Source organism: Sphingopyxis sp. EG6 (genome assembly GCF_003609815.1).
GTDB lineage: Bacteria > Pseudomonadota > Alphaproteobacteria > Sphingomonadales > Sphingomonadaceae > Sphingopyxis.
The window spans coordinates 1,814,763-1,929,334 of the sequence record NZ_AP017603.1; the positions used below are offsets into that span (position 1 = coordinate 1,814,763).

Annotated in this window: 107 protein-coding genes and 1 pseudogene (2 of these 108 cut by a window edge); 52 read left to right on the forward strand and 56 right to left on the reverse strand. The window is 65.5% G+C overall.

The window, feature by feature from the left end:
• Together gor and pgi are read right to left on the reverse strand one after the other, a co-directional pair.
• Positions 1-1,290, reverse strand: partial view of a glutathione-disulfide reductase gene (gene gor, locus SPYCW_RS08930; protein WP_120216495.1) — the 5' portion only. 57 nt of this gene lie to the left of the window's left edge; only the first 1,290 of its 1,347 coding nucleotides appear in the window; its start codon is at positions 1,288-1,290; its stop codon lies off the left edge, out of view.
• A 110-nt stretch (positions 1,291-1,400) separates the two neighbouring features.
• Positions 1,401-2,906: a glucose-6-phosphate isomerase gene (gene pgi / locus SPYCW_RS08935; protein WP_120218203.1), complete on the reverse strand. Its 1,506-nt coding sequence runs from the start codon at positions 2,904-2,906 to the stop codon at positions 1,401-1,403.
• Between the two features lie 267 nt (positions 2,907-3,173).
• Here pgi and lepB point away from each other — a divergent pair, with 267 nt between their 5' ends.
• From lepB to SPYCW_RS08955, 4 genes are read left to right on the forward strand one after another with little or no spacing between them, the layout of a single operon-like run.
• A complete protein-coding gene (gene lepB / locus SPYCW_RS08940) occupies positions 3,174-3,992 on the forward strand; it encodes a signal peptidase I (protein ID WP_120218204.1) in 819 nt (272 codons plus the stop codon).
• Positions 3,989-4,669: a ribonuclease III gene (rnc, locus tag SPYCW_RS08945; RefSeq protein ID WP_120216496.1), complete on the forward strand. Its 681-nt coding sequence runs from the start codon at positions 3,989-3,991 to the stop codon at positions 4,667-4,669. Before lepB ends, rnc begins: the two co-directional genes overlap by 4 nt.
• Positions 4,666-5,559 (forward strand): GTPase Era, encoded by an 894-nt coding sequence (gene era, locus SPYCW_RS08950; RefSeq protein WP_120216497.1) that lies wholly within the window; start codon positions 4,666-4,668, stop codon positions 5,557-5,559. Before rnc ends, era begins: the two co-directional genes overlap by 4 nt.
• A gap of 10 nt (positions 5,560-5,569) precedes the next feature.
• Positions 5,570-6,010: a hypothetical protein gene (locus SPYCW_RS08955; protein ID WP_145985967.1), complete on the forward strand. Its 441-nt coding sequence runs from the start codon at positions 5,570-5,572 to the stop codon at positions 6,008-6,010.
• Between the two features lie 5 nt (positions 6,011-6,015).
• On the opposite strand, the gene SPYCW_RS08960 is transcribed toward SPYCW_RS08955, so the two are convergent.
• The 4 genes from SPYCW_RS08960 to SPYCW_RS08975 all read right to left on the reverse strand — a co-directional run bounded on the left by SPYCW_RS08960 (position 6,016) and on the right by SPYCW_RS08975 (position 12,638).
• Positions 6,016-7,137 carry a lipase family protein gene (locus SPYCW_RS08960; protein WP_120216499.1) on the reverse strand — a complete coding sequence of 374 codons (1,122 nt, stop codon included), beginning with the start codon at positions 7,135-7,137 and terminating at the stop codon, positions 6,016-6,018.
• Positions 7,138-7,223: 86 nt separating this feature from the next.
• On the reverse strand, positions 7,224-9,779 hold the full coding sequence (topA, locus tag SPYCW_RS08965) for a type I DNA topoisomerase (protein WP_120216500.1): 2,556 nt from the start codon (positions 9,777-9,779) through the stop codon (positions 7,224-7,226).
• 98 nt (positions 9,780-9,877) lie between these two features.
• The gene (locus tag SPYCW_RS08970) at positions 9,878-10,870 is read right to left on the reverse strand and encodes a hypothetical protein (protein ID WP_120216501.1); all 993 of its coding nucleotides are present in this window, start codon (positions 10,868-10,870) and stop codon (positions 9,878-9,880) included.
• A gap of 130 nt (positions 10,871-11,000) precedes the next feature.
• On the reverse strand, positions 11,001-12,638 hold the full coding sequence (locus tag SPYCW_RS08975; RefSeq protein WP_232014895.1) for a vWA domain-containing protein: 1,638 nt from the start codon (positions 12,636-12,638) through the stop codon (positions 11,001-11,003).
• A gap of 148 nt (positions 12,639-12,786) precedes the next feature.
• On the opposite strand from SPYCW_RS08975, the gene SPYCW_RS08980 reads away from it, so the two are divergent.
• Complete coding sequence (locus SPYCW_RS08980) at positions 12,787-13,767, forward strand: 2OG-Fe(II) oxygenase (RefSeq protein WP_120216502.1); 981 nt, start codon at positions 12,787-12,789, stop codon at positions 13,765-13,767.
• A 9-nt stretch (positions 13,768-13,776) separates the two neighbouring features.
• On the opposite strand, the gene dprA is transcribed toward SPYCW_RS08980, so the two are convergent.
• Both dprA and plsY read right to left on the reverse strand, forming a co-directional pair.
• Positions 13,777-14,874, reverse strand: coding sequence for a DNA-processing protein DprA (gene dprA / locus SPYCW_RS08985; protein ID WP_172595464.1), 1,098 nt, complete (start codon positions 14,872-14,874; stop codon positions 13,777-13,779).
• Positions 14,871-15,476 (reverse strand): glycerol-3-phosphate 1-O-acyltransferase PlsY, encoded by a 606-nt coding sequence (gene plsY, locus SPYCW_RS08990; protein ID WP_120216503.1) that lies wholly within the window; start codon positions 15,474-15,476, stop codon positions 14,871-14,873. Before plsY ends, dprA begins: the two co-directional genes overlap by 4 nt.
• Positions 15,477-15,710: 234 nt before the next feature.
• Here plsY and murI point away from each other — a divergent pair, with 234 nt between their 5' ends.
• Entirely contained in the window at positions 15,711-16,514 is an 804-nt protein-coding gene (murI, locus tag SPYCW_RS08995) for a glutamate racemase (RefSeq protein WP_120216504.1), read from the forward strand.
• Between the two features lie 4 nt (positions 16,515-16,518).
• Here the strand turns inward: murI and SPYCW_RS09000 are convergent, their stop codons facing one another.
• The gene (locus SPYCW_RS09000; protein WP_145985968.1) at positions 16,519-17,046 is read right to left on the reverse strand and encodes a hypothetical protein; all 528 of its coding nucleotides are present in this window, start codon (positions 17,044-17,046) and stop codon (positions 16,519-16,521) included.
• Positions 17,047-17,244: 198 nt separating this feature from the next.
• Here SPYCW_RS09000 and hemA point away from each other — a divergent pair, with 198 nt between their 5' ends.
• The 3 genes from hemA to SPYCW_RS09015 are packed head-to-tail and all read left to right on the forward strand — an operon-like array spanning position 17,245 to position 19,617.
• On the forward strand, positions 17,245-18,459 hold the full coding sequence (gene hemA, locus SPYCW_RS09005) for a 5-aminolevulinate synthase (protein WP_120216506.1): 1,215 nt from the start codon (positions 17,245-17,247) through the stop codon (positions 18,457-18,459).
• 1 nt (position 18,460) lies between these two features.
• Positions 18,461-18,931: an SF0329 family protein gene (locus SPYCW_RS09010; RefSeq protein ID WP_120216507.1), complete on the forward strand. Its 471-nt coding sequence runs from the start codon at positions 18,461-18,463 to the stop codon at positions 18,929-18,931.
• Positions 18,928-19,617 (forward strand): nitroreductase, encoded by a 690-nt coding sequence (locus SPYCW_RS09015; protein ID WP_120216508.1) that lies wholly within the window; start codon positions 18,928-18,930, stop codon positions 19,615-19,617. The genes SPYCW_RS09010 and SPYCW_RS09015 overlap by 4 nt, the downstream gene beginning before the upstream one ends.
• A gap of 66 nt (positions 19,618-19,683) precedes the next feature.
• Here the strand turns inward: SPYCW_RS09015 and SPYCW_RS09020 are convergent, their stop codons facing one another.
• The 6 genes from SPYCW_RS09020 to SPYCW_RS09045 all read right to left on the reverse strand — a co-directional run bounded on the left by SPYCW_RS09020 (position 19,684) and on the right by SPYCW_RS09045 (position 23,886).
• Positions 19,684-20,235, reverse strand: a complete 552-nt coding sequence (locus SPYCW_RS09020; RefSeq protein WP_120218207.1) for a fasciclin domain-containing protein — start codon at positions 20,233-20,235, stop codon at positions 19,684-19,686.
• An 86-nt stretch (positions 20,236-20,321) separates the two neighbouring features.
• Entirely contained in the window at positions 20,322-21,029 is a 708-nt protein-coding gene (locus tag SPYCW_RS09025) for an anti-sigma factor (protein ID WP_120216509.1), read from the reverse strand.
• Entirely contained in the window at positions 21,022-21,600 is a 579-nt protein-coding gene (locus SPYCW_RS09030; protein WP_120218208.1) for a sigma-70 family RNA polymerase sigma factor, read from the reverse strand. Before SPYCW_RS09030 ends, SPYCW_RS09025 begins: the two co-directional genes overlap by 8 nt.
• Before the next feature lie 41 nt (positions 21,601-21,641).
• Entirely contained in the window at positions 21,642-22,235 is a 594-nt protein-coding gene (locus SPYCW_RS09035) for a GNAT family N-acetyltransferase (RefSeq protein WP_172595465.1), read from the reverse strand.
• 176 nt (positions 22,236-22,411) lie between these two features.
• Positions 22,412-22,846, reverse strand: a complete 435-nt coding sequence (locus SPYCW_RS09040) for a hypothetical protein (RefSeq protein WP_120216511.1) — start codon at positions 22,844-22,846, stop codon at positions 22,412-22,414.
• Between the two features lie 50 nt (positions 22,847-22,896).
• Positions 22,897-23,886 (reverse strand): threonine ammonia-lyase, encoded by a 990-nt coding sequence (locus tag SPYCW_RS09045; RefSeq protein WP_120216512.1) that lies wholly within the window; start codon positions 23,884-23,886, stop codon positions 22,897-22,899.
• 64 nt (positions 23,887-23,950) lie between these two features.
• On the opposite strand from SPYCW_RS09045, the gene SPYCW_RS09050 reads away from it, so the two are divergent.
• The 4 genes from SPYCW_RS09050 to SPYCW_RS09065 all read left to right on the forward strand — a co-directional run bounded on the left by SPYCW_RS09050 (position 23,951) and on the right by SPYCW_RS09065 (position 27,886).
• Entirely contained in the window at positions 23,951-25,159 is a 1,209-nt protein-coding gene (locus SPYCW_RS09050; RefSeq protein WP_120216513.1) for a saccharopine dehydrogenase family protein, read from the forward strand.
• A 98-nt stretch (positions 25,160-25,257) separates the two neighbouring features.
• On the forward strand, positions 25,258-26,340 hold the full coding sequence (locus SPYCW_RS09055) for an alpha/beta fold hydrolase (RefSeq protein ID WP_120216514.1): 1,083 nt from the start codon (positions 25,258-25,260) through the stop codon (positions 26,338-26,340).
• A gap of 7 nt (positions 26,341-26,347) precedes the next feature.
• On the forward strand, positions 26,348-26,701 hold the full coding sequence (locus tag SPYCW_RS09060; protein WP_120216515.1) for a DMT family protein: 354 nt from the start codon (positions 26,348-26,350) through the stop codon (positions 26,699-26,701).
• A gap of 12 nt (positions 26,702-26,713) precedes the next feature.
• Positions 26,714-27,886 (forward strand): carboxynorspermidine decarboxylase, encoded by a 1,173-nt coding sequence (locus SPYCW_RS09065; protein ID WP_120216516.1) that lies wholly within the window; start codon positions 26,714-26,716, stop codon positions 27,884-27,886.
• A 139-nt stretch (positions 27,887-28,025) separates the two neighbouring features.
• Here the strand turns inward: SPYCW_RS09065 and SPYCW_RS09070 are convergent, their stop codons facing one another.
• Positions 28,026-29,678, reverse strand: a complete 1,653-nt coding sequence (locus SPYCW_RS09070) for an FAD-dependent oxidoreductase (protein ID WP_120216517.1) — start codon at positions 29,676-29,678, stop codon at positions 28,026-28,028.
• Between the two features lie 117 nt (positions 29,679-29,795).
• Positions 29,796-30,577, reverse strand: a pseudogene (locus tag SPYCW_RS09075) (IS5 family transposase).
• 286 nt (positions 30,578-30,863) lie between these two features.
• Here SPYCW_RS09075 and SPYCW_RS09080 point away from each other — a divergent pair.
• Positions 30,864-32,057, forward strand: coding sequence for a type III PLP-dependent enzyme (locus tag SPYCW_RS09080; protein ID WP_120216518.1), 1,194 nt, complete (start codon positions 30,864-30,866; stop codon positions 32,055-32,057).
• A 22-nt stretch (positions 32,058-32,079) separates the two neighbouring features.
• On the opposite strand, the gene SPYCW_RS09085 is transcribed toward SPYCW_RS09080, so the two are convergent.
• Positions 32,080-33,111, reverse strand: a complete 1,032-nt coding sequence (locus SPYCW_RS09085) for a flavin-containing monooxygenase (protein WP_120216519.1) — start codon at positions 33,109-33,111, stop codon at positions 32,080-32,082.
• Positions 33,108-34,097, reverse strand: coding sequence for a TauD/TfdA family dioxygenase (locus SPYCW_RS09090; protein WP_120216520.1), 990 nt, complete (start codon positions 34,095-34,097; stop codon positions 33,108-33,110). Before SPYCW_RS09090 ends, SPYCW_RS09085 begins: the two co-directional genes overlap by 4 nt.
• 223 nt (positions 34,098-34,320) lie before the next feature.
• Between SPYCW_RS09090 and SPYCW_RS09095 the strand changes: the two genes are divergently transcribed.
• The 5 genes from SPYCW_RS09095 (at position 34,321) to SPYCW_RS09115 (ending at position 39,143) form a co-directional block, all read left to right on the forward strand.
• Positions 34,321-35,403, forward strand: coding sequence for a helix-turn-helix transcriptional regulator (locus tag SPYCW_RS09095; RefSeq protein ID WP_120216521.1), 1,083 nt, complete (start codon positions 34,321-34,323; stop codon positions 35,401-35,403).
• A gap of 206 nt (positions 35,404-35,609) precedes the next feature.
• Entirely contained in the window at positions 35,610-36,932 is a 1,323-nt protein-coding gene (locus SPYCW_RS09100; protein ID WP_120216522.1) for an MFS transporter, read from the forward strand.
• Positions 36,933-37,038: 106 nt separating this feature from the next.
• A complete protein-coding gene (locus SPYCW_RS09105) occupies positions 37,039-38,199 on the forward strand; it encodes a CaiB/BaiF CoA transferase family protein (RefSeq protein ID WP_120216523.1) in 1,161 nt (386 codons plus the stop codon).
• A gap of 65 nt (positions 38,200-38,264) precedes the next feature.
• Complete coding sequence (locus tag SPYCW_RS09110) at positions 38,265-38,696, forward strand: MAPEG family protein (RefSeq protein WP_120216524.1); 432 nt, start codon at positions 38,265-38,267, stop codon at positions 38,694-38,696.
• 12 nt (positions 38,697-38,708) lie between these two features.
• On the forward strand, positions 38,709-39,143 hold the full coding sequence (locus tag SPYCW_RS09115; RefSeq protein ID WP_120216525.1) for an MAPEG family protein: 435 nt from the start codon (positions 38,709-38,711) through the stop codon (positions 39,141-39,143).
• Positions 39,144-39,243: 100 nt separating this feature from the next.
• Here SPYCW_RS09115 and SPYCW_RS09120 read toward each other — a convergent pair whose 3' ends face one another.
• The 8 genes from SPYCW_RS09120 to SPYCW_RS09155 form a co-directional block, all read right to left on the reverse strand.
• Positions 39,244-40,443 (reverse strand): class I SAM-dependent RNA methyltransferase, encoded by a 1,200-nt coding sequence (locus SPYCW_RS09120; RefSeq protein WP_120216526.1) that lies wholly within the window; start codon positions 40,441-40,443, stop codon positions 39,244-39,246.
• A gap of 1 nt (position 40,444) precedes the next feature.
• Positions 40,445-41,797, reverse strand: coding sequence for an NAD(P)H-hydrate dehydratase (locus SPYCW_RS09125; RefSeq protein ID WP_120216527.1), 1,353 nt, complete (start codon positions 41,795-41,797; stop codon positions 40,445-40,447).
• A gap of 145 nt (positions 41,798-41,942) precedes the next feature.
• Entirely contained in the window at positions 41,943-42,311 is a 369-nt protein-coding gene (locus SPYCW_RS09130) for a hypothetical protein (RefSeq protein ID WP_232014897.1), read from the reverse strand.
• A 17-nt stretch (positions 42,312-42,328) separates the two neighbouring features.
• On the reverse strand, positions 42,329-44,185 hold the full coding sequence (gene ilvD, locus SPYCW_RS09135) for a dihydroxy-acid dehydratase (protein ID WP_120216529.1): 1,857 nt from the start codon (positions 44,183-44,185) through the stop codon (positions 42,329-42,331).
• A gap of 59 nt (positions 44,186-44,244) precedes the next feature.
• Positions 44,245-44,976 carry an N-formylglutamate amidohydrolase gene (locus tag SPYCW_RS09140; protein ID WP_120216530.1) on the reverse strand — a complete coding sequence of 244 codons (732 nt, stop codon included), beginning with the start codon at positions 44,974-44,976 and terminating at the stop codon, positions 44,245-44,247.
• Positions 44,973-45,824 (reverse strand): 4-(cytidine 5'-diphospho)-2-C-methyl-D-erythritol kinase, encoded by an 852-nt coding sequence (locus tag SPYCW_RS09145; protein ID WP_120216531.1) that lies wholly within the window; start codon positions 45,822-45,824, stop codon positions 44,973-44,975. Before SPYCW_RS09145 ends, SPYCW_RS09140 begins: the two co-directional genes overlap by 4 nt.
• Complete coding sequence (locus SPYCW_RS09150) at positions 45,821-47,470, reverse strand: tetratricopeptide repeat protein (protein ID WP_232014898.1); 1,650 nt, start codon at positions 47,468-47,470, stop codon at positions 45,821-45,823. The genes SPYCW_RS09145 and SPYCW_RS09150 overlap by 4 nt, the downstream gene beginning before the upstream one ends.
• 4 nt (positions 47,471-47,474) lie before the next feature.
• Positions 47,475-49,130, reverse strand: coding sequence for an electron transfer flavoprotein-ubiquinone oxidoreductase (locus SPYCW_RS09155; RefSeq protein WP_120218210.1), 1,656 nt, complete (start codon positions 49,128-49,130; stop codon positions 47,475-47,477).
• Between the two features lie 118 nt (positions 49,131-49,248).
• Here SPYCW_RS09155 and SPYCW_RS09160 point away from each other — a divergent pair, with 118 nt between their 5' ends.
• From SPYCW_RS09160 to SPYCW_RS19530, 6 genes are all read left to right on the forward strand, one after another.
• Entirely contained in the window at positions 49,249-50,037 is a 789-nt protein-coding gene (locus SPYCW_RS09160) for a uracil-DNA glycosylase family protein (RefSeq protein WP_120216532.1), read from the forward strand.
• Between the two features lie 12 nt (positions 50,038-50,049).
• Positions 50,050-51,819 (forward strand): lytic transglycosylase domain-containing protein, encoded by a 1,770-nt coding sequence (locus SPYCW_RS09165; protein WP_232014899.1) that lies wholly within the window; start codon positions 50,050-50,052, stop codon positions 51,817-51,819.
• Entirely contained in the window at positions 51,809-52,333 is a 525-nt protein-coding gene (moaB, locus tag SPYCW_RS09170; RefSeq protein WP_120216534.1) for a molybdenum cofactor biosynthesis protein B, read from the forward strand. The genes SPYCW_RS09165 and moaB overlap by 11 nt, the downstream gene beginning before the upstream one ends.
• Positions 52,334-52,471: 138 nt before the next feature.
• A complete protein-coding gene (locus SPYCW_RS09175; protein WP_172595466.1) occupies positions 52,472-53,560 on the forward strand; it encodes a PA0069 family radical SAM protein in 1,089 nt (362 codons plus the stop codon).
• Between the two features lie 95 nt (positions 53,561-53,655).
• Positions 53,656-53,820, forward strand: a complete 165-nt coding sequence (locus SPYCW_RS19525) for a hypothetical protein (protein WP_443029467.1) — start codon at positions 53,656-53,658, stop codon at positions 53,818-53,820.
• Positions 53,754-53,906, forward strand: coding sequence for a hypothetical protein (locus SPYCW_RS19530; protein WP_443029473.1), 153 nt, complete (start codon positions 53,754-53,756; stop codon positions 53,904-53,906). The genes SPYCW_RS19525 and SPYCW_RS19530 overlap by 67 nt, the downstream gene beginning before the upstream one ends.
• 46 nt (positions 53,907-53,952) lie before the next feature.
• On the opposite strand, the gene SPYCW_RS09185 is transcribed toward SPYCW_RS19530, so the two are convergent.
• The 10 genes from SPYCW_RS09185 to tpiA all read right to left on the reverse strand — a co-directional run bounded on the left by SPYCW_RS09185 (position 53,953) and on the right by tpiA (position 66,813).
• The gene (locus SPYCW_RS09185) at positions 53,953-55,551 is read right to left on the reverse strand and encodes a long-chain fatty acid--CoA ligase (RefSeq protein WP_120216535.1); all 1,599 of its coding nucleotides are present in this window, start codon (positions 55,549-55,551) and stop codon (positions 53,953-53,955) included.
• 79 nt (positions 55,552-55,630) lie between these two features.
• Positions 55,631-59,119 carry a DNA polymerase III subunit alpha gene (dnaE, locus tag SPYCW_RS09190; RefSeq protein ID WP_120216536.1) on the reverse strand — a complete coding sequence of 1,163 codons (3,489 nt, stop codon included), beginning with the start codon at positions 59,117-59,119 and terminating at the stop codon, positions 55,631-55,633.
• Positions 59,120-59,263: 144 nt separating this feature from the next.
• A complete protein-coding gene (locus SPYCW_RS09195; RefSeq protein ID WP_120218212.1) occupies positions 59,264-59,740 on the reverse strand; it encodes a glutathione peroxidase in 477 nt (158 codons plus the stop codon).
• 2 nt (positions 59,741-59,742) lie between these two features.
• Complete coding sequence (locus tag SPYCW_RS09200) at positions 59,743-60,354, reverse strand: hypothetical protein (protein WP_232014900.1); 612 nt, start codon at positions 60,352-60,354, stop codon at positions 59,743-59,745.
• A 26-nt stretch (positions 60,355-60,380) separates the two neighbouring features.
• Positions 60,381-61,058, reverse strand: a complete 678-nt coding sequence (locus SPYCW_RS09205; protein ID WP_120216537.1) for an ABC transporter ATP-binding protein — start codon at positions 61,056-61,058, stop codon at positions 60,381-60,383.
• Positions 61,051-62,301: a lipoprotein-releasing ABC transporter permease subunit gene (locus tag SPYCW_RS09210; RefSeq protein WP_120216538.1), complete on the reverse strand. Its 1,251-nt coding sequence runs from the start codon at positions 62,299-62,301 to the stop codon at positions 61,051-61,053. The genes SPYCW_RS09205 and SPYCW_RS09210 overlap by 8 nt, the downstream gene beginning before the upstream one ends.
• 608 nt (positions 62,302-62,909) lie before the next feature.
• Complete coding sequence (locus SPYCW_RS09215; protein WP_120216539.1) at positions 62,910-63,593, reverse strand: Crp/Fnr family transcriptional regulator; 684 nt, start codon at positions 63,591-63,593, stop codon at positions 62,910-62,912.
• Positions 63,594-63,620: 27 nt separating this feature from the next.
• Positions 63,621-65,252, reverse strand: a complete 1,632-nt coding sequence (locus tag SPYCW_RS09220; RefSeq protein WP_120216540.1) for a CTP synthase — start codon at positions 65,250-65,252, stop codon at positions 63,621-63,623.
• A 107-nt stretch (positions 65,253-65,359) separates the two neighbouring features.
• Positions 65,360-65,809, reverse strand: a complete 450-nt coding sequence (secG, locus tag SPYCW_RS09225) for a preprotein translocase subunit SecG (protein ID WP_120216541.1) — start codon at positions 65,807-65,809, stop codon at positions 65,360-65,362.
• 254 nt (positions 65,810-66,063) lie between these two features.
• Complete coding sequence (tpiA, locus tag SPYCW_RS09230; RefSeq protein ID WP_120216542.1) at positions 66,064-66,813, reverse strand: triose-phosphate isomerase; 750 nt, start codon at positions 66,811-66,813, stop codon at positions 66,064-66,066.
• 179 nt (positions 66,814-66,992) lie between these two features.
• Here tpiA and SPYCW_RS09235 point away from each other — a divergent pair, with 179 nt between their 5' ends.
• The 9 genes from SPYCW_RS09235 to lexA all read left to right on the forward strand — a co-directional run bounded on the left by SPYCW_RS09235 (position 66,993) and on the right by lexA (position 76,945).
• Positions 66,993-68,939, forward strand: a complete 1,947-nt coding sequence (locus SPYCW_RS09235) for a peptidylprolyl isomerase (RefSeq protein WP_120216543.1) — start codon at positions 66,993-66,995, stop codon at positions 68,937-68,939.
• 7 nt (positions 68,940-68,946) lie between these two features.
• Positions 68,947-70,464: an anthranilate synthase component I family protein gene (locus SPYCW_RS09240; RefSeq protein WP_120216544.1), complete on the forward strand. Its 1,518-nt coding sequence runs from the start codon at positions 68,947-68,949 to the stop codon at positions 70,462-70,464.
• Between the two features lie 35 nt (positions 70,465-70,499).
• Positions 70,500-71,561, forward strand: a complete 1,062-nt coding sequence (locus SPYCW_RS09245) for an alpha/beta fold hydrolase (RefSeq protein ID WP_120216545.1) — start codon at positions 70,500-70,502, stop codon at positions 71,559-71,561.
• A 73-nt stretch (positions 71,562-71,634) separates the two neighbouring features.
• Positions 71,635-72,225 (forward strand): anthranilate synthase component II, encoded by a 591-nt coding sequence (locus tag SPYCW_RS09250; protein ID WP_120216546.1) that lies wholly within the window; start codon positions 71,635-71,637, stop codon positions 72,223-72,225.
• Positions 72,222-73,220 carry an anthranilate phosphoribosyltransferase gene (gene trpD, locus SPYCW_RS09255; protein ID WP_120216547.1) on the forward strand — a complete coding sequence of 333 codons (999 nt, stop codon included), beginning with the start codon at positions 72,222-72,224 and terminating at the stop codon, positions 73,218-73,220. The genes SPYCW_RS09250 and trpD overlap by 4 nt, the downstream gene beginning before the upstream one ends.
• A gap of 106 nt (positions 73,221-73,326) precedes the next feature.
• Entirely contained in the window at positions 73,327-74,112 is a 786-nt protein-coding gene (gene trpC / locus SPYCW_RS09260; RefSeq protein ID WP_120216548.1) for an indole-3-glycerol phosphate synthase TrpC, read from the forward strand.
• A gap of 287 nt (positions 74,113-74,399) precedes the next feature.
• Entirely contained in the window at positions 74,400-74,873 is a 474-nt protein-coding gene (gene moaC / locus SPYCW_RS09265) for a cyclic pyranopterin monophosphate synthase MoaC (RefSeq protein ID WP_120216549.1), read from the forward strand.
• A gap of 110 nt (positions 74,874-74,983) precedes the next feature.
• Positions 74,984-76,195 (forward strand): molybdopterin molybdotransferase MoeA, encoded by a 1,212-nt coding sequence (locus tag SPYCW_RS09270; RefSeq protein WP_232014901.1) that lies wholly within the window; start codon positions 74,984-74,986, stop codon positions 76,193-76,195.
• A 66-nt stretch (positions 76,196-76,261) separates the two neighbouring features.
• A complete protein-coding gene (gene lexA / locus SPYCW_RS09275) occupies positions 76,262-76,945 on the forward strand; it encodes a transcriptional repressor LexA (protein WP_120216550.1) in 684 nt (227 codons plus the stop codon).
• Here the strand turns inward: lexA and SPYCW_RS09280 are convergent.
• The gene (locus tag SPYCW_RS09280; protein WP_120216551.1) at positions 76,899-79,058 is read right to left on the reverse strand and encodes a ComEC/Rec2 family competence protein; all 2,160 of its coding nucleotides are present in this window, start codon (positions 79,056-79,058) and stop codon (positions 76,899-76,901) included. The genes lexA and SPYCW_RS09280 overlap by 47 nt on opposite strands.
• A gap of 82 nt (positions 79,059-79,140) precedes the next feature.
• Here SPYCW_RS09280 and gltX point away from each other — a divergent pair, with 82 nt between their 5' ends.
• From gltX to SPYCW_RS09295, 3 genes are read left to right on the forward strand one after another with little or no spacing between them, the layout of a single operon-like run.
• Positions 79,141-80,583 carry a glutamate--tRNA ligase gene (gene gltX, locus SPYCW_RS09285; protein WP_120218215.1) on the forward strand — a complete coding sequence of 481 codons (1,443 nt, stop codon included), beginning with the start codon at positions 79,141-79,143 and terminating at the stop codon, positions 80,581-80,583.
• Positions 80,584-80,621: 38 nt separating this feature from the next.
• Positions 80,622-81,908, forward strand: a complete 1,287-nt coding sequence (locus SPYCW_RS09290) for a citrate synthase (protein WP_120216552.1) — start codon at positions 80,622-80,624, stop codon at positions 81,906-81,908.
• Positions 81,905-82,420, forward strand: a complete 516-nt coding sequence (locus tag SPYCW_RS09295) for a hypothetical protein (protein ID WP_145985969.1) — start codon at positions 81,905-81,907, stop codon at positions 82,418-82,420. Before SPYCW_RS09290 ends, SPYCW_RS09295 begins: the two co-directional genes overlap by 4 nt.
• Before the next feature lie 29 nt (positions 82,421-82,449).
• Here the strand turns inward: SPYCW_RS09295 and SPYCW_RS09300 are convergent, their stop codons facing one another.
• From SPYCW_RS09300 to SPYCW_RS09310, 3 genes are read right to left on the reverse strand one after another with little or no spacing between them, the layout of a single operon-like run.
• Positions 82,450-83,832, reverse strand: a complete 1,383-nt coding sequence (locus SPYCW_RS09300; protein WP_120216554.1) for a sensor histidine kinase — start codon at positions 83,830-83,832, stop codon at positions 82,450-82,452.
• Positions 83,832-84,737, reverse strand: coding sequence for a hypothetical protein (locus SPYCW_RS09305; protein ID WP_120216555.1), 906 nt, complete (start codon positions 84,735-84,737; stop codon positions 83,832-83,834). Before SPYCW_RS09305 ends, SPYCW_RS09300 begins: the two co-directional genes overlap by 1 nt.
• 58 nt (positions 84,738-84,795) lie before the next feature.
• Positions 84,796-86,052: a hypothetical protein gene (locus SPYCW_RS09310; RefSeq protein WP_232014902.1), complete on the reverse strand. Its 1,257-nt coding sequence runs from the start codon at positions 86,050-86,052 to the stop codon at positions 84,796-84,798.
• A 66-nt stretch (positions 86,053-86,118) separates the two neighbouring features.
• Here SPYCW_RS09310 and SPYCW_RS09315 point away from each other — a divergent pair, with 66 nt between their 5' ends.
• The 4 genes from SPYCW_RS09315 to SPYCW_RS09330 all read left to right on the forward strand — a co-directional run bounded on the left by SPYCW_RS09315 (position 86,119) and on the right by SPYCW_RS09330 (position 92,151).
• Positions 86,119-86,826 (forward strand): SDR family NAD(P)-dependent oxidoreductase, encoded by a 708-nt coding sequence (locus SPYCW_RS09315; RefSeq protein ID WP_120216557.1) that lies wholly within the window; start codon positions 86,119-86,121, stop codon positions 86,824-86,826.
• Between the two features lie 82 nt (positions 86,827-86,908).
• A complete protein-coding gene (gene gyrA, locus SPYCW_RS09320) occupies positions 86,909-89,638 on the forward strand; it encodes a DNA gyrase subunit A (RefSeq protein WP_120216558.1) in 2,730 nt (909 codons plus the stop codon).
• Entirely contained in the window at positions 89,635-89,943 is a 309-nt protein-coding gene (locus tag SPYCW_RS09325) for a DUF952 domain-containing protein (protein ID WP_120216559.1), read from the forward strand. The genes gyrA and SPYCW_RS09325 overlap by 4 nt, the downstream gene beginning before the upstream one ends.
• Positions 89,944-90,081: 138 nt before the next feature.
• The gene (locus tag SPYCW_RS09330; RefSeq protein ID WP_120216560.1) at positions 90,082-92,151 is read left to right on the forward strand and encodes an amidohydrolase family protein; all 2,070 of its coding nucleotides are present in this window, start codon (positions 90,082-90,084) and stop codon (positions 92,149-92,151) included.
• A 200-nt stretch (positions 92,152-92,351) separates the two neighbouring features.
• On the opposite strand, the gene SPYCW_RS09335 is transcribed toward SPYCW_RS09330, so the two are convergent.
• From SPYCW_RS09335 to nadC, 3 genes are all read right to left on the reverse strand, one after another.
• On the reverse strand, positions 92,352-92,573 hold the full coding sequence (locus tag SPYCW_RS09335) for a hypothetical protein (protein ID WP_120216561.1): 222 nt from the start codon (positions 92,571-92,573) through the stop codon (positions 92,352-92,354).
• Between the two features lie 83 nt (positions 92,574-92,656).
• Complete coding sequence (locus tag SPYCW_RS09340) at positions 92,657-93,283, reverse strand: ribonuclease T2 family protein (protein WP_232014903.1); 627 nt, start codon at positions 93,281-93,283, stop codon at positions 92,657-92,659.
• A gap of 190 nt (positions 93,284-93,473) precedes the next feature.
• On the reverse strand, positions 93,474-94,322 hold the full coding sequence (gene nadC, locus SPYCW_RS09345) for a carboxylating nicotinate-nucleotide diphosphorylase (protein ID WP_120216562.1): 849 nt from the start codon (positions 94,320-94,322) through the stop codon (positions 93,474-93,476).
• A 105-nt stretch (positions 94,323-94,427) separates the two neighbouring features.
• Between nadC and SPYCW_RS09350 the strand changes: the two genes are divergently transcribed.
• A complete protein-coding gene (locus SPYCW_RS09350; RefSeq protein ID WP_120216563.1) occupies positions 94,428-95,564 on the forward strand; it encodes an NAD(P)H-dependent flavin oxidoreductase in 1,137 nt (378 codons plus the stop codon).
• Between the two features lie 193 nt (positions 95,565-95,757).
• On the opposite strand, the gene SPYCW_RS09355 is transcribed toward SPYCW_RS09350, so the two are convergent.
• Positions 95,758-96,204 (reverse strand): peptidylprolyl isomerase, encoded by a 447-nt coding sequence (locus SPYCW_RS09355; protein ID WP_168453068.1) that lies wholly within the window; start codon positions 96,202-96,204, stop codon positions 95,758-95,760.
• Positions 96,205-96,360: 156 nt separating this feature from the next.
• Here SPYCW_RS09355 and mgtE point away from each other — a divergent pair, with 156 nt between their 5' ends.
• A complete protein-coding gene (gene mgtE / locus SPYCW_RS09360) occupies positions 96,361-97,815 on the forward strand; it encodes a magnesium transporter (RefSeq protein ID WP_172595467.1) in 1,455 nt (484 codons plus the stop codon).
• Positions 97,816-98,046: 231 nt separating this feature from the next.
• Positions 98,047-98,175, forward strand: a complete 129-nt coding sequence (locus SPYCW_RS09365; RefSeq protein WP_120216564.1) for an entericidin A/B family lipoprotein — start codon at positions 98,047-98,049, stop codon at positions 98,173-98,175.
• A 20-nt stretch (positions 98,176-98,195) separates the two neighbouring features.
• Here the strand turns inward: SPYCW_RS09365 and tatC are convergent, their stop codons facing one another.
• The 9 genes from tatC to SPYCW_RS09410 all read right to left on the reverse strand — a co-directional run bounded on the left by tatC (position 98,196) and on the right by SPYCW_RS09410 (position 105,515).
• A complete protein-coding gene (gene tatC / locus SPYCW_RS09370; RefSeq protein WP_120216565.1) occupies positions 98,196-99,005 on the reverse strand; it encodes a twin-arginine translocase subunit TatC in 810 nt (269 codons plus the stop codon).
• Positions 99,002-99,403 carry a Sec-independent protein translocase protein TatB gene (gene tatB / locus SPYCW_RS09375; RefSeq protein WP_120216566.1) on the reverse strand — a complete coding sequence of 134 codons (402 nt, stop codon included), beginning with the start codon at positions 99,401-99,403 and terminating at the stop codon, positions 99,002-99,004. The genes tatC and tatB overlap by 4 nt, the downstream gene beginning before the upstream one ends.
• Before the next feature lie 29 nt (positions 99,404-99,432).
• Positions 99,433-99,666, reverse strand: coding sequence for a twin-arginine translocase TatA/TatE family subunit (locus SPYCW_RS09380; protein WP_120216567.1), 234 nt, complete (start codon positions 99,664-99,666; stop codon positions 99,433-99,435).
• Positions 99,667-99,691: 25 nt separating this feature from the next.
• Positions 99,692-100,285, reverse strand: a complete 594-nt coding sequence (gene scpB, locus SPYCW_RS09385) for an SMC-Scp complex subunit ScpB (protein ID WP_120216568.1) — start codon at positions 100,283-100,285, stop codon at positions 99,692-99,694.
• Positions 100,282-101,070: a segregation and condensation protein A gene (locus SPYCW_RS09390; protein WP_120216569.1), complete on the reverse strand. Its 789-nt coding sequence runs from the start codon at positions 101,068-101,070 to the stop codon at positions 100,282-100,284. The genes scpB and SPYCW_RS09390 overlap by 4 nt, the downstream gene beginning before the upstream one ends.
• Positions 101,071-101,077: 7 nt before the next feature.
• Positions 101,078-102,085, reverse strand: coding sequence for a beta-N-acetylhexosaminidase (gene nagZ / locus SPYCW_RS09395; protein ID WP_120216570.1), 1,008 nt, complete (start codon positions 102,083-102,085; stop codon positions 101,078-101,080).
• Positions 102,086-102,193: 108 nt separating this feature from the next.
• A complete protein-coding gene (locus SPYCW_RS09400) occupies positions 102,194-102,982 on the reverse strand; it encodes an SPOR domain-containing protein (protein ID WP_120216571.1) in 789 nt (262 codons plus the stop codon).
• Positions 102,982-104,709 (reverse strand): arginine--tRNA ligase, encoded by a 1,728-nt coding sequence (gene argS, locus SPYCW_RS09405; protein ID WP_120216572.1) that lies wholly within the window; start codon positions 104,707-104,709, stop codon positions 102,982-102,984. The genes SPYCW_RS09400 and argS overlap by 1 nt, the downstream gene beginning before the upstream one ends.
• A gap of 134 nt (positions 104,710-104,843) precedes the next feature.
• Positions 104,844-105,515, reverse strand: a complete 672-nt coding sequence (locus tag SPYCW_RS09410) for a hypothetical protein (RefSeq protein ID WP_120216573.1) — start codon at positions 105,513-105,515, stop codon at positions 104,844-104,846.
• A gap of 160 nt (positions 105,516-105,675) precedes the next feature.
• On the opposite strand from SPYCW_RS09410, the gene ispH reads away from it, so the two are divergent.
• The 3 genes from ispH to rnhA are packed head-to-tail and all read left to right on the forward strand — an operon-like array spanning position 105,676 to position 108,079.
• The gene (gene ispH, locus SPYCW_RS09415; protein WP_120216574.1) at positions 105,676-106,662 is read left to right on the forward strand and encodes a 4-hydroxy-3-methylbut-2-enyl diphosphate reductase; all 987 of its coding nucleotides are present in this window, start codon (positions 105,676-105,678) and stop codon (positions 106,660-106,662) included.
• Positions 106,662-107,624 carry a homoserine kinase gene (gene thrB / locus SPYCW_RS09420; RefSeq protein ID WP_120216575.1) on the forward strand — a complete coding sequence of 321 codons (963 nt, stop codon included), beginning with the start codon at positions 106,662-106,664 and terminating at the stop codon, positions 107,622-107,624. Before ispH ends, thrB begins: the two co-directional genes overlap by 1 nt.
• The gene (gene rnhA / locus SPYCW_RS09425; protein ID WP_120216576.1) at positions 107,621-108,079 is read left to right on the forward strand and encodes a ribonuclease HI; all 459 of its coding nucleotides are present in this window, start codon (positions 107,621-107,623) and stop codon (positions 108,077-108,079) included. The genes thrB and rnhA overlap by 4 nt, the downstream gene beginning before the upstream one ends.
• 17 nt (positions 108,080-108,096) lie before the next feature.
• On the opposite strand, the gene SPYCW_RS09430 is transcribed toward rnhA, so the two are convergent.
• Entirely contained in the window at positions 108,097-108,273 is a 177-nt protein-coding gene (locus tag SPYCW_RS09430; RefSeq protein WP_120216577.1) for a YegP family protein, read from the reverse strand.
• A 90-nt stretch (positions 108,274-108,363) separates the two neighbouring features.
• The gene (locus tag SPYCW_RS09435; protein WP_120218219.1) at positions 108,364-109,494 is read right to left on the reverse strand and encodes an NAD(P)/FAD-dependent oxidoreductase; all 1,131 of its coding nucleotides are present in this window, start codon (positions 109,492-109,494) and stop codon (positions 108,364-108,366) included.
• Positions 109,495-109,590: 96 nt separating this feature from the next.
• Between SPYCW_RS09435 and SPYCW_RS09440 the strand changes: the two genes are divergently transcribed.
• The 5 genes in view from SPYCW_RS09440 to SPYCW_RS09460 are tightly spaced (at most 54 nt apart) and all read left to right on the forward strand, a layout consistent with a single transcriptional unit that may run on beyond the window.
• Positions 109,591-110,073 carry an A24 family peptidase gene (locus SPYCW_RS09440; RefSeq protein WP_120216578.1) on the forward strand — a complete coding sequence of 161 codons (483 nt, stop codon included), beginning with the start codon at positions 109,591-109,593 and terminating at the stop codon, positions 110,071-110,073.
• Positions 110,074-110,127: 54 nt separating this feature from the next.
• On the forward strand, positions 110,128-111,165 hold the full coding sequence (gene cpaB, locus SPYCW_RS09445) for a Flp pilus assembly protein CpaB (protein WP_120216579.1): 1,038 nt from the start codon (positions 110,128-110,130) through the stop codon (positions 111,163-111,165).
• Positions 111,166-111,199: 34 nt separating this feature from the next.
• On the forward strand, positions 111,200-112,732 hold the full coding sequence (locus SPYCW_RS09450) for a type II and III secretion system protein family protein (protein WP_443029429.1): 1,533 nt from the start codon (positions 111,200-111,202) through the stop codon (positions 112,730-112,732).
• A gap of 25 nt (positions 112,733-112,757) precedes the next feature.
• Positions 112,758-113,402, forward strand: a complete 645-nt coding sequence (locus tag SPYCW_RS09455) for a CpaD family pilus assembly protein (RefSeq protein WP_120216581.1) — start codon at positions 112,758-112,760, stop codon at positions 113,400-113,402.
• Positions 113,399-114,572 carry the 5' portion of a pilus assembly protein CpaE gene (locus SPYCW_RS09460; RefSeq protein ID WP_120216582.1) on the forward strand. Its footprint extends 101 nt past the window's final position, so 1,174 of the gene's 1,275 nt are visible here — the first part of the coding sequence; it begins with the start codon at positions 113,399-113,401; the stop codon falls past the right edge of the window. Before SPYCW_RS09455 ends, SPYCW_RS09460 begins: the two co-directional genes overlap by 4 nt.

The following is a 114,572-nucleotide window of genomic DNA, read 5'->3' on the forward strand; positions in this document are numbered from 1 at the left end:
GAAATCGGCCTTGGTCAGCCCTGCCTTCACCGCGACCGCCGCCGCCTGCAAAATCTCCGGCGCGTCCGGGCCGATCATGTGCAGCCCGACAACCTGGTCGGTCGCCTCATTCACCACCATCTTGTACAGCGCGCGCTCGTTGCGCCCCGCCAGCACATTCTTCATCGCGCGGAAATCGCTGGTATACACGCGAACCGTGCCGAGCTTGTTGCGCGCCTCGGCCTCGGTCATCCCCACCGCGCCGATCGGCGGGTGGCTGAACACCGCGCTCGGGACATTGGCGTAATCGACGACCGTCGGCTTGCCGCCGAACACGCTGTCGGCAAAGGCCTGCCCCTCGCGGATCGCGACCGGGGTCAGCTGGATGCGGTTGGTGACGTCGCCGACCGCATAGATGCTGGGTACCGACGACTGGTTCGTTTCATCGACCTTGATCGCGCCGGCCTGGTCGAGTTCGACGCCGGCCTCCTCTAGCCCCAGCCCCTTGGTGTTGGGCACGCGCCCTGCCGCAAACAGCACGATGTCGGCGTCGATCGGATCGCTATTGCCGAGGTGGACCGTCAGCGAACCGTCGGCCTTCTTCTCGATCGATTCGAACGGGGCGTTGAACTTGAATTCGATGCCCTTGGTCATCGAGATTTGCAGCAGGCGGTCGCGGATCTGCTCGTCATAGCCGCGCAGGATCGTGTCGCCGCGGTTGACGATCGTCACCTTGCTGCCGAATTCGTTGAAGATGCCGGCGAACTCGTTGGCGATGTAGCCGCCGCCCGCGATCACGACGCGCTTGGGCAAGCTCTCCAGGTGAAAGACCTCGTTCGAGGTGATCGCATGTTCGCTGCCCGGAAATTCGGGAACGAACGGCCAGCCGCCGGTCGCGATCAGGATGCGTTCGGCGCTGATTTCCTGCCCGTCGCTCAGGCGGACTTTCTGCGGCCCGACGATCGTTGCGCGCGATTTGAACAGGGTGACCTTGTGATTGTCGAGCGTCTGGCCGTAAAGCCCTTCGAGCCGCGTCACCTCGTTCAACACATTGTCGCGCAGCCGGTCCCAATCGAACTTGCAGTCGGGAACGTCCCAGCCGAAATGGCGCGCGTCCTTCAGATCTTCGGCAAAATGGGCGCCATAGACGAGCAGCTTTTTCGGCACGCAGCCACGGATCACACACGTGCCCCCGACCCGATGTTCTTCGGCCACCGCGACGCGCGCGCCATGCGAGGCGGCGACACGCGAGGCGCGAACCCCGCCCGACCCGGCGCCGATGACAAACAGGTCGAAGTCGAAATTGCTCATGAAGGAGATCCCCGAAAATTGGCTTGGCTGACGTTCGCAGCGCGCGCCTATGTGGTTACGCGCGCCGCATATGCCAATCGATTTTTGCCATTACAGATAGTGGCGCGACCTCATTCGCCCAGCGCGGCGGCCATCAGCGCCTGTGTCGCGGGGTCGAATTCGACGGTACCCTCGGCCAGCCCCTTCGCCATTTCCTTGCCGAGCTCGACCCCGAACTGGTCGAACGGGTTGATCCCCAGCAGCACCGCATTGGCAAACACGCGGTGCTCGTAAAAGGCGATCAGCGCGCCGAGCGCGTGCGGGGTCACTTGATCGAGCAGGATCGTCGTCGAGGGCCGGTCGCCGGGATAGTGGCGCGCGCCATCGGCGCTGGCCCGCCCCGTCATCAGCGCGGCGCCCTGCGCGATGCAATTGGCGACGAGCGTTTCATGATGCGCCTCGTCGAGCAGATGATCGGGCTCGCGCGCGACGACGAATTCGACCGGGACAAGGTTCGTTCCCTGATGGAGGAGCTGGAACACCGCATGCTGCGCATCGGTGCCGACCCCGCCCCAGGTGATCGGCGCGCTGTGCCGACCCAGCGCGTCACCCGCCAGCGTCACCGACTTGCCGTTGGATTCCATCTCCAGCTGTTGCAGATAGCTAGGCAGCAGGCGCAACCGTTCGTCATAGGCGAACACCGCGCGCGTCTGGCACCCCAGCCGGTTGGCATAAAGCTGATCGACGAAGGCGGCGAGCAGGCAGACATTGTCGGCGCCATCGGCCAGCCGGAAATGACGGTCCATCTCGGCCGCGCCCTCAAGCAGATCCTCGAACGCATCCCAGCCGAGCGCGAGCGCCGCGGGGAAGCCGATCGACGACCATAAGGAATAGCGCCCGCCGACTGTCTCGCTGAACGGCAGGATGCGCGTTTCGTCGATCCCCCATTCGATCGCGCGATCGGGCATCGCGGTCAGCGCGATGAAGCGCCCGAGCGGGTCGGCAACCCCGGCTTCATCGAGCCATTGCAGCGCCGAATTGGCGTTGAGCAAGGTTTCGGTGGTCGTGAAGGTCTTGGACGCAACCGCGACCAGCGTATGTTCGGGGCTGAATTTGGCAAAGGCTTCGTCGAGCGCCGCGCCGTCGACGTTCGACACCACCGCGACATCATAACGGTCGCTGTGGCGCCCCAGCGCATCGACGAGCAGGTCGGGACCGAGCGCCGACCCGCCGATGCCGATGTGGAGCAAGTGGCGGATTTCGCCGAACGCGCCCGCCTCGATCGCGTCGATCATCATCCGCATCCGCTGGTGAAGCGCCTGCGCGCGATGGACGGATTCGGGCGCGCCGTCGCCGCGTTCGGCGCTATGTTCGGCGGAGCGGTTTTCGGTGGGGTTCGCGATGCCGCCCGAAAACAGCGTTTTGCGCCGCCCGCCGAAATCCTGCGCCGCGGCGAGGCCAGACAGGATAGCGACCGCAGCATCGTCGAGATGCGTCTTGGCGAAATCGAACCGGATGTTGGCCACGCTGCGGACCATCGCGTGGAGCCGGGTATCGGGATCGGACGCGATCAGGCCGGTCAGTTTCTGCGGCTGCCATTCGGCGAGTGCCTGCCAGGCTTGATCGGCGGTTGTCATCGTCCACATCCTCCCTCATCCGTTCGTGTCGAGCGAAGTCGAGACACACCGAGGGCGCCCAAGGCCGATGGGCATCTCGACTTCGCTCGATGCGAACGGGAAAATAATGGCTCGTTCCATAGGTCCGCCGCCGCGCGCGCGCCAGTACGATCCGCCGATATTTGCTTGCACGCAGACCTATTCACCGCCAAATGCCGCGACATGACCAATGCCAGCTTTACCGCCGATGTAACGCCCCCGACCGAGCCCGCGCCCGCCCCGGCACCGGTGTCGGCCAAGGAGGAAGCGGTCGACACCGTCCGTTTCCTGGCCCTGCTCGCGATTGCGGTGCTGATTTTCCGCAGCTTTTTCCTGTCGCCCTTCAATATTCCTTCGGAATCGATGCAGCCGCGGCTGCTGATCGGCGATTATCTGCTCGTCAACAAAATGGCCTATGGCTATTCGAAATACAGCCTGCCGTTCAGCGTGCCGCTGATCCCTGGACGGGTATTCGCCCGCACTCCCGAACGCGGCGACGTGGCGGTGTTCAAGGCGCCGCCGACCGCCCAGAATGATTATATCAAGCGTGTCATCGGCCTGCCCGGCGACAGCGTGCAGGTAAAGGGCGGCATCGTCTGGCTCAACGGCAAGCCGCTGAAGCGCGAAGCCATGCCCGATTTTGTGATTCCGGTGACGGCCAACATGATCGAGGCGTCGCGCGCGATGGGCACGCTGCCCTGTTATTCGATGGAATTCGAGGAAGTCGGGGCCAACGGCCAGCGCCAGTGCCGCTACAAGCAGTTTCGCGAAACGCTGCCGAGCGGCAAAAGCTACGCGATCCTCGACATCGCGCTGATCGCCGAAGACAATACACCGCTGGTCATTGTCCCCGAAGGTCATTTGTTCATGATGGGCGACAACCGCGATCGCAGCGCCGACAGCCGTTTTCCGGCGATGGAAAACCAGGGTATCGGGCTGGTGCCAGAGGAGAATCTGGTCGGCAAGGCGCTGGTCGGCATGTTCTCGACCGACGGATCGGCGAGCTGGATTAACCCGATCAGCTGGTTCACCGCCGCGCGCTGGGACCGCATTGGGGACGGTTTTTGAACGACCCGCTGAATGGCGGGGCGCTGGCCGAAATCCTCGGTAGCACCCCGGACGATCCGGCGCTCTACGAACTGGCGCTGACGCACGGCAGCACCGGGCGCGCCGATTACCAGCGGCTGGAGTTTCTGGGCGACCGCGTGCTCGGGCTTGTCATCGCGTCCGAACTTTACACGCGCTTTCCGAGCGCCACCGAGGGCGAGATGTCGTCGCGGCTGCATGTGCTGGCGTCGGGTGCAACCTGCGCCGCGATCGCGCAGCGGCTGAACCTCACCGCGCTGATCCGTTTCGGCGCGCAGGCCCGTAATGACGGCGGCCGCTACAGCGACAATATCGCCGCCGATGCGATCGAGGCGCTGATCGGCGCGCTTTATCTCGACAAGGGCATCGATACCGCGCGGGCCTTTGTCATCGCCCATTGGGGTGCGATGATCGACGGGCAGGCGGCGGCGCCAAAGCATCCCAAGGCGGCGCTGCAGGAATGGGCGCTCGCCCGGCGGCGGCGTCCGCCCGAATATGAAATCGTCGCACGCGAAGGCCCGGACCACGCCCCCCGCTTTCGTGTCGCGGTCAGCATCGGCAAGCTCGCGCGCGCCGAGGCCGAAGGCGCCAGCAAACAGGCGGCGGAAAAGGCCGCCGCGGCACTCTTGCTTGCCGAACTCGAAGGACAGGAAAAATGACCCACCGCTGCGGATTTGTCGCCGTCGTCGGCGCGCCGAATGCGGGCAAATCGACGATCGTCAACGCGCTCGTCGGCCAGAAGGTGGCGATCGTCAGTCCCAAGGCGCAGACGACGCGCACGCGGCTGATGGGCGTCGCGATGGAAGGCGACACGCAGATCGTGCTGATCGACACCCCGGGCATCTTTGCCCCGACGCGGCGGCTCGACCGCGCGATGGTCGCCGCGGCGTGGGGCAGCCTCGAGCAGGCCGAAGCGATCCTCGTGATGGTCGATGCCGCTGCCAAGCTGACGGGCCGCGTCGAGCGCGTCCTGGAGGGCATCGCGAACCGGCCCGAGAAGAAATATCTGGTGCTGAACAAGGTCGATCTGGCGCGGAAGGACAAATTGCTGACGATCGCGACCGAGCTGAACAGCCGCGTCGCCTTCGACGAAACCTTCTTCATCTCGGCCAGCAGCGGCGACGGGGTTCCCGAACTGAAAGCGCATCTTGCGGCGCTGATGCCCGAGGGACCGTGGCATTTCCCCGAAGACGAGGTCAGCGACGCCCCCGAACGCATGCTGGCGGCCGAAATCACGCGCGAGCAGCTCTATCGCCAGCTCCACGAAGAACTGCCGTACCAGTCGACCGTCGAGACCGAGAAATTTACGACGCGCCCCGACGGCAGCGCCGAAATCCACCAGCAAATCCTCGTTGCGCGCGACAATCAGCGCGCGATCATCCTTGGCCACAAGGGCGAACGAATCAAGGAAATCGGCAGCAAGGCGCGTGCCGAGCTCTCCGAGCTGTTGGGCCGCAAGGTCCACCTGTTCCTGCATGTGAAGGTCAAGGCGAACTGGGACGAGGATCGCGGCGTGTACCGCGACATGGGGTTGGATTGGGTCGATTGAGAGGCAGACAGTGACGCGTCCGGCATCCATCATAAATTTCGAACGCTGTTTCTGGGCATCCATGCTGCTCGGCGTTGGAAGTTTGGCGCTTCATTGGTCAGGGATGATCGACGGGCTCAAAAGCGATCCGACCGTCGCGCCCATGGTCGAGTCGGCGGTCATCTTTGTCGGCGTAGCGCTGGGTATTGGTTTCGCGCTATCCGTCCTGCTCTGGTATTTTGTCGCCAGAAAGGCGAACAATATCGCCAAATGGATCTTCGTAGTGGTCATGGGATTTGGGGCGGTTTCGACGCTTACGTCGCTCAACGATCCCACGTCGCCGACGGGACTGGCACTCGCGATTTCGCTTGTCAGCACCGCGCTGACGGCGCTTTCAATCCTGTTCTTGTTCCGCCCCGACGCCCGCGCCTGGTTCGGAAAAGACGCCGTCGATCCTCGAACCTTCGAATAGCCAGACTATATCCGCCGACAATCGTTCGGCGCTGGATTGCCGTCAAACCGCGAGGTGATCCAGCCGATCGTTTCCTGCGTGCTGTCTTTGGCGCTGCTGCCATGATCGCCGGTCATTTCGATCCAGCGGATGCCGGTCCCACGCCGACAAACCGCCTTGGCGAATTTGCGCGTCACTGACGGCGCGACGATCGTGTCCTTGCTGCTCTGCGCGATCAGTAGCGGTCCGGGGACGCGCGCGGCGTCGACGCTGTTGGCGCGGGCGAAGCTGCCGAAGGGTTCGATCCGCGCGATGTCCTTGTTTCTTGTCGCGCGGGCGACGGTGAGGATGCCAAGGATCGTGCCGAGCTTTGGCTTCGCGTTGAGGCTGACGCAATTATTCTGCGCCAGTCGGTTGATGATCCCCTGGTTCGCCCGATTGGCGATGCCATCCATCGAAAAGCCATATAGCGTCGACCAGCTATGCAGCGCGAACGACAGCAGCAGCGCGCGCGCATTCTTGTCGCCCGCTTCGCGCAGATTCGCGGCAAGGTCGGTGGGCGGCGCGGCGGCGGCGGTCGCGATGAGGTTCAGGTCGGGCGCATAGGCGCGCGCCGTGGTTGCCGTCCACAGCGCAGCATGACCACCCTGCGATTCTCCCCACACGGCAAAATCGCTGCCCGCCGCGGCACCCGGAATTGCACGCGCCGCCCGCACCCCGTCGAGCACCGCTTGGGCAGTTTCCGGGCCGACGAGGAACGGGTGCATCGTCGGGCTGGCGAGCCCGATATAGTCGGGCGCAACGACGACATAACCGCTGCGGACGGCGTCGATCCCGGCGGTCGCGGCGAAGAAATTGGGGCTGAGCGACGGCGCGCATCTTTCGGCGACGCCCCATGCACCGTGGGTCCACGCGATGACGCGGCGCGGGCGCGGTGGGATCGCCTCCATCGGCGCCGCGACGACGCCGGTGACTGCCAGGCGCTGGCCACTGCCGTTCGTGGTCCAATATTGCACACGCCACGCTTGGGTGCCGGGCGGTGTGTCGGCCATCGGCTCGGCGGCGATGAGCGTGCCGGGCTGCTGCGCGTTGGCAGGCACGGCGAGCAAAGCGAAAAGGGCGGATAAGGCGGCAAGCAAATGGCGCATTGAAACACCTCCCGATGCGCCAGCCTAAAATAGCGGAGTATAATCGTCATCCCGGCGAAGGCCGGGATGACGTTTTTGTATCAAGGCTATTCCTTAGCCGACTTCTTCGTGGCCGGCGCCTTTTTGGCCGCTGGCTTCTTGGCCGCAACCTTCTTCTTCGGCGCTGCTTTTTTCTTGCCCTTCGCCGGTCCCTTCGCGACGCGCGCATCAATGAGCGCGATCGCCTCTTCGAGCGTCAGCGTCGCCGGGTCGGAGGTCTTGGGCAGCGTCGCATTGGTCGTGCCGTCGGTCACATAAGGACCGAAGCGCCCTTCCATCAGCTTCATCTCGCCACCGCTGGTCGGATGCGGGCCGAAGGTATTGAGCGGTTCGGCCTTGGTCCGTCCGCGCCCGCCGCCCGCGGCGGCTTCGGCGATCCGGACGACCGCAGCGTTCATCCCGATGTCAAAGATTTCGGCGGTGCCGGTCAGTTTGGCATATTTGCCGTCGTGGAGCAGATAGGGGCCATAGCGTCCCAGCCCGGCCATGATCGGCTTGCCGCTTTCGGGATGCACTCCGACCTCGCGCGGCAGGCTCAAAAGCCGCAGCGCATAGTCGAGATCGAAATCCTCGCCCGGGATGTCCTTCGGGATCGACGAACGCTTCGCCTCCTTGCCGTCGCCGAGCTGGATATAAGGGCCGAAACGCCCGCTGCGCTTCGTCACTTCCAGCCCGCTGTCGGGATCGGTGCCGAGCGTCTCGGGGCCGGTATCGCCCGCATCGCTGCCGCCCGGTTGTGCGAATTTGCGGGTGAATTTGCAGTCGGGATAGTTGCTGCACGCGATGAACGGCCCGAACTTGCCGCCGCGCAGCGCCAGCTTGCCCGTGCCGCAATTGGGGCAGAGCCGCGGGTCGCTGCCATCGCCCTTGTCGGGGAAGAGATAGGGGCCGAGGAATTCGTCGAGCGCCGCGGTGATCTCCGACGGTTTCTGCTCCATCACCTCGCCGGTGCGCGGCTTGAAATCGCGCCAGAAGCGTTCGAGTACCGCCTGCCATTGCGCGCGGCCGCCCGACACGTCGTCGAGCTCTTCCTCAAGCCCCGCGGTGAAATCATAGCCGACATAGCGTTCGAAGAAGCGTTCGAGGAACGCCGTGAGCAAACGTCCGCTCTCTTCGGGAATGAAGCGATTCTTTTCGACCGTCACATAGGCGCGGTCCTTCAGCACCTGCAGGATCGACGCATAGGTCGACGGGCGCCCGATGCCGAGCTCCTCCATCTTCTTGACGAGGCTTGCCTCGGAATAGCGCGGCGGCGGCTGCGTCTCGTGGCTCTCGACCTCGACGCCGGTTTTCGCGGGTGCATCGCCCTTCGCCATCGCGGGCAGCAGGCGCGCGTCGTCATCGTCGCCGGCATCGTCGCGGCTTTCGTCATAGAGCGCAAGGAAGCCGGGGAATTTCACGACCTGGCCGGTCGCGCGCATCACCGTCTTGCTGGTGCCATCGGCAAGGTCGACGCTCGTGCGTTCGAGCCGCGCCGACGCCATCTGGCTCGCCATCGCGCGTTTCCAGATCAACTCGTATAGCCGCGCATGGTCGCCGCTGCCCGCCTTGTCCTTCGAAAAGTCGGTCGGCCGGATCGCCTCGTGCGCTTCCTGCGCATTCTTCGCCTTGGTCTGGTACTGGCGCGGTTGGTCGGGGACATAGCCGCCGTCATAGCGCGTCGCGATGGCCTTGCGCGCGGCGCTGATCGCGCTGCCGTCCATCTGGACGCCGTCGGTCCGCATATAGGTGATCGCGCCATCCTCGTAGAGCGCCTGCGCGATCCGCATCGTATGGCTCGCCGAGAAGCCGAGCTTGCGCGCCGCTTCCTGTTGCAGGGTCGATGTCGTGAAAGGCGGCGGTGGGTTGCGGGTGAGCGGTTTGGTCTCGACCGTATCGACGGTGAAATGCCCCGCCTTCACATCGGCTTCGGCGGCGCGGGCATCGGCCTCGTTCGTGATCGACAGCCGCTCGATCTTGTCGCCCTTCCACCGCGACAGCCGCGCCTTGAACGGCGTGCCGCCCATTTCGAACAGGCCCGTGACCGACCAATATTGCTGCGCAACAAAGGCCTCGATCTCGCGCTCGCGTTCGACCACCAGCCGTAACGCAACCGACTGGACGCGCCCCGCCGATTTGGCGCCCGGCAGCTTGCGCCACAGCACCGGCGACAGGGTGAAGCCAACGAGATAGTCGAGCGCGCGGCGCGCGCGATAGGCGTCGATCAGGTCTGTATCGAGCTCGCGCGGATGCGCCATCGCATCGGTTACCGCCTGCTTGGTGATCGCATTGAACGTCACGCGATCGACCGCCGCGGGCAACGCCTTTTTGCTGCGCAGCAATTCCTGAACATGCCAGCTGATCGCCTCGCCCTCGCGGTCAGGGTCGGTCGCGAGGATCAGTCGATCGGCGCCCTTCGCGGCGTCCTGGATTTCCTTCATCCGCTTCGTCTTGTCGGGATAAAGTTGCCACTGCATCGCAAAGCCGTCGTCGGGATCGACCGATCCGTCCTTGGGCGGCAGGTCGCGCACATGGCCATAGCTGGCCAGCACCTTGAAATCGCGCCCCAGATATTTCTCGATCGTCTTCGCCTTGGCGGGCGATTCCACAATTACCAATTGCATGGAAAAATTCGTTCCCCGATTACTCTCACGTACACGCGCGAGGGTGGCGGGCGCTCCGGCCCTCCGTCAAGCGGATTTAAGAAGCGCCCGCCGCGGGGTCAACGCAGCGCGCTGAGCCGACCGATCAGCATTTGACTGGCAAGGCTCGCCGCCTTCGCTGCCCCCTCTTCGTAATTCCCCGGCTTGGCGGTGAATTCGAACTTGCGCGTCTTGCCGAAGCGCAGCCCACCAAAGCCCGCGACGGCGGCAAGGCCACCAGCGACATTCGCTCCCGACTGCAGCGCCTTGTCGGTGCCGCTCGTCGCGTCATTCTTTTCGACGAACTCGCCCTCGACGGCGACCGGCGCCTTCACCGTGATGACCGCCTGCTTGCCCGCAGGGGTGATCAGCGTCATGCGCGAATAATCGGCGCTGACCGACAAGGCGCTGTTCACCTGCAGCCCGCCGAAGCTGAAGGCGCCCGGTCGCTTCTGCTGCGAAAAATCGATCAGATAGACGACGTCGATCACGCCGACGCCGCTTTCGCGCGCATAATTGTTCAGCGCCATACCGGCCTGCCCCGCCGCCATGTTGATCCCCATGCTGCTCATCCCGCTGCCCATGAAATCACCGGGGATCATCAGCAGCGACGGCAACGCCGACGGTTTGAAATAGGTCGCCTTGCCCTTACTTCCCTTTTCCAGCGCCAGGTTGATGTCGAGCGGCGCCGCCTGCGATTTGGTCTTTGCGAGCGCCGGATGAGCAAACAGATCGCCGGCCGTCTGAACCGCATAGCCGCCCGCGGTCAGCTGCGATACGAAATCGGCATAGGCAGCGTCGGTGATTGCCTGCATCATTTCCGGCGTAACCCCGACCAGTTCGCTCTTCGCCTTGGTCGTCCCCCCGAACGCCCCCATCAATCCGCCCGAAGCCGCGGTGCGGTCGATCGATTCAAAGATGAAGCCGACGTTGAACGCACCGATCGCGACCGTCGTCACGCCCTTGGCGTTCGACGGGCCGGAAATCTTGACCGGTTCCTTTTCTTTTGCGGCAATGGTGATGGGCTGCGCGATCATTACGGCCATCGCGATGCCCGCGAATAACTTCCTCATGGGTATTCCCCCTCCGACTCCCCACCCCGCCGGTCGACCCACCCGACCGGAAAAGGGAGTTATCGAAGCAACCCACGGCCCCCGCATCGGCCAGATGCGGGGGGCATGTCAAGCTTGTGACGTCACGCCGTCACCCGTTCTGCCACTTGAAATCGGCGGGCAGGATACATTTGCCCGCGTCATATTTGCCGACGCTGCGGATGATCTCCTGATCCTCGGGCTCGATCCGGCGGCCGCTGATCTGGCTGTCGATCACGCGGCGAACCAGCGCGTCGAGCCTGGTCACCAGATAGCAGTCGATCGCCGGCGGCGCGTGCGGATTGCCGACGCCGCTATCGTCGGTCAGGAACAGGTATCGCGATTGCGTCGCCGCGGCCATCGCGCGCATCGCATATTCGGCCTTGTCGGCGACGCCCGATGCGGCAACCGGCGTGATGTGGATGCGCTTGGCGCGCGCGGCTTCCGCCGCCTGCCACGTCCGCCCGAACAACTGGTCGTGCGGCGGCGCATCGGCGACGAGCAGCAGCGACTTGACCGCGTCGGCGCGCCACTCCTGCCCGACCGCGCGGATCAGCGCCTGATCCATCGCTTCGGGATAATCGCCGCCACCGTTCGCATTCTGCCGCGCAAGGGTGCCCTGTACCCGCCCGACGTCGCGGTCGAAAACGACCGTGCGCGTGACATATTCGTCGCCCAGGTCGCGGTAGAAGACAAAACCGATGCGAATATCCAGATCGCGATGCTTGGCGGTGATCGCACTGATGATCGATCGCAGTTCGGACTGCAGATAATTGATCTCGTCGCCCATGCTGCCCGTCGTGTCGACGACCAGCATCAGGTCGAGCTTGCTCACCTTCGTCGCGGCCTGATTGGCGGTCAGTCCGACGAGCTGGCCTCCCGCCGCGTTGGCGACGAGCACTGGCCGCACGTCGGCGATGGTGCGCCCCGCCTTGCGCGCGGTCACGGTGATCCGCTCGCTCAGCCGGTCGAGGCCCGGGAAGAACACCGCGTTGCCATCGGCTTGCGTTGCCATGGTGATGCTGTTGCCGTCGCTGCACGTCACGATGACATCGGCAAAGGGGATCGGCTGGCCGCTCCGGTCGTTGACCTTCACCGTGACCACACGCGTCGTGTCGACGCGCGGCAGGCTCTGCACCTCTTGCCCCAGATCGCCGCTGCGGCCGACATAGGCGGCGTAGAGTTCGGGGTTGAGCAGATCGTCATGCTCGCCCGCGGTCAAAATGCCCGCCTGCGGCTGCGGCCGTGGATAGGGGCGCGGCGGATGCGGCAGGGCGATCCGCGCGTCGCCCACCGAACCCGGCACCGGCGGGGCGGCCGATCGTTCGGCGCTCATTTCTTCGGCGCCGATGCTCGTCACCGGGCTCGGCGAATCGAGCGCGGGCGACGCTACGCGCGAACCGGTGACGACGACCTCCGAAACCTCTCCGGCATCGACATAGGAGGGCGCGGGCGGTGCCATAAGTGGCGGCGGCGGCGGAGGAGGTGGTGGTGGCGGGGGTGGCGGCGGCATCGGTTCGGACGCCGTGACGACCGCACGATCGCGCTTGCTCCCGCCCTTCGTCTTGACGCTGTTGCTGGACTGCTGCTGCGGCTGAACCTCGGGATCGAGGCGCGGCAACGGATCGGCGGTGCGGCAGAAACCCTGCCCCGGCGCTTCCCGCGCCTGGGTCGCCGCTATCGGCACCGGACCGGCACCCGTCGTCAGCACCGCGAACAATGTCGCCGATGTCAGAAACTTGCTTTTCATGAACGCTCCCCGGCCCTCGCCAATACGGTTGATGCGAACCCGCACTTTGATTGCGACCGCTGCGGTGAACCATGGGTGAATTGCGCCGAACCGACTATGCCCGCGATCACATTGTCATCGCGCATCGGCCTGCGCTAAGGAGCGGCGCATGGCGTCGCAGTTCAATCCTCACCAACCACATCCGATGATGGCGCGCGCCGAAGCGCTGGCCAATGCCGGACGCGCGGAAGAGGCGATGCTGCTGATCCGCCAGCTGGCCGCGCAAGGCCAGCCCGACGCCTTGTTCGTCCTTGCCCGCAACCTGTGGAGCGGCGGCGCCATAGCATCGGACCCGGTCGCGGCGCGCGTTCAGTTCGATCTAGCCGCGAAGGCCGGGCATGGCCCGGCCCGGATCCTCAGCACAAATTTGCTGGCGAGCGGCATCGCGGGGCCGCGCGACTGGCCCGCCGCGATTGCCCGCATGGCCGGCGAAGTCGCGATCGATCCGCGCCGCAAGCTGCAGATCGAATTGCTCAAAAAAATGGCGCTGACCGCGTCGGGCGATCCCGAAGTCTGCCGCAAGCCCGAACGGCTGGCGGAAGCGCCCGACGCCGTGCGGTACCCCGGTTTTGCCACGGCCGCCGAATGCGCCTATCTGCTCGACGTCGGCGGCAAAAACTATCGACCGGCCCAGATCAACGACGGCCGCGGCGGAACGCGACTCGACCCGATCCGCAACAGCGACGAGTTCACGATCCAATGGTTGCTGGAAGACCCGGTGGTCCATGCGATCAACCGCCGTATCGCAGCGGTTGCCCAAAGCGACGCGGACTGCGGCGAGGCGCTGCAATTGCTGCGCTATCGCCCGGGCCAGCAATATCGGTCGCATTTCGATTTCAACCCGCAGCTCGACAATCAGCGGGTGCTGACCGCGCTCATCTATCTCAATCACGATTACAAGGGCGGCGAGACCAATTTCGTGAAGACGTCGCTGAAGTTCAAAGCGCGCAAAGGCGACCTGCTGTTGTTCCGCAACACCCTGCCCGATGGGGCAGTCGATCCCGCATCGGAACATTGCGGCATGCCCGTCGTCAACGGGACAAAATATATCGCATCGCGCTGGATCCGCGAACGCCGCTTCGTCCCCTGAGCCAGTCGATCAGACGGTACTGATCCGCGCGCCGGCATGGCGCTCGATCCGTCCCGCCAGTTCGAGTTCGAGCAGGACCAGCTGCACCGCCGGCGCGGGACGTCCCGACAGGCGGATGATTTCGTCCACCGCGACCGGCGTCGGGCCGAGCAGGTCGACGACGCTATGCCGGTCGTTGTCGCGGAGCGATCCCGCGGCGTCGACGTGCATCGGGGGCATGACCGGCGCTGATGCCGGTTCACGCACCATCCGCCTGTCGATCGGCCCGATCGCCTCGAGCACGTCCTCGACCGTCTGGATCAGCGTGGCACCTTCGCGGATCAGCAGGTTGCAGCCCTGCGCGCGCGGGTCGAGCGGCGACCCCGGCACCGCCATGACCTCGCGCCCATAATCCCCCGCCCGCCGCGCCGTGATCAGCGATCCCGACCGCGGCGCCGCCTCAATCACCACCGTGCCATGCGCCAGCCCGGCGATGATGCGGTTGCGCGACGGGAAATGCCGCGCCAACGGCTCGCTGCCCGGCGGCTGTTCGGCGATCAGCAACTGGTCGGTCGCAATCTTTTCCTGCAGCGCGGCATTTTCGGGCGGAAAGGCGATGTCGATCCCGCTCGCGATCACCCCCACCGTCGCTCCACCGAGCGCGCCAATATGCGCGGCGGTATCGACCCCGCGCGCCAGCCCGCTGACCACGGTGACATCGCGCGCCACAAGGTCGGCGGCGAGTTGGCGGGCGAAACGGCACGCGATCGCCGAAGCGTTGCGTGCGCCGACGATCGCGACGCATGGGCGCTGCAACATCGCCGTGTCGCCGCGCACGACGATCACCGGCGGCGCGCCCTCGACTTCGCGCAGCTGCGATGAATATTCGGGCTCGTCGCTGAAAATATGCCGCGCGCCGAGGTCGGCGACGCGCGCAAATTCACGCTCGGCAACCTCGATCGTCGCGATCCGCGCCTTTCCTGCCCCGCCGCGCAGGACCAGTTCGGGCAGCGCATCGAGCGCCGCCTCGCCCGATCCGAACCGCTGCATCAACTGGTGCCAGCTGACCGGGCCGACATGCGGCGTGCGGATCAACCGCAACCGCGCCAGCCGCTCCGCAGGGGTCACGCGGCGGCGTCTTTCTTCGCGCCGATCCTGGGTTCGGTCCCGGCGCGCAGCCGCGCGATATTCTCGCGGTGCCGCCACAGCACGATGACCGCGAGTCCCGCCAGACCGATCGCGTAAACCGGATACCCCAGCGCGATCGCGGCAAGCGGCGCAGCCACCGCCCCGAGCATCCCGCCGAGCGAGGAGATGCGCAGCAACAGGACCGCGCCAATCCATACCGCGGCAAAGACAAGCCCGATCGGCCAAGCCAGCGCGAGCGCAAGGCCCAGCAATGTCGCGACCCCCTTGCCGCCGCGAAACTTGAGCCACAGCGGATAGCAATGGCCGATCATCGCCGCCGCGCCCGCAATCATCGCCGCCTGATCGCCAAGCTCCGGCACGAAATGCCGTGCCAGCAGCACCGCTACCGCGCCCTTCGCGCCATCGAGGATCAGGGTCGCCGCCGCCAGCCCCTTGCGCCCGGTGCGCAGCACATTGGTCGCCCCGATATTGCCCGACCCGATCTGACGCAGATCGCCTGCCCCGAACAGACGGGTCAGGATGACTCCGAAAGGGATCGACCCGAGCAGATAGCCCATGGCGATCAGCAGCAAATTGGTCATGGTGTTCCTCGCTACGTTCGCGAGGGTTGTGGCGAAGTTGGCGCACGCAAGCAACGGATTAGGATGCGGTCGTCGCCATATTGGACAAACATCAAACTTCGTCATCCCGGCGAAGGCCGGGATCTCGCCGCTTCAACCTGACGCAACGGCGAGATCCCGGCCTTCGCCGGGATGACGAGAAACGGAAGGCCGGAACAGATTGAGCGTCAACCGCCCCGCTGCTAATCGCCGCGCATGAACCCCGCCCCCGATGCCCCGATCCTGTTCTTCGACTCCGGCCTTGGCGGCCTCACCGTCCTCGGCCCGACGAGGGCGCTGCTGCCGACCGCGCCGATCGTCTATGCCGCCGATTATGCCGGGTTGCCCTATGGCCAGAAAAGCGAAGCCGAACTCGCGGCGCGCGTCCCGGCGCTGCTCGGGCGGCTTGTCGAACGCTACCAGCCCCGGCTTGCGGTCATCGCGTGCAACACCGCCTCGACGATCGCGCTCGCCCATGTCCGCGCCGCGCTCGACCTGCCAATCGTCGGGACGGTACCCGCGATCAAGCCCGCCGCGACTCTCTCGAAGACCGGGGTCATCGGAGTTCTCGGCACCGAAGCGACGGTCCGCCAGCCCTATGTCGATGACCTCAGCGCGCGCTTTGCGGGCGGCAAAACGGTGCTGCGCCACGGCAGTCCCGGGCTGGTCACCGGCGCGGAGGCCAAGCTGCGCGGCGAACCCGTCGATCCCGCCGTCATCGCGCGCGCCATTGCGGGGCTCAGCGATCAAGCGGGCGGCGATGCGATCGACGTGATTGTCCTCGCCTGCACCCATTTTCCGCTGCTCGCGGATGAGCTTCAGGCGGCGGCCGGTCCCACCGTGACCCTGATCGATGGCGCCGACGGCATCGCGCGGCGGATCGCCGCTTTGACGCAGGGCCAGTCCTGGCCCCCCTTCCCCACGCCCGGGGTCGCGGTCTTCACGCGCAGCATCGACCGGCCACCGCCGCCGCTCGCCACGCTCGCGCCCTATGGCATCGACCGGATCGAAACGATCTGACGCGTCACTCGCGCCCCGCGGCGCACGCCGCGAGCCAGGTGCGATCCTCGGGCTGCGGCCCTTGTCCGCCCAGGCTGCGGACGCGCGGGATGCCCATGTCGCGCGTCACACCCCGACAACTGGGCGGCGCATCGCTCGACGTGCTGAACAATCGACCGCGGCACTGGAACAGTCGTTCTTTCGACGGAGCCCATCCCACCTTGGCGGCATCTTGCGGCGCTCGACCGGGACAATAGCTGTCCGTATCCGATCCCGGGTCGCCGCAGATCTTGTCGATCTGCGCCACGCCGCCCGTCACCGTGCCAACCAACCTCTGTTCATAATAGGCGTTCGTCGCAAAATAGCGCTGGACGCCGCACAAGCGGTTCCCGCGCTGCGCGAGCAATTTGTACGAGCAGATTTCCGCCCCGCGATAGGTCTCGCAGGACATCCATGCGCCGTCGAACGGCGCCGGCGTCGACGCCGGGATGGGAGCGGACACCCCTATCGCGGCGGCAAGCACCCCCATGACAACAACCGGAAAACGGATCATGATCTTGCTCCTTCGCGCAGCTTACGGTTCGCGCCTTAGCCGCCGGGCGTCAATGTACCGGTGCGATAGATCACAGTGATCGACGCAATGACTTGCGAATCGTTTGCACTGGATTTCGGCCCAATTCGCCGTTATTGGCCCGCCTGTTAATAGCCGCCCAGAACGAGCGGCGCGGGAACCTGACTGCGGGGCCGGACCTTGAACTATAACGACATCTTCGCTCGCGCGATCGACCGGCTGCACGAAGAAGGACGCTACCGCGTCTTTATCGACATCCTGCGCAACCGCGGCGCCTTTCCCAATGCGCGCTGCTTTGCCGGGCATAATGGACCCAAGCCGATCACCGTCTGGTGTTCGAACGACTATCTCGCGATGGGCCAGCACCCCAAGGTCGTCGAAGCGATGGAAGCGGCGTTGCACGACGTCGGCGCCGGTTCGGGCGGCACCCGCAACATCGGCGGCAACACCCATTATCACGTCGACCTCGAAGCCGAACTCGCCGACCTCCACGGCAAGGACGGCGCGCTGCTGTTCACCTCGGGCTATATCTCGAACGAAGCGACGCTCGGCACGCTCGGCAAACTCTTGCCCAACTGCATCATCTATTCGGACGAATTGAACCACGCCTCGATGATCGCGGGCATCCGCAATTCGGGCTGCGAAAAGCGGGTGTGGCGCCACAACGACCTCGCGCATCTCGAAGAACTGCTGGCGCAGGACGATCCCGACGCGGCCAAGCTGATCGCGTTCGAAAGCGTCTATTCGATGGACGGCGACGTCGCCCCGATCCACGCGATCTGCGACCTCGCCGACAAATATAATGCGCTGACCTATTGCGACGAAGTCCATGCGGTCGGCATGTACGGCCCGCGCGGCGGCGGCATCACCGACCGCGACGAAGCCGCGAGCCGCGTGACGATCATCGAAGGCACGCTGGGCAAGGCGTTCGGCGTGATGGGCGGCTATATCGCCGCCGACAAGAATATCATCGACGTGATCCGCTCTTACGCCCCGGGCTTCATCTTCACGACCAGCCTGTCGCCGGTGCTCGTCGCCGGGGTGCTCGCCAGTGTCCGCCACTTGAAAGAATCGAGTGTCGAACGCGACGCGCAGCAGGCCGCGGCAGCGTTTCTGAAGCAGAGCTTCCGCGACGCGGGCCTGCCGGTGATGGATTCGACCACCCATATCGTCCCGCTGATGGTCGGCGACCCGGTGCGCGCGAAGAAGATCAGCGACATCTTGCTCGCCGAATATGGCGTCTATGTACAGCCGATCAATTTCCCGACCGTGCCGCGCGGCACCGAACGCCTGCGCTTCACCCCGGGTCCGGCGCACGACGAAGCGATGATGCGCGAGCTGACGCAGGCGCTCGTCGAAATCTGGGACCGGCTCGAACTGCGCAAGGCCGCGTAATTTGCGGTGGAGCGGTCTCCGTGCAGTAGTGATCGAACGGTTCGCGCCCGAACTGCGGAAACGGCTCGACATCCATAGCGCCGCTTATGGCAATTGTAGTTGCGGCCACGCATGGCTGACGTTCGACGGCGACGTTATCGCGAATTTTTGTACACGCGCGCATTTCATCGCGAGCGGCATGGACACCTCGGCGGCTAAGCAAAACGCCATGTACCGGCACCAGTTCGCCGATTTCGGCGAGCTGAGCCGTCAGGATGCCTATCAGGCCTGCTGGGCATTCGTGCATGAGCTCTCGATCGAACAGGCGCTGAACGACGAAGATCCGTTGATCCAGTCGCTCGCCATCGCCGACGCCCGCATCGGCAAGCGGCGCCTCGCGCAACTCAATGCCACCATGCTGCACCGGCTGCCTGCTCATATATTGGAACTCCGCCGAACCATCTTGGGCTTCGATCGGCGCGACGCCGCGTGACGGGCGCGCCGACCTATGACGAGATCGTCGTCGGACGCCGTTCGATCCGCGGCTTTCTCGACAAGCCCGTCCCGAAGGCACTGATCGCCGAGATCATTGAGGTCGCGATGCGCGCGCCTTCGTCCTACAACAACCAGTGCTGGAACTTCTCGGTCGTCACCGGCGCGCCGCTCGACGCGATCCGCCGTGGCAACACCGAAGGCATTTTGGCGGGCAAGCCCGACAGCCGCGAATTTCGGACTTTCAACGTCGTCCCCGACGAACATCGCGGTCGCCAGATCGAAGTCGCCAAACAATTGTTCGGTGCGATGGGCATCGACCGCGACGACAAGGCGGGACGCCAGGACTGGGTGCTGCGGGGTTTTCGCCAGTTCGACGCGCCAGTCAGCATCGTCGTCACTTACGACCGCGTCCTGCTCGGCAGCGACATCGCACCCTTCGACTGCGGCGCGGTCACCAACGCGCTGGTTAACGCCGCCTGGTCGCGCGGGCTCGGCTGCGTCATCAACAGCCAAGGCATCATGCAGTCGCCGGTGGTGCGCGAGCATGCGCAGATTCCCGACGATCAGGTCATCATGATCTGCGTCGCGATGGGCTGGCCCGACGACGATTTTCCCGCCAATGCCGTGGTGTCGAACCGCAAGAGCGTCGCGGATGCAGCGCGGTTCGTGGGGTTCGACGACTGACAATCGCCGGCAATGCGGCCCGTCCCGGGAGGGATGGACGGACCGCACCTGTGCCGGACGAAGGGGTCAGCCCGGCAGCAACACGCCATCAACGACGTGGATCACGCCGTTCGACTGCTTGACGTCGGCGATGGTGATCTGCGCCTTGCCGCCCTTGGCGTCGGTGACATACCATTTGCCGTCCTTGCCCCAGACGGTCAGTTTGGCGCCCTGAACGGTCGTCAGCGTCGCCTTGCCGCCGTTCGCCTGCGCATTGGCGGCCAGATCGGCGGCGGTCAGCGTGCCGGGCACGACATGATAGGTCAGCACCGCAGTCAGCGTGCCCTTGCTTTCGGGCTTCAGCAGCGTGTCGACGGTCCCGGCGGGCAGCTTGCCGAACGCGGCATTGGTCGGCGCAAAGACGGTGAATGGGCCGGGGCTGGCCAGCGTGTCGACCAGCCCTGCGGCCTGCACCGCGGCGACCAGCGTGGTATGATCCTTTGAATTGACGGCATTTTCGACGATGTTCTTGCTTTCGTACATCGCGGCGCCGCCGACCATCGGGTTGGCGAGCGCAGCGCCGCCTCCGGCAACCATGACCAAAGCAGCAAGCGACGCGGAGAGTTTGGAAAGTTTCATCATACGATCCTCTGGTTTCTGGCACCCCGGAAATGCAGGATGCGGCGCAGCTACGGCACCGACCCGCCAACGGATGCACGGCAACCTCAGATCGTGATAATTTTTCCGGACGCGACCGCGGCGCCGCTCGGCGCCGGGTGCGGCGTCTTGGACACCGGCTCCATCGTGATTGCCAGCGTTGCGCCTTCGGTCATCAGCAGGCGATGCGGCGGCGGCATCGTCATTTCGGCCTCGCCCGCATGGCCGATCTGCCCGAGCGAGACGGGCGCGCCGCCGTCGGGAATGACCCACAGTTCGGGCGCCAGCGTGCCGGGTTCGAAACCGTGGATGCGCAGTTGCATCAACCCGCTGGACTGGTTGTAACGCGCCAGCACCAACGGCCCCGCGGCGTCGCTTTCGATCCGCGCGACCGCCAGCTGGGGGCTGGCGGGCACGGGTGACGGCACGGGCCGGGTGATCAGCACAAAGGCGAGGGCCGCCGCCACGGCGCCCGACAGCAGCGCCCCGGCGCGCCAGCGGCGCAAGCGCGTCTCGATCGCCGTAACCTTGTCGGCGGGCGCATCGGCCAGCCGCCGTTCGATCGCGTTCCACACCGCAGCGCCCGGTTCGGCGTCGGTCCACTCGCCATGCAGCGGCGCCAGCCTCGCCTCCCACGCCGCGACCAGCGCCGCGAAGGCGGGATCGCTCAGCGACAGCCGCAACGCATCGGCGCGCGCCTGCCCGTCCAGCAGGCCGAGCGCCAGTTCGGCGGCGAGCGCGTCGCGCTCCTGATCGGGCGTCAGATGGTCATCCATCGCCAAGACAATCCTTCAGGCGCATGAGGCCGCGCCGTATCCAGCTTTTCATCGTTCCCAGCGGCACCTTCTCGCGCTCCGCCAGTTCAGCATAGGTCGATCCGTCGAAAAAGGCGGCACGGATGCACAAGCGGGTGCGATCCTCCAGCTCGCCGAGGCAGCGGTGCAGCTGTTCGCCTTCCTCCGCCGCGACCAGCGACTGGTCGGCGCGCGGGGCTTCGTCGGCCACCGCAAAGGCGGCCTGTTCGGGCAAGGTATCGCGCGCCGCACGCCCTGCGACCGAGCGCCGCCAGTCGATCGCGCCGTTGCGCGCGATCGTCGCCAGCCAGGTGATCGGGCTGGCGCGCGTGGCATCGAACTGCCCCGCGCGCTCCCACACCTTGATGTAGACGGTCTGCAAAACATCCTCCGCACTGGCCCTCTCGCCACAGATACGGAGGCAAATTCCAAATAGTTTCGCGGCGGTCAGGTCGTACACTTGGCGCAGCGCCGCCCGATCGCCGCGCCCGACCGCAGCAAGCGCCGCCGCCAGTCGCATTCGCGCCTCGTCCGCGCTCGATGGCCATTGCATGTCGCTCACCGCGCCAAGTCGTAGAGCGATCACGGGATTATTCAAGCGGCAGGCGCCCGCATCATCCCCCAGAAATGCGGCCCGCCGCCCGGCACATCCCATTCCACCTGCGTGACGAAACCCAGCCGCTGGTAAAGCGGCACATTTTCAGGCGTCGCAGTTTCCAGCCAGCAGGGCAGCCCGTCGGCGTCGGCAACCGCCGTTTGCGCGCGGATGATCCGCCCGCCATGTCCCTTGCCCTGGTGGTCGCGGCGCACCCCGACATAATGGAGGTACCAGAAGCGCCCCTGCGGCCGATGCGCGTCGATGCTGCCCTGCACCTTCAACCCGCGCGGCAAGGCGGTGCCGAAGGTCGCGATCAGCGGCAGGACGCTGCGCAGGAATTCCAGCTTCCCGCCATGCGCCTGCCCCGGCGCGCGCCACAGCGCCGCCGCTTCGTCGCCCGCCGACCGCAGCGCGACGCCCGCGCGCATGTCGGCGGGAACGAGGGTACGAAACAGGCTACGCAGCGCGCGACCGCGTTGGGCGGGGTCGGGCAAAATCCACGACAGCGCCGGATCGGTCTGGAACGCCTGCGCCAGCGTTTCGATGAGCGCGGGCTGGTGTGCCTTGGTTGCCGTCGCTATTCTATCCATTCGCATCCCCGCTCGACGGCGTTCGTGCCGACATGAGTAAACCGTAGCCCTGAGCTTGTCGAAGGGCGCTTCTCGGATAGGCGCCCCCTTCGACGGCCTTACAGGCGCTCGGGACAGGCTTCGACAAGCTCAGGGCTACGGTAAATGCGGGGCGATCAGTTGCATTCCATTCGCCGTTAATCGCGGCAATAACCTTCGCCGTCCTTGACCTTCAGGCAATCCTTCTTGCCCGCCAGATATTTGAGGCCAGTCGCATCGCCGGTCGATGCGGCAAGCGTCAGCGTTTCGGTGCCACGGGTAAACGCAATGCCGCCATCGCTGTCGCTGCCGTCATAGCGGCCCTTGGTGTCGAGATCCGACTGCATCTCCAGCTTGTACTTGCCGGGTTCGCCGGGGGTGATCGTCACATACATGCCCTCGACCCCGGTCCATTTGCCCGCCCACGCCGCATAGCGGTGCGAGGTGGCTGCTTCCGTCGCTTCGGGCGGGGCCGTTTCGACCGGAACCTCGGTCGTCGTCGTATCGGTCGGCGCGGGCGCTTCCGCCTTCTCGCATCCGCTCAGAACAACCAGCGCCGCTGCGCCGGCGAAAATCAGGCCTTGCTTTCGCATCTTGCGTCTCCTTCCCCACTCCGAACGCTGCAAAGGAAACAAATATCCCGTCATTCGGCAAGAATTTCCGCATAATGACCGGGATCGACATTGCCCCCCGACAGGGTGACGAGCGTTGCATCGCCCAATTCCACCTTGCCCGCCAGCACCGCGGCCAGCGCCGCCGCGCCGCCGGGCTCGACCACCAGATGCAGCCGCTCGAACGCTACCCGCATCGCGTGCCGCACCTCGGCACGGGTCACCACGACCCCGCGCACGCCGCGCGCTTGCAGTACCGCGAAATTGATCGGCCAGGTCTGCGGCGTTTGTAGCGCGTCGCATTCGGTCGGATAGGCCAGATCCTCGACCGACAGGATTTCGCCTGCTGCCAGCGAGCGCGTCACATCGTCCCAGCCCTCCGGCTCGACGGCGATGATCTCGGCATCGGGACACGCCAGCGCCAGCCCAGCGGACAGTCCGCCGCCGCCGCAACAGGCCACCACCTTGTCCGGTCCCGCGATCCCGCGCGCCGCCAGCTGCGCCCGCGCCTCGATCCCCGCGCTCCCCTGCCCCTCGATGATCCACGGATCGCCATAGGCGTGGACCAATCTTCCGCCGCTCGCTTCGAGCAATTTCGCTGCCACCGCGTCGCGCGATTCGGTCACGCGGTCGTACAGCACCACCTCGGCGCCGAGCGCGCGCGTCGCCGCCAGCTTCATCTTGGGCGCGTTACTCGGCATCACGATCGTCGCCTGGATGCCCAGCCGCTTCGCCGCCCAAGCGACGCCCTGCGCATGATTGCCGCTCGACACGCCGACCACCCCTGCCGCGGCCTGCTCGGGGGTCAGGTCGGTCAACCGGTGCCAGGCACCGCGAATCTTGAACGCGCCGACCGGTTGCAGGCACTCGGCCTTGCACCAGATCGTCCTGCCGTCGACATCGAGCGGCAGCAGCGGCGTTTGCGGCAGCAGCGCAGCGACTTTCGCAGCGGCGCGTTCAACCCCGGCAAGGGTCGGTGCACGGTCGGGACGGAGAAGGGCATCGGGGCTTTGCTGTGTCATGGCTTCGTCCTATAGGGCCGGGCATACAAGACAAGCCGCATAGGTAGGCGCAGGAGATTTTTCGATGAGCAAGGTTCTGGTGATCGGCGCAGGCGGCGTCGGTTCGGTCGCGGTGCACAAGATGGCGATGAACCCCGACATCTTTCCCGACATCACGCTGGCCAGCCGCCGCAAGTTCAAATGCGATGCGATCGCCGAGTCGGTGAAGGCGCGCACCGGCGTCACGATCAAGACCGCCGAGGTCGATGCCGATCATATCGACGCGACCGCGGCGCTGATCCGCGACATCGGCGCGACCCACGTCGTCAACCTCGCGCTGCCCTATCAGGATCTGACGATCATGGAGGCGTGCCTGTCGACCGGAGCGCATTATCTGGACACCGCCAATTACGAACCGCGCGACGAGGCGAAGTTCGAATATCACTGGCAATGGGCCTATCATGATCGCTTCAAGGACGCGGGGCTAATGGCGCTGCTTGGCTCAGGCTTCGACCCCGGGGTGACCAGCGTGTTCACGACCTGGCTCAAGAAACATCATTTCGACCGCATTGACACGCTCGACATCCTCGACTGCAACGGCGGCGATCACGGCCAGCATTTCGCGACCAACTTCAACCCGGAGATCAACATCCGCGAAGTGACCGCGGTCGCACGCCACTGGGAAAATGGCGACTGGGTCGAAACCCCGCCGATGTCGGTGAAGCAGTCTTTCGACTTCGAGGAAGTCGGCCCCAAAAATATGTACCTCATGTATCATGAGGAGATCGAAAGCCTGAAGACGCACCTGCCCGAAATCAAGCGCATCCGGTTCTGGATGACCTTTGGCGACGCCTATATCCAGCACCTCACCGTGCTGCAGAACGTCGGCATGACGCGCATCGACCCGGTGATCTACGAGGGCAAGGAAATCATCCCGCTCCAGTTCCTGAAGGCCGTGCTCCCCGAACCGTCGAGCCTGGGCGAAACGACCAAGGGCAAGACCAACATCGGCGTCATCGCAACGGGCCTTGGCAAGGACGGCAAGGAAAAGACGGTCTACCTCTACAATATCTGTGACCATGAAGACGCCTATGCCGAAACGGGCAATCAGGCGGTCAGCTACACCACCGGTGTCCCCGCGATGATCGGCGCCGCGATGATGGTCACCGGCACGTGGAGCGGCGACGGCGTGTTCAACATGGAGCAGATGGATCCCGATCCCTTCATGGACATGCTGATGAAGCACGGCCTGCCGTGGCAGGTGAAGGAACTGGACGGGCCGCTAAATTTCTGAGCGATATGACGCCTTGCGTCATTTCCGCGAACGCGGGAACCCATTAGCGGCCTCCAAATTGGGTTTCCCCTTCGCGGGAATGACGAAAGGTTCTTGATATGAAATTGCGAATTGCTGCGTTCATTTTGTTCGCCGCGATCACGACCCCCGCCGCCGCGCAGACCGACGACGCCTACGCCCCCGCGCGCGCGATCGTGGCCGACATCGGCAAGATCGTTACCCCGAACGGGGTGCAAGAGACGTTCGAAGTCATGCTCGGCGGTGCGCGACAGGTCGTCAACGTGCGCGGTTCTGACAAGGCAAATCCTATCCTGGTCTTTGTCCACGGTGGTCCGGGCGCGGTCGAAATGCCCTTTGCCTGGACGTTCCAGCGCCCGTGGGAAGATGTCTTCACCGTCGTCCAATATGACCAGCGCGGCGCCGGGCGCAGCTATCCGCTGAACGATCCCGCAACGCTTGCGCCAACGATGACCGTCGAGCGGTACCGCGACGATGCGATCGAACTGATCGACCTGCTCAAACAGCGCTATGGTAAGCGCCAGGTAGTATTGATGGGACACAGCTGGGGATCGATCGTCGGCCTGTCGGTCGCGGTGAAACGCCCCGACCTGCTCTACACCTATGTCGGCGTCGGGCAGGGCATCGATTTTCGCGAGGGCGAAAAAACGGGCATGGCGTGGACGCGCGCCAAGGCGCTCGCGGCGGGCAACACCAATGCGGTCGCCGCGATCGACGCGCTTGCCCCCTATCCAGCGGGCGAGTTTACGATCGCCAAGGCCGACGGCTGGCGCAAATATGCGATCCCCTACGGGGCGCTGATGTACAACAAGCCCGACCTCGACCTCTATTTCCAGACGCCACGCCTCTCGCCCGAATATAGCGAAGCCGATCGCAAGGCATGGGGTCAGGGCAGCGCCTTTTCGGTCACCACGCTCTGGCCGCGCCTCGCCGATGTCAGCTTTCAGAAGGTAACGAAGATGGACGTGCCGATTGTTTTCCTGCTCGGACGGCACGATTACACCGTGCCATCGCCGGTCGCCGCCGACTGGTTCGCACGGGTCAAAGCGCCCTCAAAGAAGCTCGTCTGGCTCGAACATTCGGCGCATATGCCAATGGTGGAGGAGCCGGGACATTTCTTCGCCGCCCTTCTCCGCGACGTGCTGCCGCTGACCAAGGAGTAATGTCGGGATGACCGCCTATCTCGCCCCCATCGGCCTGCTCATCATCTCGAATATTTTCATGACCTTCGCCTGGTATGGGCACCTCGGCGACATGTCGCGGCCGCTGTGGCTGGCGGTGCTGATCGCGTGGGGGATCGCCTTCTTCGAATATTGCCTCGCGGTCCCTGCCAACCGTATCGGCTACGCCGTTTATACCGCAGCCGAACTCAAGACCTTGCAGGAAGTCATCACGCTCGTCATATTCGCCGGGTTCGCGGTCTTCTGGCTCGGTGAGAAGCTGACTGTGAACCATCTCGTCGGCTTTGGCCTGATTGCGGCGGGGGCTTTCTTCATCTTCAAAGGCCCGATTGCGGTCGCATAGGAACAGAACGACATGGAAACCCGTGCCGGCGACCCCGGAGCTTTCGCAAGCTTCGACCTCAGCCGCGTCCCCTCGCCCGCCTTTGTCGTCGATGCGGCGAAGGTCCGCGCCAATCTGTCGGTGCTGCGCCATATCGGCGACGCATCGGGTGCGCGCGTGCTCGCGGCGCTCAAGGCGTTTTCGATGTGGTCGCTGGGCCCGACGGTAGCGGAATATCTCGACGGCGTCTGCGCGTCGGGCCTGTACGAAGCCAGGCTGGGCCGCGCCGAATATGGCGGTGAAGTCGCGACCTATTGCGCGGGCTACAAGGAAGCCGACCTACCCGAAATCGCCGCGCTCTCGGACCATCTGATCTTCAACTCGCCGGGACAGATCGCCCGCTTTCTTCCGTTGCTCGATGACCTGCGCGCGCAGGGCGTGGCCTTCGACATCGGCCTGCGCATCAACCCGATGCACAGCGAGGGCGAGGTCGCGAAATATGACCCGGCCGCGCCGTGCAGCCGCCTCGGCTTTCCGATCACTCAGCTTCTCCCCGAGCATATGGAGGGCGTCGATGGCGTCCATATGCACAGCCTGTGCGAACAGGATTTCCCGCCGCTGCAACGCACGTGGGACGCCGTCCAGCCGATGCTGCGGCCGTTTTTCGGCCAGCTTAAATGGATCAATTTTGGCGGCGGACACCATGTCACCCGCGCCAATTATCAGGTGGACGACCTGATCGCCTTCCTGAAACAGGTGCGCGCCGCGACCGATTGCGACGTGATGATCGAACCCGGCGAAGCGATCGCGCTCGACGCGGGTATCCTTGTCGGCGAGATCCTTGATCTGTTCGACAATGGCATGCCGATCGGCATCACCGACATTTCGGCGACCTGCCATATGCCCGACGTGATCGAAGCCCCCTATCGCCCCGCGCTGCTAGGCGAAGGCAGCGAGGGCATGCCGACGCGGCTCGGCGGTCCCTCGTGCCTCGCGGGCGACGTGATCGGCGATTACCGCCTCCCCGGCGGTGCGCGCATCGGCCAGCGCTTCGCTTTCCTCGACCAGGCGCATTATTCGATGGTGAAAACCAATACGTTCAACGGTGTCCCGCTGCCGTCCATCTGGTTGTGGGACAGCGAAACCGATGAGCTCCGGCTGATCCGCGAATTCGGGTATGAAGACTTCAAGACGCGGTTGAGTTGAGTCGATCCTCCCTGTCGCGCAGCGATGGGGAGGTAGCAGCGCGGAGCGCTGACGGAGGGGCTTTGGCGCCGACGTCGCCGCCCCTCCACCACTCGCTGCGCGAGCGGTCCCCCTCCCCATCGCTGCGCGACAGGGAGGATCAGCTGCCCACAACCTCCGCCAGCGCCGCGTGAATGTCGCTCACCACCACCGACCCCTCACCCACCGACGAGGCCACGCGCTTGACCGATCCCTTGCGCACGTCGCCGATCGCGTAAATCCGCGGCCAGCTCGTTTCGTAGCGGCTTGGCATCCGGTCGAGCGACCAGCCGGCCTTCACCAGCTCCATCGGCGCAATGTCGGCACCGGTTTTCACGAAGCCGCGCTCGTCGCACACCATTTCCTTTGGCAACCAGCCGGTGTTCGGACTGGCGCCGAGGAACAGGAACAGGAAACCGCAGTCGCAATGCCCTTCGTCGCCACTCTCGCGGTCGCGATAGGTCAACCCGCCCAGCCGATCCTCGCCATGCAGCGCAACGACGTCGGTCGATCCGATAATCTCGATATTCGGATGCTCTTCAAGCCGCTTGACCAGATACTCCGACATCGTTTCGCGCAGGCTCTTGCGGCGGAAGATGACATAGACCTTCTTCGCGACGCTCGCGAGATAGATCGCCCCCTGCCCCGCCGAATTACCCGACCCGACGACGGTCACCTCGGCATTGCCGCACAGCTGTGCCTCCATGGGGGTCGCACCATAATAGATGCCGCGCCCCTCATAAGCCTCGATCCCCTCGATCGGCAGCCGCTGATATTGCGCGCCCGATGCGACCACCACCGCGCGGCTGCGCAGCTTGCGCCCGTCGGCCAGGTGCAGGCAATAGGCGTCCTCGTCGCGCGCGATCGACGCCGCGGGCACCGGCGCGGCGATCCGCGCGCCGAATTTCTGCGCCTGCACCGTCGCGCGGCGCGCCAGTTCATTCCCCGAAATGCCCGTCGGAAAGCCGAGGTAATTTTCGATCTTCGACGATGTGCCGGCCTGTCCGCCCGGCGCCAGCGAATCGAGCGCGATCACCGTCAGCCCCTCGGACGCCGCATAGACCGCCGCCGCGAGACCGCCCGGACCACTGCCCACGACCAGCACGTCGGCGGTCGCGCCGTCGGGCAGCAAATCGAGCCCCAGCGCCGCCGCAAGCTGTTCGGGGGTCGGCTGGACGAGCATATCCGACGCGCCGAGGATAACCACCGGGAGCTGATCCTCGGCAAGGTCGCGCTCGGCGAGCAGGTGCACGGGGACGGGTCCGTCGGCGGGATCGAACCAGCGATGTGCGACGCCATGCTTGGCGAGCAGGTCGCGCAGCGCATAGACGCTGCGGTCGAGCGCCGCGCCGATCACGATTGTCGCGGCAAAGCCACGCTGGTTGCTGAATTCGCGCCGCGCCGACAGCACGCGGACGAAGATGTCCGAATAATGCGAATTGCCCGCGATCAACCGCTGGAAATCGGCGTGCTTGATGCGCAATATCTCCCCATCAGCGCCCATTTCGACGCGCGACAGGTGGCGCTGTCCGGTCAGCACCGACAGATCGCCCGCAAACTGTCCCCGCTCCATCCATCCGACGCGCTTTGGCCCGTCATCGGTCGATGCAAATATGTCGGTGTGCCCCGACAGGGTGACGATGCAATCGGGTGCCATCGTCCCTTCGGCGACTAGCAGGTCGCCCGCCTTGTGCGATTCGATGGTGCCAAAGGCGCAGAGTTCGTCGAGCTCGGAGTCGGAGAAGGTGTGATTGACGTCGGATCGGGAGACCATGGCGTGCCGCTTTCTTTTTTCGTCACCCCGGCGAAGGCCGGGGTCTCACCGGTGCGTCGATATGAGCTGCCGAGATCCCGGCCTTCGCCGGGATGACGAACATAATTGGGACTCAGCCTAGGTCGTGTTGACAAAAGATTTCAGCCATAGTCGCATGGCGGCGAGGTTGAGGAAGCTCTCGAACGAGAGCAGGGTTTTGTCATAGCGTGTTGCAATGCGTCGTTGCTGTTTTAGCTTGCCGAACATGCGCTCGACGCGGTTGCGGTCCTTGTAGCGGCGATAGTCGGGATGCTCTGGCACCTTGCGGTTCGAGCGAGGCGGGATGATCGGCAGGATGCCCCGGACCAGCAGGCTTTCCCGGAAGCGATCACCATCATATCCCTTGTCCGCGAGCAGCGCCTTGGGTGTGGCGACGGGGATCGCCATCAGCGGTTCGGCAGCAGTGTAATCGGAAGCCTCGCCGCCGGTCAGGATGAAGCCGACAGGCAGTCCTTGATTGTCGCAGCGGGCGTGGATTTTGCTCGTAAAGCCGCCGCGTGATCGACCAAGAGCGTTCGCACAAGCCCCCCTTTTCCGCCCGCTGCCGAGACGTGGCCGCGAACGCTGGTGCTGTCGATCATGTGTTGCCAGTCGTCGGTTAGACCCAGATCGACCAGTGTTTGCAGCAGGGCATCCCAGACACCCTGTTCGGCCCAGCGCCGGAAGCGGACATAGACCGAGTTCCACTTGCCGTAGCGCTCGTGCATGTCGCGCCAGGGGCAGCCGACCCGCAGCACGTGAAGCATTCCATTGAGGAACCGCCGGTTATCGCCCGCCGGCCGCGCCCAACGACCGCGCTCAGGCGGCAGCAGCGGCCCAATCAGATCCCACTCCGCTTCCGACAAATCCCCGCGACCCATGACTGCTCCTCAAAAAGCAGTCTTGAATCAGAAGTCGACGCGATTGGGAATCCCTTTTGTCAACACGGCCTAGCTGACAGGCGATTGTTTGTCGCGTCTTTGCCCCGCTCGGCGCACCACTGCCTCGCTTCGCCCCTGACATTACCGTGCTATTACAAAATTGCGCGATGGGGTCTTTACAGGGGGGACCCCCCTCAATATATCGCCCTCCGCTGCCCCAGGGGGACTTCCAATAACCGCAAGGCAGCCTTGTCGTTTACCGTTACACTTTTGGGGGTCCCTTGCATTGCACCAGCATCATAGCGCCCACGGGCTGATTCAGGCACTTTCGCCGGTCGAACCTGTTACGCTTGTCCGCCCGCACGCCGCGCGGCGCGCAGCGCGTTTCTTCATCGACCGCTTTCCCGGCACGACCCTTTATGCGGTCAAGGCGAATCCGTCGCCCGACCTTTTGCGCGTGCTGTGGGATTCGGGCGTCACCCATTATGACGTCGCGTCGATCGCCGAAGTGCGGCTGGCTGCGCGTACGCTCCCCGAAGCGACGCTCTGTTTCATGCATCCGGTGAAGGCGGAGGAAGCAATTTCCGAAGCCTATTGGAAGCATGGCGTGCGCACCTTCTCGCTCGACACGATGGACGAGCTCGAAAAGATCGTCCGCGCGACCGAAGGCGCAACCGACCTCAACCTGCTCGTACGCCTGCGCGTCTCGTCGGACCATTCGAAGCTCAGCCTCGCGGCCAAGTTCGGCGCCGAAGCCGATGAAGTCGTCGAGCTGCTGATGGCGACCCGTCAAGCCGCCGACGCGCTCGGCATCTGTTTCCACGTCGGCAGCCAGGCGATGACCCCGCACGCCTATGCGCAGGCGATGGAGCGTGTCCGCGCCGCGATCGTCGCGGCGTCGGTCACCGTCGACATCATCGATGTCGGGGGCGGCTTTCCGTCGTCCTATCCCGGCATGGAGCCGCCGCCGCTCGGCGCCTATTTCGACACCATCCACCGCAGCTTCGAAAGCCTGCCGATCAGCTATTCGGCCGAACTATGGTGCGAACCGGGCCGTGCTTTGTCGGCGGAGTACAGCTCGCTGATCGTGCGCGTCGAAAAGCGCCGCGGCGACGAGCTCTATATCAACGACGGTGCCTATGGCGCGCTGTTCGACGCCGCGCATGTCGGCTGGCGTTTCCCGGTCTCGCTGCTGCGCGATGGCGGCAGCGATGCCGAGATGGTGCCGTTCAGCTTTTACGGCCCGACCTGCGACGACCTCGACCATATGGCGGGGCCGTTCTTCCTGCCGGCGGACATCAAGACGGGCGATTTCATCGAAATCGGGATGCTCGGCGCCTATGGCTGCGCGATGCGGACCAAGTTCAACGGCTTTGGTGCCGATGAAACCCATGTCGTCAGCGACGAACCGATGACCAGCCTCTACACCGGCGAAGTCGAGCAGGAACGCCGTAGCGCGACGGTGACCAAGCTGTTCTGAGCGCCGCCGGGCGGCGGTCGGTTCACATCGCGGCGATGCGGGGGATGACGTAATCGGCGTCGCGCCCGACGCCGCGCAGCGTCGCCGATGCAAAGCCGTTTTGGCCCGAAAGCCCGACAAAGCCGAGCCCGCGGACGGCGGTCGAAATGCCGCGGCGATGCAGCGGCTGGCCGTGCGCGTCGAACGCGCCCGACGGGCGGAGGAAGTCCATCGCGTGGCGAAAGCCGGTGGCAAAAATGACCACGTCGATCCGCTCCTCGGTTCCGTCGGGCCACAGAACGCCGTCGGGACTGAAGGCACGGAACATCGTCCGTGTCGCGGGGCGATCGGCCCGCAACGCCGCCTTGTATCGCCCGTCGTCGACGATCGGCACACCATGGTCGGAAAACAGGTTGAGACCGTTCAGGCGCAGCTTGTCGAACCACCAATGGACGTCGCGGCCGAGCACCCGTTGCGGCAGAAAGCGAATGCGGTCGCTGACCGCCAGCGTGACGTCGGCATGCCCGGCGAGCTCGACCGCAATCTGCACCGCCGAATTTCCGGCCCCCACCACGATCACGCGCCGGCCGCGAAAGCCGTCGGGGTTGCGGTAATCGGATGAATGCAGGACACGCCCGCGAAAATCGCCCTGCCCCGCCAGCGTCGGCATGTTCGGCGCCCCGAACGCGCCCGATGCGACGACCAGTTTCCGCGCGCTGATGGCCTGCCCGCCGCCGATGTCGGCCGAAAAGCCGCCAGCATCGCGCGTCACCGCCGCGACGCGCGTTGCCAGCCGCACGGGAAAGGCGAAATGACCGGCATAGCGCTGCAGATAATCGACGACATCGTCGCGCCGCGGATAGGCATAGGGGGGGCCCGGCATCACCAGGTCGGGCAGCGACGAATATCGTACCGGCGAAAACAGCTCGAGGCTGTCATAATAGTGCCGCCACGATCCGCCGACCGAAGGCGCGGCGTCGACCAGCAGGAAGTCGGCGCACGATCGCTGCAAGCGCCGCGCCGCCGCCAGCCCCGCCTGTCCGGCGCCGATCACCAGAAAATCAACGTCGCTCATGCCTTCGCCCGTTCGGCAAAGCCATGCCGCAACCGGTCGTCGCCGTCGGCAAATTCAGGCACATTCAGCCACAGCCGCAGCAGGTGCCGTTTTTCGTCGGGCGCGTCCCAATCCTCATAATCGGTGCGCGCGTGCAGCACGACCGAGTTTTTGAGGAACTGCATGTCGCCTTCCTGAAAATTCATGTCGAGCGCCATGCCGGGTTCGAAGGGCAGCCATTCGAGCAGGTCGAGTAGGCTCTGCTCGTCGTCGCCGAGCGCCGCGATCTCGGGAAAATCCTCGGCGGCATTGCGGATATACCAGGTCAGCAGCATCATCCGGAAAATCCCGCCCTCGCGGCTGACGATCGGATAGCGAAAGGTCTTGGGGCCATCGGGTCCCAACTGCCCGTGCGCGTGATGGTGAAATTCGCGTTCCATCAGCGGCGCCAGCTCCGGGCGCCGCGCGACGACCTGATTATACACCTCGACCGACGAACAGATGCGGCTGACCCCGCCCGCCCGTGCACCGCGCAGGCAGAGCAGCCCGATAATGTCGGCACCATCGGTGTGAAAGGCCAGCTCGGCGCGCGTTTTGTACAGCCGGACATTGTGATCGCTGGCCGGTGCGCCGGTGTCGCGAATATCGACCAGCATCTCGCCCGCCGGATTCTGCGCGGTCGGCTGGCCGAGATGCAGCCCGATCAGCCAATAGGCCGCCGCCGCAACCTCGCGACCGATGCGCCGCACCGGAAGCCCGCGGATCAGCACCATGCCATGGCCGCCATCGATCCGGGCGCGCCAATCGTCCAGCGCCGCCTCGAGTCCGGTCAGCGGATAATCGCTCCGCGCGAGCTCCCGCAGCGGCACTCCCGCCGCAACCGCCGATTGCGCCGCGGTCACGATCGTCCGTATCTCGCCTTCGTCGAGCAGGTACAGCCACTGCTCGGGCCGGTCTTGCAAAGCCTCGCCGCGCCACGGCGCGGGCGACGTCACCATCGATACCATTTTTCCGTCCTTCCGGTCATTTTGCGTGTGGGAGGAGCATCGTTCGCGCTCGATTCGATTCTATATTTCCGGAATTATCGAATTAAATAGGATCGTCAATTCATATTTCGATACCTATCGAAATATATCACGCCTCTGCCCCTGCACATTTTCACCGGGGCGCCCTTGCAAAAAACGCTCTGGCACTCGAAAGTCACCGCGACGTCGCAGCAACGGGGGCGGAATGCAGGACGATCTGATCGACCGAATCTATGAATGCTCGGTGGTGCCCGAGGCGTGGCCGACGGTGCTCGACGATGTCGCGGCGCTGTCCGGGGCGGTCGGCGGCCTGCTGTTCTCGGCCCGCAAGGCGCTGAACTGGACGGCGTCGGATAGGGTCGCCGATGTGTTCGCCGAATATGTCAACGACGGCTGGTTCGGCAAATGCAGCCGCCGCGTCTGCCTGATGAGCCAGGACGCGCCGTCCTTCTTTGTCGAGCATGATTTCTGGAGCGACGCGGAAATCGACGCCGACCCCGTATATCGCGATTTCTTTCGCCCGCGAGGCTTCGGCTGGTCGGCGGGGACCGGGCTGCAGGTGCCGACGGGCGACAATATCGTGTTCAGCGTCGAACGCCCCTTTACCGATGGCCCGGTCGACCCGGACAGCGTCGCGCGGCTCAACATGATCCGGCCCCACCTCGCGCGCAGCGCGCTGGTCAGTGCGCGGCTCCAGCACAAGCGGGCACAGGGCGCGAGCGAGGCATTGACCGCACTCCAGCTCCCCGCCTTTTTGCTGAAGGCGACCGGCGAGGTGGCCGAAATCAGCCCGCTTGCCGCCGACCTCAGCGACCATGTCGTACATGGGGCGCACGGACGCCTGCGTCTGCGCGACGGCCAGGCCGACCGGATTTTGACCGACGCCATCGCTGCGCTAGATCGGGATGCCGGCGACATGGTTCGCTCCTTTCCGGTACGCGGCGACGATGGCCTGCCCCGGCTCGTCGCGCATGTCATTCCCGTTCGGCGCGGCGCGCATGATGTGTTCGGCGACAGCTTTGCGCTCCTGCTGCTTATCCCCGTCACGTCGGACCGGGCACCGAGCGCGACGTTGATGAAATCGCTGTTCGACCTGACGCCGGCCGAGGCGCGCGTCGCGCGCGGCATCGCCGCGGGCGAAACACCCGAGGCGCTCGCGACCGAAGGCGATGTCGCGATCAGCACGGTACGAACCCAGCTTCGCCGCGTGCTGGAAAAGACGGGCTGCGCGCGGCAAGCCGATCTCGCGGCGCTGCTGGCGCGGATCGGCGCGAGCGCGCCCGGCTGATCCGCGCGCCCATCCTTCATATGGAGGATGCGGCTTGCCGCCGAATCGGGTCTTATCCTTCCACTGACGGCGTTTCTGCGACCCACATCTCCGTCAGTCGGCGGCGTCCTTGTTCCCGCGGTTTCGGCCCCGGGTGCCGGGGGCGCCGTCGATCGCGCATAGATGTTGCTGACGCCGGAACCCGGGGGCGCTAAGCCAGTCGGCCCATGCGTCCCTTTCACCAACTCCTCATCAACAATCTGATCGCCAACATCACCAATTTCACGGTGTGGTTCGCGATCACGTTCTGGATCTTCCTTGAAACGCGGTCGGTGTTCGCGACGGGGATGATCGCGGGCATCTATCTGGTGCTCACCGGGGCGCTGGGCATCTGGTTCGGCAGCCTGGTCGATCATCATCGCAAGCGCAGCATGATGCTGGTTTCCAGCATTGCGTCGCTGGCGATCTATGCCGCCGCGCTCGGCGCCTATGCGTTCGATCCCGCTATTCGCGTCGCCGCGACCGACAGCGTCGCACTATGGTTGTTCGTCCTCCTGACGATGCTCGGCGTCATCGTCGGCAACATTCGCATGATCGCGCTGCCAACGCTCGTCACCCTGCTCGTGCCCGCCGATCGGCGCGACAAGGCGAACGGGCTGGTCGGGATGGTCAGCGGCATCGGTTTCCTGACCACCTCGGCGATCAGCGGTTTCCTCGTCGCATGGGGCGGGATGGTCGCGACCCTGGCCTTCGCGATCATCTTCTCGCTCGTCGCCGCGCTCGACCTCCTGTTCGTATCGGTCGACGAGCCACGCGAAGCCGATGCGCATGACGCGCCGCGGCGGATCGATCTCGCCGGCACGTTTCGCGTCGTGCGCGCCATTCCGGGGCTGTTCGCGCTGATCCTGTTCGCGGCGTTCAACAATCTGCTCGGCGGCGTCTTTATGGCGCTGATGGACGCTTATGGCCTGTCGTTGATGAAGGTCGAGCAATGGGGGCTGCTCTGGGCCTTTGTGTCCTGCGCCTTCATCCTCGCGGGAATGGTGATCGCGCGCACCGGCCTAGGCGCCAATCCGGTGCGGACGCTGCTGCTTGTCAATCTGATCGTATGGGCGGTTGCGGCCGTGTTCACGATCCAGTCGTCGATCATCCTGTTGACAATCGGCTGCTTCATCTGGCTGTTCCTCGGCCCCTATGCCGAAGCCGCCGAGCAGACCACGTTGCAGAAGGTGGTGCCGTTCGAGCGGCAGGGCCGCGTCTTCGGCTTTGCCCAATCGGTCGAACAGGCGGCCTCGCCGTTGACCGCTTTCCTCATTGCCCCGCTGACCCAGTTCATCTTCGTCCCGCTGATGACCAGCGGCGCGGGGGCCGAGATGATCGGCGACTGGTACGGGCGCGGTGCCGAACGCGGCATTGCGATCGTGTTCACGATCACCGGCCTGCTCGGCGTGCTGGCGACGCTCGTGGCGTTCCGGTCGCAAGCCTATCGCCAGATTTCGGCAGCCTATGCGGCGGGAGCGCCGCTCGACGAAAATGCCGCCCAGCGATAGGGACGACCGATTGCCTTTTCGGTTTCCTTCTGCAACCATTCTGGCCAAAATGGGAAATGGAGAGGCATAGGATGGCATCGAAGTCGAACCAGTTGGGGCGTGCCGCATGACCATGCTGTCCGGCATCCGTATCGTCGACCTGACGACGGTGATCTTCGGCCCCTATGCGACGCAGATGCTTGCCGATCTCGGCGCCGAGGTGATCAAGGTCGAAACGCCGGGAACGGGGGACATCTCGCGCTATCTGGGCAGCGGGGTTCCCGATCCGACGATGGGATCGATCCATCTGACGGTGAATCGCGGCAAGCGCTCGATCGCGCTCGACCTCAAAAAACCCGATGATGCCGCGGTGCTCCGCGACCTCGTCGCCACCGCCGACGTGTTTTTCCACAATGTCCGCGGAAAGGCGATCGCCAAGCTGGGGTTCGACTATGCCGGCTGCAAGGCGATCAAGGACGATATCATCTATGTCCATGGCACCGGCTTCGGACAGGACGGCCCCTATGCCGATCTTCAAGCCTACGACGATGTGATCCAGGCCGCGACCGGCACCACCAGCCTGCTGCCGCGCGTCGATGGCGACCCGCGCCCGCGCTATTTCCCGTCCCTGATCGCCGACAAGATCGCGGGCCAGTTCGGCGCGCAGGCGATTCTCGCGGCGCTGATCCACAAGCTGCGCACCGGCGAGGGACAGGCGGTCGAGGTGCCGATGTTCGAATGTTTCGCATCCTTCATGCTGACCGAACATCTGCGCGACGCCGCGCTCGACCCGCCGCTCGGCCCGGCGGGCTATCCGCGCCAGCTCGATCCGACGCGCCAGCCCTTCCCGACGCGCGACGGCTACCTCGCGATCGTCCCCTACACCCCCGAATCGACCGCGCGGTTGATGGCACTCCTCGGCAGCGCGGGGCTGACCGAAACGCCCGAGTTCGAGGCGGCGAAGGCGAAGGGCCAGCATATGCCGATCGTTTACCGCGAGATCGCCCGCAAGACCCCGGCCAAGACAACCGCCGAATGGCTGGCGCTGTTCGCGGCAAACGACATCCCCGCGATGGCGGCGCGCGACCTGCAGGACATCAAGGACGATCCGCATTTCGTCGCGACCGGCTTTTTCCGGCCGCGCGTCCACCCCGACGTCGGCGCGTTCCACGAAATGCAGCCGCCGGTGAGATATGGCGCCGCGCCCGCCCGCGACCTCGGCCTTGCGCCAAAGGTTGATGGCGATGGCGCCGCGATCCGCGCCGAACTCGCCGCACGGCAGGGCTGAATTTCGGCGATTGCATTGCGGCGCGCGCGCCCTAGCATCGCGCCTATTCTGGGAGGGGGAACAAAATGCCTGAAAATCTGCTGGCACCCGGCGCGGTCCTCGCGCTGTGGACACTCATCATGTTGGGCTGGGTCGCCGTCACCCGTTTTTCGGCGATGTCGAAAGCGGGCGTCGACCTCAGCGCCGCGCCGCCCGGTGGCCGCGGGGTCGACCTGGAGAATGTGCTGCCGCCGACGATCAACTGGAAATCGCACAATTATACGCATTTGCTCGAACAGCCGACGCTGTTCTACGCCGTGATCATCTTTCTGCACCTGTCGGGGGGCAGCACCGATCTGACGCGCGGGCTGGCGTGGGCCTATGTCGTGCTGCGCATCGTCCACAGCCTCTGGCAGGCGACGGTCAACCGGATCCCGGTGCGCTTCGCGATCTTTGCGCTGGCGACCTTCTGTCTGATCGCGCTGGCTTTGCTGGCGGTGATCGCCACTTTGGGTTGAGGGGGACGATAAATGGATACGAACGACATTCTTGGGCCGGTCGCCACGCTCGCGCTTTGGTCGATGATCATGTGGGTGTGGATGTACGCGACACGCATTCCCGCCATGCAGCGCGCCAAGATCGACGCGAAAAATCTGGTGGGGACGACCGGCAGGGGGCTCGACGAGGTGCTACCCGCCGAAGTGCAGTGGAAGGCGCACAACTACAACCATCTGATGGAACAGCCGACGGTGTTCTACGCGGTCGCGATCGCGCTGGCGGTCGGCGGCATGGGCGGCGGACTGAACGCCCAGCTCGCGTGGGCCTATGTGGTCTTGCGGATCGTTCACAGCCTGATCCAGGTGACCGTGAACCGCGTGATGTGGCGTTTCCTGGTGTTCGCGCTGGCCAGCGTCGCGCTGCTCGCGCTGTGCGTCCATGCGTTCATGGGGTTTGTGCTGAATTGAGTTGATGGCCGTCGCCCCCGCGAAGGCGGGGGCCGCTGGACGTTTTTCTCGGCGACGCGGCGTAAAGCGACGGCGGCCCCCGCCTCCGCGGGGGCGACGGTTACCTCGAAAACCGCCCCGCCAATTCGACATGCGTCGACCAGCGGAACTGCCCGACCGGCTGCACCCAATCGAGCGTGTAACCGCCCGCAACCAGCAGCTTTGCGTCGCGCGCGAAGCTCGCCGGGTTACAACTCACGTATGCGATCACCGGCGTGTCCGCAGCCGCCAATTGCACCACCTGCTCCTCCGCCCCCGCGCGCGGCGGGTCGAGGATCACCGCGCCAAAGCGGTGCAATTCCGCCGGGATCAACGGGCGGCGGAACAGATCGCGATGCTCGGCCGCGACGAGCGCCCGCGCCCGGTTCGCCGCCGCCTGCAATGCCGCGATCGCATCGCGCGCGCCCTCGGCGGCATAAACTTTGCGGCCCTGCTGGATCGAGTGGGCGAATGTCCCCACCCCGGCGAACAGATCGGCGACCGCGCCTGCATCGCCGATCGCCCGGGTCACCGCGTCGACCAGCGCCGCCTGCCCCGCCGTCGTCGCCTGGAGAAACGCGAAGGGCGGCACTTCGACCGTCACGTCGCCGAAAACGACCGTCGGCGGCTCGGGCTGCCACAGCGTTTCCAGCCCATAGCCCTGATCGACCGCCAGTCGCGCGAGCGCATGCGCGCCCGCAAAATCCTGCAGCGCCATCGCCGCGTCCAGCCCCTCGGCCTTGACGCCCTCCAGTACCACCTCGACCCCCTGATCGAGCATCTGGAGCTTGACCTTCACCGGGCGCCGTGGCGGCGCAATTTCGGTCAGCAGGTCGCGCAGCGGCGCGATCAGCGCGAACAATTCGGGCAGCAGCAGCGGGCATTCGCGCATGTCGACGATCTGGTTGCTCTGCGCCGCGTTGAACCCGATCGCGACCTGCTTGCCGGTGCGCAACGCGGTCAGCGCCGCGCGGCGGCGGCTCTGCGGCGGCGACAGCAGCGCAGGCAACACCTCGCCAACCGGCACCTCCTGCGCCGCCAGCGCCCCGACCACCCGGTCACGGACAAAGTCGGCGAGCGCGGGCTCGGCAACATGTTGCAACTCGCACCCGCCGCATTTGCCGAAATGGCGGCACGGCGGTTCGGCGCGGTTCGGGCCCGGAATGATGATCCCGTCGTCGCGTACCCTGTCGCCGGGCACCGCACCGGCAACGTGGCGGCCATCGCCGGTCACGCCATCGCCGCGCGCGGCGATGCGCTCGATCAGCGCGCTGTTGCTCATTTCATTCCCTAACCAGATCGTCGGCGACAAGGCCGCGGCCTATACGCGCGGCCTTTGCGATATGCCACCCCACCGCCGCCACCGCCGCTTCGAACGCATCGCCGCCTTTCGCCAGCATCGCCCCGCACGCCCCCGCCAGGACGTCGCCGGTCCCCGCTGTCGCCAGCCAGGGGCTGCCCGGCCACGCCGCAGCGACCCGGCCATCGGGGGCCGCGATCACCGTATCGGCGCCCTTATAGACGACCACGGCCCCCGTCCGCACTGCCGCGGCCTTCGCGCGGTCGATCTTGCTGCCATAGAGTTCGGGGAAGGTACGCGCAAACTCGCCTTCATGTGGGGTCAATATCGCTTTGCCCGGCGTCTCGCACAGGCGCGGCAACGCCGCGGCGATCGCGGCCGCGTCGAGCACCAGCGGCTTGCCCGAATCGAGTGCCGCTTCGACATCGAACAACAGTTCATCACCCGCCGGAAAGCCCGGTCCGATCACCACCGCCCCGACCCGCGGATCGCCCAGCCGATCGCCGAAACGCGCGTCGCTTTCGGTAATGATCGCGGACAGCGGCGCGCGTTCGCTGCCCTCCAGCACGACATAGCCTGCGCCCGCGCGGAGCGCCGCCGCCGCCGCCAGCCCTGCGGCGCCGGGCATCGGGCCGGCAAAGACCAGCACCATCCCCCGGTCGAACTTGTGCGCCGCCGCAGCGGGGGTTGCGACCGTCGGCCTCGGCAGCGTCCGCATCGCGGCCCGGGCGGAAATCCCGATCGGCGCGAGCAGCACCCGACCGCAAGCGGGCGCGGTCGGCAGCAGCACATGCGCAGGCTTCAACGCGCCCAGCGCCAGCGTGACGGCGGCGGGCAGCGGCGGCATCCAGTCGGCGTTTCCGTCGCTCTCCACGCCGCTCGGCACATCGACCGCCAGCACACGCTGCCCCGCGAAACGGCAAAGCACGGCCGCAAGATCGTCGGTCAGCGGCCGCGACAGCCCGACCCCGAACAGCGCATCGACAATCACCGGCGCAGCCGCCAGCCTGCCATCGATCGGTTCGACCGGGCCGCTCCACGCGCCGCACGCCGCCTTTGCCAGATCCGTCGCGGGCTCCGTCAAGGCCGCAATCCGCACCGCCGCGCCGCGCGCCGCCAGCAACCGCGCCGCCACATAGCCGTCGCCGCCATTATTGCCGGGTCCGCACAGGATCAGCACCGGCGCGCCCGCTGCCATCCGCCACGCGATGTCGGCCACCGCCGCCCCGGCGCGCTCCATCAGTTCGGCGAGCGACGTCCCCTGTACCGCACAAGCAGCCTCCGCCTCGCGCATCGCGGCGCTGGTCAGGATCGGGGCGTCGGCGGGGATGGACATGGAGATATAGTAGCGAGTTTCGGGGCGAGTGAGAACTCTATGGAAAGCCGTCGCACCCGCGAAGGCGGGGCCGCAGTCGGGTTACACAGCGATGAAGGGCAAGGCCGCTTGCGGGCCCTGCCTTCGCGGGGGCGACATATTCGAATTACTTCGCGCCGCCCGTATTCGCGGGCAATCGGTACCGATCGCTGCCGATCGCCACCTCGATCATCCCGTCGCCGACGATCGTCACCTTCGCCGGTTCGGCGCCGTCCGCCGACACGACGCCGCGTCCATCGGTCGCGATCTGCAACCGGCGATAGCCGACATTGGCCCGCCCGACGACCAGCACGGTCCCGTCCGCGCCACTGATCTCTTCGACGGTACAGGTGCGATCGAACAGCTTCGCGCCCTCCAGCGCGCATTCGATCCGCCCTTCCGCCGCCGCTTCGCGTGATCCGCGCGCTTCGGCTTCGGCCAGATCGCCATTGTCGGGGGCGCCGCCGCACGCCGCCAGCAGCAAGAGCCCCGTCAAGCCCCCAACAATCCGCACTATCTGCCCTTCAATTGCGTCAGGTCGCGCACCGCGCCGCGCGCGGCACTGGTGGTCATCGCGGCATAGGCCTGCAGCGCGACCGAAATCTTGCGCGGGCGCGGCTTGGCGGGCTGCCACGCGGCATCGCCCTTGGCGTCCATCGCGGCGCGCCGTTCGGCCAGCACACTGTCGGCTACCGCCAGCGTGATCGTCCGCGACGGGATGTCGATGTTGATCAGGTCGCCGTCCTCGACCAGTGCGATCGTTCCGCCCTCGGCGGCTTCGGGTGATGCATGGCCGATCGACAGCCCTGATGTGCCGCCCGAAAAGCGCCCGTCGGTGACCAGCGCGCAGGCCGCACCCAGCCCCTTCGATTTAAGGTAACTCGTCGGATAGAGCATTTCCTGCATCCCCGGTCCGCCCTTTGGCCCCTCGTAACGGATGACGACGACGTCGCCTGCCGTCACCTGCCCGGTCAATATGCCCGCAACCGCCGCGTCCTGGCTTTCAAATACCTTGGCCGGACCCGAAAATTTCAGGATGCTCTCGTCCACTCCGGCGGTCTTCACAATACAGCCGTCGACCGCCAGATTGCCCGACAGCACCGCCAGCCCACCGTCCTGGCTGAACGCATGGTCGGCCGACCGGATCACCCCCGCCTCACGGTCCAGATCGAGCGACTCCCAGCGCCGATCCTGGCTGAACGCGGTCTGCGTCGGCACCCCGCCCGGCGCCGCCATGAAGAATTTCTGCACCGCGGGATCATTGGTCCGCGAGATATCCCATTTGTTCAGCGCGTCGCCCAGCGTCGCGCTGTGCACCGTCGGCAGATGGGCGTGGAGCAGGCCCGCGCGCTCGAGTTGGCCCAGGATCGCCATGATCCCGCCGGCGCGGTGGACATCCTCCATATGGACGTCGCTCTTCGCGGGTGCGACCTTCGACAGGCACGGCACCCGGCGCGACAGCCGGTCGATGTCGGTCATGGTGAAATCGACCCCGGCCTCGAACGCCGCGGCGAGCAAGTGCAGCACGGTGTTGGTCGATCCGCCCATCGCAATGTCGAGGCTCATTGCATTTTCGAACGCTCCGAACGTCGCGATATTGCGCGGCAAGACGCTGTCATCGCCTTCTTCATAATGGCGGCGGCACATCTCGACGACGATCCGTCCGGCGCGTAGGAATAGCTTCTTGCGGTCGGCGTGGGTCGCCAGCGTCGAGCCATTGCCCGGCAGCGACAGCCCCAGCGCCTCGGTCAGGCAGTTCATCGAATTGGCGGTGAACATGCCCGAACAGCTGCCGCAGGTCGGGCAAGCCGCTTTTTCGATCTCGCTCACTTCGGCATCGCTGTATTTTTCGTCGGCGGCGGCGACCATCGCGTCGACCAGGTCGAGCGCGACCTCCTTGCCCTTCAGCACGACCTTTCCCGCCTCCATCGGCCCGCCCGACACGAACACGACGGGGATGTTGATGCGCAGCGCCGCCATCAGCATGCCGGGGGTAATCTTGTCGCAGTTCGAAATGCACACCATCGCGTCGGCGCAATGCGCGTTGACCATATATTCGACGCTGTCGGCGATCAGATCGCGGCTGGGTAGCGAATAGAGCATCCCGTCATGCCCCATCGCGATCCCGTCATCGACCGCGATCGTGTTGAATTCCTTGGCGACCCCGCCCGCCGCCTCAATTTCGCGCGCGACCATCTGGCCGAGGTCTTTCAGATGGACATGACCGGGGACGAACTGGGTGAAGCTGTTGACCACCGCGATGATCGGCTTGCCGAAATCGCTGTCCTTCATCCCCGTCGCGCGCCACAGGCCGCGCGCGCCCGCCATGTTGCGGCCGTGGGTCGTGGTGCGCGAACGATATGAAGGCATTTTGAGCAGTCCTGATAATTATATTTCAATATTAAGCGAAGAAACGCGCCTCTACACGCCTATTCGCCCGGATACAATGCAAGCTTGCTGCACATGCGAGAAAGCCGCTGCGCAAACAGCGCCTGCCCCGCCGCATCGCTGACCAGATCCTGCCGCATCTCGATCCCGACATAGGGAATGGCATTGCCCTCGGCATGGCGGTTCATCGTCGCATTGAGCAACTTGCCCGAATAGGGAAGCTGGTCGCCAACCGTCAGCCCCTCCGCTGCCAGCGCCGCAATCGCCGCCCCCGCCAGCCGGTCATCCTCGTTGTAGAGCACCCCGACATGCCATGGCCGCGCCTGATCGGGATGCGCCGACAGGGCCGGCGTAAAGCTGTGCAGCGACAGGATCATCGCCGGTCGATGCGCCGCGATCGTCGCCACGATATGATCGTGATAGGGCCGGAAAAACCGCGCCAGCCGCGCCTCGCGGCCTGCATCGTCGAGCGCATTGCCAGGCACCGCATGCCCGTCGCTGGCGATCGGCATCACCCCCGGCGCTTCCTCGTCGCGGTTGCAATCGACCACCAGCCGCGACACCCTGCCGAGGATCGCGGCATCGACCGCGCCGTTTTCGACCAGCAGCGCCGCCACTTCGGCGACCCCGATGTCGATAGCGATATGGTCGGTCAGCAGCGCCGGATCGATTCCGAGGTCGATGTCATCGGGAACATGGTTCGACGCATGATCGGCGATCAGCAGGATTCCGCCCGTGCGCGGAGTGCCCAGCTGGCGCCACGCCTCGCTCATCGCAGCGCACCCGCCAGCTGCCACCAGTGCGGATGACTTTGCGCCAGCGAAACCGCCGCAGCATCGCGCTCCGCCGGTGCATCGAACAATGCAAAACAGGTCGCGCCCGATCCCGACATCCGCGCCAGCCAGGGCCGCAGCGCGCCAAGCTCGAGCAATACATCGGCAATCGCCGGACATTGCGCGGTCGCGGGACGCTGCAAATCATTGCGCGCCGCCAGCAACTGCGCCCGCCCCGCCGGGTCGCCATAAAGCGGACCGCGGTCGATGCCGTCCCACGCCGCAAACACCGGACCGGTCGCAACCGGCTGGCGCGGATTGACCAGCAGCACCGGCGTCCCGCCCAGCCGCAGCTCAGGCACCGCGCGCAATTCCTCACCGACCCCGACCCCCAGACAGGTCGCGCTCGCGACACAAGCAGCGATATCGGCGCCGAGCGGGCTGATGACCCGCGCCAGCACGCCATCGCCCAGTTCGGGCAGGAAATGCGTCCGCAGCAGCCGTGCCATCGCCGCCGCATCGGCCGAGCCGCCGCCGATCCCCGCCGCGACCGGCAAATTCTTGGTCAGCGTCACTGCCAGCGACGGGACCCGCTCGGCACCATGGCGCGCCCGCAGCAGCGCCAACACCTGCATCACCAGATTGTCGGCGCCCGCGCTCAGCCCCTCGGCAAACTCGCCCTCGATCGTCAGCCGATCGGCGTCCGCCACCTCGGCAACGATCGCGTCGCCGCCATCGACAAAGGCAAACAGCGTCTCGATATCATGATAACCGTCGCTCCGCCGCCCGCGGACGTGGAGCGCGAGGTTGATTTTCGCCCAACCGGTTTCGATCATCGCGTCGCTCATGGCGCGGTCGTCGCCGGCGTCAGCCCGTCGCGCAGCTTTGCGGCCAGCCGCGTCGCCATCTCGGCCTCGGCGAGCAAAGCCGCCGCGCGCCAGGTATAGCGTGCCTGAAACTTGCGCCCCGCCTGCCAATAAGCATCGCCCAGATGCTCGACGATCACCGCATTGGCCGGCTCGCCCGCTTGCGCCTTTTCGAGCAGCGCGACCGCATCGTCGGTGCGCCCGGTCAGAAAATAGGCCCAGCCAAGCGAGTCGGTGATGCTCGCGTTTTGCGGTTCCTGCCGCCACGCCGCCTCGATCCGCGCCAGCGATTTCTCGACATCCTTGCGCCGTTCGAGCGCCGAATAGCCCGCAAAATTGAGCACCGCGGCATCGTTCGGGCGCAGCGCCACCGCGCGTTCCATCAGCGGCGCCGCGGCATCCCATTGGCCCGCCCGCAGTAGCAGTTCGGCGCGCGCGATCAGCAGCGAACCGCGCAATATCTGGTCGCCTTCGTCTTCCCCCAGCGCCGCCTCCAGTCGCTCATAAGCGCGCGCCGCAGCCTGCGGATCCTCCGACCGCCGCGCTATATCGGCGAGCCGCACCAGCAGGCTGCGCGGCGCATCGCCCGCCGCCGCCGTTTCGGCCAGCTTGGCCGCCCCCGCGAGGTCGCCGCCATCGGCCAGCAATTCGGCGCGCCGCATCGCCAGCACCGGCGGCACGTCCGCGCGCCCACCATCGATCAGCGCCGTCGCTGCCGCCTGCTGCCCATTGCGATCGAGCGCCTCGACCAGCGTCGCGCGCACCGCCCAATCGGCGTCGTTCAGCCAAAAGGCGGCGCGCGAGAACAGCAACGGCAGTTTTGCGTTGCCGTTCGGCACCCGCGCCAATCCATCGGCGAGCAGTCCCAGCCACTGCGCCACCCCGGCGCGCGGCGTCGTCACCGCCTGATCGGGCAGCAACAGCATCGGATCCTCGCGCTGTCCCGCCGCCAGCGCGATCCGTCCGCGCAGACGCTGCGCGGCATCGCCCTCACCCGCCTTGTCGAGCGTCGCAGCCAGCCGCAACCCGACCAGCTGGCTCGTCCGGTCGGTCAGGACAATCTCGTCGGTCAGCGCCGCCGCTTCATCGGCGCGCCGGGTTGCCAGCTGCACCAGCGCGACCTGCAATGTCAGCGCCGGTTCGGGGCGCGACCGGCCGCTGACGTCCAGCAAATGCCGTTCGGGCTGTTTCTCGCGCGCACCGACATCGATCCACGCGTTGACCGTTGGCAGGATCAACCGCGCGATCGTATCGGCCCCCGTCTTGTCGCTGCGCCCCGCCATGGCATCGCGCGCGGCCTTCCAATCCGCCCGCCGCATCGCATCGACCAGCAGCACCAGCTGCGCATCGAACCGGCGATCGCCCGCGGTCCACAGCTGCAACGCCGCGGTTCGGGCAGCCGCAAGGTCGCCCGCTTCGATCGCCTGTTCCAATATTCGCCCGCGCACCCCGGGAAGGCCCGGCGCCAGGCTCGAGACATCGGTCAACGCCGCCAGCGCCGCCGCGGGCTCGCCGCCCTCCTCGGCCAACCGCGCCCGCACCAGCGCGTTCAGCGCCGGGCCGCCATCGTCGGCGGCCTGCGCAGGCGCCGCGGCGGCAAGCGCGCCGACCGCCAGAAAAACCCGCACGAGCTTACATGTTCGGGTAATTTGGGCCTCCGCCACCTTCGGGGGTGACCCAGTTGATATTCTGGGTCGGATCCTTGATGTCGCACGTCTTGCAATGGACGCAATTCTGCGCGTTGATGACGAACTTGGGGTCGCCCTCTTCCTCGCCGACGATTTCATACACCCCCGCCGGGCAATATCGCTGCGCGGGCTCGTCATACAGCGGCAAATTGTACGCGACCGGGATCGACGGGTCTTTCAGCTGCAGATGGACCGGCTGGTCTTCCTCATGGTTGGTGTTCGAAATGAACACCGACGACAGGCGGTCAAAGGTCAGCACGCCGTCGGGCTTCGGATAATCCGGCTTCGGCATGATGTCGGCGCGGTACAGGCTCTCGTTATCCGGATGATGCTTCATCGTGAACGGGACTTTGATCTTCAGCGTTTCGAGCCACATCGTGATCCCGGCCAGCATCGTTCCGGCAAGGTCGCCCCATTTTTCGACCAGCGGCAACACGTTGCGCACGACGCTCAGCTCTTTCTTGACCCAGCTGTCGTCATAGGCGGCCTTATAGCCGTCCAGCGTATCGCTGCCGCGCCCGGCGGTCACCGCGGCGAACGCCGCCTCGGCTGCCATCATCCCCGACTTCATCGCGGTGTGCGTCCCCTTGATCCGCGGGACGTTCAGGAAGCCGGCGCTGTCGCCGATCAGCGCGCCGCCCGGAAACGCCAGCTTCGGCACCGACTGATAGCCGCCGTCGCTGATCGCGCGCGCGCCATAGGACACGCGCTTGGCGCCCTTCAGGATTTTCGCAATCTCGGGATGCGTCTTCCACTTCTGCATTTCCTGGAACGGCGAGATGTGGGGGTTGCGATAGTTCAGCCAGGTGACGAACCCCAGCGCGACCTGCCCGTTCGCTTGATGATAGAGAAAACCGCCGCCATTGGCATTTTCGTCGAGCGGCCAGCCCTGCGTGTGGATCACGCGCCCGGGTGCGTGGAGTTCGGGGTCGATGTCCCACAATTCCTTGACCCCCAGACCATAGACCTGCGGCTCGCAATCAGCGTCGAGCGCGAACTGCTTTTTCAGCATCTTGGTCAGATGCCCGCGCACGCCTTCGCCAAAGAAGGTATATTTGGCGTGGAGCTCCAGCCCCGGCGCATAATCGCCCTTGTGGCTGCCGTCGCGCGCAATGCCCATGTCGCCCGTCGCGACGCCCTTGACCGATCCATCCTCGTTATAAAGGATTTCGGCGGCCGGAAAGCCGGGGAAGATTTCGACCCCCAGCGCTTCGGCCTGCTCGGCCAGCCAGCGGCAAAGATTGCCCAGGCTGCCCGTATAGGTCCCCTCATTATGCATGAAGCCGGGCGAGATGAACTCGGGCAGGTTGAACTTCTTGGTCTTGGTCAGCACCCAATGCTGGTTATCGTTGACCGGAACCTCGGCCATCGGACAGCCCATGTCGCGCCATTCGGGCAACAGTTCGTCGAGCGATTTGGGATCGATCACCGCGCCCGACAGGATGTGCGCGCCGACTTCGGACCCTTTTTCCAGGATACAGACCGACAATTCGCTGCCCGCGTCGTTCGCAAGCTGCTTTAGGCGGATTGCCGCCGAAAGCCCCGCCGGCCCCGCGCCGACGATGACCACGTCATAGGGCATCGATTCCCGTTCGCTCACCGCAAATACCTTTCTGCCGTCCCAGCGCCGACGTTCATCGCGTCGGGCGCTCATTCTGTCACGAATTGCGATGCCCGCCAATTGACGCGCCCGTCAACTGTCTGTTTCAAACATTTTCATGGGTGGGCGTAACTCTGCGTTGCTGGCGGAAAGCATTTGCGACTGGTGGTCGCTGGCGGGCGTCGATGCGCTTGTCGGCGATGAACCGGCGGGCTGGCTTGTCGCGCCACCGGCGAATGACGCTGCGGCAACCAAGCCAAAGGCGCTGCGCGCGTCGGAACCCGAATTGCCCCCGCTACCCGCGGTTTTGCAGCGCCCCGAAGCTCCGGAAGTCGTTGAAAACAAGGGACCCGTCATATTCCCGGACGACTGGGGCGATTTCCAGCAATGGCTGGCGACCGGCGACGATGTGCCGGGCAGCCAGTGGGACGCCCGCCGCGTCCTGCCGATCGGTGCGCCGGGCGCCGCGCTGATGCTGCTCACCGCCTGGCCTGAAATCGACGATCAGCAAAGCGGCGCGCTATTCTCCGGCGCGGCCGGAAAACTGCTCGACGCGATGCTCGCGGCGATCGGTACGACGCGCGCCGAATCCTACGTGGCCAGCCTTGCCATTACCCGTCCCGCGGGCGGGCGCTGCGACAGCCGCGACGCGGCAGAGCTCGACCGGCTGCTATGGCACCATCTGCGGCTGGCAAGGCCCGAACGACTGCTGCTGATCGGCAGCGACATCGTCCGCATGGCGGCAGCCAGCGAATTGCCCGACACGCGCGGCAAGTTACTCGAAATTAACCAAGACGGCGGCAAGGTGGCGGCGGTGGCGGTGGCGCATCCGACGATGCTCCTGGCCCGGCCCGCGCAAAAGGCAGCGGCCTGGGACAGCCTGAAACTGTTCAACCGGGGACGTTGACAGATGAAAATGATGACCAGAACTTTGATCTCAAGCGGAATTTTTGCGGCGGCTGTTGTCGCAACGCCCGCGCTGGCGGCCGATGCCAGCAGCCGCGACGTCGTTGCGGCGCCGCAAACCGTGCCCGACATCCTGACATCGAAGCAGAAACAACAATATACCGAGGTGCTGAGAGCGATCCGCAGCCAGCGCTGGGCCGACGCGAAGGCCTTGCTCGATAATGCCGATGCCGACGCAAAGGGGGGTCCGCTCACCGACTTCCTGCGCGCCGAACTGCTCACCGCCGCGAACAGCCCGCGCGCCGAAGTCGCCGACATCATGCCGATCCTGTCGCGCTCGCCGCATCTGCCGCAGGCCGAACAGCTTGGCCGCCTGGCGACCAAACGCGGCGCCACCGATCTGCCGACGCTGCCTTTGCAGGCCCGCCTTGCCTGGGCCGGTAGCGCGCCGCGCCGTCTCGGCGCCGATGCGATCAGTGGCGACCCCGCCGCCGCCGCGCTGACCCGTACCATTCCCGACCGGATCAAGAACGACGATCCGGCAGGCGCCGAAGCCCTGCTGAATGCGGTCGCCGACCGGCTGTCGCCCGAAGCCCGCGACGAATGGCGCCAGAAAGTCGCCTGGTCCTATTATATCGAAAATGACGATGCGAATGCACTGCGCCTCGCCGCGGAATGTTCGGGCGGGCGCAGCGCCTGGTCGACGCAGGGCGCGTGGGTTCAGGGGCTCGCCGCGTGGCGCACCCAAGACTATCGCACTGCCCTAACCGCCTTCGATCGGGTCGCACGCGAAGCGCCCGACAGCGAGCTGCGCGCCGCCGCTTATTATTGGGCCGCGCGCGCGGCGATCGCCGCAGGCGAACCCGCGTCAGTGCAATCGCGCCTGCGCGCCGCCGCCGCTAATGAAGAAACCTTCTACGGCATGCTCGCGGTCGAAACGCTCGGCATCGCCCCCAACAATCAGCGCGAGCTCGTCCGCGCCGACCGCAGCGCGTGGCGCGCACTCGAAAACCTGCCCAATGTCCGCGCCGCGATGGCGCTCGCCGAAATCGGCGAGGATAAATATGCCGACGCCGTGCTCCGCCATCAGGCGCGGATCGGCGACGCGCGCCAGCACGACCAGTTGCTCGCCATGGCGGGGGCGCTCAGCCTGCCCGAAACCCAGCTCTATCTCGCCCACAACACCCCGCAGGGCCGCAAGCCGGCGGCACAGGCGCGCTATCCGCAGCCCAAATGGGAACCCAATGGCGGGTGGAAGGTCGATCCGGCGCTGGTCTTTGCCCACACGCTGCAGGAATCGCGCTTCCAGCGCGCCGTGGTCAGCCCCGCGGGCGCCAAGGGCTTGATGCAGGTCCGTCCGGGCACCGCGCGCGACGTCGCGCGCTGGCGCGGCGACAGCATCGACACGCGCGACCTGTCGATCCCCGCGGTCAACATGGACATGGGGCAAAGCTATCTGCAATATCTCGCCCGCGACGCCTCGACGGGCGGGCAGCTGCCGAAGGTGATCGCCGCGTATAACGCCGGTCCCGCACCGATCGCCCGCTGGCAGTCCGAAATTCGCGATAATGGCGACCCGCTGCTGTACATGGAATCGATCCCCTATTGGGAAACGCGCGGCTATGTCGGCATCGTGCTGCGCAATTACTGGATGTACGAAGCGCAGCAGGGCAAACCTTCGGTCAGCCGCGCTGCGCTGGCGCAGGGCAAATGGCCGCGCTTCCCCGACGGCAAGGACCGCACCCGGCTGACCTGGGCGGGCGGCATGGCCAATGCCGATTGATGAAAGCCTGACGTTCAAGCCGGTCCGGATCGCGCTGCTGACGATTTCGGACAGCCGCAGCGCGGCCGAAGACCGCTCGGGCGACAAGCTCGCCGAACTGCTGACCGGCGCGGGCCATATCCTTGCTGCGCGCGCGATCATCAAGGACGAGACTGACCTGATCGTCTCGCGCTTGCACAACTGGATCGACGATCCCGAGGTTGACGTGGTCATCACCACCGGCGGCACCGGGCTGACAGGGCGCGATGTGACGCCCGAGGCACTCCACCGGCTCGACGGTAAGGACATTCCCGGCTTTGGCGAACTCTTCCGCTGGCTCAGCTACCAGACGATCGGTACCTCGACGATCCAGTCGCGCGCCTGCGCCATCGTTGCGCGCGGCACGTACATCTTTGCACTCCCAGGCTCGACCGGCGCGGTCACCGACGCGTGGGAAGGCATTTTGGCGACCCAGCTCGACAGCCGCAACCGCCCCTGCAACTTCGTCGACCTGATGCCGCGGCTCACCGAATGATCGTCGCCCCCGCGAAGGCGGGGGCCGCAAGCCGTCCTTCTCCACTCCGCTGCGTAAGCCCCTAGCGGCCCCCGCCTTCCCGGGGACGACGAACAATTTGTTCTTTATTTGTTCTCATTGAACAGATAATGCGCGTCAGTGGAACCCGCCAAACTCCTCCCCCCGATCGCTGGTCGCGGCGCACCCGCGAACCCGCGCCCGACACGCACCGGCTCGCTCAACCGCGAGCCCGATGGCGACTGGCTCGACACCGCCGAACGGATCGACGGCGCGCCGCCGCCGCTCCGCACCACCGTCACCGTCGAGTATCCCAAAACGATCATCGCGCGCAACAGCTCGCCCGACATCGGTTTCGACCGCTCGATCAACCCCTATCGCGGCTGCGAACATGGCTGCATCTATTGCTACGCGCGCCCGACCCACGCCTTCCACGACCTGTCGCCCGGCCTCGATTTCGAAAGTCGCCTGTTCGCCAAACCCGCCGCCGCCAAGCTGCTGCGCGCCGAGCTGGCCAAGCGCGGCTATAGCGCAGCGCCGCTGGCGATCGGCACCAACACCGACGGCTACCAGCCGATCGAGCGCGAATGGGGCATCACCCGCTCGGTGATCGAGGTGCTCGCCGAAACCAAGCATCCGCTACTCATCACCACCAAATCCGACCGACTGCTGCGCGATATCGACCTGCTCGCCGCCATGGCGCGCGACAATCTGGTCGGCGTCGCGATTTCGGTGACGACGCTCGATCCCGTGCTCGCCCGCATCCTCGAACCCCGCGCGCCGCATCCCAAACGCCGCCTCGCCGCGATCCGCGCGCTGATCGACGCCGGGGTACCGACACAGGTCAACATCTCGCCGATCATCCCCGCGATCACCGATCACGAGATCGAGGCAATCATGGCTGCCGCCGCCGAAGCTGGCGCGATCCGCGCCTCCTACATATTGATGCGCCTGCCGTTCGAGGTCGCGCCGCTGTTCCGCGCCTGGCTCGCCGCCCACTACCCCGACCGCGCCGACAAGGTGATGCACATGGTGCAGGACATCCGCGGCGGCCGGGACAATGACGCGGGGTTTTTCACCCGCATGAAGGGTCAGGGCGTCTGGGCGCAGCTCATCCGCACCCGCGTCAAACGCGCCGCACGCGAACATGGCTTGGACCGCCGCTTTCCGCCGCTACGCAGCGACCTGTTCAAACCGCCCGAGCGCGACGGACAGATGGAGCTGTTCTGAACTAAACCGTCGCCCCCGCGAATGCGGGGGCCGCTGGCGTAATGGAGGCGAACTCGATGCGAAACGCCTATGTTTACATAATGGCCAATAAGCCGATGGGAATCCTCTATATCGGCGTCACGGACAACCTGTCCGCCAGAATTTTCCCACATCGCAACGGAACGGTTCGGCATTTTGCCGGAAGTGGCAACTGGTGCAGCTGGTTTACGCTGAATCTTTCGACCGGATCGACGAAGCGATTGCCCGCGAAAAGGCATTGAAGAAATGGAACCGCGTTTGGAAACTGCGGCTGATTTCTGAGACCAACCCTCAATGGGCCGACCTTTTCGAGACCATCAACGGCTGAGCCATGCGGCCAGCGGCCCCCGCCTCCGCGGGGGCGACAATGCAAACTAAACCCCCACCAGCGACCGCAGCTTATAATCCTTGTAATCATCCCGGATCTGACGCTTCAATATCTTCCCCGTCGCCGTATGGGGAAGCTCGTCGACGAACACCACCTCATCGGGCAGCCACCATTTCGCGACCCTGTCCTTGAGGTAATCGACGATCGCCGCCTCGTCCGTCTCGGCACCCGGCTTCTTCACGATCAGCAGGATCGGCCGCTCGTCCCACTTCGGATGATAGACGCCGACCGCCGCCGCCTCCTGCACCCCCGGCGCGCCGATCGCGGCATTTTCGAGTTCGATCGACGAAATCCATTCGCCGCCCGACTTGATCACATCCTTGGCGCGGTCGGTAATCTGCATGACCCCGTCGGGGTGGATCACCGACACGTCGCCGGTGTCGAACCAGCCGTCGGCGTCGGCGGCGTCGGCATCGGCCTTGAAATAGCGCTGGATGATCCACGGCCCACGGCATTGCAGCCGCCCGCTGCTCACCCCGTCGCGCGGCAGCTCTTCATCCTCGTCATCGACGATGCGCAGCTCGACCCCGAACGGCGGACAGCCCTGCCGCGCCACGACATCGACGCGCTCGTCGAAACTCATCTCGTCCCAGTTCCACGGGCGCTTGCCCATCGTCCCGATCGGGCTGGTTTCGGTCATCCCCCAGGCGTGGCCGACGTCGATCCCCGCCTTCATGAAGCGCTCGATCATCGCGCGCGGGCAGGCCGATCCGCCGATGATGACGCGGTGCAGCTTGCCATAATCGATGTCCGTCGCGTCCATATGCGCGAACATCGCAATCCACACCGTCGGCACCCCGGCGCTGTGCGTCACGCCCTCGCCGTGCATCAGGTCGCACAGCACCGCGGCATCGTTGGTCGCCGAAAACACCAGCTTGGCGCCCACCGTCGCCGCCGCGAACGGAATGCCCCAGCTATTGGCATGGAACATCGGGACGATCGGCAGGATCACGCTGCGGTTCGACATGTCGAACACGTCGGGCTGGATCTCGGTGATCGCGTGGATGACGTTCGAGCGATGCTCGTAGAGCACGCCCTTGGGATTGCCGGTCGTGCCGCTCGTGTAGCACAGCCCGACCGGATCGCGCTCGTCGAGATCGACCCACGCAAAGCTGCCGTCCTCGGCATCGATCAGGTCGCGGTAGGACAAATAGCCATCCTGCGCCGGCGCATCGAACAGGATAAAATGCTCGACCGTCGGCAACTGCCCGCGCAGCCGCTCGACGATCGGCAGGAACATCGCGTCGAACAGCAGCACGCGGTCCTCGGCGTGGTTGATGATATAGACCAGCTGCTCGTCGAACAGCCGCGGGTTGACCGTATGCAGCACCCCGCCCATGCCCGCGCTGCCGTACCAGCTGACCAGATGATGGCCATGGTTCATCGCCAGCGTCGCGATGCGGTCACCTTTCTTCATGCCCAGCCGGGTCATCGCCGCGGCAAAGCGCCGTGCGTCGAACCCCACCTCACCCCAGTTCGATCGCGTCATGCTGCCGTCGGCCCAGCGCGAGACGATTTCGCGCCCCGCATGTTCGCGCGCGGCATGGTCGATCAGGCTGGTGACCAGCAGCGGCTGGCTCTGCATTCCGTACATCTCGGCATTCCTCTCTTGTTTCCTCAAGGAATAAGGCGAGGACGCCGCTTTACGCAAGCGTGAACCGGGATTAGCGCATCCGGAAATCGCGCGGCGTGACCAGCGACAGTGCGGTTTCGCTGATCCCCGCGATCGTTTCGAACCGCGCGACCAGATCGGGACCAAGCGCAAAGCCGCGGCCGAGGTTGATCCGGATGTCGCCGCCCGTCGTCGGATCTTCGGTCAACACGATCACGCGCCCGCGCGCATCGTCGCGCTTTTCCAGCAACCGCGCCATCTCGGCAATCGCCTCGGGCAGCGCGACGCGGCACGTCAGCTCGAGCGCCGCGGTCGCCGCAATTTCCGCTAGTGGTTGCGCACCGCGCACCGTGACGCGCGGCGTCTCTTCGCCTTCCAGCAGGTCGAGCTCGACCGACAGGATCGCGCAGCCGCCATCGACCGCCAGCGTTTCCAGCAGCTTGCACGTCTGCTCGTCGAAACAGCTCGACTGGAACTGCCCGCTGCGGTCGGACAAGGTCAGGTTCAGGAAGCGGTTGCCGCGCTGCGACACCCGCGCCTTGGCGTTTTCGACCATGCCCGCCATCACCATCGGCAGGCGCGTACCCGGCGTCATTTCGACATTGGCGCAAATATCGCCATAGGTTCGCGCCCCGCGCGCCGCGACGATCGCCTCATATTGCTCGACGGGGTGCGACGAGAAGTAAAAGCCGAACGCCTCCTTCTCGCGCGTCATTCGTTCGGCGAGCGTCCAGGGTTCGGCGGCGGGCAGTTGCAGCACCGGCGCAACGTCGATGTCGCCGCCAAACAGCCCACCCTGCCCGGTCGATCGCTCGTGCGCCGAGCTGTTGGCGCAGGCGAGCAGGCTTTCGGCTCCGGCATAGGCGCGCGGGCGATTAGGCTCGATCCCGTCGAATGCCCCCGCCCCCGCCAGCGCCTCGATCTGGCGCCGGTTGAGCAGCTTGGGGTCGATCCGGTTCGCGAAATCGTCGAGGTTTGCAAAATCGCCGCGCGCGCGCCGCTCGGCGACCAAGGCCTCCATCGCGCGTTCGCCGACGCCCTTCAGCGCGCCGAGCGCGTACCGCACCGCCAGCCCGTCGTCGCTTTGCCCGACCGAAAAATCGGCTTCGCTGTCGTTAATCGATGGCGGTGCCACCGCGACCCCCAGCCGCCGCATGTCGTCGATGAAGATCGACAATTTATCGGTCTGGTGGCTGTCGAACGACATCGAGGCCGCAAAGAATTCGTGCGGATAATGCGCCTTCAGCCACGCCGTCTGATACGACAGCAAGGCATAAGCCGCCGCATGGCTCTTGTTGAAACCATAGCCCGCGAACTTGTCGATCAAATCGAACAGCTCGTTCGCGGCTTTGGCATCGATGCCATTATGCTCGCCGCACCCCTTGACGAAAGTGTCGCGCTGCGCGTCCATCTCCGCCTGGACCTTCTTGCCCATCGCGCGGCGCAAAAGGTCGGCGCCGCCGAGGCTGTAGCCGGCGAGGATCTGCGCCGCCTGCATCACCTGTTCCTGATAGACAAAGATGCCATAGGTTTCGGCGAGGATGCCCTCGAGCAGCGGGTGCGGATAGGCGATCGGCTCGCGCCCGTTTTTGCGCGCCCCGAACAGCGGGATATTGTCCATCGGCCCCGGGCGGTACAACGCGACGAGCGCGATGATGTCGCCGAAATTGGTCGGTTTCACCGCCGACAGCGTGCGCCGCATGCCCTCGGATTCCAGCTGGAACACCCCGACCGTCTCGCCGCGCTGGAGCAGCTCGTACACCGCGGGGTCTTCCCAGCCGAGCGTATCGAGATCGACATCGATCCCGCGCAGCGCGAGCAGCCGCCGCGCCTCTTTCAGCACCGACAGCGTTTTGAGGCCCAGAAAGTCGAACTTCACCAGCCCCGCGCTCTCGACATATTTCATGTCGAACTGGGTCACCGGCATGTCCGATCGCGGATCGCGATAGAGCGGCACCAGCTGGTCAAGTGGGCGGTCGCCGATCACCACGCCAGCAGCGTGCGTCGAGCTGTGCCGCGGCAGGCCTTCCAGCTGGCGCGCCATGTCGAACAGGCGGCGCACGCCATCGTCCTGCTTATATTCGGTCATCAGCTCGCTGACGCCGTTCAGCGCGCGTTCGAGCGTCCAGGGATCGGTCGGATGGTTGGGCACGAGCTTCGCCAGCCGGTCGACCTGCCCATAGCTCATCTGCAGCACGCGACCGGTGTCCTTGAGCACCGCGCGCGCCTTCAGCTTTCCGAAGGTGATGATCTGCGCGACGGTATCGCGGCCGTATTTTTCCTGCACATAACGAATGACTTCGCCGCGCCGCGTTTCGCAGAAATCGATGTCGAAATCGGGCATCGACACGCGTTCGGGATTGAGGAAGCGTTCGAACAGCAGGCCGAGTTTCAAGGGATCAAGATCGGTGATCGTCAGCGCCCAGGCGACGACGCTGCCCGCGCCCGACCCGCGCCCCGGCCCCACCGGAATATCCTGCGCCTTCGCCCATTTGATGAAGTCGGCAACGATCAGGAAATAGCCGGGGAACCCCATCTGGGTGATGACGTCGACCTCGAAATCGAGCCGTTCGACATAGGCCTGCCGCTCTTCATCGGTCAGATCAGGATAGAGCGCCAACCGCGCCGCGAGCCCGGCATGGGCGTCGGCCTTCAGCTGCGCCGCCTCGCCCTCGCGGTCACCCGCCAGGCTGGGCAGGATCGGCGCGCGCTTCGGCGCCATGAAGGCGCAGCGCTGCGCGATCACCAGCGTGTTGCGGATAGCCTCCGGCAAATCCGAAAACGCGTCTTCCATCGCCTCGGCAGGCTTCAGCCACGCCTCGGGGCTCGACACGCGCCGGTCTTCGCTTTCGACATAGGCCGATTGCGCAATGCACAGCATCGCGTCGTGTGCGGCGTGGAACTGCGGCTCGACAAAATTCGCCGGGTTGGTAGCCGCAATGGGCAACGCGCGCGCATAAGCGAGATCGATCAGCGCGTTTTCGGCTGCCATCTCGGTCGCATCGTTCCGCCGCGACAATTCGATGTAGAGCCGCCCGCCGAACAGCGCTTCGAGTTGCTCGACATAATCCTCGGCGGCACCTTGCTGCTCGCCCGCCAGCAAGCGCGCCAGCGCGCCTTCGCCGGCGCCGGTCAGGCAGATCAGCCCTTCGGTCTTGCCCGCCATGTCGGACAGCGTGACATGCGGTTCCTGCTCGACCGGGCGCCCAAGATGCGCCGCCGACACCAGCGCGCACAGATTGTTATAACCCGCCTCGTCCTGCGCATAGAGCGCCAGCCAGTCGATCAACGGCGCGCCATTCGCTAGCCGCTGCCCCGGCCGCGCAACGCTGAGCAGCGCGCCGACGATCGGCTGCACCCCCGCCGCCTTGCACGCCTCGCCAAACGCCATCGCGCCATAGAGCCCGTTGCGGTCGCAGATCGCGATCGCCGGAAACCCCCGCTCGCGCGCCGCCTTGGCAATTGCCTTGGGCTCGATCGCCCCTTCGAGCATTGTGTAGCTGGAAAAGACGCGCAGGGGGACAAAGGGGCTGTAGGCCATGGGGGTGACGCTATGCGGGTCGAGTGATTCTGTGAAGCGGAGAGTGACGGAAATGTGAAACCCGTCGCCCCCGCGAAGGCGGGGGCCGCCATCGGCCTTACGCCATCGCTCCAGCGGCCCCCGCCTTCGCGGGGGCGACGCATTTTACCCCAACAATGCCTCAATCTCTTTCCGCAGCTGCTCCGGCTTCGTCGTCGGCGCATGCCGCGACACCACCTTGCCGTCGCGATCGACAAGGAACTTCGTGAAATTCCACTTGATCCCGCTGCCCAGCAGCCCGGTCTGTTCCTTTTTCAGATGCTTGAAAATCGGATCGGCGCCGTCGCCATTGACCTCGATCTTCGCCATCACCGGAAAGCTGACGTCATAGGTCAGCGAACAGAAATTCTTGATCTCGTCGGCATCGCCGGGTTCCTGCGCGCCAAACTGGTTGCACGGAAAGGCCAGCACCTCGAACCCGCGATCCTTGTAATCGTGGTACAGCTCTTCCAGCCCCTCATATTGCGGGGTAAAGCCGCATTTCGACGCGGTGTTGACGATCAGCAGCACCTTGCCGCGATAGTCCGCCATCGACTGGCTCGCCCCGCCGGGCAGCGGCGCCGAAAAATCATAAAGGCTCATGGTCATTTCTCCCCCGCGTTGCGCGGTCTGTAGATAAAATCGAAACTGGTCGCCCATGTCAGGCCATGGTCGGTCGATTGCTCGCCATGCTGGCGCACCGACCCGTCCGGCTGTTTGCTGTATGTCATGCGGATCAGCCCGTCCTGTCCCTTGGCGACGACATTCACCCAATGGCCGGTCAGCACCATCTTGCCGTTTGCCGGGCCGCCGTCGAAATCGACGCGCGCGCCGCTGCTGTCGACCCATGCCTGCCGCCAGTGGCGCCGTTCGGCGTCATAATGGCTGAACGATCCGCCTCCCCCGCCCGTCCGCGGTTTCCATGTCTCGCGGATCGCGCAGCCCGCGAACATCGCCTCGATGCTGCTCGTCGCGACCTGCGTCGCGCTGCCATTGGCGAAAACGTCCCATTCTCCGACCCAGAAATCAAAGGCGCGATATTCCGCCGCTGCGCAAGCTGGCGCCGCGGGCGGCGCGGGGATCGGTGGCGGTGGCGGTAGTGGCGGCGGCGGAGCGGGCGCCGGAGGCGGCGGTGGAGGCGGGGACTGCGCCCCCGCGACCGGCAGCATCGCCGCCAGCGACAGCGCGATCAGCAGCAATGGCCTGTATTGCATCATGCTCGCCCCCCAAAGTTGCGGGCAGCTTACGCCTCGATCCGCCCGTCGTGCAAGCGCAGCACGCGATCCATCCTTGCTGCCAGCCGCTCGTTGTGCGTCGCGACCAGCGCTGCCGATCCATGATCGCGCACCAGCTTTACAAACTGGTCGAACACCCGGTCCGCCGTCGCCTCGTCGAGGTTGCCCGTCGGCTCGTCGGCGAGCACCAGCAGCGGCCGGTTCGCCAGCGCGCGCGCGACCGCGACGCGCTGCTGCTCGCCGCCCGACAGCTTGCTCGGCTTGTGATGCAGCCGCTCGCCCAGCCCCAGCCGCGCGAGCAGGTCGGCGGCGCGCTCCTCGGCCTCGGCTTGTTCCGCGCCGCGGATCAGCTGCGGCAGCACGACATTCTCGATCGCGTTGAAATCGGGCAGCAGATGGTGGAATTGATAGACGAAGCCGATCTTCTCGCGCCGCGTCTTCGTCCGCTCGCCCTGCTCATATTGCGTCACGTCGGCGCCATCGATGCGGATCGTCCCGTCGAACCCGCCTTCGAGCAGCCCGACCGCCTGCAACATCGTCGACTTGCCCGATCCGGAGGGACCGAGCAGCGCGACAATCTCGCCGCGCTTCAGATGCGCATCGACCCCGCGCAGCACGTCGATCGTCACCTCGCCCTGCGTGAAGCTGCGCTTCAGCCCGACGAGTTCCAGCGCCAAATCACTCATAACGCAGCACCTGTACCGGATCGGTATTCGCCGCCTTGAACGCCGGATAGAGCGTCGCGAGGAAGCTGAAGACGACGGCCATCAGCGCGATCCCGACAATCTCGAACGGATCGGGTTTCGACGGCAATTCGGTCAGGAAGCGGATCGACGGATCCCACAAAGGCTGGCCGGTCAGAAACTCGACCCCGCGCAGCACCCCCTGCCGGAAATAGAGCAGGCTGAACCCCAGCGCCATGCCCATCAGCGTTCCCGCGACCCCGATCGACAGGCCGATCGCCATAAAGATGCGCAGCACTGCGTCGCGCGGCGCGCCCATCGTGCGAAGTATCGCCATGTCGCGCGTCTTGGCGCGCACCAGCATGATCAGCGACGACACGATGTTGAACGCGGCAACGAGCACGATCAGCGACAGGATCACGAACATCGCCACCCGCTCGATCGACAGCGCCTCGAACAGGCTGCTGTTCATCTGGCGCCAGTCCGAAATCACCGCCTGCGCGGCAACCTTTTCCTTCAGCGGCGCGAGTATCTCGCCGACCTTGTCAGGGTCGGTCACCTTGACCTCGATCATCCCGACCTGATCGCCGGTCAGCAGCAACAACTGCGCGTCCTCCATCGGCATCACGACATACATTTTGTCGAAGTCATAAACCCCGATCTCGAACACCGCGGTCACCCGGTAACTGATCTCGCGCGGCACCGTTCCGAACGGCGTCGAGCGTCCCGCGGGATTGATGATCGTCAAATTCGATCCGACCGTCGCGCCGATATTGCGCGCCAGCTCGCTGCCGATCGCGACATTGCCCGCATTGGGCGTCAGCGAATTGAGATTGCCCTGCAACACCTTGCCTCCCAGCGTCTGGTTATTGCGAATATCGGGCACCGTCATCCCGCGCACCAAGATGCCCTCGACGCGGCCGTTAAACGTCGCCAGCAAAGGCTGTTCGATCAGCGGCGTCGCCGACACCACATCAGGCGTCGCCTTCGCCTGTTTCAGCACATCGCGCCAGTCGTCGAGCCGTCCGCCGAACCCCTGCACCACCGCATGGCCATTGAGCCCGACGATCTTGTCGAACAGGTCGGCGCGCACCCCGTTCATCACGCTCATCACGATCACCAGCGCCGCAACGCCAAGTGTGACGGCGACAAAGCTGAACGCCGCCGCGACAAAGATGAAACCCTCGCCGCGCTGCGGAAGCATATAGCGTTTGAAGATGGTGCGCTCGTACGGACGCAGGATCATGGGGCAATGGGCCTTTGCGGCGCATGGGGAATGACACGCATGCCGCGGCTTTACGGGCCATCCTCGCCGCTGGCAATGGGCGCCAACATGCGCATCTGTTGCGATCGAATCGCAGAATATGTTGCACATCGGCCACAGCGGGGGGCAAAAGCGGCGGCGAACGGCTTGCACAGGGTGACAAACCGCCCCCTTGCGCCTAGCCCGATGACTTCTGGATCAAGCGGCCCCAAGGCCCGGTTCCAGGGAGTGCAGGCCTTTCGCCGGGCCTGCAACAAAAGGGGATGGCGAGTGTTCGTCACACGCGCCCGGGTCTTGCAAAGCGAGGCCCGGGCGTTGTGATTCAGGACGCTAAATCGCCAACCAGCTACTCGCCTCCGTCCGAAAACCCGATACCGCTATCTTCGCGGCGGAATTGGCGATGGCGGCGGTCAAACAGGATATGCAGAATTGTGGCGGCGACAAAGGCACCAAATGCCGACAGCGGCACTAGACTTTTCGTCTGCCCCGAGAGGATGCAATAGACCACCACGATCCAAGCCGGACAAGCGACAAACGAGGTGATCAGCTTCAGTCACGGAGGCAGATTATTCCACCAGTCGGAGACGCCCCTACCCCTCGCTCTCGCTGATATCCTCCAGCATATCGGCATCGAGCACCCGTACCCGCCCCTGCTCCAGCGAGATCACACCCGATTCCTCCCAACTTTTCAGCTGGCGATTGATATGCTCGCGGCTCATGCCCGCAAAATTGCCGAGCTCGGTCTGGCTGAGCTCGACGCGCTGCGACGCCTCGACATCCTTGCGGATCAGGCGCTTCAGATAGCGGGCGAGCCGCGGCCCCGACGCATAGGCGCGGTCGCTTTCGATCGTCTGGTCGGCGGTGCGCAGGCGGCGCGCCAGCTGTTGCATCAGCGACCAGGTGAATTCGGGATGGCTCGCGGCGAAATCCTTGAGCGCGTTGCGGCCGAGCTGGAGCGCGCTCCCCGCGCTCGTCGCGGTCACCGATGCGGTGCGTTCGCCGCCATCGAGCAGCGCGATCTCGCCCAGCACCGCACCGGGTTCGGCATAGGCCAGCACGATCTCGCGCCCGCCCCCGGTCAGCATCGACACGCGCGCCGTCCCTTGCGTCAGGATCAGCATCATGTCGCCGGGGTCGCCCTGGACCAGCAGCTCCTTGCCCTTGACGAAATTGATCTGGACCGCGCGGCTGGTGATTTCGGCCCAGTCTTCGGCCGAAAGGCCGGAAAAAATGCTGTCGGGGCTTTGCAACTCGGCGAGTTTCGCGTGATCCATAGCCCCTGACACCCCTTTTGCGTTGTTCTAGACCAGCCGGCTCTGCTTCACCGCCGCTTCGATAAAGCCCGCAAACAAGGGATGCGGGTCGAACGGCTTCGATTTGAGCTCCGGATGGAACTGCACCCCGATAAACCACGGATGGTCGGGACGCTCAACGATTTCCGGCAACATGCCGTCGGGCGACATGCCCGAAAACACCAGCCCGCCCTTTTCCAGTCGCTCGCGATACGCGCCGTTGACCTCATAGCGGTGACGGTGGCGCTCGCTGATCTCGTTCGCGCCATAGACGCTCGCGACATGGCTGTTCGGCGACAATTTCGCATCATAAGCGCCCAGCCGCATCGTCCCGCCGAGGTCGGTGTCGGCGCCGCGCTTTTGCAGGCCTTCGGCGCTCATCCATTCGGTGATCATGCCGACCACCGGCTCGTCGGTCTTGCCGAATTCGGTGCTCGACGCGTCCGCAATCCCGCTGGTGTTGCGCGCCGCCTCGATGCACGCCATCTGCATCCCCAGACAGATGCCGAAGAACGGCACCCCGCGCTCGCGCGCAAAACGCACGCTCGAAATCTTGCCCTCGGACCCGCGCTCGCCGAACCCGCCGGGCACCAATATGCCGTGCAGCGGCTCCAGGTTGGCCGCCAGATCCTCGTCGCGCTCGAACATTTCGGCATCGAGCCAGCGAATATTGACCTTCACCCGGTGTGCCATGCCGCCATGGACCAGCGCTTCATTGAGCGATTTATAGGCATCAGGCAGCGACACATATTTGCCGACGACCCCGATCGTGACTTCGCCCTCGGGGTGCTGCTTGCGGTCCATGATGTCGTACCAGCGCGACAGGTCGGGCGCGGGCGCGTCGTGGATGCCGAAATGCCGCAGCACTTCATTGTCCAGCCCTTCGCCATGATATTGCACCGGCACCGCATAGATGCTGTCGGCGTCGAGCGCCGGGATCACCGCCTCTTTGCGCACATTGCAGAATTGCGCGATCTTGGCGCGCTCGCCCTCGGGCAGCGGGCGTTCACAGCGGCAGAGCAGGATTTCGGGCTGAACGCCCAGCGAGGCGAGTTCGCGCACGCTGTGCTGCGTCGGCTTGGTCTTCAGCTCGCCCGCAGCGGCGATGTACGGCACCAAAGTGACATGCACCGATAGCGTCTTGTCGCGCCCCTCTTCGTTGCGCAGCTGGCGGATCGCTTCGATGAACGGCAGCGATTCGATGTCGCCCACCGTGCCGCCGATTTCGCACAAAACAAAATCCAGGTCGTCGAGCTCGGCGCGCGCAAACGCCTTGATCGCGTCGGTCACATGCGGGACGACCTGCACCGTCGCGCCGAGGTAATCGCCGCGGCGTTCCTTGGTGATAATCTGCTGATAGATGCGGCCCGAGGTGATATTGTCGCTCTGCCGCGCCGCAACCCCGGTAAACCGCTCATAGTGACCAAGGTCGAGGTCGGTTTCCGCCCCGTCGTCGGTCACGTAGACCTCGCCATGCTGGTATGGCGACATCGTCCCCGGATCGACGTTCAGATAGGGATCGAATTTCCGGATACGAACGCGATAGCCGCGCGCTTGCAGCAAAGCGGCGAGGCTAGCCGCCATCAAACCTTTGCCAAGCGAGGAGACCACGCCGCCGGTGATAAAAATGAACCGCGCCATGGGAGGAAAGACTTACTCAACGGGAGGGGGACGGCGCAAGCCGTCGAATCGCTTGCCGCGGAATTTATTTCCGCAGCGCGGGCTGCTGTATCGACCGGGGTCGAGGATTATTTCTTGGCGGGCGCCTCAGCCGGAGCCGGAGCGGCTTCCTGCGTCGCAGCCGCCGCTGCCGCGGCCAGCGGATCGTCGCTCGCCGGAGCGGGCGCGGCCGTGGCCGGGGCCGCCTGCACGGGCTGCGCCGGACCGGTCAGCGACGAGGTCGGCGCTGCGCCGCTCGTCTGCGCCGATTTCGACAGCGAGGTGTCGATCGTCGAGCCGGTACGCCCGACCGATGCCATCGCGGCCAGCACGATCGACAGACCGACAAACAGGCAGGCCAGGATCGTCGTCGCGCGGGTCATGAAATCCGCCGCGCCGCGCGCCGACAGCATCCCGCCGGGACTGCCGCCGACACCCAGGCCGCCACCTTCGGACTTCTGCATCAGAATGACGCCGATCATCGCCGCGGCAACAAGCGCCTGCAGGACGAGAATGAAGGTGAAAAGGCTGGACATCATATTTTCCTGAACTTGCACGCCCTCAAACGGACGCGCCCGCGGCGCACATAGAGACGAAGCGGCTGGGCTTCAAGCATCTTGGCTTCAAGCATATCGTCGCTCGCAACGATCCTCCCTGTCGCGTAGCGATGGGGAGGTGGCAGCGCGAAGCGCTGACGGAGGGGCCGTTGCGCAGAGGTCGCGGCCCCACCACCACTCATCTGCGATGCGCGGTCCCCCTCCCCATGGCTGCGCCACAGGGAGGATCACGCTAATCACCCCAACGCCGCAGCAGCCACAACAATCGGCACAAATTTCGCCGCCGTCAGGCTGGCGCCACCAACCAGCGCCCCGTCGACATCGCCCGCGTCCAGCAGCTCAGCAGCATTGTCGCCATTCACCGACCCCCCGTACAGCAATCGCATATCTTCCGCCTTGCCGCCAAAGCGCGCCGCCAGCGCGCCGCGGATCGCCCCGTGCATCGCCGCGACATCGGCGACCGTCGGCACCAGCCCGGTGCCGATCGCCCAGATCGGCTCGTAAGCGATCGCCAACCGGGCGGCATCGAAATCATCGGGCACCGATCCGGCGATCTGCGCCAGCACATAATCGATCGCCCCGCCCGATTCGCGCACCTCGCGCGGTTCGCCGACGCACAGGATCACCGACAGCCCAGCCGCCAGCGCGGCCTCGGCCTTCGCGCGCACATCGGCGTCGCTTTCACCGCATCCTTCGCGCCGTTCGCTATGCCCGACGATCACCAGCCTCGCCCCGGCGTCGGCCAGCATCGGTGCCGCGACGGATCCGGTAAAGGCACCCGATGCCGCGCTATGGCAGTCCTGCCCGCCCACCGCCGCCCCCGGCACCGCGGCAGCCATCGCGCCGACCAGTGTGAACGGCGGACACAGCGCGACATCGACTCCGGCATGATCGCCCGCCGCAGCGAAAATCGCCTGCGCTTCGGCCAGCGCCGCCGTCGTGCCGTTCATTTTCCAGTTGCCGACCACATATTTGCGCCGTGCCATTGCCGCGTCTCTCCCGCTGTTCGAACGAAGTCGATGCCCTAGCGGCGGGTGGGGGCGATAGGCAAGCGGTGTCGCGGCGCCGCGAAAAGCCCCTTTCGCGCCTTGATGCGGTGCCGCCACCTCTCTAAAGCATCGCCCAGCCGCGCATCCCCGCGCCCCGCCGAAAGAATAGCTGCCCCATGATTACCGCCATCCGCCGTATGTTTTCCTCGACGCTCGGCAAGATCCTCGCGCTGGGCTTCGTCGCCTTTATCGGCGTGGCCTTTGCGCTGAGCGACGTGACCGGAAACTCGACCTTTGGCGGGATCGGCGGTGCCAATGTCGCCAAGGTGGGCAGCGAACAAATCGGCGTCGGCGAGCTGCGCGATCGCGTCCGCCTCGCCTATAACCAGGCGCGTCAGGATCAGCCCGGGATGACGATGGCGGCATTCGTCGAATCGGGCGGGCTCGACCAGGTGCTCAACCAGATGGTCGAGGGCATGGCATTCGACCAGTTCGCGACCGACATGGGCTTTGGCGTCAGCAAGCGACTGATCGACGGGCGCATCGCCGATATCCCCGCCTTTGCCGGTGTGTCGGGCAGCTTTGACCAGACCGCGTTCGAAACCTTTCTGCGCCAGAATGGCATGACCGAGGCGCAGCTGCGCCGCGACCTGCGCCAGCAATTGCTGATCGAACAGATTGCCGCCCCGATTGCCGGCATGCCGCGCCTCGCGCCCGGCATGGCGCAGCCCTATGCCGCGCTGCTCCTCGAACAGCGCCGCGGCCAGGCGACCTTCATTCCGGCCAGCGCCTTTGCGCCGACCGCCGACCCCGGCGACGCCGCGCTCAAGACGCATCTCACGCAGAACGCCGCGAAATTCACCGTGCCCGAACGCCGCGTCATCCAATATGCGGTGTTCGACGCCGCCGCCGTGCCGGTTCCGGCGGTCACCGACGCCGAAATCGCCAAGGTCTATAAGGACAATGCCGCGCAATATGCCGCCAGCGAAACGCGCCGCTTTGCACAGGTGATCGCGCCGGATCAGGCAACCGCCAACGCGCTGGCCGCCAAGGTGCGCGGCGGCACGTCGCTCGCCGCTGCGGCGCAGGCCGCTGGGCTGTCGGCCTCGACCACCGGCGACCTCACCCAGTCGGCCTATGCCGCGACCAGCACCGCCGCGGCGGCAAAGACGGCCTTCGCCGCCAAGCAGGGCGACCTGATCGGCCCGGTCCAGACCGGGCTTGGCTGGAATGTCGCGCGCGTCGAGAACGTCACCGCGCGTCCGGCGCGCAGCCTTGCCGACGCCAGCGCCGACATCCGCACCGAACTGGCCAAGAACAAGGCGAACGAGGCGATCGTCGATTATTACAACGCGATCCAGGACGCGGTGAACAGCGGCGCGTCGATCGAAGAAATCGCCGCCGACCGCAAGCTGACCCTTGCGACCACCCCGGCGCTGCTCCCCAGCGGCCGCGTCCCCGGCCAGCCCGGCTACACCCTGCCCCCCGAACTCGCCCCGCTAGTCAGCCAGGCGTTCCAGGGCGGCTCGGAAGGCGAGGGCCAGCTTGCCACGCTCGTCGAGAACCAGAAATTTGCCGTCTATGCGGTGAAATCGATCGTCGCCGCCGCCCCGCCGCCCTTCGCCCAGATCCGCGCCGACCTGCTCGCCGACTGGCGTTTTGCGCAAGGGCAAGAGGTCGCCCGCGACAAGGCCCGCGCGATCGTCAAGGCGGTCGAGGGGGGCCAGACGCTCGCCGCCGCGGTCGCCGCCGCCGGACCGAATATCGGCAGCGTTCAGACGATCGGCGGACGCCGGGGCGAACTCGGCCAAAACGGCCAGCCCGTGCCGCCCGAACTCGCACTGCTGTTCTCGATGGCGAAAAACAGCGTCAAGACGCTCGAAATCCCCGGCAACCGCGGCTGGATGGTGATCGCGCTCGCCAATGTGCAGCGTCCCGATCCCAAATCGATCGAGCCCGCGCGCGTCGCCGCGATCGCCCAGCCGCTTGCCCCCGCCTTCGGTAACGAGCTGATCGAACAGCTCGCCGCCGAAGCCAAGCGCCGCGTCGGGGTGACGATCAACAAGGAACTGGTCGAACAGCTGCGCCAGGAACTCACCGGCACCGCGCCGGTCGTCGAATAGCCGACCGGTGGCGCTGGAGGGCAAAGCCGCGGCGCTCGAAGCCCTGGCGGGCGGCCGCGGCGCGGTCGTCTGGCAGCGGCTGATCGCCGATATCGAAACCCCGGTTTCGGCGGCGCTCAAGCTGATCGAGCCGGGACGCGGCGACTGGGTGCTCGAATCGGTCGAAAGCGGCGAAACGCGCGGGCGTTACAGCCTGGTCGGACTCGACCCCGACCTGATGTTCGAAGTCATCGGCGACAGCGCGCGGATCAACCGCGACTGGCGCCACGACCGCGAGGCGTTCCAGCCCCTCGCCACCCCGGCATTGCAGGCACTCCGCGATCTCGTCGCCGAATGCCGCTTCGACGTGCCCGAAGGCTTGCCCAAGGCGCTCGCAACGCTCGTCGGCTTTTTCGCCTATGAAACGATCGGCCTCGTCGAACGCATCCCGCGTGCGCCGGGCGCCGGGCTCGCCCTGCCCGACATGGTGTTCGTGCGCCCGACGACGATCCTCGTCTTCGACCGGCTTGCCGACGAACTGTTCCTGATCGCGCCGATCTGGCCCGATGCGGGCGGCGCGCTCGACCGGATGATCGAGACCGCACAGGACCGGCTCGACAGCGTCGCCGCGCGCCTGTCGACCGCCAACGTATCCGCCGACCGCGCCATCACCGACGCGCTCCCCGCCGACATCGCCGCCACCCCCGCAACCCCGCCCGCGCAATTCGCCGCGATGGTCGCCACGGCCAAGGACTATATCGCCGCGGGAGACATCTTCCAGGTCGTGCTGTCGCAGCGCTTTTCGACCCCCTTCGACCTGCCGCCCTTCGACCTCTACCGCGCGCTTCGCCGCATCAACCCGTCGCCCTTCCTCTATTTCCTTGACCTCCCCGGCTTCGCGCTGATCGGTTCGTCGCCCGAAATCCTGGTCCGCGTGCGCGACGGCGAGATCACGATCCGCCCGATCGCGGGTACCCGCCCGCGCGGGCGGACCAGCGCCGAGGATGTCGAGAACCGCGACAGCCTGCTCGCCGACCCCAAGGAACGCGCCGAACATCTGATGCTCCTCGACCTTGGCCGCAACGACGTCGGCCGCGCCGCGATTGGCGGTTCGGTCACGGTCACCGACAGCTACACCGTCGAATATTACAGCCACGTCATGCACATCGTCTCGAACGTCATCGGCCGCATCGCGCCCGACAAGGACGCGATCGACGCGCTGTTCGCGGGCTTCCCCGCGGGCACGGTCAGCGGCGCCCCCAAGGTCCGCGCCTGCCAGATCATCGCCGAGCTCGAGGCCGACGCGCGCGGGCCTTATGCCGGCGGCGTCGGCTATTTCGCCCCCGACGGCAATATGGACAGCTGCATCGTCCTGCGCACTGCGATCGTCAAGGATGGCGAAATGCATGTGCAGGCCGGCGCCGGCATCGTCGCCGACAGCGACCCCGCCTATGAACAGCGCGAGTGCGAGGCGAAAGCGGGCGCCCTTTTCGCCGCAGCACGCGAAGCGGTGCGGCTAGCGGGGACGCCGGGATATGGGCAATAGCTTGACCTGAACGGGGCGTCGGCTAGCGTCCCGCCATGCACAAAATCCTCGCCCCGCTCGCCCTGCTGCTCGCCAGCGTTCCCGCCCACGCCCAAACGCCCGCGGGCGCCGTCGAAGGCGACGCCATCCTCAAGGATTTCGCCTTCGCCACCGGCGAAAAACTGCCCGAACTCAAGCTGCACTACACCACGCTCGGCACCCCGCAGCGCGACAAAAAGGGCCATGTCACCAACGCCGTCATGATCCTCCACGGCACCGGCGGCACCGGCAAGCAATTCTTCCAGCCGCAATTTGCCAGCGAGCTGTTCGGCCCCGGCCAGCTGCTCGACACCGCAAAATATTATATCATCCTGCCCGACAATATCGGCCATGGCGGCTCGTCGAAGCCCAGCGACGGGATGCGGATGGGGTTTCCGAAATATGACTATGACGACATGGTCAGCGCGCAGCACCGCATGCTCACCGAAAAACTCGGCGTCCACAAACTCAAGCTGATCCTCGGCACCTCGATGGGCTGCATGCACGCCTTCATCTGGGGTACCACCCGCCCTGGCTTTGCCGAAAAGCTCGCCCCCTTCGCCTGCCTGCCGGTCGAGATCGCGGGACAGAACCGCATGTGGCGCACGCTGTCGATCGATGCGATCAAGGCCGATCCGCTGTGGCAGGGCGGCAACTACCCCACCCCGCCCGCCGCCGGTCTGCGCACCGCCGCCTCGCTCAGCATGATTGCGGGCGCCAACCCCTATGCGCTGCAGGCGCAATATCCGACGCGCGAAGCCGCGGAGAAATACAAGGACGAAGCCTTCGCCCGGATCTATGGCCGCAACGACGCGAATGACACCATTTATCAGCTCGATAGCTCGCGCACCTACAACCCCTGGCCGAACCTTGAAAAGATCAACGTCCCGACCCTGTGGATCAACAGCGCCGACGATTTTATCAACCCGCCCGCCTATGGCATCACCGAAAAGGCGGCGGCGCGGATGAAAACGACGAAGTTCATCCTGATCCCCGCCAGCCCCGAAACCAAGGGCCACAGCACCCACACTTGGGCCAAATTCTGGAAAGACGATCTCGCGAAACTGATGGCGGAATAGCCCTCCCCTCCCTGCAAGGGAGGGGAGAAAGACTATCTTCCCCCCCACCCGCAAAATCGTTACGGCCCACCCCATGATCCTCGTCATCGACAATTACGACAGCTTCACCTTCAACCTCGTTCATTATCTGATCGAGCTGGGCGTCGACGTGCGCGTCGAACGCAACGACGCGCTGACCGCAGCCGAAGCCCTCGCAACCGGCGCCGAGGCGATCCTGATTTCGCCCGGCCCGTGCACCCCCAATGAAGCCGGGATCAGCCTCGACCTCGTCGCCGCCTGCGCCGACGCGCGCCGCCCGCTGCTCGGCGTCTGCCTCGGCCATCAGGCGATTGGCCAGCATTTCGGCGGCACCGTCCAGCGCGGCCATTTGATGCACGGCAAGACCTCACCCGTCTGCCACGACGGCAGCGGGCTTTACGCGGGCCTGCCCTCGCCGTTTCAGGCGACGCGCTACCACAGCCTCGAAGTCGTCGACATTCCCGCCAGCCTGATCATCAACGCGACCAGCGACGACGGCGCCGTCATGGGCTTCCGCCACGTCGAGCTGCCGATCCACGGGGTGCAATTCCACCCCGAAAGCATCGCCACCGAACATGGCCACGCGATGCTCGCCAATTTCATGGGGCTGGCCGGGTTGCCGGTGCGCGAACGGCAAGCCGCATGAGCCGCTTCGGCCCGCTGCCCGATCCCGCGCATCTGCTGGATCATGACGAGGCCGCGCAGGCCTTCGCCGACATCCTCGACGCGCGCACGACCGAGGACGAAATCGCCGAATTCCTCACCGCGCTGTCCGATCGCGGCGAGACGATGGTCGAAATCGCCGCGGCGGCGCAGGCACTACGCGACCGGCTGATCCCGATCGACGCCCCGGCGGGCGCAATCGACGTCTGCGGCACCGGCGGCGACGGGCATCACACACTGAATGTTTCGACCGCCGTCGCCATCGTTGTCGCAGCCTGCGAAGTCCCTGTCGCAAAGCACGGAAATCGTGCCGCTTCATCGAAATCAGGTGCCGCCGACACGCTCGAGGTTCTCGGCCTCGACATGGAACGCGCTGGACGCCTCGCCGAAGCGACGCTCGCCGATCTCGGCATCTGCTTCCTGTTCGCCGCCAACCACCACCCGGCGATGAAGCGGATCCAGCCGATCCGCACCCGGCTCGCCCGCCGCACCATCTTCAACCTGATGGGGCCGCTCGCCAACCCCGCGCGCGTCACGCGCCAGCTCATCGGCATCGCGCGCCCCGCCTATGTCCCCGTCTATGCCGAGGCCTTGCACCGGCTCGGTACCGACCATTCGCGCGTCGTCTCAGGCGACGAAGGCATCGACGAACTCTCGCTCGCGGGCGGCAACGAGGTTGCGGTGGTCAATGCCGAGGGCGTGTTCATGCAGCGCAGCCACGCCAGCGACGCGGGCCTCCCCACCCACCCCATTTCGGCGATCCGCGGCGGTGACGCCGCCGACAATGCCAAAGCCTTGCGCGAACTGCTGCAAGGCGCCCCCGGCGCGTACCGCGATGCAGTGCTCTACAACGCCGCCGAAGCGCTCGTCATCGCGGGTGCGGTCGAAACGCTGACCAATGGCGTCGAGGAAGCCGCCGAAGCGATCGACAAGGGGCTCGCGAACGCGCTGCTCAATTGCTGGATCGCCTATAAATGAGCATCCCCGACGACCATCACCGTAGCCCTGAGCCTGTCGAAGGGCGCTTCTCGGTGAGACGCCCTTCGACAGGCTCAGGGCTACGGAAAAATTTGCGAATCTACCGATGAACAAACTCACCCAGATCCTCGCCACCAAGGCCGATGAAGTCGCCCAGCGCCGCGCGCTACGCTCGCTCGCCGACCTCGACGCCATCGACGCAGGCCCGGTACGCGGCTTCCACGCCGCCTTGCAGGCAAAGATCGACGCAGGCGACTTCGCCCTCATCGCCGAGATCAAGAAAGCATCGCCCTCCAAGGGACTGATCCGGAACGATTTCAACCCCGCCGACCACGCCCGCGCCTATGCCGCAGGCGGCGCCGCCTGCCTCTCGGTCCTCACCGACGCGCCCTATTTTCAGGGTCATGAAGACTATCTCGTCGCCGCGCGCGCCGCCTGCCCGCTCCCCGCGCTACGCAAGGATTTCATGATCGACCCCTGGCAGGTCGCCGAAGCGCGCGCGATCGGCGCCGACGCGATCCTGATCATCGTCACCGCGCTCGACGACGGCGCGATGCAGGAGATCGAGGCGGCCGCATTTGAGCGCAAAATGGACGTGCTCGTGGAAGTCCATGACGAAGCCGAATTGGGTCGCGCGCTGAACATACTTCAATCGCGCCTAATCGGCGTCAACAACCGCGACCTCAGAACCTTCGAAACCGACCTCGCCGTCACTGAACGCCTCGCAAAGCTTGTTCCCGCGGGCACGCTGCTCGTCGGCGAAAGCGGCATCGCCACCCACGCCGACTGCCAGCGCCTCGCGGCGAGCGGCGTCAAAACCTTCCTCGTCGGCGAAAGCCTGATGCGCCAAGATGACGTCACGGCGGCAACGAGGGCGTTGCTCGAGGACTGAAGCGCATTTCAAGGTGGGGAGTTGCTACAAGCTCCTCTCCCCTTGTGGGAGAGGATAGCGCAGCTTGCTCCGTCAGGAGCTAGCGAAGCTTGGTGAGGGGGCGGACGCCAGCACGCGCAAACCCCCTCTCAACTGCGGCTAGGCAGCAAAGCTGCCAAGCCTTCGTATCTCTCCCACAAGGGGAGAGAGGAAATGACGTACGTCCGAAACCGGTCGTTTGCGGCCATTTGGCGCCAATCCCCCCATCTCCCCTTGCCTTTCCCCCCCCACCTTGCTTCGCTCCCGCAATGACCCTCAGACCGACTCATCTCGACGACTCCGGCGCCGCCCACATGGTCGATGTCGGCGCCAAGCCCGCCACGCAGCGCCGCGCCGTCGCCAACGGCCGCATCACCATGTCGGCGGAAGCGCTCGCGGCGATCCACAGCGGCAACGCGCCCAAGGGCGACGTCCTCTCGACCGCGCGCATCGCCGGGATCATGGCGGCCAAGCGCACGTCCGACCTCATCCCGCTCTGCCATCCGCTCGCGCTCACCAAGGTCGGCGTCGACTTTGCGTGGGAAGCCAATGGCATCGCGGTCACCGCGACCGCCGCAACCAACGGTCCGACGGGAGTCGAGATGGAAGCGCTCACCGCCGCGTCGGTCGCGCTGCTCACCCTCTACGACATGGCGAAGGCGCTCGACCGTGCGATGGTGATCGGCGACATCCGGCTGCTCGAAAAGAGCGGCGGGCGTTCGGGCGACTGGCGCGCCGAATAGAATCCGTTCGCCCTGAGCTTGTCGAAGGGCTGCTTTTTCTTCAAACGGCAGCAGGAAAAAGCGGTGCTTCGACAGGCTCAGCACGAACGGCACGGCAGGACAGGACCATTTTGACCGATCGCACCGTCATCCAATCGAAGCTGCTGCCGGTCGAGGAAGCGCAGGCGCGATTACTGGCGGTCCGCGAACCGCTACCGACAGAGAATATCTCCCTTTTCGAATGCCTTGACCGCTATAGCTCGACCAATATTCTCGCGGCGCGCGATCAACCTGCCGCGCCGCTTTCGGCAATGGACGGCTATGCAATTCGCTTCGCAGACCTGCCCGGCCCCTGGACGATCATCGGCGAAAGCGCCGCGGGTACCGCGCCCGATCGCGGGGTGAACGCAGGCGAAGCGATGCGGATCTTTACCGGCGCGATGGTTCCCGACGGCGCCGATACGGTGGTCGTGCAGGAGGACGTATCGGCGAATGGCGCCGTGCTGACGCTGACCGGAAACGGCCCCGGCGCCCCCGGCCGCCATATCCGCGCGCGGGCCAGCGATTTTGCCGCGGGCGATTGCCTGCTCCCCGCCGGAACCCGCCTCACCCCCGGCGCGATTGCCGCCGCGGCGATGAGCGGTGCGGGCCAGCTCGCGGTCGGGCGCCGCCCGCGCGTTGCGATCCTGACCACGGGAGACGAACTCGTCCAAGCGGGGCGACCGCTCGCCCCGGGCCAGATCCCCGACAGCAACAGCCCGATGCTCGCCGCGATGCTCGCAGGCGAACCCGCTATCGTCAGCCTGCCGCATCACGTCCGCGACGACCGCGCGATACTTGCCAAGCTTTTGAAAGAGTTGGCGCGACGTCACGACGTCATCGTCACCGTCGGCGGCGCGTCGGTCGGCGATCATGATCATGTCCGCGGCGCGCTGGCGGACGCGGGCGGGACCATCGATTTCTGGAAGATCGCGATGCGCCCCGGCAAGCCGTTGATCGCCGGAACGATCGGCGACGCCCTGCTGCTCGGCCTGCCCGGCAACCCGTCGTCGGCGTTCGTCACCGCGACTTTGTTCCTTCTTCCCCTCGTCCGCCATCTCGCCGGCGCGCGCGATCCCTTGCCTGCGATCCACCAAGCGCCGCTCGCAATCGCGTTGGACGGCGGCGGCGCGCGCCGCGACTATCTGCGTGCGCGACTCGAGAGGGGCCGTCTCACCCCGCTGATCGGCCAGGACAGCGGCAGGACGTCGCCGCTCGCCGCCGCCAACGCGCTGCTGATCCGCGAGATCGCGGCCCCGCCGCGCGAGGCGGGCGCCATGGCGGATTATATCGTCATCGCTTGACAAGTTCCGCTCTGTTCCACTATCGTTCTCATTATGTCCGGTTCTGGTCCCGACGGAGGATGATCGATGTTGACCGCCAAGCAGCATGAACTGCTTCACTTCATTCAGCAAAAGCTTGATGCGGGCGGCATTTCGCCGTCGTTCGAGGAGATGAAGGAAGCGCTCGGACTGAAGTCGAAATCGGGTATACATCGCCTGATAAGTGCCTTGGAAGAAAGGGGCTTCCTCCGCCGCCTGCCCAACCGCGCCCGCGCGCTCGAGGTGATCAAACTCCCCGAAGGCAGCAAGCCCGCCGTGGGCAATGATCGCGACAATGTCGTCCCGCTGCGCAAGCCCGCTCCCGCGATGCGCCCGATCGCCGCGAACGACATCGTCGAGGTGCCGCTGCACGGCAAGATCGCCGCGGGCGTCCCGATCGAAGCATTCGAGGATTACAACAATCTCGCCGTGCCCGCCGCGCTGCTCGGCGCGGGCGAACATTATGCGCTCGAAGTGTCGGGCGACTCGATGGTCGAGGCCGGGATTTTCGACGGCGACTACGCACTGATCCAGAAAGCCAGCACCGCGCGCGAGGGCGACATCGTCGTTGCGCTCGTCGACGGGCAGGACGCGACGCTCAAATTTTTCCGCCGCGAAGGCCCGATGATCCGGCTCGATCCCGCGAACAGCGCCTACGAACCGCAGCGCTACCCCGCCGAGCGCGTCATCGTGCAAGGGCGCTTGTCGGGATTGCTTCGTCGTTACCACTAAGCTGTTGCGGGCGGCGCCACGGATGCCCGTCGCCCGCGCGCAGCGTGGCGACCGCGGTGGGTCGGTCGCCCAGATAGAGCGCCAGCCCGCCGGTTTCGGCCAGGCTGTCGCGATCAATCGTCATCCAGCGTCCGGCGCACTCGCGCGGTAACCAGCGGTCGCTGATCACGACATCAGCGGCGGCGCAGGCGGCGGCCATATCGGCGCCCTCGATCCGATCACGCCCGCGCGATGCCAGGATGACGCGCCGCGCTGCGCCCTCACCGTGACTCCAGCGGCAGAAATCGCGATTGCATTCGACATGGTCGAGCTCGGCCAGCGCCGCCAGCGGCGTATCGATCCCCGCCGCCTCGGACAGCGTATCACGAACATAATCGCCCGCACGGTCGCGCAGCAGCGCATAGCCGCCATCGGGCAGCGCCGCGGCGATATGCTTGCCATCGCCGGTCACCAACAGATCGGGACGCGGCTGGGCGAGCAGCGCCGCCATGCCGATCGCTACCGGGATCAGCCCCGCCCGGCGCCAGCGCGTTTGCCAGAGCAGAAACCACAACCCGCCGAACACCGTGATCGCAAAACCCCATGGCGGAAACACAGGTAGCGTAGCGACGGCGCCTGGGGCAGAGGCCACCCAATGCGCCAATCCAATCAGTGCGTTAAGGGCTTCTTCGGCAATCCACCAGAAAGGCGCGCCAATACCGATGCTGTCGAACAGCAGCGCCAAGGCTTCGGCGGGCATGATGACAAAGGTCGTCAGCGGGATCGCGACCACATTGGCGAGCGCGCCATAGAGGCCCGCCTTGTGGAAATGGAACAGCGCGATCGGCGCGAGCGCGGCCTCGACGACCAGCCCGGTCAGGACCAGCGCGCCGATGCCCCGGCCGAACCGGAAAACCCATGGCTCTTCGCGCCGGGCGACAAAGGCGCGCATCCAGCGGCTTTCGTGGAGCGCGACAATCGCGGTGACCGCGGCAAAGCTGAGCTGAAAGCTCGGCCCGGCCAGCGCCTCTGGTCGCCACAGCATGACCAGCAACGCCCCCGCCGCCACCAGCCGCAGCGTCAACGCCTCGCGGCCCAGCAAAAAGGCGAGCATCACAAGCAGCGATGCGATGAACGATCGCAGCGTCGGCACTTCGGCGCCGGCGAGCAACGTATAGCCACCGCCCGCCAGCGCGGCGGCGGCGGCGGCGAGCGGCAGCACCCAGCCCCGCAGCGCCAGTCGCCGACTGAGCGCGAGCAACCGCATCGACAACAGCATCGTAAAGCCGACCACTGCCGTCACATGCAGTCCGCTGATCGACAGAAGATGCGCCAACCCGCTGCGCCGCATCGCCTCGTCATCGGCCTCGCTGATCGCGCCGCGGTCGCCCGTCACCAGCGCCGCCGCGACGCCGCCAGCCGACCCGTCGACCTGCTCGTGAATATGCCGCGTCAACCGCGCCCGCAGCGGCGGCGGTCCCCGGCCCGCACCGGGCGCGCGGCCGATGTCGCCGATCACCGTCCCGACCGCGCCCAGTCGGTCGAACCAGGCGTGCTGGGCGAAATCATAGCCGCCCGGCAGGCTGGCGGTCGGTGGCGGCATCAATCGCGCCCGCAGGCCGATCCGCTCGCCCGGAAGCACCCCGGCGGCCTGCTCCTCGCTCGCCGTCACGCGCAATCGCGGCGGCAGGTCGGCGCGCGCGTGGGGACGGACGATCAACCGCACCTGTCCGCGCGCCGGCTGCGCATCAACGCGCTCGACCTCGGCTGAAAAAGCAGTTGTCACCGGCTGCGCCAGCACCGGCGCCGCAACCCACAGCGCACGACCCCAGATGAGCAGGATACCGGCCGCCATGACGCCGCAGCCGATGACGACTACGCGGCCCAGCCGTCGGTCCCAGCCGATCATGCCGCCTGCCAGCGCCCCTGCGCCCAGCGCCAGCAGCGCCCCGATCCAGTGCATCGCCGTCGGCAGCGCCAGCCACAGCGCGATCCCGGCGCCAAGCGCGGCGGGAAGCCACAACGCGATCCGCTCGCGCTCTGCCTCGAGCCGCAGCTCGATGGCATCGCCCAGCGCTCCCCAGCGGCCGCCACGGCGCGGGGCAATGGGCGTTTGAAGCTGTCTTGTCGCCATGCTAGGGGCTCCCCGAACGCCGCCGCGACGCGCGGCAAATTGAGTGAAAGAGGCCGTGGTGGCAACCGATATTGAAACCGATATGACCGCGAAAACCCCGGAGGCAACCGGCGCCGATGTCGTAACCCGTTTTGCCCCCTCGCCGACCGGTTTCCTGCATATCGGCGGCGCGCGCACCGCGCTGTTCAACTGGCTGTTCGCGCGCCATCATGGCGGCAAATTCCTGCTCAGGATCGAGGATACCGACCGGGCGCGGTCGACCGATGCGGCGATCGACGCGATCATCGACGGGATGCAATGGCTTGACCTCGACTGGGACGGCGAGACGGTGTTCCAGTTCGCACGCGCCGATCGCCATGCCGCGGTCGCTGCCGAATTGCTGGCGAAGGGCGAGGCCTATCGCTGCTATCTGACGCAGGACGAACTCGCCGCCATGCGCGCCGAAGCGCAGGAAAAGCGCCTGCCCTTCCGCGTCCGCAGCCCCTGGCGCGACCGGAACGACGGCGATCCGTCGGCGCCGCACGTCGTCCGCCTGCGCGCGCCGCAGGAGGGCGCCGCGACGATCGCCGACAAGGTGCAGGGCGACGTCACCGTCCAGAACGCCGAACTCGACGATTTTGTCCTGCTGCGCAGCGACGGTACGCCCACCTATATGCTGAGCGTCGTCGTCGACGATAACGATATGGGCGTGACGCATGTCATCCGCGGCGACGACCATCTCAACAACGCCTTCCGCCAGCTCGCGCTGATCCGCGCGATGGGCTGGCGGGAGCCGACCTATGCGCATGTGCCCCTGATTCATGGCGCCGACGGCGCGAAATTGTCGAAACGCCACGGCGCGCTCGGCGTCGACGCTTACCGCGACGAAATGGGCTATCTCCCCGAAGCGGTGAACAATTATCTGCTCCGCCTCGGCTGGGGCCATGGCGATGACGAGATCATCAGCCGCGAACAGGCGACCGCGTGGTTCGACCTGGCCCATGTCGGCCGCTCGCCGTCGCGCTTCGACTTCAAAAAGCTCGAAAATCTCAACGGACATTATCTACGCGAAGCCGATGATACCCGGCTCGCCGCGCTGGTCGCGCCGCGCGTCGAAAAGCTTGCTGGTCGCGCGCTCACCGACGCCGAACGCGATACGCTGACCCGCGCAATGGAATCGCTCAAACCGCGCGCCAAGACGCTGGACGAGGTCGCCGACGGCGCAATGTTCCTGTTCCGGGGCGATCCGTTGCCGGTGGACGGAAAGGCTGCCGAGGTGCTAAAGGCTGCGCGCGAAGGCTTGCTGGCTGCCGTAACGCAGCGGCTGCGCGGGCTGGACCAATGGACGATAGAAGAGCTGGACGCCGCCGTGCGGGCCGAGGCCGAAGCCGCCGAACTGGGACTCGGCAAATTGGCTGGACCGTTGCGCGCTGCCTTAACCGGCCGCACCGTTTCCCCAGGGATTTTCGACGTGCTGTTGTTGCTCGGGCGTGATGTCAGTCTGGCCCGACTTGACGCAGTGCAACATTATCCGGCAGGGGCGTAGCCACGCTCTCTCCTCGCCGTCATAACAGGGAAAAAAATATGACCGACCAACCCGCAAAAATCACCCTGGGCGACAAGACTGTCGAAAGTCCGGTATTGTCGGGCACCATCGGCCCCGATGTCGTCGACATCCGCAAATTCTATGCCCAGACCGGCGCCTTCACCTACGACCCGGGCTTCACCTCGACCGCCAGCTGCGAATCGCAGATCACCTATATCGACGGCGACGAGGGCGTGCTGCTCCATCGCGGCTATGCCATCGGCGATCTTGCTGAACATTCCAGCTTCATGGAAACCTGCTACCTGCTGCTGAATGGCGAACTGCCGAACGCGCAGGAACTGGCCGACTTCGACAATACGATCACCCGCCACACGATGCTGCACGAACAGCTGGCGACCTTTTACCGTGGCTTCCGCCGCGACGCGCATCCGATGGCGATCATGTGCGGCGTCGTCGGCGCGCTCAGCGCCTTTTATCACGACTCGACCGAGATCCACGATCCGCACCAGCGGATGATCGCCAGCCACCGGCTGATCGCCAAAATGCCGACGATCGCGGCGATGGCGTATAAATATTCGGTCGGCCAGCCCTTCGTCTATCCCGATAACAAGCTCAGCTACACCGGCAATTTCCTGCGCATGACCTTTGGCGTTCCCGCCGAGGAATATGAGGTCAACCCGGTCGTCGAACGCGCGCTTGACCGCATTTTCATTCTCCACGCCGACCATGAACAGAATGCGTCGACCTCGACAGTCCGCCTTGCGGGCTCGTCGGGCGCAAACCCGTTCGCGTGCATCGCTGCGGGCATCGCCTGCCTGTGGGGGCCGGCGCATGGCGGCGCCAATGAAGCCGCGCTCAACATGCTTCGCGAAATCGGCCGTCCCGAACGAATCCCCGAATATATCGCGCGCGCCAAGGACAAGGACGATCCGTTCCGCTTGATGGGCTTTGGCCATCGCGTGTACAAAAACTACGATCCGCGCGCGACGGTGATGCAGAAGACGGTGCGCGAAGTATTCGAAGCGCTGAAGGTCAATGACCCGGTGTTTGAAGTCGCGCTGCAGCTTGAGGAAATGGCGCTCAGCGATCCCTATTTCGTCGAAAAGAAGCTGTTCCCGAACGTCGATTTCTATTCGGGCGTCATCCTGTCGGCGATCGGTTTTCCGACGACGATGTTCACTGCGCTGTTCGCGCTCGCCCGCACGGTTGGCTGGGTCGCGCAGTGGAACGAAATGATCTCGGACCCCGCGCAGAAAATCGGCCGCCCGCGCCAGCTGTACACGGGTCCGGCGGCGCGCGATTATGTGCCGGTGGGTCAGCGTTGAACGGGCGTTTGTATGTAGCGGCAGCGCTGGCAGCGGCGGCTGGCGTCACGGTGCCGGCCACTGCACAGACCGCTGCCGACGCGTTCGAATGCAAGCTGCCGTTCAAGGCGGCGATGCAATCGATGACATCGCTGACGGTTTTGCGGCAAAAAACTGGATCACCTGCCACGGTGTTCATGGGCGAGCTGTCTTCCGTGGAATTTGCTCCCGCCAGCACCAAAGTCATGGGTGCTGCCCCCTCTAAACTCATTTTGACGACTTTAAGCCCTACGACCAAGCCGGGGGACAAGCGATTTTCGGCAACGATCGCCGCCTATTTCCCGCGCAATGCCAGCAACGAAACGACGCTCAATTCCGCCGGATGGACTCGTTCGTGCAAAGAGGGCGTCCGGGTATGTGGCCGCGACGGGATCGCGCCGAAGGCGATGGGTTCGATAACCTACATGCGCGACGACCCAAAGGAATTGAGCATCAGATGCCAATACAATTTGACAACCGACGATCTGGAGTAGCCGCAAGCGCTTGATGTAAGATCTGAATTTTACGTCACTTCTCGGGCAGGCAAGCTCAGCGTAAACCGCGCCCCCTGCCCCGGCGCGCTTTCGACCGTTAGGTCACCGTCCATCGCCCGCGCCAGTCGCCGCGCGATATAGAGGCCCAGCCCCGAACCCCCGCTGTCGGTGCGGCCCAGCCGCTCGAACTTCTCGAACACGACCGCCTGCTGTTCGGCATCGATCCCCTGCCCCTGGTCGGCGACCGTCACCATCGCGCGGTCGCCGTCGCGGTCGACGCGGATCCAGATTTGCGAATTGTCGGGTGAGTAGCGGATCGCATTGCCCAAGAGGTTGAGCAGCACCTGCAACACGCGGCGGAATTCGCCGGTCGCGGGTGCCTTGTCGTCGACCTTGGGCGCGTCGATGCGGATCCCCTTTTCTTCGGCCTTCATGCCGAGCAGGCCGACCGCGCGGCGCGCCAGATCGCCAAGGTCGATCTCGTCGGCGGCCGCCTTGAATCCCGGGCGCTCGATATTCTGCAAATCGGCGAGGTCGTCGACCAGACCCAGCAGATGCCGCCCGGCATGGGCAATGTCGCCCGCGTAGCGCGCATAATCGGCACGGATCGGTCCATCGAACTGACCCGAGATCGTCTCGGCGGTCGCGATGATGCGGCTCAGCGGACCGCGCAGCGCACCGTCGATGCGGCGGCCGAACTGCGGATCGGACAGCGGCAGCGATCCGAACGCCGGGTCGATCAGCGTCGCCGCGGGGATCGCTTCAACCGCAGGGTCCGTTTCTGCCGCCGTCGCCGTGCCGCGAAATCCGGTGAAGCGCCCGACGCCGTCGAACAGCGCATCACCCGACAAGGTCATGGACAGCCGTTCGGTCCCGGCATCCGCCCGGACAAGCTGGCCGTCGAAACGCGATTGCCGCGCCAGCGCGCGGAGGACCGGAAAGCGACCGTCGCCGTCGGGTTGCAGTTCGAACAGCTCGGACAGCGACCGTCCTTCCCAATCGGCAGGAACCGACGGTGCATCGGGCGCCGCGCGCAGCGCGACCATTCGCAGCAGCTGGTCGCACTCCCACGTCCACCCGTGCGGTGCTGCGATAGGGTCGGTGATCACCGGGATCTGCGGCTGGGTCATCGGACGCGTCCGCCAATCGCTGATCTCGAGCGCCGCCCCGTCGGCATCGGGAATGATGCGGACCAGCGCATGGATGTCGCTATGGTCGTCAGCGGCGTGCAGCGGGCGGCTGACGTCGCGGTGCAGCCGCTGCGCCAGCGCGACCAGTCGCGCCAGGTGCGGCAACGCCAGCGGCTTGCCGAGCCCCGCGCCCGCGCGCTGTTGCAGGCGCAGCAGCGGCGCGTCGGCGCTGACCAGCGCGCCCGACCGGTCGATCCGGCCACGGACGATCCGTTCGCTCATTATGCGGTCAGTCCCGACATCGCCAACGCGCCATCGTCGGCGACCGCGCGGGCGGGCAGCATCGCCAGCGACGCTTCCAGCGGCGCCATTGCAGCGCGATCGAGGCCCAGCGGCGCCAGCAACGATGGCAGCGCCGCGGTCTCCGCGGTCAGCAGCGCCAGCGCCATGTCGCCATAGCTGCGGCGGTGCGCGGCTGCCGCCAGCGCGATCAGCGTCGGCCAGTCATGGCGAAGGATCGCGTCGCGCGCGGCATCGGCCAGCCCGGATCCCAGCTGGTCGTGATACGCGGCGCCCGCCTGGGTGATCCCTTTCTCATCGGCATGGCGCTCGGTGGCGATCCGCACCGCGTCGCCCAGTTCGGCGGCGCGTTTATGGTCGTGACTGACCTCGGACAAACGCCAGCCCGCAATATCCAGCAGCAGGGCACGAAAGATGTCGCCGTCCAGATCGGCAACGGCAAGCGCGGGATGCCCCAGCGCGTCGAACCGGCGGCGGTCGGCGATCTGCAACGCCAGATAGGCGCGGTCGACGTCGGACAACGGCGCATCGATTGAAGGAACGTCCGCCGCGGCCTCGTCGGTTTCCGGCAAAATGGGCGGCGGGCTGCTACGCTGCATCGACAGATCGCGCCAGCGATGCTCCTCAGCGCGCGCAAAGCAAATGCGCGCCAGCCGTTCGGCCCCCGGCAACCCGCCGCGCAGCCATTCGCGCCACAAGCGGTCGGAATCAATCGCGCGATCGAGCCGCGCCGCGACTTCGATCACCAGCCGCCGCGCGATGCCCAGCGACAAGGCGCGCTGTTCCTCGGTCAACCGCGCGACCGTCGGCGCCGCCAGATAGCCGGCGAGTTCGCGCAAGCGCGCGGACAGCGGATCGATGCCGGACAAGGAGGCGGAGTCAGTCATGCACGGTCGCGGATAGCAGGATGACGTTAATACGCGCTAAACCTTGAAGCGCTTTGTATTAGCGCGCTTCCGGACGACGCGCCAATCGCAGCCAGACCAATATCTGGAGCAACGCGAGCAGCGGCAGGATTGCGAACATCAGCGAGGCGAAGTCGAACAGCAGCGCCGGGGCCAGCATGATCCACGCCTGATCGGCATCGGGGAGCAGCCAGTGAAAGCGCCGCCGCTCGCCCGAATCTTCGTACAGCGATCGCGCGACGAGGATCGTCGCGGCGAGGCATGGCGCCAGCGCAGCCTCTGAAAACGGCGGCATCTGGTGACCCGGGCCCGCCAGCGACACCAGCCACGGAAACACCGCGAGCAGAAGCCAGGCAAAAATCCGGATGACGTCGCGCGCCCGGTCTTGCGCGGCACTTTCGGCGCGAAATGCCGACAGGAAACGCATCGCGGTCAGCCCCAAGCCGCCAAGGATGGCGACCAGCGCGCCCGCGGCCGCCAGACCGCTCGCCGCCAGCGCCGCGACCGCCACCCACAAAAGCGCAGTGACATAGGGCAAATAGCGCGCCGTCGTCGGCGATTTGACCAGCAGCGGCCCGGCGAGCCGGATGATCGGCATCATGATCGCCGACCGCCCGAACCCCATCCCGCCATATTCGACCTGCTGGAGGCTCGACTGCTCGATCAGCGCCGCGGTCGGGCGATCGGTGACGATGGCAATCTCACCCTGCTCGAACAAGGCCGGTTCGCAATAGAGCCGCCGTGCGCCCGATTGCACCGCGAGGCGCAGCAACGTGAGCATCATGTCCCATTCGCCCGGCATCGCGGCCAGCTCGGCGACCATCGGCTGTGAGATACTCGCGAGCCCGCCCCAGCGCCGCGTCGCGTCGATGCGCTCGAACCCCTGCGTCAGCGGGGTGTCACCGGTGACGAGGATCGCGGGCGCTCCGGGCTTGGCGATCGCCGCATAATGTGTCCCGCCTGCGCGCAGCCCGTCCGTGACCAATATGATCCGGTCGTCCTCCTGAACCAGCCCCATCAGGTCGGTGGCCGCACGCACCGGGGTTATCTTCAGCCCGCGGCGGCGGATCCGGTCGCACGTCGAAAGCAGGTCGGCGGGGACTGCGGCCACCGCGACCGCGATATGCGTCACCCCGACATCGGCCAGCCGCGCCGCCTGCCGCTCGATCAATGTTTCGCCCGCGACGGTGACGAGCGCGCGCAGCCCGCCGTCGGGCAAGACTTCGCTGGCGCCAATCAGCGCGATCAGGGCCATCGACGGGCAGGACGAAGCAGGTTGGTCACGGCGCACCGTCATATGGCGCACAGCCGGTTTGGCAAGCATCGCTTGTCGCGGCGGCAACCGGCGTGATACGCCGCCGCGGTGACAGACGCTGGATCGGCAGTAATCATCGGCGCTTCGGGCGGGATCGGCGGCGCCCTCGCCGAAGCCTTGCACGCCGACGGACGGCATGACGTCATCCACCGCTTCGCTCGCTCATTCCCGGCACCACACCGCATCGATCTCACCGACGAGGCCTCGGTCGCGGCCGCGGCGGCGCTTGTGCGCGACAGCGGCCCGCCGCCACGGCTGGTCATCGTCGCGACTGGCCTGCTCCACGCCGAGGGACGCCAGCCCGAACGCAAGCTCGCCGACATCGATCCCGACTGGATGGCACGCAATTTCGCCGTCAACACGATCGGTCCGGCGCTGGTCGCCAAATATTTCCTGCCGCTGCTGCCGCGCCACGGGCGCACGCTGTTCGCGATGCTGTCCGCGCGCGTCGGCAGTATCGGCGATAACCGCAGCGGCGGCTGGTACAGCTACCGCGCCTCGAAAGCCGCACTCAACCAGCTGGTGCGCAGCTTTGCGATTGCCGAGGCGCGCCGCAATGCCGACGCCCTTGTCGTCGCGCTGCATCCTGGCACCGTCGACACCGGCCTGTCGGCGCCATTCCGGCGCGGCGTCCCCCCTGAAAACCTTGCCAGCGCGCCCACTGCAGCCGCCAACCTGGTGCGCGTGCTGGGGGCGCTGACGCCGACCCAAAGCGGCCGGATTTTCGCGTGGGACGGCGGCGAAATCATTCCCTGAAAACCCACCGAATCGCTGGCATTTCCCGCCACCGTCGGCTAGGTAAAAACCACTTCCCGAAAAGCAGAAAAAAGGCCGGGTCTTGACCGAAGAAAATACGCCGACGCCGCCGTCCGAAGACGGTATTTCGCCGATCAACATCGTCGACGAAATGAAGACAAGCTACCTCGATTACGCGATGAGCGTGATCGTCAGCCGCGCGCTGCCCGACGTGCGCGACGGCCTGAAGCCCGTGCATCGCCGCATCCTCTATTCGGCGTTTGAAAGCGGCTATGTCGCGGGCCGCCCGTATCGTAAATCGGCGCGCATCGTCGGTGACGTGATGGGTAAATATCACCCGCACGGCGACAGCTCGATCTACGACGCGCTCGCGCGCATGACGCAGGACTGGTCGATGAGCGTGCCGCTCGTCGATGGTCAGGGCAATTTCGGGTCGATGGATCCCGATCCGCCGGCGGCGATGCGCTACACCGAATCGCGCTTGGCGAAGGTCGCGAACACCCTACTCGGGGATCTCGACAAGGATACCGTCGATTTCCAGCCGAACTATGACGGGTCGGAGTCCGAACCCACCGTCCTGCCGGCGCGCTACCCCAATCTGCTCGTCAACGGCGCCGGCGGCATCGCGGTCGGCATGGCGACCAACATTCCGCCGCACAATTTGGGCGAAGTGATCAACGCGACGCTCGCGACGATCGACAATCCCGAAATCACCCTCGACGACCTGATGGCGATCGTCCCCGGCCCCGATTTCCCGACCGGCGCGCTGATGCTGGGCCAGGGCGGCGCGCGCAATGCCTATGCCACCGGCCGCGGCTCGATCATGATGCGCTCGACGCACATCATCGAGGAAGGCAGGAACGATCGTCAATCCATTGTATTGACGTCGATTCCGTTTCAGGTCGGCAAGTCGGGCCTAGTCGAGAAAATCGCCGAAGCGGCGCGCGACAAACGCATCGAGGGTGTGTCCGACATCCGCGACGAATCGAACCGCGAGGGCGTCCGCGTCGTCATCGAACTGAAGCGCGACGCGACCGCCGAGGTCGTATTGAACCAGCTGTGGCGCCACACCCCGGCGCAGTCGAGCTTCCCCGCCAACATGCTCGCGATCCGCGGCGGTCGCCCCGAAATGATGGGGCTGAAGACGATCCTGTCGGCGTTCATCGATTTCCGCGAAGATGTGATCACCCGCCGCTGCAAGTTCGAGCTGAACAAGGCGCGCGACCGCGCGCATATCTTGCTCGGGCTGGTTGTCGCGGTCAGCAATCTCGACGAAGTCGTCCGCATCATCCGCGGCTCGTCCAGCCCGGCGGCGGCGCGCGAGGCGTTGCTGCTGCGGGAATGGCCGATCGGCGACATCGCGCCCTATATCCGCCTCGTCGAAGCGATCGAGGGTGAGGTCGAAGAGGCGGCGACCTATCGGCTGTCCGAAGTGCAGGTAAAGGCGATCCTCGACCTCCGCCTACACCGCCTGACCGCGCTTGGTCGCGATGAAATCGGCAAAGAGCTCGGTGAGTTGGCAGCCGAGATTGAGGAACTGCTTTCGATCCTCGCCGACCGCGACAAACTCTACGCCGTGATGCGCGAAGAACTTGTCGCGGTGCGCGACGAATTCGGCAAACCGCGCCGCACCCTGCTCGCCCCCGCCGCCGACGGCATCGACGACGAGGATCTGATCGAGCGCGAGGAGATGGTCGTCACCGTCACCCTCGACGGCTATATCAAGCGCACCCCGCTCGACACCTTCCGCGCCCAGCGCCGCGGTGGCAAGGGCCGCGCTGGCATGGCGACGAAGGACGAGGATGTCGTCACCGAGCTGTTCGTTACCTCGACGCACACCCCAGTCCTCTTCTTCTCGACCGCGGGCAAGGTCTATCGCATGAAAGTGTGGCGCCTGCCCGAAGGCGGCCCGGCGACGCGCGGCCGCCCGATGATCAACCTCCTCCCGCTGGCGCAGGGCGAAACGATCTCGACCGTCCTCCCGCTGCCCGAGGACGAGGCCGAATGGGGCAAGCTGCACGTGATGTTCGCCACGGCGAGGGGCAGCGTGCGCCGCAACAGCATGGACGCCTTCACCAATGTCCCCTCGAACGGCAAGATCGCGATGAAGTTCGAGGGTGAGGACGAGGACGACCGGCTGATCGGTGTTGCCCTCCTCGACGAGAGCGACGACGTGCTGCTCGCGACTCGTCAGGGCAAGGCGATCCGCTTTGCCGGCGACGACGTCCGCGAATTCCAGAGCCGCAATTCGACCGGGGTGCGCGGGATGCGCCTCGCCGATGGCGACGAAGTCATTTCGCTGTCGATCCTCCACCGCGTCGGCACCAGCAGCGAGGAGCGCGAAGCCTATCTCCGCGCCGCGCCGTGGAAGGACAATGAGAATGAACCGACGCTGGAGGGCGACCGCATGGCCGAGCTCGCCGCGCGCGAACAGTTCATCCTCACGGTCTGCGCCAACGGCTATGGTAAGCTGTCGTCAGCCTATGAATATCGCCGCACCGGGCGCGGCGGTCAGGGGATCACCAACATCGACAATATCGGCCGCAACGGCCCCGTTGTCGCGAGCTTCCCGGCGACGCAGGCGCATCAGTTGATGCTCGTCACCGATCAGGCGAAGCTCATTCGCATGGGGCTCGACACGATGCGCGTCATCGGTCGCGGCAGCGCGGGCGTCCGCCTGTTCGACGTCGCCAAGGACGAGCATGTCGTTTCGGCAGCGTTGATCGAGGATGGCGACGAAGATGAGGCCGAAGGCCTCGAGGCCACCGAGGCCGCGGCGGAACCCCCGGCAACGGACGCGCCTTCCGCATGACCGCCGCGACCGCCTTCAAGATACTGACCCAGCAGCAATGGGCCGATTTTGAACGCGAGCGCGTGTTCCGCGGCGCCTCCGTGGACATTGCCGACGGCTATATCCACCTGTCGACCGCCGAACAGCTGGAAGGCACGATCGCCAAATATTTTGCCGATTGCCGCCCGCTGATGATCGCCGAGGTGGACCTGTTCCTCCTCGGCGACGCCGTCCGTTGGGAGCCAGCGCGGGGCGGCGACCTGTTTCCGCATATCTATGCCGAACTGCCGATCCATGCGGTCGTGAGCCTGCAAAAGCGCGACTGACGATCTTCGCCCCCGCGCCCGCGGAGGCGGTGACCGACGCTCATCGACAATTGTTCGCCGTCGGTCGGTTCTTGCTTCGGCTGCCCCCATGCGCCTACCACTGTCGGTCATCGCACAACATGTTGGGGGAAATCGCCAATGCGCCAGATTCTTGCCGCCGCTCTGCTGGCCTCTACTGCCCTGCCCGCCGCTCACGCGCATGAAACGGCGGCACCCGCCGCGGCATCGACGCCAGTTCCCAAGGAAGATCTGCTCAAACCGCCCGCCGACGCGGTCCGCTATCTCGTGGTGTCGGAAGCCGGTCAGCATGGTACGCAGTGGCAATGGCAATTGCCCGATGGCCGCACCGCCTATCGCTGGTCGCAGGAACTGCGCGGCTGGATCACCGAGATGGATCAGGTCACGACCTTTGCCGCGGACGGCACGATTGCGGCGACGACCGTTCGCGGCGTCACGATGTCGGGCGACGCGGCGGAGGATTATCGCGTCGCGGGCGGCCGTGCGATCTGGAAAACGGCGACCGACGCGGGCGAAGCCGCGGCGGGCGGCTGGTATATCCCGGCGGGCGGCGTCGGCATCGCCAATGCCCCGCTGATCAACGCGCTCGCCGCCGCGGGCGACAAGGGGCTCAATTTCCTGCCCAGCGGCAAGGGCCGTATGAGCTTTGGCCCGACCCAGGTGATCCAAGGCCCGAACGGCCCCAAAACCGTCCAGCTCGCTTTCATCAGCGGCATATTGCCCTCGCCCTATCCGGTCTGGCTCGACGAGCAGAAGCGCTATTTCGCCGACGTCAGCTTCTTGTCGGTGATGCCCGCGGGATATGAAGGCGCATTGCGCCAGCTGCGCGATGCCCAGGACGCCGCGACCGCCGACACGGTGGCCGCGATCGCCAAACGCTTTCAGTCCCCCGCCGCCCGCGCGCCCGTGTTGTTCGACAATGTCCGGCTGTTCGACGCCGACAAGGGCGTGTTTCTGACCGATCGCGCCGTGCTGGCGCAGGACGGCAAGATTGTCGCGATCGGCGCCGCCGGCTCGCTCAAAGCCCCGGCGGGCGCGCAGGTCATTGACGGCGTGGGCAAGACGCTCGTCCCCGGCATCTGGGACAGCCACCTCCACATCGGCGACGATTGGAGCGTGCTGTCGAACATGGCGAACGGCATCACCAGCTTCCGCAGCCCCGGCACCACCTTCGACCGCGCGGTCGATGCGACCAAGCGCCGCGCCGCGGGAACGCTGCTCATGGGCGAGCCCTTCATCTCGGTCATCATCGACAAAAAGGACCCCCTCGCCGCGCAGGGCGCCGAAGTGGTCAGCAGCGAGGCCGAAACGATCGCCGCGGTGCGGCGGGTGAAGGATGCCGGGCTGTGGGGAATCAAATTCTATACGTCGATGAACCCGGCGTGGATCGCCCCCGCGGCCAGCGAGGCGCACAAGCTCGGGCTGCACGTCCACGGCCACGTCCCCGCCACCATGAAGCCCAGCGAAGCCGTCGCGGCGGGCTATGACGAGCTCACCCACCTCAATTTCGTCGTGATGGAATCGATGCCGCGCGACGTCATTGACCGCGCTAACACGCGCCAGCGGATGGAGGGACCGGCGCGCTATTTCAAGGACGTCGACCTCGACGCGCCGCTGATGTCGGGCTTCATCGCCGACCTGGCGAAAAGGAAGACGCTGGTCGACCCGACGATCGTCATCTTCGAAGGCATGCTGACGCAGGACGGCGGCAAGCCGCACCCGGCCTATGCCCCCTATATGGGCATCGTCTCGCCGGTCATCGAACGGTCGAACTTCATCGCGGGCGGCTATCCGCTCGTCGAGGGGCTGACCCGCGACGATTACCGCAAAAGCTATGCGAAGATGGTGGAACTGGTGGGCCGCCTGCACAAGGCGGGCGTGCCGATCGTCGCCGGGACCGACGGCTGGGGCATCGAACTCGTCCGCGAACTGGAAATCTACCGCCAAGCGGGCTTCACCCCCGCCGAAGCGCTCCAGAGCGCAACGATCATCCCCGCCCGCGTCGTCGGCGCCGACAAACGCACCGGCTCGATCGCGGTGGGCAAGGAAGCCGACATGGTGCTGGTCGATGGCGACGCATCGACCGATCTCGGCGCGCTCCGCCGCGTGGTGACGGTGGTCAGCGACGGCTATGTGATGGATGCCGACGCGCTGCGGACGGCGGCGGGGTTCAGCGGGCGCCCGAAATAGGGGACGGCGCTGGCGGCTTGTTTCGGACAGCTATTGCCGAGACCTGACCCTGCCGTCGGCATTTGGATGGGAGGCTGACGTCCCAAAACCGTCGCCCCCGCGCAGTCGGGGGCCGCTACCGGCCTTGTCCTGCGTGGCTATGTAAACCGACAGCGGCTCCCGCCTGCGCGGGGGCGACGTCTTGTTTCGGTCGTCGGCCCTCAGATCAAAAACATCATCGTCGCGGTGAAAAACACCGCGAAACTCTGCAGAAACAGCCTCAGGTCGTTCCCGGCAAATATCGTCACCGGCTCGCGGTGCGCCGCCAGCGCCGTGCGCAATTCGCCCTGCCAGTCGGTGGGCGCGAGCAGCCGCGCGATCGTCAGCTGGCGGGCGCCATGAGCCTGAAGACGGCGGCGAATGTCGATGCGATCCGAGTCCATGCCCGGCAAGCTATGCCGGTCTTAACGACTTGGTAAGGTTAAAAGATCGTTAACAGATGCGGCGTGTCAAAGCGGTACAGCGTCTAATCCTTTGGGATAGGTCGGACCCGCACCGTTCGCGCATCGCGCGCGCCGACCTGAAACGGCTTGCAGCGCTGCGGCCGCATCCGCGGGCCCAGGCACAGGCGGACTTCCTTAAGCCACCCCTGCCGATCGGTCGTCACCGCGATCATCGGCAATGTCACGCCTTGGTTGCTCGCGGCAAAGGCGCGGCGGATGCTACCCGCGGTCTGTGGCCGTGCCGCCAGCGCCGCCATGTCGGGAAAGCGCACGGCGCGGAACAGTATCGCGGCAGAGCGGAAATAGGCCGCGGGATGCGGGCTCATGCATGTGCCATGCTTCGCCCATTCATGCTGGAGTAGCTGCGCCGATGGCGTCATGCACAGATGCTGGCGCAGCACCGGCTGCGGCACGATCTTGGCCGGGCGGCACCATTGCGGATAGTCGCGGCTGTCGGTTTCGGGCCAAAGCCCGTGGAGCACCCAGCCGAACCGGCCATTTTCGCCCGCGCACTGGAACCTGTCGCGCGCGTCGCGCGGGCTGCGGACATTGGCGCAATGCTGCGGCGACCAGCTCATGGCCAACAGATAGCCGGTGATCGGGGTCTTGCGCACCGGTTCGCCGCGCTTGGGCTGGTCGAGCCGCGGCACCGGGATGCGATCGGGGATTTTGCAGGCGAGCGCCTGCGCTTGGGCTGCTGTGGGTACGAGGAGCAGCGCGAGTGCGGTCGCGGCCCTCCACCGTCGCCCCCGCGCAGACGGGGGCCGCCGTCGGCCCTTTCCTCCGTCGCTGGGTAAAACGGCAGCGGCCCCCGCCTTCGCGGGGGCGACGGTAGAATCTTCAAACCAGCGCAAAATCGAGCCCGATGTCCGCCGCGGGCGCCGACTGCGTCAACCGCCCGACCGACACATAGGTCACCCCGGTCGCGCCGATCGCGCCGATCGTGTCGAGCCGCACCCCGCCCGACGCCTCGGTCGGCACCTTGCCATCGACCAGCGCCACACATTCGCGCAATTCATCGAGCGTCATATTGTCGAGCAAGAGATGCGTCGCCCCGGCGGCGAGCGCGGGCTCGACCTGCGCCACCCGGTCGACCTCGACAATGATGTCGGCGATCCTGGCCGCGACCGCACGCCGCACCGCTTCCTCGACCGAACCGGCGACCGCGACATGATTGTCCTTGATCATCGCCGCGTCCCACAGGCCCATACGGTGATTCTTCGCGCCGCCTATCCGCGTCGCATATTTTTCCAGCACGCGCAGGCCGGGGATCGTCTTGCGCGTGTCGAGCAACGTCGCGCCGGTTCCGGCCAGCGCGTTCACATATTGCCGCGTCATCGTCGCGATCCCCGACAGATGCTGGACCGTATTCAACGCCGACCGTTCGGCGGTCAGCATCGCGCGGGCATTGCCCGACAGGCGCATCAAATCGCTGCCCGCGGCCACTTCGGCACCTTCGGCGATCAGGATTTCGATCTCCATGACAGGATCGAGTGCGCGAAAGAAAGCTTCGGCGATCGGCAAACCCGCGACGATGATCGCATCACGGCTGTCCATCACCCCGCCAAAGCGCGCGTCAGCGGGAATCACCGCCATCGAGGTGATGTCACCGCCCGACCCCAGATCCTCGGCAAGGGTAGTGCGAACAAAGGCGTCGAGGTCGAAGTCAGGAAGGGAAAACTGGGTCATCGGACTGCGATAATGGGCGGCCGCAGCAAATCAACTTGACGTTTACGTTAACTAACGCTGACATGCACGCTACGTGGTACTTTAGTCCACATCCGGAGAGGCCCAATGCAATCACCCATCTGCGCGATGCTCGCCATCGAATTCCCCCTGCTCGCCTTCTCGCACTGCCGCGACGTCGTCGTCGCCGTATCAAAGGCGGGCGGCATGGGCGTCTTTGGCGCCGCGGCGCTGCCGCCCGAACGGCTTGAGGAAGAGTTGCAGTGGATCGACGCGCATATCGGCGGCAAGCCCTATGGCGTTGACCTGATCGTCCCCAACAGCTTCGTCGGCAAGGGCGAGGCGCCCTCGTCCGGCGCGGCGAAAGTCCCCGAAACGCATCTTCAGTTTGCCGCCGACCTGCTCGGGAAATATGACGTCGATGCTTCGGGGCTCGAAGCCGCGATGGAAAGCCGTCAGAGCTTTGGCGACAATATGCACGAGGATGGCGCGGCAAGACTGCTCGAAGTCGCGTTCCGTCATCCGATCCGCCTGATCGCCAACGCGCTCGGCGTCCCGCCGCCGCTGATGCTCGAGCTCGGCAAGCGCCACAATGTTCCTGTCGCCGCGCTGGTCGGCACGCGCGATCACGCGCTGGCGCAGGTTCGCGCCGGAGTCGACATTCTGGTCGTCGCGGGCGGTGAAGCGGGCGGCCATTGCGGCGAAGTCGCAACGATGGTGCTGGTCCCGGAGGTCGCGGCGGCGCTCGACGCAATCGGCGACACGACGCCGATCCTCGCCGCAGGCGGCATCGTCACCGGGCGCCAGATGGCGGCGGCGATGGCGATGGGCGCGCATGGCGCATGGTGCGGGTCGGTGTGGCTCACCACCGCCGAAGCCGAAACCAATCCTGTCGTGAAGGAAAAGATGCTCGCCGCGTCCGCGCGCGACACCGTGCGCTCGAAAAGCCGCACCGGCAAATCCTCGCGCCAGCTCCGTTCACCGTGGACCGACGCATGGGAAGCCGACGGCGCGCCCAAACCGCTGCCGATGCCGCTGCAATCACTGGTCAGCGAGCCCGCGCTGCGCAAGGTCGATAAATTGTCCGAAGGCGGCCACGAAGGCGCCAAGGCGCTCGCGACCTATTGGGTCGGTCAGGGCGTCGGATTGATGAACGAGGCGATGGGCGCCGGACAGGTCGTGCAGGAATTCAAGCAGGACTGGGTCGCCGCGTGCGAACGACTGAACGGCTTCATCGGGGAATAATGCACCAAGTACGTCCCCCTCCATGGGGGAGGCAGCAAGACTTGGCGGCTTGCCGCCTAGTCGCAACGGAGGGGGTGCGCTCTCGACCTGAAACGATGGTGCAAGGACGCACCGTCACCCCCATCCAATTCCGCCTAGTCGCTTCGCGATGAGGCTCCATATCCTTCCCCCATCAAGGGGGAAGGATCGGCGATCAGCTAACCGTCGCTTTCACGATCTTGCCGGGCTCGCGCGGCGGCTCGCCCTTGGGCAGCGCGTCGACATTTTCCATGCCTTCGATCACTTCACCCCAGACGGTGTACTGGTTGTCGAGGAAGCGTGCGTCGTCAAAGCAGATGAAGAACTGGCTGTTCGCGCTGTTCGGATTCTGCGCGCGCGCCATCGAACACACACCGCGGACGTGCGGCTCGCTGTTGAATTCCTGCGGCAGGTCGGGAAGCTGGCTGCCGCCCATGCCGGTTCCCGTCGGGTCGCCGCCCTGCGCCATGAAGCCGGGGATTACGCGGTGGAACACGACGCCGTCGTAAAAGCCTTCCTTGGCGAGCGACGAGATGCGTTCGACATGTTGCGGCGCGAGATCGGGGCGGAGACGGATGACGACATCGCCGGTCGAGAGCGAGAGGGTGAGTGTTTCGGACATGATGGGACTCCTGCGGTCTGCGTTGGCGGTCCCATAGCTGCCGCCGCGATCAAAGCCACGCACTAAATGCCAAAAAGGTGTTCGCAGCGTTGCCATCCGCGGGTCGCGGCACTAGGGGAAACTCGGACGCCGCCAAAAACCAGGGAGGACCGCGCGATGGACAAACGCGAAGAATCCCTGCCGCCGGACGACCTCATCGCCGCCGATGACCGGGATCGTGATCAGCCGCCGCGCGAGCCCGAAACCGAGCTGGACGAAGACGATCGACTGAAGCCCGAATTCGTCCGCGACGTCATCGAACTCGCCGAGGCCGGCGAAGGCGAAGCCGCACGTGAGCGGATCGGGCGCCTGCACCCCGCCGACATCGCCGACCTGTTCGAACTGGCGCGGAGCGACGAACGCCCGATGCTGGCGGCGGTGCTGGGCAACATGCTGTCGGCCGACGTGCTCGCGGAAATGAACGATTATGTGCGCGAGGAGCTGATCGACCTGCTCGCGCCCGAACAGGTCGCCGAACTCGCATCCGAACTCGATACCGACGATGCCGTCGCGATCATCGAGGATATGGAAGCCGACGAGCAGCAGGCGGTGCTCGACGCGATGGAGCCCGAAGATCGCGCCGCGATCGAGGATGCGCTGTCTTTCCCCGAGGAATCGGCCGGGCGCCTGATGCAGCGCGATCTGGTCGCGGTGCCCGAACATGTGACCGTCGGCGACGTGATCGACCGGCTGCGCGAAGACACCACGCTGACCAGCGATTTTTGGGAAATCTTTGTCGTCGATCCGATGCACCGCCCCATCGGCACCTGTCAGCTCAGCTGGATCCTGCGCACCCCGCGCGACATCGCGATCAGCGACGTGATGAAGCGCGAGCAGACGTTGATCCCGATCGACATGGACCAGGAAGAGGTCGCGCTGCGCTTCCAGAAATATGCGCTGATTTCCGCCGCGGTCGTCGACAAGGGAGGGCGGCTGGTCGGGATGATCACGGTCGACGACATCGTGCACATCATCCAGGAAGAGGCAGGCGAGGACATCCTCCGCCTGTCGGGTGCTGGCGATGGCGACATCAACGAGCCGATCCGCGAAACGTACAGCGCGCGCGTGCGCTGGCTGGTCGCCAACCTTGGCACCGCGTTGCTCGCGTCGTCGATCGTCGGATTTTTCGGCGGTGCGATCGAACAGATGGTCGCGCTCGCCGCGCTGATGCCGATCGTCGCCGGGGTCGGCGGCAACGCGGGAACCCAGACGCTGGCGGTGACGGTGCGCGCGCTCGCGATGAACCAGCTCACCGATTCGAACAGCTGGCGCGCGATCTGGCGCGAGATGAAGATCGCGCTGCTCAATGGCGGCACGATTGCCGTGATCGCGGGCTGTGCGACCGCGCTATGGTTCGCCAACCCGCAGCTCGGCGCGGTGATCGCCGCGGCGATGGTCGTTAACATCTTCGTCGCCGGGGTCGCCGGTGTCGCGATCCCGCTGTTGCTCGACCGGCTCGATCAGGATCCGGCGGTGGCAAGCTCCATTTTCGTCACCATGACCACCGATTCCATGGGCTTTCTGGCCTTCCTGGGGCTGGCGGTACTCAGCGGACTGACCACGCTGACGTAATCAAGCCATTGGAATCCAAATACGATTTTCTCAGCGAAGAAAAAATCGAAAATTATTTCGCTGCGATCACTTTTTTCGGGAACTTATCGGACATCTTGCTCGTTTCCCGTTCGAGCAGCGATCATCGCCCCCCCGCAGCGCTGCTCAGCAACATTGGCCCGGCCCGCATTCCCTCCCCCCCCTCGAAGCGCGCCGGGCCATTTTGCATCGAGTTCAGAGAGGTTGGATTCCATGACCAGTTTTCGAGCAATCATTCTCGCCATCGTGGCCAGCGTCGTCGTCACCGGTTGCAACACGGTTAAGGGTGCAGGCCGCGACATCGAATCTGTCGGTCAGGCTGGCAGCGACGCGATCAACTGATCGGGCGAGTAGAGCTTACCCTAAGCCTCTTCGAGAGGCTCGACAGGCGCCGCTTCGGCGCCTGTTTTGCGTCGGCGCTGGGTAAACCAGATGGCAAAGATCGACAGCTCGTAAAGCAGGATCAGCGGGACCGCGAGCAGGAACTGGCTGAGAATATCGGGCGGTGTCGCAACCGCCGCGATCGCGAAGGCTGCGACGATCATGTAGCGGCGCGCCGACACCAGCTGCGCGCGCGTGACCAGCCCCGATCGTTCGATCAGCATCAGGAAAATCGGCAGCAGGAAGGCGATACCAAACGCCATGATGAACTGCATGATGAAGCTCAGATAATTGGCGACCGACGGCAGCGCTTCCTGCTGGATACCGCCCATATCGCCCTGATAACCGAGCAGGAATTTCAACGCGACGGGAATGGTGACAAAATAGGCAAGGCATGCCCCCGCCGTGAACAGGACGGGCGTCGCCAGAATGAACGGCAGCAGCGCCCGCTTTTCCTGACGATAGAGGCCCGGCGCGACGAATTTCCACAACTGGTTCGCGATCACCGGAAAGGCGATCATCATCGCCGCGAACAGCGCGACCTTGATCTGGACAAAGAACGCCTCGAACAACTGGGTGTAGATGATCTTGCCCTGCCCCGCGGCAACAAGCGGCTGGACGAGGATGCTGAAGATCGGCTCGGCAAAATAGAGGCAGACGCCAAAGGCGAGGCCAATGGCGACCAGTGATTTCAGAAGCCGCGAGCGCAATTCGATCAGATGGTCGAGCAGCGGCATCTTGCCGCCCGCGCCATCCTCTTCACTCGCAACGGAAACGGGTTCGGCGGTCATGGCAGCGGCCCATCACGCGGAGGCACGGCGTGCGTTTCGGGCGGTGTCGCGGCGGCCGCCTGATCGACATCGGCGTCACTCGGCGGTCCCGACGTGCCAGCCGGGGCGCTCGTGTCCGGTGCCGACGTTGGGGATCGCGCTGGAGCGTTTGCATCATCGATGCGCGGAAATTCGCGCATGATCGCGTCATTCTGCGCGCGCCACTGCTTCTCGAGCTCTTCAAGCTCAGCCTCGCGCATCATCGTGTCGAGTCCGGATCGAAAGTGGCGCGCCATCCCGCGCGCCTTGCCCATCCACTTGCCCACAAAGCGCATCGCCTTGGGCAAATCCTTGGGACCGATGACCACCAGCGCAACCACGATGACGAGCAGCAGCTCGGTAGGCGCGACGTCGAACATGACCTAATTTTCCCGCGCGCCGAAAAGGTTCAGAGCTTGTCGCGCTCGCCCGTCGGCGTGGAGACCGGGGCGCTGTCGGGCGCGCGCTGGCCTTCGATATGCTTCGGCGTGCCGGGCGCTTCCTCGTCGTCCGCCATGCCCTTTTTGAAGCTTTTGATACCCTTGGCGACATCGCCCATCATATCGGAAAACCGGCCCTTGCCGAACAGCAGCAGCACGAGGATGCCGACGACCAGCCAATGCCAGATGCTGAAGCTACCCATATCAAATTCTCCTTGCGGCGCTCATCTAAGCTTCTTCGCCGTCTTTTACTAGGTCTAGCTCGCTCATCGCATCGTCAAAAGCGAGATCAACCGGGTCCAGCAAACCTGCTGCGCGCAGATCGTCGATGCCCGGCAGATCCTTGCGGCTGCTAAGTCCGAAATGCTGCAAAAATGCGTCTGTCGTCTTGTAGATGAGCGGCCGCCCCGGCACCTCGCGGCGCCCCGCGGGCGCAATCCATTCGGCCTCCATCAGCACGTCCAGCGTTCCTTTCGAGGTCTGGACGCCGCGGATGGCCTCGATCTCGGCGCGGCTGACCGGCTCGTGATAGGCGACGATCGCCAGCACCTCGGCGGCGGCGCGCGACAGCTTGCGCGGATCGTCGCGCTCGCGGCGGAGCAAATGCGCCAGATCGGCGGGGGTCTGAAAATGCCAATGACCGCCGCGTTCGACCAGTTCGATGCCGCTGCCCGAGTGGCGCGCGGCGATCGCCTCGATGATCGCCCGCACCTGCCCCGGCGTCATTTCATCGCCCAGCCGCGCGGCGAGCTGGCGCGGGTCGAGCGGCGCGTCACTCGCAAACAGCATCGCTTCGATGGCGCGTTCCAGATCGTCAATCATGCGGTAGCTTGTCCCGTCTGTGCGGCTTTTAGATAAAGCGGCTCGAACGCCCCGGCCTGTTTCAGGTCGACGCGCCCCTGCCGCGCCAGTTCGAGCGCGGCGACAAAACTCGATGCAATCGCCGAGCGGCGCAGCGGCCCATCATAGTCGGGCGGCAGGAAGTCGGCGAGTTCAGCCCAGTCGAGCTTGACCCCGATCATCCGTTGCAAATGGTGAAGCGCGGCATCGAGCGTGACCACCGGGCGGCGCGACACCATGTGGACGACGGGTTCGCTCCGCAGCTTGACCTGACCATAGGCGGCCAGAAGATCGTACAGGCTGGCATCCCAGCGCCGCACCCGGACGTCGCGCAGGCCTTCGGGTTTGGTGCGCAGAAACACGTCGCGCCCAATGCGATCGCGCGCGAGCAGCCGCGCCGCCGCCTCGCGCATCGCCGCCAACCGCTGCAGCCGCAGTTGCAGGCGCAGCGCAAGTTCGTCGGGCGACGGCTCCTCGAGCGGATCCTTGGGCAGCAACAGTGCCGATTTGAGATAGGCGAGCCACGCTGCCATCACCAGATAATCGGCGGCGACCTCCAGCTTCAGCTCGCGCGCCTCGGCGATGAACGCGAGATATTGCTCGACGAGCGCGAGGATCGAAATCTGCTTGAGATCGACCTTCTGGCTCCGCGCGAGCGCGAGGAGCAGGTCAAGCGGCCCCTCCCAGCTTTCGAGCGTCAGCTGCAGGGCGTCGTCGCGCTCGGGCGCCGCTGGCGCAATTTCGAATTCGAGCGCCAGCTCGTCCATCGACCGCTCAGGCGACCGCGAGCAGCGCGTCGCGCTGATCGACCAGCGTGGCAAAGGCGCGGTCGTCGCCGACCCCCGCGATACGGTCCATCGCGCCTTCCAGCCGAGCGCGCGATACGGTGCTGATCGGATCGAGCCGGTTCGCAATGCCGATCATGTCGTCCATCTTGCCCCAGCAATTGAGCGCAATGTCGCACCCGGCGGCCACGGCGTCAGCCGCGCGCGAGGGAACGTCGCCCGACAAGGCCTTCATATCCAGATCATCGGACATCAGCAGGCCGTGAAAACCGATACGCTGGCGGATCACGCTGTCGATGACGATCGGCGACAGCGTTGCGGGTCGATCCGGGTCCCAGGCGTCGAAAATCACATGGCAGGTCATCGCCATCGCCGCATCGCGGAGCGCCGCGAACGGCGCGAGATCGGTTTGCAGATCGCGGTCGGGCGCGGTCACGACGGGCAGCGCCTCGTGCGTGTCGAGCAGCGCGCGCCCGTGGCCGGGAATATGCTTGACGACGCCGAGCACGCCGCCGTCCTGCAACCCGCCGAGGATCGCGCGGCCGAGCGCGGCGACGCGCATCGGTTCGCTGCCCAGCGCGCGGTCGCCGATGATGTCGCTGGCACCCGGCTGACGCACGTCGAGCAGCGGCAGGCAATCGACGTTAATGCCGACCTCGGCCAGCATCGCGGCGAGCGCCATCGCATTCAACCGTGCCGCCTCGATCGCGCTCGCCGGGGCGCGATCATAGAGCGCGTCAAAGGTCGCGCCGCTCGGGAATAGCGGCCATTCGGGCGATTTCATCCGCGCGACGCGGCCGCCCTCTTGATCGATCAGGATCGGCACGTTGCTCCGCCCGTCAAGCGCGCGCAATTCGTCGGTCAACCGCCGCAGCTGCTCGCGATTTTCGATATTGCGTCCGAACAGGATATAGCCCGCGGGGTCGCTGTCGCGAAAAAAGGCGCGCTCGTCGTCGGTGAGGGTCAGTCCCGACAGGCCGAAAATGGCGGGTATCATCGTATCTCAAACTCCCTTGGCCGCCGCCCCCTCACGCAGCCGCCACGCCGCGCAACATGCCATAGCGGCGCGATTGTACCAACGGAGTCTGCGGCCAGACGGGCCAAATCAGCGAACGACGACGCAATTTTCGCCCGCGACGCGCAATTTTCCGCACAAATTCGCGGCGTTAGCTGCCGTTCCGGCCGCAACGCGCAGGCGATAGACCGTACCATCGCCAACTTTGGCCGGTGACACCGATTTGTTGAGATCGGCCAGATAGGCAAAGCGCTTCGACAGGTTCGTCCATGCCTTAGCCGCGGCGGCATCGCTGCTGAACGCGCCGAGCTGGATCATCGCCGATCCCGCAGCGGCCGTCGGCAGCGCGGCTTTCGCTGTCGCGGCGGGAGCCTTGGCGGAGGCCGCAGCGACCTTCGGCTCGGACTTGACGGTCGTCGGCGCGGGCTTGGCTTTCGCCATCGCCGCCTTGTCCGCGGCAGCCTTGGCCGCCGATGCCTTTGCGGCTTCGCGCTCCTGCGGCGTGACGGCAGGTTCTTCGGGCATCCGCGTCGGATCGACCTTGCCCGCGGGCTCGGCGCCTTCGCTGGCCGAGAAGCTGGCATCGCCCTCGCCTTCAAAGGTCTTCGCGCCATCATTCTTCGGCGCGACCTTGTAATTGCCGTCCTGCGCCGCGATCAGTTCGCCCTTGCCGCGCGCGCCACCATTCTGGACCCACCACAGGCCGCCGAGCACCGCGCCGATCAACAGCAATCCGCCCAGCACCATCACCAGCAGGCGTGCGGGCGATACTTCGCCATCTTCCTCGACCCCGTCGGCGGCTTCCAGCCACGGCAGCCGGTCTTCGCTTTCCAGCCCCAGCCCCGCTTCGCCCTGCTCGGCGTTCTTGTCCTCGGCCATCAGTTCATCTCCTCGAGCGCCTCTACCCCCATCAGGTGCAGCCCGTTTCGGATAACCTGCCCGATTCCATCGGCCAAATAAAGGCGCGTCGCCGTCAATTCGGGATCATTTGCCAAAATGACACGGGCGTCGGGACGATCGTTACCAAGGTTCCACCAGGCGTGGAATGCCGCCGCAACGTCGCCGAGGTAGAAAGCGATCCGATGCGGCTCACGCGCCAAGGCCGCCGCCTCGACGATCCGCGGGAATTGCGCGAGCAGCTTGACGAGGCCGAGTTCATACTCGTCCAAGCGCGCCGCGTTCGGGGTCGCGGGCGCGACCCCCGCCTCGGCAAGCTTGCGCTTGAGCGACGCGATCCGCGCATGGGCATATTGGACATAAAAGACCGGATTGTCGCGCGACGCATCGACAACCTTGGCGAAATCGAAATCCATCTGCGCGTCGGCTTTGCGCGTCAGCATGGTGAAGCGCACGGCGTCCTTGCCCACCTCATCGACAATGTCGGCGAGCGTGACGAAATTGCCCGCGCGCTTCGACATCTTGAACGGTTCGCCATTTTTAAGCAGGCGGACCATCTGGACCAGCTTGACGTCGAATTTCTTCTTGCCGTCGGTCAACGCCGCCACAGCGGCCTTGATGCGCTTCACCGTCCCGGCATGGTCGGCGCCCCAGATGTCGATCAGCTCGTCGGCCTGCTCGGCTTTCTGGAAATGATAGGCAAGGTCGGCGCCGAAATAGGTCCAGCTGCCGTCCGATTTCTTGATCGGGCGGTCCTGATCGTCGCCGAATTGGGTCGAGCGAAACAGCGGCAGCTCGACCGGTTCCCAATCCTCTGGCGTTTCGCCCTTTGGCGCTTCGAGCACGCCGTCATAGACGAGGTCGTGATCGCGCAGCCATTTTTCGGCGTCGGCGGGCTTGCCCGCGGCTTGCAACTCGGCTTCGGACGAAAACAGGTCGTGGTGGATGCCCAACTTGGCGAGGTCGGCGCGGATCATGTCCATCATCGCGCTCACCGCCTCGGCGCGGAACAGGCCAATCCAAGCGCTTTCGGGCGCCTCGACGAAACGGTCGCCATATTCGGTCGCCAGCTTGCCCGCGACCGGGATCAGATAATCGCCGGGGTAGAGGCCTTCGGGGATCGCGCCAATATTCTCGCCGAGCGCCTCACGGTACCGCATATGCACCGACCGCGCGAGAACATCGACCTGCGCCCCGGCATCATTGACGTAATATTCGCGGGTGACCTGATGTCCGGCAAATTCGAGCAACGCTGCCAGCGCATCGCCGACGACCGCGCCGCGGCAATGGCCGACGTGCATCGGGCCGGTCGGGTTCGCCGACACATATTCGACATTGACGCGGCGCCCCTGCCCCATCGCCGACCGGCCATAGTCGCCCGCTTCGCTGTGGATCAGCGCCAGTTCGTCGCGCCAGCTGCCATCGGCAAGGCGCAGGTTGATGAACCCCGGACCGGCGACGCTCGCTTCGGTCACCTCGTCGAGCGCCGCGAGCTCGGCGACCAGCAGCTCGGCGAGCGCGCGCGGGTTCATGCCCGCGGGCTTGGCGAGCACCATCGCCGCGTTCGTGGCAACATCGCCGTGCGCCGGATCGCGCGGCGGCTCGACGCTGATCGCGGCGCGGTCGAGCCCGGCAGGCAAGGCGCCTTTGGCGGCGAGCGTATCGAGCGCGGCGCCGATATGGTCGGAAAAACGGCTGAACAGGGTCACGGGGTTTGGCCTATCTTCGATCGGAGAAAGTCTGGCGCGCCCTATCGCAGCTTGGCGCACGCGAAAAGCCCTGCGTCACCGGAACGGCGCGCAGGGCAAACGGTTGCGAACAACGCCGAAGCGCCGCCGCGAAACTATCGTCGGACGTTATATTCGAGCTGTTCCTGCGTCAGCTGGAAACCGATGAGCAGTTCAAAGCTGGCACGCTGTACCGCGGCGCGCACCTCGGGCTGGCTCAGCGGATCGATCGCGGCATCCTGGTCGCCTGCCTTGCGGCGGCGCGTGATGCGTTCCTGAATATCGGCGGGGAGCGTCGCGGCAGCGCGGTCGACATAAGCCGACGCCTGCCCGCGGCCCGTGCCGCGGGTCTGTCCCTCGGGAAAAGTCACCACGACATTGCCGAGACGCTTGGCAACGACCGCCGTGCCGCCCTGCAACACGGTGCCGTAATAAGGCAGGGTTACCGAACGCGCCGGACCGGCATCGCGGCGCGTGGCGACGACATCGAAACTGGCAAGTTGATAGACCTTCTCGCTCGCGTCGTTGCATACTGGCGTCACATTGGTGATCGCGGCAACCACGTCGATCGCGCTCGCATCGCGGCTGGTCGCCGGATCGAACAGCGTGATGTCGCCGGTGTGCAGCGGGACAGCGACCGCAGGGCACGCGCTGCGGGTAGCGGTGATGCCGACGCCGCCCGACACGTCGATGTCATTGTCCTTCGCACAGCCCCCGACCGTCGCCATGGCCGCCGTGCCACACAGCACGGTCAGAAGTTTACGCGACGGGAACGAAATGGAGATCATGATAATCGGGCTTTCCAAACAGGCGCACTAACCAGTTCAAGTCAGTCGGGATGGTTGATCCCGCTTCATGCGCGCCGCTTCTTATCGGTGCGATGAACGCGGCGCAACGGTGTGAAGCCGCTTTACGCTATATGGCCTGCTGCGCTAGAGCGCCTCCACCATGAACGCTCCCCATCCGACCCCGCGCCCGAACTGCGACGAAACCGCAGAACTCAGGGTTTTGATCGCCGCGCCGCGCGGCTTTTGCGCCGGCGTCGATCGCGCCATCCGCATCGTCGAACTCGCGCTCGAGCGTTTTGGCGCACCGGTCTATGTCCGGCACGAAATCGTTCACAACCGCTACGTCGTCGACACGCTGAAGGCGCAAGGCGCAATTTTTGTCGAATCGCTCGATCAGGTTCCCGATGGTGTACCCGTCGTTTTCAGCGCCCATGGCGTACCCAAAGCGGTCCCCGCGAAGGCGGAAATGCGTGGGCTCGATTATATCGATGCGACCTGCCCGCTGGTGTCGAAGGTCCATAGGCAGGCCGAGCGCGCACACGAAGCGGGCCGCCACATCGTCTTTGTCGGCCACGCCGGTCATCCCGAGGTCATCGGCACGCTGGGCCAATTGCCCGATGGCGCGATGACATTGGTCGAATCGGTCGATGATGTCGCCGCGCTGACACCGCCCGACCCCGATAGGCTGGCATTTTTGACCCAGACCACACTGTCAGTGGACGACACCCGCGACATCATCGCCGCCTTGCAGCACCGTTTCCCGTCGATTTCAGGGCCGCGCGGCGAGGATATTTGCTACGCGACGTCGAACCGGCAGGACGCGGTCAAGGCCATTGCCGGTGATTGCGACCGGATGATCGTGATCGGCGCGCCGAACAGCTCGAACAGCCTGCGCCTCGTTGAAGTTGCGCAACGGATGGGAACCCCCGCGCATTTAGTGCAACGCGGCACCGACGTCGATCCCGACTGGCTTACCAATATCTCGACGCTGGGCGTCACCGCGGGCGCCAGCGCGCCCGAGACCCTCGTCCGCGAAGTCATCGACGCCGTCGCGGCGCACCGACGAATCGTGGAAGATGTGGTCGTCACCGCAGAAGAAACTATGGTGTTCAAACTGCCGCGCGGTCTCGAACCGGCTTCCGCCTGATGGCGGTCTATACCCACGTCGACCCTGACGACCTAGCCGCGCTCGTCGCACGCTACGACATCGGCAGCGTCCTGTCGTGCAAAGGCATTGCCGAGGGGGTCGAAAACAGCAATTTCCTGCTCGAAACGACCGCGGGCCGGTTCATCCTGACGCTTTACGAAAAGCGCGTCAGCGCGGGCGACCTGCCGTTCTTTGTCGACCTGCTCGACCATCTAGCAACCAGCGGCTCGCCAGTGCCGGCAATGATCCGCGATCGCAGCGGCGTCGCCGTCCAGCAGATTTCGGGCCGTTCCGCATGCATTATCCAGTTTTTGTCGGGCATATCGCTTACTCATCCCAGCGCGGCGCAGTGCGAGGCGGCGGGCGCCGCACTCGGCGCGATGCACCGCGCGCTCGCTGGATATGACGGCGCTCGCGACAACAGCATGGGCCACCGACATTGGCGCGGTGTCGCCGACGCGACCGGAAACCTCGACGCGGTACGCCCGGGCTTGCAGGCGATCGTCGATGCGGAACTCGCCTTCGTGGATGCGCATTGGCCCGCCGACCTGCCTGCCCATGTCATTCACGCCGACCTGTTTCCCGACAATGTCCTGATGCTCGACGACCGGGTGTCGGGGCTGATCGACTTCTATTTCGCCGCCACCGACTTTCGCGCCTATGATTTGGTGATCACCCATGCAGCATGGACCTTTTCCGCCGATGGCAGGACGTGCGATGCCGCGCTCGCGGGGGCGCTGATGCGCGGCTACGCGCGCGAAATTACTTTGACCGACGCCGAGCGTGCCGCATTGCCGAAGCTGGCGCGCGGCGCCGCGCTGCGGTTCCTGCTGACGCGCGCGCACGACTGGGTGCATACGCCAGAGGACGCGCTGGTTACCCGCAAGGATCCCTCACCCTTCCTCGCCCGCCTGCTGCGCTATCGCGCCGCCGATGCTGCCAGCCTGTTTGCCGCCGCATGAGCGACGAACGGACAAAGACGGTGATCGTCGCCACCGATGGTGCATGCAAGGGCAATCCCGGTCCGGGCGGCTGGGGCGCGGTTTTGCGCTGGGGCGATGTGGTCAAAAAGCTATCGGGCGGCGAGCCCGATACCACGAACAATCGCATGGAGTTGCTTGCGGCGATCGAGGCGCTGGCGGCGCTCAAACGACGCTGCAAAGTCGAACTGTCGACCGACAGCGTCTATGTGCGCGACGGCATCACTAAATGGATCTATGGCTGGCAGAAAAACGGCTGGAAAACCGCTGCCAAAAAGCCCGTGGCCAATGCCGACCTATGGCAGCGCTTGCTGGCCGAAGCCAAGCGGCACGACATCGAATGGCTGTGGGTCAAGGGCCACGCCGGGCATGGCGACAATGAAATCGCTGATCAGCTCGCCAGCGACGCGGCACTCGAGGTAGCGCGGGCGCGCTGAACGCCCGCGCCGTCGCTCTATTCGGCTTCGCGTATCTCCGCGCCCGGTCCGTTTTTCTTGATCGATTCGATGGCGTTGAGCGCCGACGCCTTGCTGGAATAGCCTTCGGTCCAGAAAATCGTTTCGCTGTTATATTTGAAATAGGCGACATGCTCGCCCGCCTTGTTCTTCTTGATCTCGAAATAATGGGCCATCGGATCCTCCGCAGGTCGTTGGCGCGCCACGGTGACGCGACAAGCCTATGGTAAGCAGACGGAGGCGGCGCGCAAGCCGCCAGATTGATATCAGGCGAAGCGCGATGGCGCGAAAGGCAACGGATCGACGTCCCCGATCATGCCTGCCGGTGGCGGCGCCCCGAGCTCGGCCGCCAGCAGCGCCGCAACCGCGGGCGAGGTCTGGATCCCGACGCCGCCCTGCCCCGCGCACCAGATAAAACCGGGCTGGTGCGGATCGGCGCCGAACACCGGAACACGGTCGGGCGCAAAGCTGCGCAGCCCCGCCCATTTGCGTTCGACGGCAGCAACCGGCCAATCGACGACGGCCTGCAAGCGATCGATCGCGATCGCCACATCGAAGTCTTCGGGCGCCGCATCATGCGGCTCGACCGGCGTTTCATCATGCGGGCTGAGCCACACCCGCCCTTCGCTCTCGCCCTTGAAATAGAAATCGCCGCCGACGTGAACGATCAGCGGCAGTTCGGCAGGCACAGCCACCCCAAACCGCAGCTGGACAACGGTGCGGCGATAGGGACGGATGCCGACCGGCGCGACCCCGCACGCCGCCGCAACGCGGTCCGCCCAAGCTCCCGCGGCATTGACGATCAGCGCCGCATGGATGGTCTCCCCCCTCACCCGGACTTCCCAGCCGTCGGCGGTCCGCCGTGCCGATTCCAGCGGTGCTCGGATCGCGAGAAGCGCTCCATCTCGCTTGGCCGCCCGCAGATAGGCGGCGTGAAGCGCGCCAACGTCGATATCGCTGCACGCCGCCTCATAGGCCGCTTCGCTCCAATCGGCGCGAACGCCGGGGATGTGCCGGGCTATGTCTGTGGGGCCTATCCGCACGACATCGACGCCCCTGGCCTCAAATTTGGCCGCAAAGGCATCGACGGCCGTCGCTTCGGACCGACGGCCGATGGTCAGCGCCGAGCGCGGCGAAAGAAAGGCGCGTTCGGAAAAGTCGGGCGCCGGGTGCGCTAGCGTATCGAAGGACGCGATGGACAGCGGCTGAACGTGCGCCCCGCCATAGGTTTCGTGCCAGAAAGCCGCCGATCGGCCAGTGGCGTGGTAACCCGGCGTATCTTCCGCCTCGATCAGCATCACCCGGCGCCACGGCGCGAGCGCCGCGGCCAGACTGGCACCCGCGATGCCCGCGCCGACGATCAGCACGTCGATGGCAGAAGGCAGCGCGGCGGTCATGCCCCGCCGCATATCCATTGGCCCACGGAATGCAAGCCGCGCCGTCGGCAGTGCATGGTTACCGTTTGGTAAGCCATATTGCGTAGGAGGCCGCCGATGGACAGCGGCACTATCTCCCTTGGCCTGATGGCCATATTAGGCCTTTTGATGATCGCTGCGGCGATCAGCGACCTGCGATCGCGGACAATTTCCAACGAGCTCAACGCGGCAATCGCCCTGCTCGCGATCCCTTTCTGGATTGCCAGCGGCCTCGCGCTGTGGCCCGACATGCCCGTTCAGTTCGGTGCGGCCTTTGCGGTCTTCCTGGTTTTTGCCGGACTCTTTGCGATCGGCGCGATGGGCGGCGGCGATGTGAAGATGATCGGCGCGGTGATGCTGTGGATCCCGCTGCCGCTGTTCCTGCCGATGCTCACGGTCATGGCCGTGGGCGGCGGCATCCTGTCCGCCGTCATGTTGATTCATATGAAAATTCGTCGGTCCGAAACGCCGGTCGAGGTGCCCTATGGGGTCGCGATCGCCGCCGCCGGGCTTTGGGCGCTTCACCAACAATATCTTAACCAGTTTCAGGCTATCGGTTGAGCCTGAGGGCAAACACCGCCGTGTCTGGCTGGTGTTAGGAGGCGAAAAATCGTCATGGATACGCGAAAGATTATGCTGATCGTTGGCGCGCTGGTCATTGCGATCGGCGCGGCATTCGGGGTCAACCAGATGATGCGCGGGGCTTCGGCTCCGGAAGCTCGGGCCGCTGCGGCGCCGGAGATTACCGGTCCGATGATCCTGGTCGCAACACGGCAGCTGCCGGTCGGCACGATCATCGGCCCCGACAGCTTTCGTTTCCAGCCCTGGCCGAAAGAGCTGGTCGAAAAGGCGTATTTCATGAAGGAAAAGACCGACGTGAACACGTTGGTCGGCACCGTCGTGCGCTATCCGATCACCGCGGGCCAGCCCTTGACCCAAGGCGCGCTGGTCCATCCTGACGATCGCGGCTTCCTTGCTGCGGCGCTCGGCCCCGGCATGCGCGCCGTGACGGTCAAGGTCAGCCAGGAACAGGGCGTCGCCGGTTTCGTCTTCCCGGGTGACCGCGTCGACGTGCTGCTAGCACAGACGATCGAGGTCAAGGAAGGCAGTGCCTATCCTGACGATCAGATTTTCACCGCCGAAACGATCGTGCGTAATGTCTGCGTGCTTGCGACCGACCAGCGCTACGATGCCGAAGACGAAACGGGCAAGACGCCGGTTCGCACCTTTGGCTCGGTTACGCTGGAAGCCACTCCGGAACTCGCCGAACGCATCGCGGTTGCGCAGAGCATGGGCAAATTGTCGCTCGCGCTGCGTCCGCTGGCCGAAAGCAGCGGCGAACTCGAAGCCGCGATCGCCTCGGGCGACATCAGCGTCCCAGCAAAGGGCGGCAGCGAAGCAGAACGCCGCATGCTGGCGCAGGCCCAGGCCCGCCCGGTTACCGCGAAAACCGCGACAACCGGCGGCGATGTATCGCGCTTCTGGATCCCGGTCAGCGGCCGTGTCGGCGGCGGCGGATCGCGTCCGCAGCAGCAGGCAGCCGGAATGCCGGCACCTTCAGGCGGCAATTATGGGCCGGCGGCGCGCAGTGGACCGGTGGTTCGCGTGACGCGCGGTGACAAAGTGACCGAAGTTTCGGTTGGGGGTAAGTAAGATGAACAGCAAACCCAATTTCAAGGCAGCGGCCATGGCTCGCACCCTGGCCATTGGCCTGGTCACAGCGACGCTGGTTTCCGCGCCGGTACAGCCGGTGGCGGCTCAGGCAACCCAGAACGCCAGCAGCAGCATCGACCTGTCGGTGGGCCGTGGCCGCCTGATCAGCCTTCCGGCTGCCATGACCGACATCTTCGTCGCCAATGACGAAGTCGCCGACGTCCAGGTCCGTTCGGGGCGCCAGCTTTACATCTTTGGCAAAAAGCCGGGTGAAACCAGCATTTATGCCACCGATGCCAACGGCCGCGTTGTGTTCTCGACCGTCGCCCGCGTCGGCAACAATATCGAAACGATCGATCAGATGCTGTCGCTGGCAATGCCCGACGCGAGCATCTCGGCGAATACGATGAACGGCTTTGTGCTGCTAACCGGCACCGTCCAGTCGCCCGACGACGCGGCCGAAGCCGAAATGCTGGTTCAGGCATTTGTCGGCGAGGGTACGAAAGTGTTGTCGCGTCTGCGCACGGCAACGCCGCTGCAGGTCAATCTGCAGGTCCGCATCGCCGAAGTGAACCGCACTTTGGTCAAGGAAATGAGCGGAAATCTGCTGACCCGCGACACCGACGGTGCGCTGGGCAACGGTTTCCTTGGCGGGATCTTTGGCGGTCGCAGCCCTGGCACGATCACCGACATTCCGGCGCCCACCGCTGTCTTTCCGGGCAGCCCGGTTCCTCGCCCCTATGACCCGGCCACTGGCCTGCCGCTCACCAACGGTCGGACGACGCTGGGCACCAACTATCAATTTACCCAGCCGTCGGGTCGACGCAGCCTGGCCGGCGCCGGTCGCCTGTTCGGCCTCGACCTGATGGCGTCGCTCGACATCGGTGAACGATCGGGGCTGGTCGCCACCTTGGCGCAGCCCAATCTGACCGCGATCTCGGGCGAAACCGCCGACTTCCTGGCGGGCGGCGAATTCCCGGTTCCGATCCCCGGCAACCTTGCCGGGACGACGATCGAATATCGCAAATATGGCGTGAGCCTGGCCTATACGCCGACGGTGCTGTCGAACGGTCGTATCAGCCTGCGCGTTCGCCCCGAAGTATCCGAGCTTTCGACCGAAGGCGCCATCGAGCTCGACGGTTTCCAGGTTCCGGCCCTGACGGTTCGCCGGGCCGAAACGACGGTCGAACTGGGGTCGGGTGAAAGCTTCATGATCGCCGGCCTGATGAACAACCGGTCGATCGGCGCCATCGACAAGATGCCCGGTCTTGGCGACGTGCCGCTGCTCGGCATGTTGTTCAAATCGGACAGTTTCCGGCGTGGCGAGACCGAACTGGTTATCGTCGTGACGCCCTATCTGGTCCAGCCGGTGTCGGCGAACGACATCAAGCTGCCGACCGACGCCTATCAGGACGCGAACGATCTGCAGCGGATCCTGCTCAATCAGACCGGTGACGGCGTGACGGGCGGCGATCGTCCGAAGCCGCGACTCGACACGAGCGTCGGCGACGCGGATCGCCCGCGCGGGAGCAGCGCCGACGCCGCCCCCGGCTTCAGCATCAAGTGATGTCCAGGATTTCAGGAGCAAAGTGATGAAAAAAATTGCAACTTGGACGGTCCTGGCACTGAGCGCATCGCTCGCGGGATGCACCGGTACCGCCTACAGCAACCGCAGCCTTGATTCGGTGCATCAGCCGGTCGTGCGCAACGCCATCCATCAGTTTGACGTCGCCGCTTCCAGCGGAGAGCTGGCACCCAGCGAGCAGAGCCGACTGCAAGGTTGGTTCGACGCGATGGGCGTGCGTTACGGCGACCGCATCTCGATCGAGGACCCGTCGGTCTATGGCGCGACATCGGCGCAAGCGACTGTGCGGTCGATGGTCGCGCGTCGCGGCCTGCTGGTGAGCGACGTTGTTCCGGTAACCACGGGTGCAGTGCCGCAGGGCCATTTGCGCGTGATCATCACCCGCGCGTCGGCCTTCGTCCCCGGCTGCCCGGATTGGTCCAGCAAGTCGTCGATCAACACCGCCAATGCGACGTCGGCCAACTATGGCTGCGCGACGAACAGCAACCTCGCGGCGATGGTCGCCGACCCCAATGATTTGATCAAGGGCGCGCGCAGCGACGGCAACGATCCGTCAATGGCGACGCGCGCGATCAAGACCTTCCGTGAGAAGCCGCCAACAGGGGCCGGCGAACTGCGCGGTGAAAAGACCAACGAAGGAGGTGGCCAGTGAACGCGCCGTTCAAATCCGCGGGCTTGCGTGACCCGTTCAGCGCCTTCGTGTGCGACGACGATACGCTTGAGCTGATCCGCGCCGCCGCCAACGACATGGGCTGGCCGATCGAGAAATGTAACAAGGGCGGTCTGCGCAACGCGGTCCAGTCGCTGTCGGTGTCCGCCAGCCCGAACATCCTGTTCGTCGACATGTCGGAATCGGGTGACCCTATCAACGACATCAACGCGCTGGCCGAGGTCTGCGAACCCGGCACCGTTGTGATTGCGGCGGGGCAGGTCAACGACGTCCGGCTCTACCGCGACCTGTTGTCGAGCGGTATCCAGGATTATCTGCTCAAACCGTTGTCGCTGGAACAGGTTCGCGAATCGCTGACCATGGCGCAGGCGATGCTAACCGCGCCGAAACATGCCGATATGCAGGACGACAAACCGCATCACATGATGGCGGTGGTCGGGGTGCGTGGCGGCGTCGGCGCTTCGCTTGTCTCGACCTCGCTCGCTTGGGCGATGAGCGAACAGGCGAGCCGCCAAACGGCGCTGCTCGACCTCGACGTCCATTTCGGTACCGGCGCGTTGACGCTCGACCTGGAACCGGGTCGCGGCCTGATCGACGCAATCGACAATCCGAGCCGCATCGACGGCCTGTTCATCGAACGCGCGATGGTGCGGGCGTCGGACAAGCTCAGCCTGCTGTCGGCCGAGGCGCCGATCCATCAGCCGGTAATGACCGACGGATCTGCCTTTTTCCAGTTGGAAGAAGAATTGCGCGGTGCGTTCGAAATGACGATCGTCGACATTCCGCGCCAGGTGCTGATCCCCTTCCCCCATCTGGTGGCGGAGGCCGGAACGATCCTGCTGGTGACCGACGTCACGCTGGCCGCCGCGCGCGATACCATTCGCATGCTGTCCTGGTTCAAACAGAATGTGCCCGGCGCCCGCGTCGTGCTGGTCGCCAACAAGTTCCAAAGCGCCGTCGGTGAACTGTCGCGCAAGGAATTTGAATCCTCGATCGAACGCCAGATCGACGTGGTGATCCCGTTCGACCCGAAACTGGTCTGCCAGTCGGCGAAGCTTGGCAAATCCTATGCCGAAGTTTGCAAGGGCACCAAAGCCGCGCAGGTGTGGAGTAATCTGATGCGCCTGATCCTCGACGGCGCCGATGTCGAGG

Coding starts and splice junctions, on each gene's coding strand:
- pgi (WP_120218203.1), bottom strand. CDS start 2,906: ATGACAACCGCCGATCAAGCCTGGCAGGCACTCGCCGAATGGCAGCCG.
- era (WP_120216497.1), top strand. CDS start 4,666: ATGACCCACCGCTGCGGATTTGTCGCCGTCGTCGGCGCGCCGAATGCG.
- SPYCW_RS08960 (WP_120216499.1), bottom strand. CDS start 7,137: ATGCGCCATTTGCTTGCCGCCTTATCCGCCCTTTTCGCTTTGCTCGCC.
- topA (WP_120216500.1), bottom strand. CDS start 9,779: ATGCAATTGGTAATTGTGGAATCGCCCGCCAAGGCGAAGACGATCGAG.
- SPYCW_RS08970 (WP_120216501.1), bottom strand. CDS start 10,870: ATGAGGAAGTTATTCGCGGGCATCGCGATGGCCGTAATGATCGCGCAG.
- SPYCW_RS08975 (WP_232014895.1), bottom strand. CDS start 12,638: ATGAAAAGCAAGTTTCTGACATCGGCGACATTGTTCGCGGTGCTGACG.
- SPYCW_RS08980 (WP_120216502.1), top strand. CDS start 12,787: ATGGCGTCGCAGTTCAATCCTCACCAACCACATCCGATGATGGCGCGC.
- plsY (WP_120216503.1), bottom strand. CDS start 15,476: ATGACCAATTTGCTGCTGATCGCCATGGGCTATCTGCTCGGGTCGATC.
- murI (WP_120216504.1), top strand. CDS start 15,711: ATGAACCCCGCCCCCGATGCCCCGATCCTGTTCTTCGACTCCGGCCTT.
- SPYCW_RS09000 (WP_145985968.1), bottom strand. CDS start 17,046: ATGATCCGTTTTCCGGTTGTTGTCATGGGGGTGCTTGCCGCCGCGATA.
- SPYCW_RS09020 (WP_120218207.1), bottom strand. CDS start 20,235: ATGAAACTTTCCAAACTCTCCGCGTCGCTTGCTGCTTTGGTCATGGTT.
- SPYCW_RS09025 (WP_120216509.1), bottom strand. CDS start 21,029: ATGGATGACCATCTGACGCCCGATCAGGAGCGCGACGCGCTCGCCGCC.
- SPYCW_RS09030 (WP_120218208.1), bottom strand. CDS start 21,600: ATGCAATGGCCATCGAGCGCGGACGAGGCGCGAATGCGACTGGCGGCG.
- SPYCW_RS09035 (WP_172595465.1), bottom strand. CDS start 22,235: ATGGATAGAATAGCGACGGCAACCAAGGCACACCAGCCCGCGCTCATC.
- SPYCW_RS09040 (WP_120216511.1), bottom strand. CDS start 22,846: ATGCGAAAGCAAGGCCTGATTTTCGCCGGCGCAGCGGCGCTGGTTGTT.
- SPYCW_RS09045 (WP_120216512.1), bottom strand. CDS start 23,886: ATGACACAGCAAAGCCCCGATGCCCTTCTCCGTCCCGACCGTGCACCG.
- SPYCW_RS09050 (WP_120216513.1), top strand. CDS start 23,951: ATGAGCAAGGTTCTGGTGATCGGCGCAGGCGGCGTCGGTTCGGTCGCG.
- SPYCW_RS09055 (WP_120216514.1), top strand. CDS start 25,258: ATGAAATTGCGAATTGCTGCGTTCATTTTGTTCGCCGCGATCACGACC.
- SPYCW_RS09060 (WP_120216515.1), top strand. CDS start 26,348: ATGACCGCCTATCTCGCCCCCATCGGCCTGCTCATCATCTCGAATATT.
- SPYCW_RS09065 (WP_120216516.1), top strand. CDS start 26,714: ATGGAAACCCGTGCCGGCGACCCCGGAGCTTTCGCAAGCTTCGACCTC.
- SPYCW_RS09070 (WP_120216517.1), bottom strand. CDS start 29,678: ATGGTCTCCCGATCCGACGTCAATCACACCTTCTCCGACTCCGAGCTC.
- SPYCW_RS09085 (WP_120216519.1), bottom strand. CDS start 33,111: ATGAGCGACGTTGATTTTCTGGTGATCGGCGCCGGACAGGCGGGGCTG.
- SPYCW_RS09090 (WP_120216520.1), bottom strand. CDS start 34,097: ATGGTATCGATGGTGACGTCGCCCGCGCCGTGGCGCGGCGAGGCTTTG.
- SPYCW_RS09095 (WP_120216521.1), top strand. CDS start 34,321: ATGCAGGACGATCTGATCGACCGAATCTATGAATGCTCGGTGGTGCCC.
- SPYCW_RS09100 (WP_120216522.1), top strand. CDS start 35,610: ATGCGTCCCTTTCACCAACTCCTCATCAACAATCTGATCGCCAACATC.
- SPYCW_RS09105 (WP_120216523.1), top strand. CDS start 37,039: ATGACCATGCTGTCCGGCATCCGTATCGTCGACCTGACGACGGTGATC.
- SPYCW_RS09110 (WP_120216524.1), top strand. CDS start 38,265: ATGCCTGAAAATCTGCTGGCACCCGGCGCGGTCCTCGCGCTGTGGACA.
- SPYCW_RS09115 (WP_120216525.1), top strand. CDS start 38,709: ATGGATACGAACGACATTCTTGGGCCGGTCGCCACGCTCGCGCTTTGG.
- SPYCW_RS09120 (WP_120216526.1), bottom strand. CDS start 40,443: ATGAGCAACAGCGCGCTGATCGAGCGCATCGCCGCGCGCGGCGATGGC.
- SPYCW_RS09125 (WP_120216527.1), bottom strand. CDS start 41,797: ATGTCCATCCCCGCCGACGCCCCGATCCTGACCAGCGCCGCGATGCGC.
- ilvD (WP_120216529.1), bottom strand. CDS start 44,185: ATGCCTTCATATCGTTCGCGCACCACGACCCACGGCCGCAACATGGCG.
- SPYCW_RS09140 (WP_120216530.1), bottom strand. CDS start 44,976: ATGAGCGAGGCGTGGCGCCAGCTGGGCACTCCGCGCACGGGCGGAATC.
- SPYCW_RS09145 (WP_120216531.1), bottom strand. CDS start 45,824: ATGAGCGACGCGATGATCGAAACCGGTTGGGCGAAAATCAACCTCGCG.
- SPYCW_RS09160 (WP_120216532.1), top strand. CDS start 49,249: ATGGGTGGGCGTAACTCTGCGTTGCTGGCGGAAAGCATTTGCGACTGG.
- SPYCW_RS09165 (WP_232014899.1), top strand. CDS start 50,050: ATGACCAGAACTTTGATCTCAAGCGGAATTTTTGCGGCGGCTGTTGTC.
- moaB (WP_120216534.1), top strand. CDS start 51,809: ATGCCGATTGATGAAAGCCTGACGTTCAAGCCGGTCCGGATCGCGCTG.
- SPYCW_RS19525 (WP_443029467.1), top strand. CDS start 53,656: ATGGGAATCCTCTATATCGGCGTCACGGACAACCTGTCCGCCAGAATT.
- SPYCW_RS09185 (WP_120216535.1), bottom strand. CDS start 55,551: ATGCAGAGCCAGCCGCTGCTGGTCACCAGCCTGATCGACCATGCCGCG.
- dnaE (WP_120216536.1), bottom strand. CDS start 59,119: ATGGCCTACAGCCCCTTTGTCCCCCTGCGCGTCTTTTCCAGCTACACA.
- SPYCW_RS09195 (WP_120218212.1), bottom strand. CDS start 59,740: ATGAGCCTTTATGATTTTTCGGCGCCGCTGCCCGGCGGGGCGAGCCAG.
- SPYCW_RS09200 (WP_232014900.1), bottom strand. CDS start 60,354: ATGATGCAATACAGGCCATTGCTGCTGATCGCGCTGTCGCTGGCGGCG.
- SPYCW_RS09205 (WP_120216537.1), bottom strand. CDS start 61,058: ATGAGTGATTTGGCGCTGGAACTCGTCGGGCTGAAGCGCAGCTTCACG.
- SPYCW_RS09210 (WP_120216538.1), bottom strand. CDS start 62,301: ATGATCCTGCGTCCGTACGAGCGCACCATCTTCAAACGCTATATGCTT.
- SPYCW_RS09215 (WP_120216539.1), bottom strand. CDS start 63,593: ATGGATCACGCGAAACTCGCCGAGTTGCAAAGCCCCGACAGCATTTTT.
- SPYCW_RS09220 (WP_120216540.1), bottom strand. CDS start 65,252: ATGGCGCGGTTCATTTTTATCACCGGCGGCGTGGTCTCCTCGCTTGGC.
- secG (WP_120216541.1), bottom strand. CDS start 65,809: ATGATGTCCAGCCTTTTCACCTTCATTCTCGTCCTGCAGGCGCTTGTT.
- tpiA (WP_120216542.1), bottom strand. CDS start 66,813: ATGGCACGGCGCAAATATGTGGTCGGCAACTGGAAAATGAACGGCACG.
- SPYCW_RS09235 (WP_120216543.1), top strand. CDS start 66,993: ATGATTACCGCCATCCGCCGTATGTTTTCCTCGACGCTCGGCAAGATC.
- SPYCW_RS09245 (WP_120216545.1), top strand. CDS start 70,500: ATGCACAAAATCCTCGCCCCGCTCGCCCTGCTGCTCGCCAGCGTTCCC.
- SPYCW_RS09250 (WP_120216546.1), top strand. CDS start 71,635: ATGATCCTCGTCATCGACAATTACGACAGCTTCACCTTCAACCTCGTT.
- trpD (WP_120216547.1), top strand. CDS start 72,222: ATGAGCCGCTTCGGCCCGCTGCCCGATCCCGCGCATCTGCTGGATCAT.
- trpC (WP_120216548.1), top strand. CDS start 73,327: ATGAACAAACTCACCCAGATCCTCGCCACCAAGGCCGATGAAGTCGCC.
- moaC (WP_120216549.1), top strand. CDS start 74,400: ATGACCCTCAGACCGACTCATCTCGACGACTCCGGCGCCGCCCACATG.
- lexA (WP_120216550.1), top strand. CDS start 76,262: ATGTTGACCGCCAAGCAGCATGAACTGCTTCACTTCATTCAGCAAAAG.
- SPYCW_RS09280 (WP_120216551.1), bottom strand. CDS start 79,058: ATGGCGACAAGACAGCTTCAAACGCCCATTGCCCCGCGCCGTGGCGGC.
- gltX (WP_120218215.1), top strand. CDS start 79,141: ATGACCGCGAAAACCCCGGAGGCAACCGGCGCCGATGTCGTAACCCGT.
- SPYCW_RS09290 (WP_120216552.1), top strand. CDS start 80,622: ATGACCGACCAACCCGCAAAAATCACCCTGGGCGACAAGACTGTCGAA.
- SPYCW_RS09300 (WP_120216554.1), bottom strand. CDS start 83,832: ATGAGCGAACGGATCGTCCGTGGCCGGATCGACCGGTCGGGCGCGCTG.
- SPYCW_RS09305 (WP_120216555.1), bottom strand. CDS start 84,737: ATGACTGACTCCGCCTCCTTGTCCGGCATCGATCCGCTGTCCGCGCGC.
- SPYCW_RS09310 (WP_232014902.1), bottom strand. CDS start 86,052: ATGACGGTGCGCCGTGACCAACCTGCTTCGTCCTGCCCGTCGATGGCC.
- SPYCW_RS09325 (WP_120216559.1), top strand. CDS start 89,635: ATGACCGCCGCGACCGCCTTCAAGATACTGACCCAGCAGCAATGGGCC.
- SPYCW_RS09330 (WP_120216560.1), top strand. CDS start 90,082: ATGCGCCAGATTCTTGCCGCCGCTCTGCTGGCCTCTACTGCCCTGCCC.
- SPYCW_RS09335 (WP_120216561.1), bottom strand. CDS start 92,573: ATGGACTCGGATCGCATCGACATTCGCCGCCGTCTTCAGGCTCATGGC.
- nadC (WP_120216562.1), bottom strand. CDS start 94,322: ATGACCCAGTTTTCCCTTCCTGACTTCGACCTCGACGCCTTTGTTCGC.
- SPYCW_RS09350 (WP_120216563.1), top strand. CDS start 94,428: ATGCAATCACCCATCTGCGCGATGCTCGCCATCGAATTCCCCCTGCTC.
- SPYCW_RS09355 (WP_168453068.1), bottom strand. CDS start 96,204: ATGTCCGAAACACTCACCCTCTCGCTCTCGACCGGCGATGTCGTCATC.
- mgtE (WP_172595467.1), top strand. CDS start 96,361: ATGGACAAACGCGAAGAATCCCTGCCGCCGGACGACCTCATCGCCGCC.
- SPYCW_RS09365 (WP_120216564.1), top strand. CDS start 98,047: ATGACCAGTTTTCGAGCAATCATTCTCGCCATCGTGGCCAGCGTCGTC.
- tatC (WP_120216565.1), bottom strand. CDS start 99,005: ATGACCGCCGAACCCGTTTCCGTTGCGAGTGAAGAGGATGGCGCGGGC.
- tatB (WP_120216566.1), bottom strand. CDS start 99,403: ATGTTCGACGTCGCGCCTACCGAGCTGCTGCTCGTCATCGTGGTTGCG.
- SPYCW_RS09380 (WP_120216567.1), bottom strand. CDS start 99,666: ATGGGTAGCTTCAGCATCTGGCATTGGCTGGTCGTCGGCATCCTCGTG.
- scpB (WP_120216568.1), bottom strand. CDS start 100,285: ATGATTGACGATCTGGAACGCGCCATCGAAGCGATGCTGTTTGCGAGT.
- SPYCW_RS09390 (WP_120216569.1), bottom strand. CDS start 101,070: ATGGACGAGCTGGCGCTCGAATTCGAAATTGCGCCAGCGGCGCCCGAG.
- nagZ (WP_120216570.1), bottom strand. CDS start 102,085: ATGATACCCGCCATTTTCGGCCTGTCGGGACTGACCCTCACCGACGAC.
- SPYCW_RS09400 (WP_120216571.1), bottom strand. CDS start 102,982: ATGGCCGAGGACAAGAACGCCGAGCAGGGCGAAGCGGGGCTGGGGCTG.
- SPYCW_RS09410 (WP_120216573.1), bottom strand. CDS start 105,515: ATGATCTCCATTTCGTTCCCGTCGCGTAAACTTCTGACCGTGCTGTGT.
- ispH (WP_120216574.1), top strand. CDS start 105,676: ATGAACGCTCCCCATCCGACCCCGCGCCCGAACTGCGACGAAACCGCA.
- thrB (WP_120216575.1), top strand. CDS start 106,662: ATGGCGGTCTATACCCACGTCGACCCTGACGACCTAGCCGCGCTCGTC.
- rnhA (WP_120216576.1), top strand. CDS start 107,621: ATGAGCGACGAACGGACAAAGACGGTGATCGTCGCCACCGATGGTGCA.
- SPYCW_RS09430 (WP_120216577.1), bottom strand. CDS start 108,273: ATGGCCCATTATTTCGAGATCAAGAAGAACAAGGCGGGCGAGCATGTC.
- SPYCW_RS09435 (WP_120218219.1), bottom strand. CDS start 109,494: ATGACCGCCGCGCTGCCTTCTGCCATCGACGTGCTGATCGTCGGCGCG.
- SPYCW_RS09440 (WP_120216578.1), top strand. CDS start 109,591: ATGGACAGCGGCACTATCTCCCTTGGCCTGATGGCCATATTAGGCCTT.
- cpaB (WP_120216579.1), top strand. CDS start 110,128: ATGGATACGCGAAAGATTATGCTGATCGTTGGCGCGCTGGTCATTGCG.
- SPYCW_RS09450 (WP_443029429.1), top strand. CDS start 111,200: ATGGCTCGCACCCTGGCCATTGGCCTGGTCACAGCGACGCTGGTTTCC.
- SPYCW_RS09455 (WP_120216581.1), top strand. CDS start 112,758: ATGAAAAAAATTGCAACTTGGACGGTCCTGGCACTGAGCGCATCGCTC.